The following is a 91,940-nucleotide window of genomic DNA, read 5'->3' as shown; positions in this document are numbered from 1 at the left end:
AGGTACCTATACTTGGAGAGTGAAAGATGCCAACAATTGTATCAAAACTGGAACAGTGACCATCACTATCCCTACAGCGATTGTAGCTTCAGCAACACCAGCAAATCCTAGATGTTGTAATGAACCAGATGGTTCAATTACGCTAACATTTAGCGGTGGAACAAGCCCATATATGGTGAATTTCAATGGCGGCGGCTTTGTAGCACAAACCTCTCCAAAAGTGTATACAGGTCTCATAGCCGGTACGTACACTTGGGTGGTAAAAGATGCGAATGGTTGTATCTTTACAGGCGGCACGGTTACTTTAACCAATCCACCATTGTTAGTGGCATCAGCAGTCCTAGTAAATCCTATATGTAATGGTGGAACCGATGGTTCAATCACCATTAATGCTTCAGGAGGAACTGGTACACTAATGTACTCTATCAATCAAGGAGTGACTTACCAAGCATCCAATGTATTTACAGGGCTTGCTGCAGGAGAATACAAATGGAGAGTGAAAGATGCCAATGATTGTTTATTGAAAGGCACATTTATCTTAACCACTCCGCCAGCTGTAATCGTATCAGCAACTCTTGTGAACCCTAAATGTAACGGTGGGGCCGATGGTTCAATCACGGTGAACGCTACAGGAGGCACAGCTCCATTGATGTACTCTATAAATGATGGAGTTTCTTACCAAACATCTAATGTATTTAATGCACTGGCTGCGGGACAATACAAATGGGCGGTAAAAGAGGCCAATGGCTGTATTTCGAAAGGAATGGTTAATTTAATCAATCCACCAATGATAGTTGCATCAGCAACACCAGTAAATCCTAAATGTAATGGAGGAACCGATGGATCTTTCAGTATCACAGCATCTGGAGGAACAGGTATACTGATGTACTCTAAAGATGACGGATTGACTTACCAAACATCTAATTTATTTAGCGGTCTAGCCGCTGGAGATTACAAATGGGCGGTAAAAGATGCCAATAACTGTATCTTGAAAGGAACTGTTACTTTAGTAAGTCCGACATTAATAGCGGTATCTATAGCAGCAGTAAATCCTTCCTGTTGTGATGCTAATGGTTCAATCACGGTGAACGCCACGGGAGGAACCGGTACCTTGATGTACTCTAAAGATGACGGATTGACTTACCAAACATCCAATTTCTTTGGCGGACTAGCTATAGGAGAATACAAATGGGCGGTAAAAGATGCCAATAATTGTATCTTGAAAGGAACTGTTACTTTACGTGACAAAAATGATCCAAATGCAAGATCAATAGTTACGAAAACTCCGACAGCTGATTTTACAGCTTATCCTGTTCCTTTCAAAGATGTTCTTACAATCAGATACGACTTTGATTATGAATCAGATGTGAAAATTGAAGTATTTACTGTACAAGGAATTTTGGTGCTTTCAAAAACTGAGACAAATAGTTATTTGAACAAAGAAATCATGCTACATCTTCATACATACAAAGGACAAGAGCAGGTTTACATTGTGAAACTGACTACTGATAGAGGAAGTAGTATGAAAAAAGTAATGTCTTCTAAATAACTTTTAATAATTAAATAGTCCTATAAAATATTGAGAAGGATTATAGTATACATTAAACCTCGAGAGTTTTACTTTCGAGGTTTTTTTTTGTTTAAATTGTCCCGCACTGAAATAGTGATACACAAAAAAAATGTTATGGAATAAGCCATTAATCATATATTCATAGTAATAGATTACATTATTATTTTTCCTAAATAAATTAAACTAAGAATAAAATCGTGACCCTATTTTAAAAATAGTTTACAGAACACTGCAAAAACTGACATATTGTAAGAGAAACAAATCTCTCTTTCTCTGCAAAAGAAAACCCAGAACTTATGTTTTGGGTTTTCTATTTTCAAATACGTTCCTATTTTATACTTTTTTACAACTTATACTATTGATTCTAAATGCTGGGTAATCTTTATAAGAGAAATTAAAAGCCTTCACCTTACTTGTGAGACGACTTTATTCTTTTAAAGTTTGAAGGATAGAGCTAATCGAAATCAATATTTAAAATTCGATTCCCATCAATCATCAGGTCTTAAAAAAAGCATTCACATTGTAAACCAAATATTAACACTTATTTTATTATTATTTTTTGTAATTTTGAATTAATCACTTAATTGAAGTTTGAGCTTCCAAAATCCCCAACTTCTTAAAGTGATTCATCCTGAAATAGGTTGAGACTTAAAAACGTCAACAAATAACTTCAGAAAAAAAAATAATTTTTTTTGCGTTAGCATTTCAATAATTTGATCTTCTTCATCAACCACTTGACTTGTGTATCAACATTCTTTGAACAAGTTTAGAAATAGAAGTAATTCGGGGCGAGAATGGATACGTTTCAAACAAATACCCTTGTAGGTTCATATAAAACATGAACGAGTTGCGAGGTAACATACTTAAACGACTTTTTATCACTACATAAAAAAGCGCACTTAATTTTATTATAATTTAAAAATAAAGCTATGCGAGTTCCAGTAATCCGAAAAAATATAATATTCACTCCTGATTCCAAGAGGGTTGTTGCCCGGTATTTTATGAATGGTGATCAACGGACTCAACAGATGGTGAGCCGCATAATGATATTGGATGAAAAACAAGTCATAGAAACACTAGAACATACACTTCGTGAATTTGCCAGACGCCATCGAAATATTTCAAGTATATTTTTTAAGCATTGCGAAAAAATTAGGGGAATAATTGAAGGGATGCAAATCGATTATGACGGTCTGTCCCAGGAACGAAAAATGCTCATCGGTTCCTACTGTACAATGGAGTATGCTATAGAATCTGCCGCCATTTTCAACCCTTCCATTGTGGAAGATTTCGATCAGTCGGATCTAGAAGAAGGAGAGAAACGTGTCATCATTTCTTTCCGTGCTACCGGGGAAGGTCATATCTCATCCATTGTCTTTAGAAGGGGAATCTTGGATAAAAATAACAATCTCCGAGTGATGAAAATTGGTAATAACATTGATAAAGCAGAGATTGTACACAAAACCTTATACAACAAAGAACGATTTCTGATGAAATTGGTAGAAATGCATACTTCGGACAAATACTCAACCCGTATCATGCAGGACCTGCCGGGCGAATTTGAGTATGCCGTATTAAAAAGTGTGGTAAATAAAGCATTAAGCGACCCAATGATCCGCCAAGAGAGGAGAACGGCACTCGAAGAAGTAATGTGGTTGGCGGATTCATTTTATGATTTGCAATTCAAACACGATTCTGATATCACCGAGCGTGTTATATTTCCGATATCTGATTCTGAAAGCCGTGGTATTGAAGATGCTCGTTTTGTGCGCTTTGTGGATGATGATAAATCAGATAAAGTAATGGCAACTTATACGGCTTATAATGGTCATGTTATCCTACCAAAACTTATTTCTACTGAAGATTTTTATACATTCCGTGTAATGCCCTTATATGGAATCGGTGCTCAAAATAAAAACCTAGCATTATTCCCTAGAAAAATCAAGGGTAAGTATGCTATGCTGTCCAGAATTGATGGTGTTAACAATTACCTTATGTATTCCGAAAGACCTACGCAATGGAATGATCCAGTTATCCTCCAAGAGCCACGTTATACATGGGAGTTTACACAAATTGGAAATTGTGGATCGCCACTTTGGACCGAAGAAGGCTGGTTGGTTATTACTCATGGCGTAGGTGCCATGAGACGATATTGCATAGGTGCTTCGCTGTTTGATCTTGATGATCCTTCGAAGGAAATTGGAAGACTTAAAGAGCCCTTGCTTTCACCTCAGGAAGATGAACGGGAAGGTTATGTACCTAATGTAGTGTATTCTTGCGGTTCGATTATTCACAACAACAGCCTTATACTCCCTTATGCTGTATCAGACTATTCATCTACTTATGGTGTAGTCGATTTAGTAGAATTAATCGAGGCTTTGAAGAAAAGTTAATGATGACTTAAGGCATTAATGTCTTTACTGATTTCATTGACGAAATCAAATGCTTTGTAGAAAGTGATGTTAAAAAAAGAAGCTTCGAATCCTTATTTTACAATTAACAAAAAAGGAGAATGTAAAAATAGAATCGAAAATAGAAGTTTGTAAATCAGGCTTATAAATATATCCATATATAGCATATTGTAAAAATCGGTCAAATTGACCGATTTTTACAATATGCTCTAAAAATTGTATTTCCCGCCAAGATAAATATTTCTTCCACCAGCATTAATTCCAGAGGCAAAAGTTCTGTATTGTGTGTCTAAAATATTCTCAATACCCGAGTAAAGAGTGAACTGTTCCAATAATGACAATGATCCTTTCAAATTATAGGTTTCCCAAGACGGCATTCCATTTTTTGGAGCATATTGCAAATTGTCTTCTCCACTAGGCGAGTAATTGCTCAACTCTTTTTTTCCATTATACAACATATATAAATCCAGATTTACTCGTTTACTTTCATATTTAAAACCTGTTTTCCCATAGAATGGTGCAATATGATCTAAAGGAAACTCACCTTTCGAATTTTGGGCTCTGCCGTTAGTAAAGTTGAAAGTTCCATAAAACAAGAACGATTTTGTGATATAACTTCTTAAGGTCGAGGAAATTCCGACAATACTTCCTTTTCCTTGATTTTGATTGGCATATATCGGACTGTTTGCGCCTGCATAACTAATAGAAGATTGACCGTTAAGCATAAAAGGAGCTGTAACAATTGCATCATAAAGTCTCGTGTAATAAAAAACATTTTCAAACTGAAAACGCTTTCCTTCCCAAAAAGTAATGCTTAAATCTGCTGTTACCGACTTCTCAGGCTTCAGATCTTTGTTAGGCACAATCAAAGTTCCTGCTGCCGATTCGAATATTTTTGCTAAATCATCAATGTTTGGAACTCTAAATGCAGAAGCTAAATTAAAAGCAATTTTTGTATTCTCGCTGGCATTATTTACAATTCCAACGGCACCACTATAGGTGAAGTTTTTTTGCGATACGTTAGTATAAGGTAAATTCAAAAAATTGGTAGAAATTTCGCTGTTTAAAGCGGTGTAACCCGCTCTGACACTAGCATTGTACGAGGCCGTTTTATTAATATCATTACTGTAAGACGCAAAGCCTTCGGCCCTAAAAGTATTGTTTTTTCCATCCGGATAACGCGAATCGGCGATGCCTTCAGCATTAGTTAAAATATTTTTTTTAATTCCCGAAGAATTCAAATCATCATAATATACATCGGCCCCATAAATAAAATCACCGTTTCCTATTTTTGTTTTAAAATCAGAATTGATGGCAAATATCGAAACTTTTTCGATCCTGGAACTTTGTGTTGGATTACCAAAATTACGGGTAATTCTACTTTCTTCGATGTTTTGATAACTGGCAACTAAATTCATATCACTGTTCAAGAACACCTTCTTTTTGTCTAATTTATAAGCCGAAAGCAATCTTTTTTGTGGGCCATAATTCCAAACTGCAGATTTAAATTTTCCATTTGAACCCAAATCAGTTAACCTGTCATATCTCGGAATGTCGGATGTGGTAGAATATTGTAAATTTAAACTATGTCGCGTCCTGTTATTTTGCTGAAAAATAATTTTCTGCATAAAATCATATTGTTTGTATCCAGAAAATTTTTGCACATATTTGTCGTCATTGGCTACTTTAGTGTCAACACCATCATTGGTTACCACATAAAAGGGTCTTTCTCCGAAAAAGTCATTGGAACCATTTTTATGTTTTCCCATTTTTAAATCCCCATAATCATTATAAGAGAATGAAGTTAAGGAACCCCATTTCTGACCCGCGAAGTTAAAATCTAAATGACCTGATTTTCCTTGGTTTACTGAATTATAACTTGTTAATACCGTTCCGCTAAATTTTTTGTTATCAGTATCAGAAAGCAATTTTGCGTTTTTAGTTTGTAAATAAATGGCTCCGCCAAGCGCATCACTTCCGTGAATAGTAGACGATGGTCCAAAAAGCACATCTACATTCTCGATCATATTTTTATCAACAGTAACTATGTTTTGCAAATGTCCAGCTCTGTAAATTAAGTTATTCATTCGGATTCCATCAACGAGTAATAAAATTCTACTGGACTCAAAGCCTCTAATAATGGGACTTCCGCCGCCTTGTTGTGATTTTTGAACTGCTAAAGTCCCCGAATTTCCTAACACATCGGCACTGGACTGGAAGTTATTAAAGTCGATTTCTTTTTTAGAAATACTTTCAATTTGTTGTGTGATTTTTCTTTTTGGTTTTGCAAATCGTTGCGTACTTACAACCACCTCATCTAATCCTATTGAGTTTATGGTGTCTTTTTTTGTCTGGGAAAATCCCGCCAAAGAACAAATACAAACCATAAGAATTATAGTTTTTTTCATGCTTATATAATCAATTAGTTTAAAAATTTAAAATCCTTACGCACAACCTCTTTTAAGGGCACACGAATATACCGTTTAGAATTAAAAATAGTTCATTTTTTTTTGGTTTTGGTTGAAAAAAATGTGGCACATTCAAATGACTTTCTTAGCGAGAAGCACCTGTTAGCTAAATAGCCTCTCACTTTATTTCCCTTTGAAAGGAACTTTTACAATAACAGTTTCCCCTTTTCCTTTTATATTGGCCATACTTTGTATGGTCCATAAATCAAGGAGGTTGTCGCCATCAATAATACTACCGCTATAATCTCCCCACGCCACTCCATCAGTAGCTCCTTTGCCTTCTCCTGCACTCACGATTTCCCTTATTGTCCCTAAAGTATCTTTCCCCTTTCTATAAGCAAATCGCGGACTGATAAATGAATTTTCATTTACTTCCTGAAAACCAATCAACACATCATTTTTTTTATTTACGGCAATCGTTGTCTGTATGTAATTAGTGGTGTCACTTTTAATCAATCCTGTTTGTATTATTTTCCCTGTAACAGCATTTATCTGATGCCACTGTACGGCTGAACGTCCTTCACAATTAACAGCTTGCGAAAACCAAATACTTCCATTTTGATACACCACGTTTTTGGGATTTCGATCACCGCTGGAGACTTTTTGTTCCGTACCCTTTTGTGGAGATTGGGGAGGATAATCGATGTATTTTAAACCGTGTGGTTTTTGGGATACAACCAGACAATATGGGTGCCCATTTGCATCTTCTGATACTTTTCGGATTACAAACTGATCGTCTTCAATAGCAAAAAAATACAAATCATCAATCGCATCCTGCACAAAAACGGGATGTCCTAAACTTCCTTTAAAATGATAAATGGTAGCTGGTTTTCCTGCTTTGGCATCAGCCATGCGTAAAACAAAAGTATTTTCTTCTCCTCCGGGATAAGAATAACCGATCCATTTTTTACTGTAGCCAATGCCACCGCCATCGACTTCCTCAGTTCTTGAAACGGGATAAATATTCCATGCACCAGTTGGATTGCTCGTTTCCGAAACGGAAATATTTACCGGTTTTGTCTTGGCTGCATCGTAATACCACCACAAATCAAAAACAAATACCTTGTTGTGGATATCAAAAAACATTTTGGGATCTATCCCATTGTTAAAACATTTTTGGGAAACACCTTGAACAAATTCCCCTTTTTTATTATAAATCATCAGTCCGCTGTTAGTTCCTTCCAACACATAGCCACCGCCCACAGCCACTTGCGGATCTACCTGCCGGTTGCCATCCATGGAGCCATTAAAAACCTGATACCCGTTTACCATTTGTGGGTTCCCTCCTTGTTTGCGTTCAGGACATTGATTCCCGTTGTTGAAATCTACTTTGTGTATTGGGTTCACCACTTCGGTTTTTGAAGGGCGTATTGTATCGATACTAGTTTGGGCATTAACCTGCACAAATAGCATTAATGATAAATAAGTTAAGCATGAATTTTTCATTATATAATTATATTTTTTAATTATTAGAGTTTTATAAAAAACCCTCAATCCCAAAAAATCAAGATTGAGGAAATTTTAAACTAACAGACTGTATTATTTCACAAGGAGTTTTGCACTAAAATTATCATTTTGGTTGACAATTTTTAAACAGTAAACGCCAGTAGGCACATTAAGTAACATCTCGTTTACACCTTCTTTTAATGTAGCATTTACCATTAACCTTCCTAGACTATCAAATACAAACACTGTCGAATTTTTCCATTCTGCGGGTACCGATATCTTTAGGGGAGTATTACTTTTTAAAGGATTTGGATATACGATCGGCATTTCGTTAGCTTTAATTTGATTTTGTTTTACCGAAAGTGTAGCATCTTGTCTTAAAGCTGAAGCATTTTGACTCAATGTCATCTGTCCCAGAGAAGTCAAAGTAAGTCCTGTTGAAAATGTTATTGCGGCACTCGTTCCGGTTCCGGTTCTGGAATCGCCAGTATCCAAAGCCGTTCCCCAAGTTGCACCGAAATCATTGATACTTCTTTTATATAATTTATACGTACTTGCTACTGATGACGAAGTATTCAACGCATTATCAGTAAATTTCAATGCTGATAATTTGGTAAATAATTGGTTGACACCGTAATTATCTACGGCCCAATAGGTATTGAAATTTAATAACGCATCTGGTAATGCATCTGGGTTGACAGTCGATTTAGAAACCCAAACATCCCCATTGGGCACTTTGGGATTTGCGAACGTCATGGACAATCCTGTCGTAGAGAAATTTTTCACTCCGCTAGACGTAACGCTTATTTTCTCACTCACTCCTCCAAATACTGGAGCGGTAGAAATATCATGGCTAAAGGTAGACCCCCTATATGATAAATAACCACTTCCTGCCTTGTTCATCGATATTGAGCCTAACTCTTCATTAAGCTGATAATACGCAACTAATCCTGTTAGGATTGGATCTCCGGCATTGCTTTTTGTTAAGTGCCTCCATTTTCTTATCTCATCTGTTGATAAAGCCCTGTTCCAAAAGCAAACCTCGTCTATTTGAAAATTAGCAACGCGGTTATTGTACCCTTTACCATAAGTTCCCAAGAATAGGTTTGTTATAGTTTCTGTTGGAATCGTTCCAGCTACACTGCTCGCGACACCATTGACGTAAATCGTTACATTTGTCCCGTTGCTTACCAATGCAACATGGGACCACTGGTTTGCAGGAGCAATTAACCCCGAACTCCAACTCCAATTGGGATGAAACCCAACCGTATTATTTCCGCCCAAAAAATTCATACCGAAGGCATTTGGAGAATCTTGAGCCATAAAAACAGCGCTATAATCGGTTTGAATTCCGTTTGGTTTTATCCAACAAGAAAAAGTCAAAGCATTATTACTAAGGCTTAGATTTGAAACGTCCAGATAATCCTGCCCTGCTGCCCCTTTTAGATTTGCAGCCTTTCCGGGAACGGTTTCTACTGCCGAGGTTCCGCATTGATTCAACACCTCAACAATTTCATTTATGGTTTGGGTATCCGTTCCATAAGCATCTGTTACCGTAAGTGTGGCATTATATTTACCATTAGGTGCATTGGCATAGGAAACTTCAGGGTTTTCAAGCGTTGATGTTGCCGGTGTTCCGCCAGGGAAACTCCATGACCAAGTGGCACTTGCATTACGAACGGTTGAATAATCTTTGAACTGCACTTTCTCAACCTGAGAACAGGTTACTTTACTTTTACTTGCAGAAATTTGAGCTTTAGGCGGAGAAATTTCATATAAATTATTCTCAAAAGCACCTCTTGATGTCCCAATTTTTAGCTTGTTTTCATTATAATTGATAAACATAAATCGAACATCTGTTTGTGGCAATCCGTTCCCCAGCATAACCCAATTAGGCATGGTATTATTTCTGTAATAAATACCGCTTTTATTCCCTACATATACCCCGCCACTTGAGCCTCTTTGAAAAACAATTTTCGTATTTGGATTCGTTGTCAAAACAGACTGGGTAAGATTAGTCCAGGAAGGAGTCCCTGCCAAAGCATTACTAGTTTTTAACACCTTGCATACCGATTGTACACCACTGTAAGTAATCCAGACTTGGTTCGGGTCAACATCGCTAACAGCGATATCAGACATATTGGTCATATTACTACTAGCCGCAAGAGATGGTGTTATGTTTGTCCAAGTTGCACCTCCATCTGAAGTTCTCCAAAGCTTGTTGTTACTCAATCCTTCGATAACATACATATATTTCGGGTCGGTCATGCATATTTTTTCCCTAAAAACCTGACTGGCAAATGTTTTAACTATGGCAATGCTATTCCCGTTGTCCTCGGTTTTTATAAGCGAATTTTTCCAAGTGGCAAGATTTGCATTTCCTGTTGGATACTGCCCCGCATGGTGCGTAATCATGGAGTAATAATAATTCGGATGGAATTCAATTGAATTAAAATAAGAATAAATACCTCCTAAATCCAGAAAATTAGACTCGTTTATCAGAGTATGGACTCCTGTTCTAAAATATCTGTAATTGCTATATCCTTGACTGTAAACATATCTGTCGTCCAGCGGATTTACATCAGTATTGCCTTGATCGGCTCCAGTTCCATTATACCATTCAAATCCATTGCCCGCTTCTTTAATCATTACCGGTCCATGATTGGCTCCTCCAGCTACAAGATTGGTTTTAAAAGCCGAACCGAAACCCCATAATTCATGATTACTGATACTATTTGTTATCGTTGTATTCGTATTTCCCCCGTCTAAAGACAGGACTGACTCTCCGTCTGTTCCTATCATCACTCTGTTATTCACCATATCCATGGATCGAAGGTCTGAATGTATCGGGGTGGTGGCTTCTGTAAATGAAGCTCCATTATTTATCGAAAACCAATTTTTCTGGTGGCTGTATGACCCAAATACCAACTTATTTTCATTGGTTCTGTCCATTGAAACATCACCATGATGCACCTCGTTTGGAAAAGTTCCTGAAATCATATTAACCCGTTTCAGTTCTTGTACACCCGTAGTAGCGTTTAATTTATACAATTGTACCGCGTGGTGACCATAGGAATCTGACCCAGTACCAATTGCAACGTAAATGGAAGTTGCATTATTTGAAGGAAGTAATAATTTGGCCCAGCCTATTACCTGACCATTTGCGGTAGGATCTAAAGTTATGGTTGACAAAATATTAAAAGTTAGTCCTGAATCAGTGGAACGGTAAATAGTCGATACATTATTGTTTGTAGTACTGATAAAATAAACAGTAGTCGCATTTGTTGTGCTCCAATCTAACATTTCGCTATTTGCAGAACAATCTCCAACAACATAATAATTAGGCAAACCAGTAACTATACTAGTCCAAATTGTTCCTCCATCAATAGTTCTGTATATTTTATCACCCCATCTTGCAACAACCGTATTTGGGTCTGTTGGAGATACCGCAATATCATAGGCTGTACCTGTATAGGTTGTGCTCGTTAATGTTGTAGAAGTCCAATTCAATCCTCCGTCTGTAGACTTTAGGAGTTGTTTACTACTCAAAGCATATACCGTATTTGGGCTGCCTGTACAAACATCAATATCCCTATATGCTTCATCAGGAAAATTAGAATCCGTTATTGTCCAACTCGTACCCCCATCTGCTGTCATCCATAATCCTCCAGTCACAAATGAAGCAAACATTTTTTGGGGATTGGTAGGATCTATCCTGTTGAGATATACATAGCCTCCATGATTTCCTCTTCCGGAGTAGGTTGTAGTGGCACTATTCACAGGTCCAATCAAACTCCAACTACCAATAGCGTTAGTTGTTGTTCCGGAAAACACGTTATTGGTTCCAATATTCGATCTCGACGCATCAAATGGCGGTCGCGATTGCACCAAGCCCTCTTTATCCAAATAGAAAATATTTTCTTTTATCCAAGATTCCCCTATCTCCCGTGATTTACTCTCCTCCCATCTGTGATTTCCAAAATAGGCATCAAATTTTTCCTTGATTTTAAAATAATTAGCTCCTGGTTTCATTCCTGTAAACCAAGCTTGGCTTTTGTGCTTTAATTCGTATTTTATATCCTCCTCTTTTTCTTCTTCTCCTTTTTGAGAATAGGATAAATTCATTACTAAAAGTAAAGAAATCAGTAGTGTTTTTTTCATAATTTAAAATTTTAAGGTTAAGTAATGCTGAGATTCAAAGTCAATTATTGAGGGATTGTTTTAATGGCTGGATTCCATTTTTAAAGAAATAAATTACTATTTAAACTCTTTTTCAACCCAGCAAACAGGACAAAACAAACACTAAATGACTTAACAAATTGTTTAACAATTTTTTAACAGAAATCAAAACTATAAATAAAAATTTAATCAAACAAGAAAAAGTATAAAAAATGTGCTCGAACACACAGTAATTCTATTTAGAAGTGCTTTAAAAAAATATTAAATGCTATTTTATTGTTAAAACATTACGTTTTAAAAAAATCTAATGATGCAAATACTGATTGCTTCGCTAAATCTTCAAAAATTGAAAATGAAGCAGGAAACTTCTTAAGAAATTTACTGCGTTCTTAATGAGATCGATAGAGCAAATAAGGAGATAAACTAGTTAGTTCCTATTGTTTCGCTTCTTTAACAAATGAATCAGGTAGATTACGCAACTTATATTATTCCACTTCACATGTCTACTTCGTCTCCGGCTATTTTCAGAACAAAAAAACTCTATCATAAGTAAATACGATGGAGTTTTCAACTTACAAATCTATATTATTTCACAATAAATTCTGTCATAAACACCTCATATTGTTTATTTTACCAAAAAAGATACCTACAACCTAAATAATTTCTCAACTTATTTTCCATTAAAAGAAACTTTACAATAACGGTTTCGTTTTTTCCTTTTATATAAACATCAATACTATTTTTTACCAACTATTACAATTTCGGATACGAACATCTGTCCTCTGTACAATAATTATTCTCTTTTCTGAATTTTATAGATTTAGAATTTTGTTTCTTTGTTGGGTAGAATCGTTTTCTGAAATTTAAAAACCATAAATGCCTGAATATTTCCTTGATATTGAATACGAAAATAGCATCTATGATGAAGAAGAGGTCAATTTTAAAGAATTTGAATGCTGTACCTTTACTAATTGCAATTTTTCGCAGTGTGTATTTGTAGCTGTTACTTTTATAGACTGTATCTTTAATGATTGTATTTTTAGCAACGCCAAAATAAATTATGTAGCTTTTAGAACCGTAGTATTTAATCGGTGTGAAATTAAAGGAGTTAATTTTGCCATGTGTGACAAATTAATTTTCGAGATTGCTTTTAACAATTGCATTTTGGATTTCTCTAAATTTTATACTTTAAAGATAAAAGGAACTTCATTCACTAATTGTAGCATCATTGCAGTTGATTTTATGAGTACTGATTTGACCGAAGTCATTTTTGATAATTGCGATTTATACCGTTCTGAATTTGCTAAAGCAATTGCTAATAAATCAAATTTTAAAACAAGCTACAACTATACAATTGATCCGAAAATAACAAAATTAAAAAAAGCAGTCTTTGCTTTAGAAGGATTAAAGGGTTTGCTTTATAAACATGAAATTCTAGTGCAATAATAGTACTTTATACCGCTGAGAATAACTATTTTTAACTGTCAAAATTAAGTTCAACTGTTAAATAGTTGGTTTTAATTGTAAAAATAGTAAAGATAAATAGTCAGACATATTACTAATTTCACCAATAAAATTATGACCAAGGAATACACGATACGAAATGCAAAACTAAATGAATTCAAGGAAATTGGAAAATTAATGGTTGCCGTTTATTCCCAATTGGAGGGATTCCCAACAGCATCAGAACAACCAAATTATTATAAAATGCTTGCCAACATTGGAGAGCTTACCCAAAAACCTGATACCGAACTTTTAATAGCGGTTTCTGCTGATGATCACATAATGGGAGGTATTGTTTATTTTAGTGATATGCAATATTATGGCTCAGAAGGAATAGCTACTCAAGAAAAAAACACTTCCGGATTTAGACTACTGGCAGTCAACCCTTCGACCAGAGGAAAAGGAATCGGCAAACTTTTGATACAGGAATGCATCGCTAAAGCTAAAGCTAAAAAACATTGCCAAATAGTTATACATACTACAATGGCTATGCAGATTGCTTGGAAAATGTATGAGAATTTGGGCTTTAAAAGATCCGAAGATTTAGATTTTATGCAAGGAAGTCTTTCTGTTTTTGGATTTAGATTATTGCTTTAACCAAAGTAATTATACCTTCTTTTCCATTTTGTAATCTTCCATTTTGTAGCCGTGATCCAATAGAATCTCTTCTTCAGAAATGACTTCAAATCCTATTTTTTTATAAAAAGAAATGGCTTTATTGAATTTATTTACATTTAATGAAATTACAACTGATTGGTTTTCCTTTGCTATGTTTTCAATGGCTTCAATCAATAATTTACCCGCTCCTTTTCCTTGTGCTTCAGGTAGTAAATAGATTTTGTGCAGGCGAGTACAATTTTCGTTTAAATAATTATGCTCATATGAAGCAAAACCAAGACAAAGTTCACCCTCATTTACCAATAAAAAACGATGTCCTTCTTCGTTTAATTTTTGAAGTAAGGTTTTCTCAGAATAAAACAAATCGAGCATATAATCAATTTGCTCTTTCGACAAAATAGAACCATAAGTACTTGGCCAGGATTTATAGGCAATTTCTCGAATTATTTTAAAGTCCTTTATTGCAGCTTCAGTTAGTAGTAACATTGTAATTTATTGGTCAAATTATTAAAATTAAAGCAAATCTCCTTTTGGAATAAAAACATAGAATTTGGCTCCAAAATTTGGTTTACTTTTTACTTTTATGAATCCTTTGTGATTCTCTACAATTCTACTACAAATAGCCAAACCAAGTCCAGTTCCTGAATATTTAGGATCCGTTTCTAAACGCTTGAATAATAGAAATATTTTATCCGAATATTCTTGTTTGAAACCAATTCCGTTATCTGCAATGACAATTTTATGATAATCCTTTTTATTGGCTATTTTATAATCGTGCATTTCTTTTTCTGTAATTTTTTTAGAAGTAATACTGATTTCTGGAGTACTATTTTCTTTACTGTATTTAAGAGAATTTGAAATTAAATTTATAAAAAGCTGTTTAACCTGAAAAGGTATCGCCTTTATTGTAGGTAAATTTCCAATTGTAATAATGGCTTTTTTATCTTCAATATTAGTGGCTAAATCTTGAAGTATTTCTTCAATAACTTTATTAAAATTCGTTTCAACAAAAACTTTATCGCCTTTTATTGTTCTGGAATAGTTCACTAAATCAATTAATAGTGTCTGCATCCTATTAGCAGTTACACGAATTTTTGAAAAATATTCTTTTCCTTGAGATGAAAGCAAATCTGATTCTTTTCCTTCTAATCTGGAGATAAACATTTGAATCTTACGAAGCGGTTCCTGCAAATCGTGACTTACAATATTATTAAAAGCCTCGAGTTCCGTATTAATATATTTAAGTTCTTTATTGTTTTCTTCTAATTCAAGGGTTTTTTTGTATTGACTTGTAATGTCATAGTTCACCCCTATTTTTATCAAATCACCACTTCCATTCTTAGTAAAACTACCAACGCCCATAATGTATTTAACATCCCCATTTGGAGTCAAAAATCGAAATATCATAGAAGTAGACTGATGACTTACTAACGAATCCGTATGTACTTTAGCCACATATTCTAAATCATCCGGATGAATATATGGAATTACATTCTCTATATTTGGTTCAAATGCATTGGGTTCAACTCCCATTAACCGAAAAAGATTGTCCGAAAAAGTGTATTTATTAGTCCCTACATTGACCATCCAATGTCCAAAACCTGCTGTCATTTCAGCAGTATTATAGGACTCATTTACTAATTTTAATTGGTCATTTGCCTTTTTGAGTTCATCAATGTCAACATTCATTTTTTGGAACGAAAGCAATAATATTAGAAGAGAAAGAATCACTAATAAAAAAGCTGTAATGATTGAATCTTGTAATTCAAATTGATGATTATTATTTTCAAACTCCGTTTTTGTACTTTCAGAAAATATTATTTTAGTGACAAAGGATTTCATCATTTCGGTAACATGGCTGCTCTCCAGTAACATCTCATTTAATGCTAAAGGGCCAGAATTTTTACTTTTAGCCAGAAGTAATGTTTTCCTGAATAGTTTGAATCTAAGATCAATAAGTTTTTTTAATCGGCCTATATCGTTATTTCTTGCGGTGTCATTTACAGTTAACAGCTTTAGCTTTGTTATGCTTTCTTCAATTTTGCCTCTGCTCAAAAACCGGTCTTCAATATAGGTTTCATCTTTTGTGATGATATAACTTCGTAAGCTGGTTTCGTAATTACTGATTACGGATAAAAGTTTTTCTAATTCAAGTTGTGTATCATTTGACTTTGCAATTAATTCAACCGTTGAATCAAGCTTTTTCATTTGGGAATAAAACATCGAGGCTATATAACAAACAACTACAATTGCAATAGCTAAAGCTATTTTAAACACTTGAGAGTTTTTATATAGTCCTAAAATTTTCATTTATTCCTATGTTATATACTAAAGAAAAAAGTTTCAATATTTAAACCTGAGGTATGAAATTGCCAGTTCATATTTACAACCTCTTTGATTACTTCTTTTAATTTAGAAAAATCATTGGGTTTTTTGATGTAAATATTTGCACCTTCTACAAAAGTATCTTCAATATCTTTTTCTGATGAAGAAGTAGAATATATGGCAATCGAAACATCTTTAAAACGAGTGTTCGATCTAATTTCTTTCAGACAATCTATCCCTGTTTTTCCGGGCATATTCAAATCTAGAAATAAAACATGAGGCAACTTAATTTCGGGATGCACTAAATAATCCATTAGATCATTACCATCTTTAAATAGAGTCAACTTATTATTCATCCTAAGCTCTTGTATAGCTTCACTAAAAAAATTGCGATCATCTTCGTCATCGTCAGCTAAAAGAATATGCATTGAATCTTGGTGTGTAATCATAAAATATTGGGGTGTTTTTATAATTTTATTTAATCGTTATTAGATAACTCTCTCTTTTTACCTACAATTCTTTTAAACATTGAGGGTGTTAATCCTGTTACTTTTTTAAATTGAGTTGATAAGTAAGCAACACTACTATAGTTTAATTCATGAGAAATTTCGGTTAAGGTAAGTTTCTCTTCAATTATTAGTTTTTTGGCTCTTTCAATCTTTTGAATAATAATAAAATTCTCAATAGATGTAAATGTATATTCCGAAAAAACATTAGTAATATAACCGTATCTAAAGTTCAGTTTATCTGATAAATATTGAGATATCGTTATGTTTGGAAATTTATCTTTTTCGTAGACAATTTCAATTATTGCATCTTTAATTTTTTGAATTAATTGCCCTTTTGGATTATCGATAATCTGAATCCCATACTTCGATAAACTGACCTGAAGTTCTTTCAAAACATCTTCAGAAACATCATCGCCGATTTCAATTTGTCCTAAATCCAATAGTTGATATTTAATATCGAATTTTTCTAATTGCTCTTGCAATATTGCCTTACAAGCAATATTTCCATCATAATTAAAATTGAGCTTCATATCAATACACCAGTGTTAAAGTTAAAATTTAGTCATAAAAGTAAATCAAAAAATATTAATCTGTAACAAATAATTTATTTAAAATATAAAACATTGTTCTCTTTAGAACGCAATAAATATAAATAACTGATTATTAACACTCTTAAATAATCCGTTATTTACTTATAATCACAAGCAAACTTGTTAATATAAAAAATTACCCGTGAATTGTTTCGTTTTTACCGTAATTTGTTATAATATTTTCTTCAAATTCGAGCCATTCTCTCCAACGCTTTTCAACGTCTATTCCTATACCATATTTTCTCGCATAGGTAATAAAAGTGGTATAATGTCCCGCTTCGCTCTCCATCAAATCCCTATAAAAAACAGATAATTCTTCATCCTTTATATTTTCCGAAAGCACTTTGAAACGTTCACAACTTCTTGCTTCAATCATTGCTGAAAACAATAATCGTTCCACTAAACTGGAAACTCTGCTTCCATCACTGCTTTTTTTCATGTACAAATACAATTCGTTCACATAATCATCTTTGCGTTCCCGACCCAACTTCAAGCCACGCTTAATAATGATATTGTGAACTTGCTCAAAATGATCGATTTCTTCTTTGGCCAAAGCCAATAAATCTTTCACTAAATCTTGATGTTCTGAATTATTGGTAATAATTGTAATGGCATTTGTGGCTGCTTTTTGTTCACACCAAGCGTGATCAGTCAAGATTTCCTCAATGTTCTTTTCTACAATATTGACCCATCTGGGATCGGTTGGTAATTTTAATCTTAGTACAGACATTTTTTAGTCTTAAAGTTAGAAAGTAGAAAGTCATAAAGCTAAAAGAAAAGTCATAAAATCAATAATCAAAAAAGATAGAATTTATAATTCCACTTCAAGACATTCGACTTTATGACTTTAAAACTTTAAAACTTATTTAATATACGAAAATAGCTCTTTCGCTCATCATTTCGTTTACTTCATTTGCTACAGCTTCGATAACATCTTCGTTAGTGTGGTCTACTAATACTCTGTCAATTAAAGCAACAATAGTTTCCATATCTTCTTCAACCAGGCCACGAGTGGTAATAGCTGCAGTTCCTACACGAATTCCTGAAGTTACAAATGGTGATTTATCATCAAATGGAACCATGTTTTTATTTACGGTAATTTCTGCTTTTACTAATGCATTTTCAGCCTCTTTTCCAGAAATCCCTTTGTTTCTAAGGTCAATCAACATCATATGATTGTCTGTTCCTCCAGAAATAATGTGGTATCCTCTTTTTACAAAAGCATCAGCCATTGCGTTTGCATTTTTTTGCAATTGTAAAGCGTACGTAAAAAATTCATCTTTCAATGCTTCACCAAATGCTACTGCTTTTGCAGCAATAATGTGCATTAATGGACCACCTTGATTCCCAGGAAAAACAGCAAGATCTAATAATGTAGACATCATTCTGATTTCTCCTTTTGGAGTGGTTAATCCCCAAGGATTTTCGAAATCTTTACCCATCATGATCAAGCCTCCACGAGGTCCACGTAATGTTTTGTGTGTTGTAGTAGTTACAATATGACAATGAGGAATTGGATCATTCATCAAACCTTTGGCGATAAGCCCAGCAGGATGAGAAATATCGGCCATTAAAATAGCTCCTACGCTATCAGCAATTACTCTGAAACGTTCAAAATCCATATCACGAGAATAAGCCGAAGCTCCTGCGATAATTAATTTTGGTTGCTCTTTAGTCGCAATTTCCTGAATTTTATCATAGTTCAAACGTCCAGTTTCTTGATCTACACCATAAAAAACAGGGCTGTACAAACGGCCAGAAAAGTTTACTGGTGAACCGTGAGTCAAGTGCCCACCGTGTGACAAATCGAATCCCAAAATTTTATCACCTGGTTTCAAACAAGCAAAAAACACAGCTGTATTGGCTTGTGAACCTGAGTGAGGCTGTACGTTTGCATACGCAGCACCAAATAATTCTTTGGCTCTGTCAATAGCAATTTGTTCCACAACATCAACTACTTCACAACCGCCGTAGTATCTTTTGCCAGGATATCCCTCAGCATATTTGTTAGTTAAAACAGAACCGGCTGCTTCCATTACTTCGTCACTTACGAAGTTTTCAGAAGCAATAAGTTCTAATCCGTGAATTTGTCTTTCTTGTTCTTCTAGAATAAGGTCAAAAATTTGTTCGTCGCGTTGCATTTCTTTGATTTTCGTTAATATGATGCAAAAATACAAAAAAACGTTTGGTTAATAGTTAGATTATAATATATTTGATGAGTAATTTTCAACAAAACAATTAACATATCATGCCTATAACAGCCAACATTACAAACAGAAAATCATGGCTGGAAGTCCCAGAAAACAGTGACTTTCCCATACAAAATATTCCTTTCGGGGTTTTCCTCACCAAGGAAAATGTGGTGACGGTAGGAACTCGAATTGGTGATTTTGCAATCGACTTGGGTGCTTTACAGCAATTAAACTACTTTGAAGGTATTGAATTAACTGATGATATGTTCATGCAGGATACTTTGAATGATTTTATTTCGGATGGAAAAAAAACATGGCGATTGGTTCGAAATCGTATTGCCGACATATTTGATGAAGAAAATCCAAAATTGCGAGATTCAGTAAAAGACCGTGATATTGTAATTTTCAAAATGGACGATGTAGAAATGCAATTACCAGTCCTTATTGGTGATTACACTGACTTTTATTCCAGTAAAGAACACGCGACCAATGTAGGAAAAATGTTCCGTGATCCAGAAAATGCATTATTGCCCAACTGGCTTCACATTCCTGTAGGCTATCATGGTAGAAGCTCCACAATAGTTCCTTCTGGAATTCCGGTACACAGACCGATGGGACAAACATTGCCAAATGGCGAAACCACACCCGTTTTTGGACCTTCTCGATTAGTAGATTTTGAACTGGAAACGGCTTTCATCACTACAGATGCCAATATTATGGGAGAAAATATCCCTGTAACTGAAGCCGAAGATTATATTTTCGGAATGGTTTTATTGAATGACTGGAGTGCACGCGATATTCAAAAATGGGAATACGTGCCGCTAGGGCCATTTTTGTCAAAAAACTTTGCTTCTTCAATCTCGCCTTGGATTGTGACAATGGATGCTTTAGAACCTTTTAGAACTAAAGGGCCAAAACAAGAACCAACTCCATTGCCTTATCTGCAACAAAAAGGAAAGCATTCTTTTGATATTAATTTAGAAGTGGCGATTCAACCTGAAAATACAGAACCAACTGTAGTTTCTCATTCAAATTTTAAACACATGTATTGGACTATGAGCCAGCAATTGACACATCACACTTCTAATGGTTGTAGAGTAAATTCTGGTGACATGATGGGTTCCGGTACAATTTCAGGAACTACACAAGATAGTTTCGGTTCAATGTTAGAATTGACTTGGGGTGGAAAAAATCCAATAAAAATGAACGACGGAACAGAACGTAAATTCATCAATGATAATGACACTGTAATCATGAAAGGATTTTGTCAAAATGGTCAGGTTCGAATTGGTTTTGGTGAAGTTTCCAGTAAATTACTTCCTCCTTTTGTGAGAAAATAAAAATTAAAAATACACTTTTTAAAGCCTAACATTTATTCTATTTTTGTTAGGTTTTTTTATGGCATTATTTTTGGATTTTAAAAAATAAAACCCAATTAATCTGCTTAAAAATAGCAGAAATAGCTTCAAAAAATCATTTACTTAATAGTAACGCTTATGAAAAAAATTACTCTTCTATTATCCATGTTTGTACTGATTTCCTCCTGTGGCTTGAAACAAACCCAAAATTTATTAAGCTCTGGAAATTACGATCAAGCAATTGACAATGCCGTTTCAAATTTGCGAACCAATAAAGATAAAAAAGGCAAACAAGAGTATGTTTACTTGCTGGAAGAGGCTTTCGCCAAAGCAAAAGAACGTGATTTGAATGCCATAAATTTGTTAGCAAAAGATGCTAATCCTGCACAATTGGAAAAAATGTACAACATGTATTTACAATTGAATTCCCGTCAGGAAAAAATCAAACCGTTACTTCCTTTGAAACTAATTAAAGAAGGAAGAAATGCAATTTTCCCATTTGACAATTATATCGATCAAATTATCGATAGTAAAAATGCTTTATCAGCTTATTTGTATGCCAATGCAAAAAAATTAATGGGAACTTCCGATAAAATGAATTACCGGAAAGCGTATGATGATATGGAATATTTAAACCAAATAACTCCAAATTATAAAAACGTTTTACAACTCATGGATGAAGCAAAATTCAAAGGTTCTGATTATGTTTCGGTTTACACCAAAAACGAAACCAACATGATTATCCCGGTTCGTCTGCAAAATGATTTATTGGATTTTAGCACTTACGGACTGAACGACAAATGGACTGTTTACCACAGCAACAAACAAAAAGGGATTGATTATGATTATGGAATGGCAATCTATTTTAGACATATTTATATTTCGCCTGAGCAAATAAAAGAAAGAGAGTTTGTAAAAGAACGCATCATAAAAGATGGTATCAAAAAACTAATTGATGCTAACGGAAAAGAAGTTCTGGATGAAAAAGGAAAAGTGGTAATGGTGGATAATATGAGAAATGCAACAGTACGTATTTATGAATTCAGACAGTTTAAATCCTGTCAAATTACAGCTAAAGTAGATTATATCAATTTTAAAAATAATCAATTATTACAATCCTTTCCAATAGCAAGTGAGTATATTTTCGAAAATATTTATGCCACTCATAAAGGTGATCGACGCGCTTCTGATGATAATTATTACTCTTATTTTGACAAAAGAGCAGTAGCTTTTCCTAGCAATGAACAAATGGTTTATGATACCGGAGAAGATTTAAAAACCAAAATAAAAGATATTATTAGCAGAAACAGGTTTAGAAACTAATACTATAAAAATCAATCCTAATTTCATAAAACTCCTTGATACTTAAACCTATCAAGGAGTTTTTTTAATTTAAAAAAATCAACAATACATTAAAATTTTGTTACAAAACACAAAATTAGTGTTGTGTTATAAAAATATGTGTACTTTTGCACCAATGAATAAAACAAGTTTACATATAACTTCTTTGTCACGGACAAACAGACCCACTACTTCTCCCGAAGTACGGATGCTATCACTATAGTACCCAAAAGCTGTTTCGTATCTTTATTCATTTTTCATTTTTTCCGTTTTGAAATTACCACTATTTTCCATTGGAATACTATATTCCAAAATTATCATACCTTTATTACTAATATATTGTTATTCAATTTATTGGATTATAAATTCGTATTTTAGTTTTTTAATTCAAGGGAACGGAGAATGTATTTTAAAACAAACTTACAACTCATTTTTTAACTCAAATAATCTCTTGAAATGAACATTTCTATCATTGTAACTCAGGAAGAACACTATAAGTATTCGCAGGAAATATGCGATACTATTGAATCGTCTGCCTTATTGAGAGGTACTGGGATTGCTAAAAGAACTCCTGAATACATCCAAAAAAAGATGGAAAGCAAAGATGCCGTCATTGCATTAGACAATGGAAAATTTGCCGGTTTTTGCTATATCGAAAGTTGGCAACACGGGAAGTTTGTAGCACATTCCGGGTTGATTGTACATCCTGATTACAGAAATTTAGGTTTAGCAAAAAAAATCAAATCATTTGTTTTTGATTATTCATTAGAAAAATATCCAGAAGCTAAAGTATTTGGAATCACAACTGGTTTAGCAGTGATGAAAATAAATTCCGATTTGGGATACAAACCAGTTCCTTTTTCAGAATTGACCAGCGATCCCAGTTTTTGGAAAGGATGTCAAACCTGTACCAATTACGAAATCCTAAAAAGTAAAGACAACAAAATGTGCTTGTGTACCGGGATGCTTTATGATCCAAAAGAAAAACCTAAAGACCCGCCTAAACACCCATTTAACGTCAGAGTATTAAACCGATTAAAATCAATTAAAGAAGCCTTGTTCTTAAAAAAATAATATCATGAAAAAAGTTGTATTAGCTTATAGTGGAGGATTAGATACCTCATATTGCCTAAAATATTTAAAAAACGAAAAAGGATATGAAGTTCACACCGTTCTTATAAATACAGGCGGATTTGATGAAGAGGAACTAGCCGCTATTGAAGAAAGAGCCTACGAATTAGGAAGTGCACAACATGCAAATCTTACCATTGTAGATAAATATTATGACAAAGCCATTAAATATTTGATTTATGGAAATGTATTAAAAAACAATACCTATCCATTATCTGTAAGTGCAGAACGTGTTTTTCAAGCTATCGAAGCAATTAAATATGCAAAATCTGTAGGTGCAGAAGCAATCGCCCACGGAAGTACCGGTGCAGGAAATGACCAAATTCGTTTTGATTTAATTTTCCAAACCATTGCACCCGAAATTGAAATCATTACTCCAATCAGAGATTTAAAATTATCCAGACAGGAAGAAGTGGATTATTTATCTAAAAATGGAGTCCATTATTCTTGGGAAAAAGCACAATATTCCATTAATAAAGGATTGTGGGGAACAAGCGTAGGTGGTAAAGAAACATTGACATCAAATCAATCTTTACCAAGTGAAGCATACCCTTCTCAATTGCAAAAAACGGGTGAAGAGAAAGTGACACTACAATTTGAAAAAGGACAATTAGTCGGCATCAACGGGACATTGGACACCCCAACAAAAAATATCGTTGCATTAGAAAAACTGGCAAACGCTTACGCTATAGGTAGAGACACGCATGTGGGCGATACCATTATCGGAATTAAAGGAAGAGTTGGCTTTGAAGCCGCTGCACCTTTAATCATCATCAAAGCACACCATTTATTAGAGAAACATACACTGGGTAAATGGCAGCAATACTGGAAAGAACAACTGGGGAACTGGTACGGAATGTTGTTTCATGAAGGACAATTTCTAGACCCTGTAATGAGAAACATTGAGGCTTTCCTAGAAGACACTCAAACGACTGTAAACGGTACCGTTATCGTTTCGCTAAAACCATATCACTTTACATTGGACGGAATTGAATCTGAAAATGATTTAATGAATACCGGTTTTGGACAATATGGAGAAATGAACAACGCTTGGACATCAGATGATGCTAAAGGATTTATCAAAATTCTTGGAAATGCGCAAAACATATTTTCATCTGTAAATAAACTGACACATGATTAATATTGGAATAATTGGTGGTTCGGGTTACACTGCGGGGGAACTTATCAGAATATTGATGTTTCATCCCAATGCAACGATTGATTTTGTTTACAGCACGACAAACGCTGGAAAACAACTTTCGGTTGCGCATCATGATTTGATGGGCGATATCGAAATGAATTTTACCGATACTGTAAATCCAAATGTGAATGTTGTTTTCTTGTGCTTAGGACATGGTAAATCAAAATCATTTTTAGAGCAAAATCAATTTGCAAACCATACCAAAATTATCGATTTAGGAAATGATTTCAGATTGCACAAAGACGAAATTTTTGATGGAAAAAAATTCGTTTACGGACTACCTGAATTGAATAAAGCGGTTATCAAAAACGCACAATTTATAGCCAATCCAGGTTGTTTTGCAACAGCGATTCAGTTGGCATTATTACCATTGGCAAAAAACGAAATGCTTACGACTGACGTTCATATCAATGCCACAACTGGAAGTACAGGAGCTGGAGTTTCACCTTCAGAAACAACGCATTTTAGTTGGAGATCGAATAATATGTCGCATTATAAAGCTTTTGAACACCAACATTTGGGCGAAATAAACCAAAGTGTAAACCAATTGCAAGCGGATTATACAAACGAATTGATTTTTGTACCCAACAGAGGTGATTTTGCAAGAGGAATTTTTGCAACATTATACACAACAATCGAAGAAAGTCTAGAAGATGTAGTTGCGAAATACGAGGCTTTTTACAAAGACCAACCTTTTGTAACTGTTACGACTACTGGAATCAACATGAAACAAGTGGTTCAAACGAACAAGTGTATTATTAGTTTAATGAAAAAAGGAAACCGGTTATTGATTACTTCAGTAATTGATAATTTAACAAAAGGAGCCTCGGGGCAAGCCATTCAAAACATGAATTTGATGTTTGGATTGGATGAAACCACAGGATTACATTTGAAACCAAGCGGGTTTTAGATATTTATTTGGTAAATCGTTAATTCGGTTAATCGATTAAACAAATAACCCATTAACCGATTAAACTTTAAAAAAATGAACTTATTTGACGTTTACCCTTTATACAACATCACTCCTGTAAAAGCGCTGGATTGCACTATTACAGATGAAAACGGTGTGGAATATTTAGATTTATATGGTGGTCATGGAGTAATTTCCATTGGACACACCCAACCTGATTATGTTACCAAATTAAAAAATCAATTGGATAAGATTGGTTTTTATTCTAATGCGATTCAGAATCCACTACAAGTAGAATTAGCAGCCAAATTAGGGAAACTTTCAGGATTGGAAGACTATACTTTATTCTTGTGCAGTTCTGGAGCTGAAGCCAATGAAAACGCCTTGAAATTAGCCTCTTTTCACAACAATAAAACAAGAGTAATTGCTTTTGATAATTCCTTTCACGGAAGAACTTCGGCGGCAGTTGCGGTTACAGATAACAAAAAAATTGTTGCGCCAATCAATGCTCAACAAATCGTTACTTTTTTGCCCTTGAATAACATCGAGTTGGTAGAAAATGAACTAAAAAAAGGAGATGTTTCTTCTGTTATTATTGAAGGAATTCAAGGAGTTGGCGGTTTAGATCAAGGAACAACTGAATTTTTTCAGGCATTAGAAAAACTATGCGAGGCTTACGATGTCGTTTTGATTTTGGACGAAGTTCAATCAGGATACGGAAGAAGCGGAAAGTTTTTTGCACACCAACACCATAACATCAAAGCAGATATTATTTGTCTGGCGAAAGGAATGGGTAACGGATTTCCTATTGGCGGAATCTTGATTTCTCCAAAATTCACAGCGAGTTATGGATTATTGGGAACTACTTTTGGTGGAAACCATTTGGCTTGTGCTGCTGGAATTGCTGTTTTGGATGTGATTGAAAGCCAAAAATTAATGGATAACGTAAACGACGTTTACGCCTATTTTTTAGAAGCAATCAAAGAAGTTCCTGAAGTTATCCAAGTAAAAGGAAGAGGATTAATGCTAGGTGTAGAATTTGATTTTGACGTAAGTACACTTCGTAAAAAAATGATTATCGACAAACATATTTTCACAGGAAATGCTAATAATAAAAACTTATTAAGAATTCTTCCACCATTGACAATCAAGAAAGAAGCAATTGACACCTTTATTATAGCTTTAAAAGAAACATTGGCAGAATTGAAATGATTTTTTTCAAACATGTAAGTCATGTGAGCTCGTAAACTTATATGACTTATATGTTTAGATTTTTTTTCTAAAATAGTAAAACCAAAAACTAATGAACCATTTATTACCAATAGAAAAACGAAATGCAGTTTTAAGTCGCATGGCCGAACTTCTTGAAGAAGAAAGAGCCAATCTTAAGACTATAAATCAGCAAGACCTTTCTAATTATTCTGGAGATGACTTGGCCATGGAAAAACGTTTATTGGTTGATGATGCCAAAATTGACGGCATGATTTTATCCATGCAACAATTAGCAAGTCAAGAAGATCCTATTGGCGTGGAGCGTTTTAATTTCGACCATGAAAACGGAATGAAAATCATCAATAAAACAGCGGCTTTTGGAACCATAATGATTATTTATGAATCCAGACCTGATGTTACTGTTGAAGCTGGTGGAATCGCTTTTAAATCCGGAAATAAAATTTTGTTAAAAGGTGGGAAAGAATCCTTGCAGTCCAACTTGAAAATTGTGGATTTGTGGCATCAAGCTTTGAAAGAAAATAATGTTGCTACAGAATGGGTGGAATACTTAAATTACAATCGGGAAGAAACGCAGGCATTTTTGGAGAAACCAACACAAAAAGTAGATTTAATCGTTCCTCGTGGTGGTGAGAAATTGATTGCTTTTGTAAAAAAACATGCCACTTGCCCGGTAATTATAAGCGGTAGAGGAAACAATTTTGTGTATGTAAATAAAGAGGCCGATTTGAAAAAGGCTCTCGATATTATCATCAACGGAAAAACCTCAAACATATCAGTTTGTAATGCTTTAGATAAAGTTTTAATTGATACAAATCTTGAAAATTGGGAAGCTTTTGCCATCAATATAGTTCAGGAATTACAACAAAGAAACGTAACTGTTTTAGGAGATGAAAGTATTTCCAGAGCAACAGATGTTCCTCAGATCGAATCGGATTTAATTTGGTACGAAGAGTTTTTAGATTATAAAATTGTTATTGGAACAACCAATTCGGATCAAGAAGCGATTGACAAAATAAACAAATATTGTGGAGGACATTCGGCTTCGATTATCACCGAAAATAATGAAACTGCACAGGAATTCATGGAAAATGTAGATACGGCAGCCGTTTATCAAAACGCTTCTACACGATTCACTGATGGAGGACAATTTGGTTTAGGTGGCGAATTAGCGATAAGCACAGACAAATTACATCAACGTGGACCAATTGGTTTGCAACATTTAGTTACTAATAAGTGGTATATTTACGGGAATGGACAAACGAGATAATAGTCGTAAAGTCGAAAGTCATAAAGTCGAAAGATTAAAAAAAAAGGATTCAGAATATTAACACAACACTTTGCGAACTTAGCGTTTAAGACCGTTACGTTTGAAAATTAACTTTACGCACTTTGCGGTTAAAAAATGGCTAAAAAAAGAATTTTATTAAAATTAGGAAGCAATACGTTAACCAAAGAAACCAATCACATTTCGAGAGGAAAAATTGAAGATATTGGAATGCAAATAGCCATTTTACAAGGGGATTACGAGTTTATCATTGTGAGTTCCGGTGCGATTGCTGCAGCTAAACAATTTGTAAAACTGGAAAATCAAGACAAAGATGTTTTTGTAAAACAAGCGTTGGCTTCTATTGGCCAACCTCATTTGATGCGGATTTATCATGAAAACTTCAGTGATTTAGGATTACTGATTTCGCAATGTTTGCTTTCGTATTCTGATTTCGAAAAAGAGCAAGCCAAAGTAAATATTGTGAACACCATCAATGTGTTGGTCAAAAATAATTACATTCCGATTATCAATGAAAATGATACCGTGGCTACGGATGAGATTCAGTTTGGAGACAATGATAAATTAGCTGCTTTAACCGCCGTTTTATTAAATGTTGATATACTGATTATTGCTACCAATACAAACGGGATTTACACTAAAGCATCCATCCATGATGCAGTTCCTGAAACTATTTCTCTGGTAACCGATTTAAAAGTATTGGAAAAAGAGATTGGCGATTCTAAATCTTCACACGGAACTGGCGGAATGCAATCTAAAATAGAAGCTTCGGCAATCGCCAAAGCTGCCAATATCGAAACCTGGATTGTCAATGGCTTGGAAGACAACTTTATTTTGAAAGCCTTAAAAAACGAAATACCTTTTACTAAAATTCTATAAAATATGTTGATTCGGTTAATCGTCAATTCGGTTAATCAAATAAACAAATAACCGATTAAACACATAAGACGATGAACTACATTTCCATACAAAACATAGATTCGCTCAACAAATGGGTGAAACAAGCATTAAAAATCAAGAAAAAACCACTTAAAAACAAAAAACTGGGTAAAAACAAAACCTTGGGGATGTTGTTTTTTAATTCCAGCTTGAGAACGCGTTTGAGTACGCAAAAAGCAGCTTTGAATTTAGGAATGAACGTTATTGTGATGAATTTTAATAGCGAAGGTTGGACATTGGAGTTTGAAGACGGAGCCATCATGAACTCTGGTGCTTCGGAACATATTAAAGAAGCGGCAGCAGTAGTTTCTCAATATTGTGACATCATTGCTATTAGGGCTTTTGCCGGATTGGTAGACAAAGAAAAAGACAATGCGGAAACCGTTCTTATGGGTTTCTTAAAATATGCCACTGTGCCTGTTGTCAATATGGAAAGTGCTACAGGACATCCTTTACAATCGCTAGCTGATGCCATAACCATGGCTGAACATAAAACGGAACACAGACCAAAAGTAGTCTTGACTTGGGCGCCACATCCTAAAGCTTTACCTCAAGCAGTTCCTAATTCGTTTGTGGAAATGATGCAGTTACAAGATGCTGATTTTGTCATTACGCATCCCGAAGGTTACGAATTGAATCCTGAAATCACGAAAGATTCCAAGATTGAATACGATCAAGACAAAGCATTTGAAAACGCTGATTTTATCTATGCCAAAAACTGGAGCAATTACACCGATTATGGTCAGATTACTAATTCCGACCCAAACTGGACCGTAACAGCTGATAAAATGAAACTGACCAACAACGCTAAATTTATGCATTGTTTGCCGGTAAGACGTAATGTAATTGTTACCGACAAAGTGATCGACAGCGAAAACTCCATTGTTATCGAACAAGCCAATAATAGAACCTATGCCGCACAATTAGTGTTGCAAAAAATATTGGAAAATGGAAAATAAAAAACCGGTAACGCTTATAAAAATTGGAGGAAACATTATTGATAACCCAACGGAATTAACACAGTTTTTATTTGACTTTTCTAAAATTGAAGGCTACAAAGTACTCGTTCACGGCGGCGGAAAATCAGCTACCAAAATGGCAGAAAACATTGGTTTAGTTCCTCAAATGATTGATGGAAGACGCATTACCGATGCCGCTATGCTTGATGTAGTTGTGATGATTTATGCAGGTCAAATCAACAAAAATATCGTTGCCCAATTACAAGCAAATTCCACCAATGCGATGGGATTTTCCGGTGCCGATGGAAATTTAATTCAATCGGATAAAAGAAACCACCCAACCATCAATTACGGCTTTGTGGGCGATGTAAAAAAAGTAAACACACAATTATTGGAAACGTTACTTTCAAATGGAATAGTTCCGGTGTTTTGCGCGATTACGCATGATGGAAAAGGACAATTATTAAACACAAATGCAGATACTATTGCCAGTGAATTGGCAATTGCTTTATCGGAAGTTTTTGATGTCACTTTAAATTATTGCTTCGAAAAACCGGGCGTTTTATATGACGCCGAAGACGATTCTTCGGTAATTGAGAACATCAATCAAGAATTATATTCCAAATTAAAAGCCGAAAAAGCGATACATTCCGGCATGATTCCTAAATTAGACAACTGTTTCAACAGTTTGTCCAAGGGAGTTCAAAAAATAAAAATTGGCCATCACAGGATGTTGCAAGATAAAACGGCATTGTACACTACAATTACACTATGAAGAGTATAGAAATCCTTACACAAGAAGCCATTGTGCTATTAAAAGCACTGATTGAAACACCTTCCTTTTCAAGTGAAGAAGATAAAACAGCACTTTTAATCGAAAATTGGTTTACACAAAATAGTATCCCTTTCGAAAGAGAGAATAATAACATTTGGGCTTTCAATAAACATTTTGACAAGAACAAACCGACACTATTACTGAATTCACACCACGATACCGTAAAACCAAACCAAGGCTATACCAAAGATCCTTTTGAAGCTATCGTGAAAGAGGGAAAATTATTTGGATTGGGAAGCAATGATGCGGGTGGTTGTTTGGTTTCGCTTTTAGCCACTTTTGTTCATTTTTATTCGAATGAAAAGCTGCCCTACAATATTGTAATGGTCGCTTCAGCCGAGGAAGAAAGCAGCGGAAAAAATGGATTAAACAGCGTTTTAAAACATTTACCGGAACTGGAATGTGCCATTGTGGGAGAACCTACTTTAATGCAATTGGCCGTAGCCGAAAAAGGGTTATTGGTACTCGATGTCATCGTAAAAGGCACCGCCAGCCATGCCGCGCACAACAATCCTGACAATCCCATTTACAATGCGATACCGGTTATAGAATGGTTTAACAGCTATCAATTCAAAAAAATATCGGCCGTTTTAGGTCCTGTAAAAATGACGGTAACCCAAATCAACGCTGGAAAACAACACAATGTAGTTCCTGCGGAATGTCATTTGGTTGTCGATATTCGCGTGAATGATTGTTACAGCAATCCCGAAATTTTAGAAACCGTAAAAAGACATTTGACCGTCGAAGTCAATCCGCGTTCCATGCATTTGAATGCGTCATCGATTCCCGTTGCACATGGATTAGTACAAGCAGGAATCGCACTGGGAAGAACAACGTACGGCTCGCCTACCCTTTCGGATCAATCCGTTTTGAGTTGTAAATCCTTAAAATTAGGACCTGGAGAAACCCTGCGGTCCCATTCAGCAGACGAATTTATATTTATAAACGAAATAGAAGAAGGAATTCAATTGTATATCAAAATACTAACTGATTTTTTCAAACAATAAAATAATTTGGAGCTAATCCCGCTATTCGCTTTATCTTTTCCTGGCTAAAGAAGCCAGAAAAAGGATATCGCTGCTATCGGGGCTAAAAATCTAACAGTCTAAAAATCTAATTATCCATATATGAAACTTTGGGAAAAAGGAATACCAACAGATAAACAAATCGAACATTTCACCGTTGGTAACGACAGAGAACTTGATTTAGTGCTGGCCAAATACGATGCTTTAGGCTCTATAGCTCACGCCAAAATGTTGCATCAAATCGGACTTTTGACAACTTCCGAAACGGAATCTTTAGTGCTGGCTTTAGAAGATATTATTATTGATGCCGAAAAAGGGCATTTCGAAATCGAAGACAGTTTTGAAGACGTACATTCAAAAATCGAGTATCTTTTAACGGTAAAATTAGGCGATGCCGGAAAAAAAATCCATACTGCCCGTTCCCGTAACGACCAAGTTTTAGTAGACGTTAATTTGTATCTTAAAGATGTAGTTAAAGAACTAAAGGAACAAGTAAAAACATTGTTCGATCTGCTTATGGAATCAGCAGAAAAACATCAAAATGTTTTGTTGCCCGGGTACACACACCTTCAAATTGCGATGCCGTCTTCTTTTGGAATGTGGTTTTCCGCTTACGCCGAAACTTTGATTGATGACATAACAATGCTAAATGCTGCTTTGAAAATAGTAGACCAAAACCCTTTGGGTTCGGCTGCAGGTTATGGAAGTTCCTTCCCTATCAACAGAACATTCACCACAGAGGAATTGGGTTTTGAAACCTTAAAATTCAATTCGGTTGCGGCACAAATGAGCCGTGGAAAATCAGAAAAAACGGTTGCTTTTGCAATGAGCAGTGTTGCTGCTACTTTGGCGAAGTTTTCTATGGACGTTTGTTTGTATATGAGCCAGAATTTTGATTTCATCAGTTTACCTGCTCATCTTACAACAGGTTCCAGCATTATGCCACACAAGAAAAATCCAGATGTTTTTGAGTTGATCCGTGGAAAATGCAACAAAATTCAAGCATTGCCATACGAAATCACTTTAATAACCAACAACTTACCAAGCGGGTATCACAGGGATTTACAACTTTTGAAAGAAGGCTTGTTTCCTGCGATTCAAAACCTGAAAGCCTGTTTGGATATTGCTATTTTCGCTATAAAAGACATCAAAGTAAAAGAACACATATTAGACGATCCTAAATACAATTATCTGTTCACTGTGGATACCCTGAACGAAATGGTTCTTGCCGGAATGCCTTTTAGAGATGCGTATAAAGCGGTGGCAGAACAACTGGAAAATGGTACTTTCAAATCACCAAAAGAAACCAAACATACACACGAAGGAAGTATTAATAATCTGTGTTTAAAGGAAATAAAAAGGAAGATGAGGGATTCTTATTAATTCAAAAACCAAAATAGTTGTTGCAAAAAAATCCATTCGTTGAAGCGAATGGGTTTTTTTATATTTTAAATTTAAACTATTGACTATTAAACCTTTTTTCCTAACTCTTCCGCATCAATATCACTATGCGAAACATTGTAAATGGCTTTTCCGTCTTTAATTACTATCAATTGTGGGGATTGATGCGTCACACCAAATTGATCTGCAATAGCATTAGAAATTGCTCTATATTCTATTAAATCTAAAAAATAAGGCGTAACTTTATCTGAGCTATTAAACTCATTTTCAAACTGTTTCAATGCCATCCTACTTACGCTACATCGAGTACTGTGTTTAAAAATTGCTACTGGTTTTTCATTCGAAATAGTAATAATTTCATTCAGTTGCCCTATATCGGTTAGTTCATTCCACTTGATTTTATTTTCATATAAATTCTTGTCATCTGAACTATTAAACATATTTTTAAAAAAACTCATAATTGTCTTATTTTAAGACATTTTGACTTTGGTATATGATAAAAATCATGAAATTTCTGTCAATTTGTCTGTATTATTGTAATGGAATATATATTGAATATTGATTCGCAAAGTTAGCTAAATAACATAAACAATATAAAATCATGAACATAAATAAATTTACGATTAAATCTCAAGAAGCCATTCAGCTTTCCCAACAATTGGCGCAAAGCCATGGGCAACAACAAATAGAAAATGAACATATTTTCAAGGCTATTTTTGAAGTCGATGAAAATGTGGCTCCATTTATTCTGAAAAAACTGAACGTAAATGTGCCTTTATTTCTTCAAATATTAGACAGCACAATTCAGAGTTTTCCAAAAGTTTCCGGTGGCGAAATTATGCTTTCCAGAACCGCAAACACAACCCTTAACGAAGCGGAAATTATTGCCAAAAAAATGAATGATGAATTCGTTTCTATAGAGCATTTAATTTTAGCAATTTTTGATTCTAAAACAAAGACTGCCCAAATATTAAAAGATCAAGGCGTAACCGGAAAAGGATTGAAAGCCGCCATAGAAGAATTGCGAAAAGGAGAACGAGTAACCTCTGCCTCTGCCGAAGAAACCTATAATTCATTAAATAAATACGCCAAAAACCTGAACGAATTGGCCCGCGCTGGTAAACTCGATCCAGTCATTGGTCGTGACGAAGAAATTCGCAGGGTGTTGCAAATTCTTACCCGTAGAACTAAAAATAATCCGATGTTGGTGGGAGAACCCGGAGTGGGGAAAACCGCCATCGCCGAAGGATTAGCACATAGAATTGTCGATGGAGACGTTCCTGATAATTTGAAAGATAAAATCGTGTATTCCCTTGATATGGGAGCCTTGATTGCCGGTGCCAAATACAAAGGGGAATTTGAAGAACGATTAAAATCAGTAGTAAAAGAGGTCACTTCTGCCGAAGGCGATATTGTTTTATTCATTGACGAAATCCATACACTGGTGGGAGCTGGAGGTGGCGAAGGCGCTATGGATGCAGCCAATATTCTGAAACCGGCGTTGGCTCGTGGGGAGTTGCGCGCCATTGGAGCAACCACATTAGACGAATATCAAAAATATTTTGAAAAAGACAAAGCACTCGAAAGACGTTTCCAAAAAATAATGGTCGAAGAACCGGATACCGAAAGTGCCATTTCGATTTTACGTGGAATCAAGGAGAAATACGAAACGCACCATAAAGTTCAAATCAAAGACGACGCTATTATTGCTGCTGTCGAATTATCGCAACGCTATATCACGAACCGCTTTCTTCCGGACAAAGCGATTGATTTAATGGATGAAGCCGCTTCCAAACTGCGTATGGAAATCAATTCAAAACCCGAAGAACTGGATGTTTTGGATCGAAAAATTATGCAGTTGGAAATTGAAATTGAAGCCATCAAAAGAGAAAAAGACGAAAGTAAGCTGAAAATTCTAGGAATGGATTTGGCGAACCTAAAAGAAGATCGCAACGAAATCTACGCCAAATGGAAATCAGAGAAAGATGTAGTCGATAATATTCAAGCCGTAAAAACGGAAATTGAAGACTTTAAATACGAAGCCGAACGTGCCGAACGGGACGGTGATTATGGAAAAGTAGCCGAAATTCGGTATGGTAAAATCAAGGAAGCCCAAGAACGTTTAGACATTTTACTCAAGGAATTACAAGAAAACCAATCCGGAACTTCGTTGATAAAAGAAGAAGTTACCCGCGAAGACATTGCCGAAGTGGTTGCCAAATGGACTGGAATTCCGGTGATGAAAATGCTTCAGGGTGAACGAGAAAAACTACTGAAACTGGAAGATGAATTGCATCACAGAGTTGTAGGACAGGAAGAAGCCATTCAAGCCGTGAGTGATGCCGTGCGCCGAAGCCGTGCCGGATTGCAGGATATGAAAAAACCGGTGGGAACCTTTCTTTTCCTCGGCACAACGGGAGTTGGTAAAACAGAATTGGCGAAAGCCTTAGCCGAATACCTGTTTGACGATGAAAATGCGATGACCCGTATCGACATGAGCGAGTACCAAGAACGCCACAGCGTAAGCCGTTTGGTGGGTGCGCCTCCGGGATACGTGGGCTATGATGAAGGCGGACAATTGACCGAAGCCGTGCGTAGAAAGCCGTATTCCGTAATCTTGCTGGATGAGATTGAAAAAGCGCATCCGGACACATTCAACATCTTACTACAAGTATTAGATGAAGGACGTTTGACAGATAACAAAGGACGTTTGGCCGACTTTAAAAACACCATTATAATTATGACTTCTAATATGGGAAGCCAGATTATTCAGGAGAAATTCGAGAATTTAAAAGGAAGTGTAGAAGCCGCCACCGAACTCGCCAAAGTAGAAGTTCTTGGGTTGCTAAAACAAACGGTGCGTCCGGAATTCATCAATCGTATTGACGAAATAGTAATGTTCACGCCGCTTACCAGTGAAAATATTGCACAAATTGTAGGCTTGCAACTGAAAAATGTTACCAAAATGCTGGCGCAACAAGGCATTACGATGGACGCCACTCCAGAAGCCATTGCCTATTTATCTGAGAAAGGATACGATCCGCAATTTGGTGCCAGACCAGTAAAACGTGTGATTCAAAGAGATGTGCTCAATGAATTATCTAAAGAAATTCTATCCGGAAAAATAACGACAGACAGCATCGTTTTGATCGATGCGTTTGATGGAAAATTGGTTTTTAGAAATCAGACGGAAATGGTCTCTTAATCCAAATACTTTAAATTTATGAAAACATCAGTTGCAAGACTGGTGTTTTTTTATGCTCATTTTTTTTTAGGAGCAGAACGTTTATATATTTTCATCACGAGTTGTCCCGCTGTCCGCTGTATCTTTTTTAAACGCAACCTTTTCAGCATTAAAAACTTTGACAGGGTTAAAAGCGTTTATAAAAAGGATACTTGCTACCATCGGGGCTATAGACAACTATCATTTTCATAATTATTTGTAGAATTTTTTTCTAGTTTGCCATTCCGATAAAGCCATAACATTAAAAACATAAATTATTGATTTATAAACAATTAAAAACTAATAAAAATTATTTAACGTTTAGATAAGCAACCATGCCTGTTTAAAAACATCTATAGTATAATTATAAACAAATAATTTTATTATGAAAAAATTCAAATTACAATCGATTCTATTCGTATTATTCGCAGCAACAGCATTAACTTCTTGTAGTAATGATGATGATGCACAAAGCGTTCCACAACTGATTACAAAAAATGCTTTTGTAACAGAGGTAAAAGGTCCAACAACAGGAAAAGTAGATGAAATCATCACTTTGGACGTTGTCTTTAAAGTGGACAATAGCTGTGGAGACTTCAATAAATTTATTGATGCGACAATAGGAACCGAAAAAGGGTTACAAGTAGAAGCTAAATATTTATCTGATATTTGCGATAAAATGGTACCGGAACCAAAAACAACAACCTATAAATTCAAATCGACGGTTAAAGGAAGTTATGATCTAAAATTCAGAAAATCTGAAACGGAGTTTATCACTCATACTATTGTTATTAACTAGTTTGCTTTAATAATTAAATTTTATAGAAACATCAGTCGAATGGCTGGTGTTTTTTTTTATACCATACTGTTTTTTAGGAGTAAACCGGCTGATTTAATTGCTATTTTTATAATCCGTATCCAAAAAAAGTAAAAATGCGTAACCACTTTAATCTATAGTTTCAATTTCACAAATTGGAAAGTGTACAATTGGAAAATTACACGAATTGGCTATAAAACAGAGTTGGTTTGCTTTTTTATGTAAGCTAAGCGCCTCCTCTATTTTTTCTTTGTTAGTAATACGAACTTTCGGATTCAGTTTAATCGCAATAAAACGACCGCTACCGTCGGCCAAAACCTCTAGAGTTGCCTCTGCTTCATCTGTATAAGACAACACGTCGATATCATTTTGTTTACAAACATATAAGTAAGACATCATGTGACAGGAAACCACACTACTCAATAACAGGTCTTCGGGATTGTACAAAGCTGGATCTCCTTTGAAAGTTTTAGCAGCCGAAACATTTAAAACAGCCTTACCGTCAATAGTTATGGTATGACTTTTAGTATACGTCGCCGCTTCCTTTTTGGAAAAAAACCAATCTAATTTAGCTTTAAATACATGTTTGAATCCCATAATTATTTTTATTTCAAAAGTAATTAAAAACAGTATCGCTAATACAGAAAGGTTTTGGGTGAATATTAACTAAAAATTCACTCGTTTTATAAATAGAGTAAATAAAAAAAGTTTTAGCTTCGCACCAATAAACAAACAAAACGCATTAATCAAATTTTGGCAAACAATACCAAAATCAACACAGTTTCTAAAACAATCAAAATGGCATCAGGTTTTTTCGCACTATTAGATGATATCGCAGCAATTATGGATGATGTTGCAGTAATGAGTAAATTTGCAGCAAAAAAAACAGCGGGTATTTTAGGCGATGATTTAGCCGTAAATGCCGAAAAAGCTTCCGGATTTATCTCCTCAAGAGAACTACCCGTATTATGGGCAATTGCAAAAGGTTCTTTCATTAATAAAGTAATCATTTTACCCATTGCCTTTCTGTTGAGTGCTTTTTCCCCTTTGGCGGTTATCATAATCTTAGTACTTGGCGGACTTTATTTAGCTTACGAAGGTGCCGAAAAAATATACGAATACTTCTTTCCACACGAACATGCAAAACACGAAATTTTGTTGGAACCGATGACCGAAGAACAAATTTTAGCCTTTGAAAAAGGAAAAATAAAATCAGCCATCGTAACCGATTTTATTTTATCCGTAGAAATCGTGATTATTGCGCTGGGTACCGTTATTGGAAAACCCATTTTATCTCAGATTATGGTTGTTTCCATCATTGCAATAATAGCAACCGTAGGTGTTTACGGCATTGTAGCCCTAATTGTAAGAATGGATGAAGCAGGTTTAAAACTGATTCAACTGAGTACCAAAGAACGCAGTTTCACAAAAACTTTAGGAAATATACTGGTACAAGCACTGCCAAAAGTCATCAAAAGTCTATCCGTTATTGGCACTATCGCCTTGATATTAGTGGCAGGCGGTATATTTGTACATAATATCGATTTCTTACATCATGTATTACCACAATTACCGGCCATCGTAACCGAATTTTTTATCGGACTTACAATCGGCGGAATTGTTTTGGGAATTGTAACCCTGTTCAAAAAGATAATTGGCAAAAAGTAAGCAGCAATTGAATACACTTTAGCAGTATACATAATTAAAAAACAAGGAGAACATCAGTCGAAAGGCTGGTGTTTTTTTATGCCGTACTGTTTTTTTTAGGAGCAGAACTATTTCTAAATTTAGAGAAATATATCCAATTAAGCACAAAAAATATCCAGCTAATAAAAAACCCATTTAACGATTTGTAAGAAAATTTTAATATATTTGAAGGAACATAAAGCGAAACAAACCTTCGCTAATCTATCCCAAATTGGGTGTATAAGCGCTACTTTGTAACGGGTATATACAAGTTAGCTGTAATGCGTCAAAATTGCACTTAAAAAACACCAATATGAAAAATTCTTTCGTTGCTTTTTTTGATATTTTAGGTTTCAAGAATATGGTAGAAAAAAATTCTCACGAAGAATTAATGGAAGCCTACCAGTTTGGATTATATGACAGTTTAGAAAATGCAGAAGAAGCTACTAATTTGTTTTTAGGTATGATAACTCCACGAGAAGAGTTAGAAACATTAAAAATTCAAATCTATGTTATCTCTGATAGTATAATTTTTATTCAAGACACTTTAACTCAAAGAGGGCTTTTATATATAATTTCATATTGCAGAATGTTGATTGGAAGTTGCCTCGCAGATGGAATCCCAATTCGAGGAGCACTATCTTTTGGTCCTGTTTCTGTAGAAAATAAAAGAGGAACTACAATCGTTGGAAAAGGTTTAACTAAAGCTTATAATTTAGAATCTAAACAACAATGGGCTGGCGGAATTGTCGATAAAGAATGTTTTGATATAGTACCAAAAGAGAATGAAGATTTAGTAAATCACTTGATTAATAATAAAAAAAATCCAATAATCACTAAATATAATGTTCCACAAAAAGATGGTTCAGAAAAAGAAGAGTTAGCTATGGATTGGACAATATATCAACTTATAAAAAATCCAGAAGATATTAGAAAAGCATTTAGCAAGCATAACAAGGAAATAAACGATGATGTTGAAATAAAGATTGAAAATACTATTAAATTTTTCAACTCACTACAAACATAAAAGCACTACAGCTAAAACTAAGTCAGCTGTAATGACAATGCAGAAAAAAAAGAAATCTAAAAAATCATTATGAAACAATTATTTACTTTATGTTTATTTACTCTTTTCTCAATAAACACATTTGGACAAAACATTAAAAAAGACAGTATTTCTCAAAAATATGAAGCTAGTGAAATAGTTAAGCTTGATAGTTTAAAAGGTGAAGTGATTTTTACTCGAGCTAAAGAATGGATTAGCCTAAATTATAAATCGGCCAAAGACGTTATTCAATTAGCAGATAAAGAAAGTTTAAAAATAATTGTCAAAGGTAATTTCAGTTCAACACTGTTTATGAAAGAGGGCTTTATTTCTCACACTTTAGTTTTAGATTTTAAAGATGGAAAAATGCGTTATACTTATTCTAACTTCAGTTATTATAGTACAGGTTCAGGAAGTATGGATTTTGAAAGTAAAAATTTAGGATTTAAAAAATCAATCTTTAAATCAACTGAAAAAGATATAAAAACTTCAATTGATAGTTTGAAAAAATATATTCTACAAAATGCAAGCAAGAAAAACGATTGGTGAAAAAGCACTACAGCTAACAGTTAGAGTTTCGTTGCGTGCGTAGCACGAACAATGAAACACCCGCTCTACGAAGTCTCCTGACTTCGGAGTCGTCATGAGAAAATCAAAATAAGAAATATCCTCAAACTATTTAAAACCTAAAAACCGCTCGTGAACTCGAACATAAGCAAACAACTTATTGACAAATATCAAAAAAGACTCTTGACTATTATAATTTAAACTTCAATACAATAAATATGAAAATATTTAAACCAACCCATAAATTGCTGACTGCAATAGTCACTTTATTTATACTTTCCTTTAGTACAAATACTGTGGCTCAGGAAAAAATTCAAATGGTAAGATTGGCAAAAATTAAAGTTGATCCATTGCAATTGGACAAGTATACTATTGCGTTAAAAGAACAAATGACTACTGCAGTTCGTCTTGAGCCAGGAGTGTTAACTTATTACGCCGTTGCGGACAAAACCGAACCATCACACATCACAATACTTGAAATATATGCTGATACAACGGCATACAAATCACACATAGAAACTACTCATTTTAAGAAATACAAGGAGACTGTTAAAGATATGGTTAAATCTCTGGAACTTGTAGATGTTACCCTAATTGGCTCGGCAAATAAAATGGATAAATAATCCGTAAAAAAACAACTCTTAGCGATACCGCTAATTGTGAAAAGAACCATTCCAAATAATTAAAGAATACTACACTAAAACAACTTATATATCCTGTGAATTGGAATCATCACACCTTGCTTTAGCATAACATTTTTGTCTGTAACTCCCCAAACCGTAGTATCTACTATTTTTTTGGATTCGTCATCTTCAAAGAAAATTTTAATTTTTGAATGCTCTAAATTACCCAATGACAAAGCCCTATTGATATCGCTTATCCGAGTTTTTATTTCCTCCACATCGTCAAGAACATCTGTTGCAGGAAATTTAAGAAGAGCGATGTCTTTTTTATCGATGATTTTGAATTCTTCTGTCATAATTGTAAAAATTTAATTAATTATAAGTTACACTATTGTAGTAAAACTGAACCCGTTTTATTAGCTGTAATACTCCATACAAAAATAAAACCACCTTGACTTTGTTAATGCCAATTTTATATTAATTTTTCTCCTGCTCAAAGTATTGCTAGTATCGGCAATTATTCTCTATACCCTTTAGATCACTTCTCTCATCTTCATTGAAGTTCTTAAAACAATATTTCCAAAGACTATTTAAAACCTAAAAAACACAGTACCCCTATTTTCTACTCTTTATAAAATTCACTATTTTTGCAGTCTAAATTTTTAGTCATGCCAAACAAGAAATACAAAATAGCGGTCATTCAATTGAATCTTAATGATATTGCCGAAAACAACTTGAAAAAATGTTTGAGTTGGGTTCGTGATGCCGCCAACCTTGGTGCCGAGGTGATTTCGTTACCCGAATTATACAGCAGTCATTATTTTTGTCAAAGCGAAGATGTAGATAATTTTGCTTTGGCAGAACCATTGTACAGTACTTCGTTTATTGCTTTTAGCGCTTTGGCAAAAGAATTAGGCGTAGTGATTATTGTTCCTTTCTTCGAAAAAAGAATGGCAGGAATTTACCATAATAGTGCGTACATCATTGATACGGATGGTTCGGAAGCAGGATTGTATCGTAAAATGCACATTCCTGATGATCCTCATTTTTATGAAAAATTCTATTTCACGCCTGGTGATTTAGGTTTCAAAACCATTCCAACTCAAAAAGGAAAAATTGGAACATTAATTTGTTGGGATCAATGGTATCCCGAAGCGGCTCGTTTGACTGCTTTACAAGGAGCCGAAGTGTTATTTTACCCAACAGCAATTGGTTGGCATCCAGCAGAAAAAGATGAATATGGTACAAACCAACATGGCGCTTGGATGAGTGTAATGAAAGGCCACGCAGTTGCCAATGGTGTTTATGTTGCAGCAGCAAATAGAATTGGTTTAGAGCAATACTTACCTGATACGGCGGGAATCCAGTTTTGGGGATCTTCGTTTATTGCGGGTCCGCAAGGCGAAATTTTGGCGCAAGCCTCACACGATAAAGAAGAAATTCTGATTGCCGAAGTGGATTTAGATTTACAAGAAAATGTACGTCAGAATTGGCCGTTCTTTAGAGACCGAAGAATTGACGCTTTTGGTGATATTACAAAAAGAGCTATTGACTAAATCATCTTTCGATAATAAAAAAATCCCTGCTTAGAATGATTTCTCAGCAGGGATTTTTATTTAAAAATAAGCTCTTAATTCAAATCTGGCTGGAATATTTTAACGACACCATCCCCTTCACTGCTGACCACCACTAAACTTCTTTTGTTAGGGCTTTTCGAAGCTGGAATAAAAAGCAATCCTTCTGGAGCATCTCCTGTTTTGAAAGCCTGCAAAAATTTTGGGGCCGCAGGATTGGTAACATCATATACCATAACCGCATCTACTCGCTCTAATCCAACAAAAAGAATCGTTTTATCGCCCATTTTAGTAACCACAACTGATTCTGGTTCTACTGATTTATCATCACTTCTTGTATCATCATACACACCAAATTCTTGCGCTTTCTTGTCTAATTCATTTTTACTGTCAAATACCATTTCTCCTGTATTTCCATTCCAAATTGAAAAAGAACGGGCTCCAAAAGAAACTAATTCGTCAAAATCACCATCACCGTCCGTGTCACCCATTTTGGTATTGATATTCAATCTTCCCATGCTAGCCTCGGCCTTTAAAGCTACGGCATTTGGAAATGCTATTGGATCCAGAAGAACAGAGGAACTGCTGATTCTTTTTACATCAACAAAAGCACTGTATTCTCTAGCATCTCCTTCATTTGCAGTAACAAAATAAGGGATTTTATTGATTTCGAAATTAGTGATCGCATCCGGTTGAAACATTCCTTTCGCTTTCCAAGTATTCATCAAAACGCCACCATCTTTATCACTGATATCAATTGCATTTTCGGCAAGATTGTAATCTTTGTAGCCTAATGGAAATACATTCGTGATTGTTTTAGTTGCCAAATCAATTTTAGCCACCCCGTTGTTTTCCTGTAAAGTCACCCAAGCCGTTTTTGAATCAGCAGAAATCGTTATGTATTCCGGTTCAATATCAGAGGCAAAATTATTTGTTGGACTTGCAATTCTGAATCCTTTTGTTTTCAGTGTACTCAATTGACTGCTAAAACTTCCGAAATTTAAAGTCGTCACCGCATAATTATTGTTGACCGCAATAATAGAAACGGAACCATCCGGATCTATCGAATAGGTATCATTTGGCTCTCCTTCATTAGCAGTCATGATATAATTTCCGTCAGGTGAGAAAGTAATCATATCCGGTAAAGCACCAACCGTAATTTCTTTGATCAGACTGTAATTAGCCGTATCAAAAACAACCACTTTTCCTGCATCTTGTCTATTTGGTTTTGCTTCTAATGCAACTGCTAATTTTCCATTATATGTTGCAACACTGTTTGAAGCACCATTAAATGGGGTTAAATCGATACTTGTTAGAAAAACTGGACTAGATGGATTAGATAAATCAATAATATCAATTCTATTTGTATTACTGTTGTTTACGGTAAATAACTTTTTAGAAACTTCATCATACGCACTTATTTCTGCTGCTCCGGCACCACCAATAGTAATGGAACCAATTTCTTTGAAAGTTGCAGCATTTTCATTAACAACTAACTCAGGAGATTCCTCTTTATTAGAGTCATTTTCGCAACTTGACAATACCATAATTGCCGCGAGTATTGTAATACCATACTTTTTCATAACTGTATTTTTAATTTTTTTCAAAAATAACTAGCTGAAACCCGACAAGAATTAACTCAATATTATATAATCATTACCAAAACTATTCTTATAAATTTATGAGTTACCCAAAATGAATGGTTGCTAACTATTTTAAAATCCTACTGAATGTTTATATTTGCAGTCTTTATAATTAGAAACGCTTTATGACTACAAATAATAGAAGATTTCCTGCTGAATGGGAAAAGCAACAAGGGATTTTACTGTGTTTTCCTCACAATGGGAAAGACTGGCCGGGGAAATATGAAGCGATTCAATGGGCTTTTGTAGAATTTATTAAAAAAGTGGCTACTTTCGAACAAGTCTATTTAATCGTTGCAGATGAAAACCAAAAAGAGAAAGTCAATGTCATGCTGGAAACAGCTCATGTTGCGCTAACAAATGTTTCGTACATCATTCATAAAACCAATAGAAGCTGGATGCGTGATTCGGGCCCAATAATCGTTAAAAACGGAACCAAAAGGGAAGTCTTAAACTTTAATTTTAATGGCTGGGCCAAATATAAAAACATTCAGCTTGACAAGTTTGTTCCTGCAAAAGTGGGCGAATTTCTAAATATTCCTGTTACTCAAGTACTATACAAAGGAAAACCGGTAATTGTTGAAGGCGGTGCGATTGACACTAATGGACGCGGTACTTTACTAACTTCTGAAGAATGCTTGATGCATCCTGATATTCAGGTTCGGAATCCAAATTTCACCAAAGCCGATTACGAAGCGGTTTTCAAGGAATATCTTGGGATTACGAATGTGATTTGGTTAGGTAACGGAATTGAAGGCGATGACACACACGGTCATATTGATGATTTATGCAGATTTGTAAACGAAGATACCATTGTGACTATTGTAGAAACAGATCCAAAAGATAATAACTATAAACCATTACAAGACAATTTAAAACGCTTGCAAAACGCCAAACTGGAAAATGGTAAATCACCAATAATTGTGGTCTTACCAATGCCAAAACGTTTGGAATTTGATGGCTTGCGATTGCCGGCGAGTTATGCAAATTTCCTGATTTTGAACAATTGTGTTTTGGTTCCTACTTTTAACGACAGTAATGATAGAAAAGCGTTAAACATCCTTTCAGAGTGTTTTCCGGATAGAGAAATCATCGGAATCAGCGCTACTGATTTCATTTGGGGTTTTGGAACATTGCATTGCCTAAGTCAGCAAATTCCAGCATAAATTTAGAACAGAAAAATAAAAAAAATAAAAAAGACTTGTAGATTTAATTACTACAAGTCTTTTCTTTTTTAGTATGTCAAAATACTATTTGTCTTTTGTAAACGGTATTTTCTGCCCGTCACTCAAAATCATGTCTAATCCAGTTTTACTTTCATTAAATTGAAATGTAATTCCTGCTTGTTTAGACTTAAAAGTATCTTTCTCAATACGTTCAACAGTAAATGATGGATAATTCGTTATGGCAACATTTAAAGCATTATTCTTCTCTGAAAACACAATTTTTATTGGAGCATTTTTATTAGAATAGGTTCCTAAATATTCATCTAAGATAATGTCAACATCAATCATTCCATTGGCAGATGTCCAAGTATTATTTTCTTTATTACTATCTGGCAAAGCATGATCCGGGTCAAGAGTAATACTTTCGATTTCTTCAGTAGAATTATGTTTGAATGACCAGTCAACATTTCTTTGCCAAACTTCAACCGGCAATTTAACACGACTTACTTTTCCGCTTTTGGTTTTTATATCTAACGTTACAGGCATTGCCATTTTTTCGAAGTTTTCAATCGAAATTACAACTCCTTGTTTTGGATCGTTTTTCACGTACTTTATCGAATTAATTCCTTGATCTAAACGCCAGTTGTATTGGAACCAACCTCTCCAAAACCAACTCAGATCTTCTCCTGCAACATTTTCAATCGTTCTGAAAAAGTCATCCGGTTGTGGATGTTTGTAAGCCCAACGTTCTACATACGTTCGCAAAGCTAAATCAAAACGCTCTGGTCCAAGAACTTGTTCACGCAAAATCACTAATCCTGAACTTGGTTTTGAATACGCTAAAAGACCAATATTAGCTTCCTTCATATTATCAGGCGAACTCATTATAGTTTCAAGATTTGGACTCGTATACACTTCAGCTCTTTGGTGCATATCAGCTGGTTTATCTTTGTATTCGCCATTATTAAAATCAACAGAACTCAATGAATTAATAAAAGTATTAAAACCTTCATCCATCCAAGCAAACATTCTTTCGTTTGACCCAACAATCATAGGAAACCAAATGTGTCCAAATTCGTGATCTGTAACGCCCCATAAATCTTCCCCTTTTGATTCCCAACTACAAAAAACAATCCCTGGATATTCCATTCCACCTTCGTTTCCGGCAACATTTGTAGCCGCTGGATAAGGATATTCTAACCATCTTTTAGAATAATTTTCAATTGACGCTTTCGTATATTCTGTCGAACGTCCCCAAGCTGCTTCACCGGCACTTTCCACAGGATAAACAGAAATAGCCAATGATTTTTTTCCGCTAGGCAAATTTATTTTTGCAGCGTCTAAAATAAATGCTGCTGAAGATGACCAAGAAAAATCACGGGCATTTTTAATTTTATAATTCCACGTTTTAGTAGTTGCAGTAACTGTTTTTGATGCATTTGCAACTTCGGCAGCAGTACGGATAAAAACTGTTTTATCACTTTGTTTTGCCTGAGCCAATCTATTTTGCTCCACAGTAGAATAAACCACTGTAGGATTTAGTAATTCTCCTGAACCTACTACAATATGATTGGATGGCGCTGTAATGCTCACATCAAAATCACCGTATTCCAAGTAAAATTCCGAAGCTCCTAAATACGGATTAGTATTCCAGCCTCTTACATCATCATACACACACATACGTGGATACCACTGCGCTATGGTGAAAATTTTTCCGTTTTTAGTTTCTAAAACTCCCATTCTATCAGAACCTTCAAAAGGAGCTATAAAAGAAAAGTCAATTTTGATTTTAACAGAACCACCTTTCGGTCTCAATCCATCAGGAATAAAAACCTGCATTCTGGTATCCTTAATTACATACTTAGCTTCAACCTCAGTAGATTTTCCTTTTACAGTAGCAATTACTTTAACTGATTTTATTTTATGTCCACCGTCAAAAATTTGGCCTTGAGCCCCATTTCGGCTTCCTGTCAAAGGAACAACCGCATTTCCACGGGAATCCGCTTTAAATAAATTTTGGTCTAAATTCATCCAAACAAAAGCCAATTTATCTGGGCTGTTGTTCGTATAGGTGATGATTCCTGTTCCGGAAATTTCGTTCTTTTTTTCATCCAATTTTGCCGTCAATTGATAATCGGCTCTGTTTTGCCAATATTCAGCCCCTGGTTGCCCACTTGCTGAACGAGTACTTGTTCCATTTTTTGAATAAAAAAATGGGGCAAAAGCATCATGATAATCATAATTTGAGATTGGGTTACTTGATACATTTGCAGGGGTTTGTTGCGCCCAAATAGACGTAAACCCTAATAATAAAGCCAAATATAGCATGACTCTGAAGCGACTGTTTTTCATTTTCTTAAAATTTATATCACAAATTAATGAAAAAAAAGAATATTTTAAACTATTCAGAAAGAATAGATTCCATTTTAAATAAATAAAATCAAGCTTAAACCTAATTAGAATTAAAAATTATAAAATATATTTACCATACAAAAATCAATTTTAAAATTAACGAAGAACAATTTTGACAACTATAATAAATAACTCGAATCTTTCTGCTGAAATTAAGCACCTTGGAGCTGAATTAATTTCCTTAAAAACGAATCGGAATAGAGAATACATTTGGGAAGGGAATCCTGATTTTTGGGGCAAGCACTCTCCTATTTTGTTTCCAATTGTTGGTACATTAAAAAATAATTCCTTTCATCATAATGGAATGGAATATCATTTATCGCGACACGGTTTTGCCAGAGACATGGAGTTTGAATTAATCGATAGAAAAGAAACCAGTGCTACTTTCTCCATACAATCTTCTGATCAAACTTTGAAAGTCTATCCTTTTGAATTTGAATTGCAAATCATTTACACATTAGACGGAAATAATTTATCTATTGAATATAAAGTTATTAATAAAGGAAAAACGGAAATGCCATTTTCAATTGGAGCGCATCCCGCTTTTGCTTTACCAAATCAATTCGAAAATTATTCTATTGCTTTCGAAAAAGAAGAACTTTTAGAATATTATCTTTTGGAGGATGATTTAATTTCGAATAAAACTAAAAAATTAGAAGTTCATAATAAACAGATTCCGCTAACGTATGATTTGTTCGAAAACGACGCTTTGATTTTCAAAACATTACAATCGAATTCGTTGACGATTTTAGAAAACGAAAATCCAATTTTAAAAGTGAATTTTGAAAATTTTCCTAGTTTAGGAATTTGGACAAAAATGAATGCACCATTTCTTTGTATTGAACCTTGGTTTGGCTATTCGGATACCAATGAGAATTCTGGAAATCTATTGGAGAAAGAAGGCATTCAGATCCTCAATTCCAGAGAAAACTTTGAAGCAAAATTCAGCATTGAAATTTATAACCTATGAAAACTATTTTCTATATTTGAATAAATATAACCGAAGTTCGTAACTAAATAAAACTATGCGTAATTTACCACTTCTGTTAATCTTTATACTTTTATCATCCGGTTGTTCCAGTTATAAAGTATCCGAAGATTATGTCTTTCCTTCCAAAAAAGATAAAGCTCTGTATATTAAATCTTATAATCAAACATTGAAATTATGGGACATTCCGTTTGAAGAAACAGATGTGATGACAAGTTACGGTATGGCACATATCATCATCAGCGGACCAAAAAATGGCGAGCCTGTGATTTTATTCCATGGTACTGATGCAAGTTCCTCCATGTGGTTTCCTAACATCAAAGAATTCAGCAAAAGATACAGGGTTTACGGGATTGACTTTCCTTTAGAAGCTGGAAAGTCGGTAACAAACTGTATTAAATTGAGCAATAAAGAAACTGCTGATTTCTATAATGAGATTTTTGAGCATTTTCAGATGAAAAACATTAATTTGGTTGGGGTGTCGAGAGGCGGCTGGATGGCCACCTATTTAGCCGTACAACCTGATAATAAAATTAAGAAAATAGTTTTACTGAGTCCTGCACAAACCTTTGGAGGCATCGAAAACATATGGAAAGTCCTCACTGCACTAAATCTTAAATTATTTCCAAGCCCAAAAAGTTTAATGAAATTTTTTAATGCATTTTCATACTATCCAGATAAAATTGACAGTATCTTTAAAGAACAACTTTATCTGGCTTATAAATATGGGAATAGTAAACCCAGGTTATTAAATATGGTACGGTTTTCAGACAAGGATTTAAGATCATTAAAAATTCCTGTTCTGGTTTTGGTTGGTGATCATGATATCGTGAATAGTGAAAAAATATTCGTGAAAGCACACAAATTAATTCCAAATGTAGAAACAGCAGTTATCAGGGACGCAGGGCATTTCTTATCTATTGATCAATCCGAAATTATAAATAAAAAAGTTGTCGAATTTTTAAATAAAAACTAATAATGTTAACTATAAATTTCAGTCCATTCCCAAATTTAGAAACTGAACGCTTGCTTTTAAGAAGAGTGGATACTAATGATATAAAAGAGATTTTAGCTTTGCGATCTAATCCGGAAACGATGAAATACATTCCAAGACCTTTAGTCAAAACGGATGAAGATGCCTTGGAACATATTGCAATGATAGATACCAAAATAGAAACTAATGAAGGTATAAATTGGGCAATTACATTGAAAAATGATCCAAAACTAATTGGAGTAATTGGTCATTACAGAATAAAACCAGAACATTATCGAGCTGAGATTGGGTATATGTTACTTCCTGAATTTCACGGAAAAGGAATTATTTCTGAAGCGGTAAAAGAAGCAGTCAAGTATGGTTTTAAAATAATGAAACTACATTCCATTGAAGCATTCATAGATCCTGAGAATCATGGATCTGCAAAAGTTTTAGAAAATAATGGTTTTGTTAAAGAAGCGCATTTAAAAGAAAATGAATTTTTTGAAGGGCGATTTTTGGATACGGTAATTTATTCCATTTTGAACAAATAGTCTTTGTTCTTGTCTCCTTTTATAATGTTAAATGCGTTTAAACTGACAATATTAACTTTAAACATAAAAAGCAATCAAACATTAATCTCTATATTTGCGCCTGTTTGTGGTCAATATTGACTGGAAAACAACAGAAAATATACTTTATGAAAAAATTATTTATTGCCTCTTTTCTTTTCTTCTCTTTTTTATTACAAGCACAAACGTATATAAAAGCAAATGCTTTGACTACTTTATTGACAGTTCCAAATGTTGGTATTGAAACCAGTATTGGAGAAAAATCAACTTTACAATTTGATGTTTTGGCTTCTTTTTGGGAATCAGTAAATGGTAAACCTAGAGAATTTTATACTTTCACACCTGAATATAGGTATCATTTTAAAGAGAAATACAATGGTTTTTATGCAGGTGCTCATATTGGTGCGAGCATATTTAATTTCCAGAAATGGAATTATTTGAATACTACTTTATATGAAAAAGGGTTTGGGTATTTCATTGGTTCAACTATTGGATATCAAGTGAAAATCAATGACAAATTTATGTTGGATTGTTTCTTAGGCGGCGGTTGGCATCAAGGTTTTTATAAAGGATATGACTTAACTACTGGCGAACGTTACGAGAAAGCTCAAAAATATAACAAAAGCGGCGAATGGCTGCCTTACAGAGGTGGCGTTATGGTTTCTTATAAGTTAAACTAAAACCTATTTGGGTAATTTAGCTACTGATTTTATATACAAATCTTCCACTTGTTTTCTTGCCCAATCCGTTTTTCGTAAAAAAGTTAAACTGGATTTTATACTTGGATTATCTGTAAAACATTTAATTTTTACTAATTCTCCAAGAGTATCGAACCCATAATAATCAACTAATTGTTCAACGATTCTTTGAAGTGTAATTCCGTGAAGCGGGTCTTTTGATTTTGAGTTTTCCATTTTGCAAATATATAAAATCAGTAAATAATAATTTTTTAAATTTATTCAAATGAAAAAATTCATACTTATAATCGCTTTTTTTGCTTTGCAAGTTAGTTTTGGACAACAAAATACAACAACTTATTATTTTATACGTCACGCTGAAAAAACAGATAATTCTCAAAATCCTGATTTATCGGAAAGCGGTTTGGAAAGAGCTAATCTTTGGAACAAAATATTCTCAGAAGTTAGTTTTGATGAAATCTACTCAACGGATTATAAAAGAACAATACAAACTGCAAGTCCTACAGCTACAGCCAAGAAGATTCAAATTAAACTGTATAACCCTAAAAATATAGCTATTGAATCTTTCAAAAAAGAAACTTTAGAAAAAAAGGTTTTGATTGTTGGACATAGCAATACTACACCGATTTTTGTAAATCAAATTATTAATCAAAAGATTTATGCGGATATTGAAGATACTATTTTTGGTAATCTTTATATTGTAACTATAAATGGAGACTCGATTACACACCAATTGCTGAAATTGCCATAAGTTATTGCTAAACCTTTAATTTTTGCTACATTTGCAAACTATGCTAAAAACAATAAATATATTAAACAAAAGAGCTCGATTTGACTATGAAATAATCGAGACCTTCACTGCTGGAATTGTTTTAGCCGGAACCGAAATCAAATCTATCCGATTAGGAAAAGCAAATATTACAGAGAGTTTTTGTGAATTTAGTAATAACGAACTTTTTGCAATAAATACCTATATTGAAGAATATACTTTTGGCAATCAATTCAATCATAAAGCCAGAAGCGAACGTAAATTACTTTTGAATAAAAGAGAATTAAAAGGTTTGCTAAAAAGTGTTCAAGCCAAAGGATTAACCATAGTTCCCTTGAAATTATTTACCAATGAAAAAGGAATGGCTAAACTACAGATTGGTCTTTGTAAAGGTAAAAAAACCTACGACAAGCGTGAATCTCTTAAAGAACAAGACACTAAACGTGACTTAGACAGAATCAAAAAATCATTTTAAATTAAAAAAGTATTGAATGAATTATTTTTTACTTAAAAAAATGACTAAATTTGTCAAGACAATTTAAAACATTTTTAAAAATGAAAACACTACTCAAAAACGCAAGAGAACAAAAAGGACTCAAAACTAGAGAAGTGGCTCAGCTTTTAGGAATTGATCAAGCTTTAATAAGTAAATTTGAAAGTGGAGGCAGAAAACCCACCAGAGAACAAGTTATAAAGTTAGCTTCTTTACTGGAAATAGATTTAGAAACAATAATGGTAATTTGGCTTAAAGAGAAAATTCTTTATGAAATTGGCGAAGATGAATTTGCGCTAAAAGCATTACTGGTTGCAGAAGAAGAAATTAGATACCAAAGCAAACCTTCAAAGAAAAAATTATCTACTACACTTCAGAAAATTTTAGATGAAATAGATACATTAAAAACAAAACTGGATAGTTTTCGTCAGTTTGACAGTTATCGTATTGCTCAGGCACTCGAATTAGAATATACTTTTGAAAGTAACCGAATTGAAGGAAATACCATGACGTTACGCGAAACTGATTTAGTTATCAATGAAGGTTTAACTATTTCTGGAAAAAGTATGCGAGAACATCTTGAGGTGATTAATCATCAAGAAGCGATTGCATACATAAAAGATTTAATGCAAAGAAATACTTCTATAAATGAACGCGAAGTACTGTCTATCCATAATCTTATTTTGAGAGGGATTCATCCTGAAGATGCGGGTCGCTACAGGAAAGTGCAGGTGATGATTCAAGGGAGCAGCCATATGCCACCACAACCGTTTCTGGTTGCCAAAGAAATGGAAGCTTTTTTTATTTGGTATGAAACCAATAAATCAAGTCTTCATCCTATAGTTTTGGCGGGTGAAATACACGAGCGTTTAGTCACCATCCATCCATTTATTGATGGGAATGGTAGAACATCGCGTTTAGTTATGAACTTAATTTTATTACAACATGGTTATATTATCGCCAATATAAAAGGCGATTATAACAGTCGAATGCAATATTACCAAGCACTGGAAACGGCTCAAACAAAAAACAATAAAGAAGATTTTTTATTGTTTATTGCTCAAATAGAAAAAGAAAGTTTAGAACGGTATTTAAATATTATTGGTCAATAAGAAACCCGCTGATTAGCGGGTTTTTATTTAATTTTTATCTTCTAATAAAGGAACGAATCTAAATTCACCAAACTCATGTTTCTCGAATTGTGTTTCATTTTTTCGAATTAACAAAGTCATAATTTGTACCTCTTCCCCTAACGGAATAACTAGCCTTCCTCCTATTTTTAGCTGTGCCATCAAAGGCTGAGGTATAAATGGAGCACCTGCAGTTACGATAATACTATCAAAAGGGGCATAACTTGGCAACCCTTTATAACCATCTCCAAAAGAAAGATGTTTGGGGCGAATATTCAATTTTGGAAATAAAACAGAAGTTTGCTTAAACAATTCTTTTTGTCTTTCAACGCTAAATACTTTGGCTCCTAACAAACATAAAACAGCTGTTTGATATCCAGAACCTGTTCCTATTTCTAAAATTTTATGCTCTTTTTTTACTTCTAATAATTGAGATTGAAAAGCTACTGTATATGGTTGCGATATCGTTTGACCAGCACCAATAGGAAATGCTTTATCTTGATAAGCATAATCTTCAAAACTGGAATTTAAAAATAAATGTCTTGGAATCTTTTTTATCGCATCCAAAACACTTTTATCAGTAATCCCTTTTTGCTCTAAAACGCTTATTAATTGATTCCGAAGTCCTTGATGCTTGGCTGTGTCTTTCAAAATTTAATATTTTATTTTGGTAAAAATAGAAAAGAATTTCTGAATTCAAATGTTGGATTTTAAATTTTAAATTAACTAAATAATTGTCCCATATCAATAATAGATTAATCATTTTATTGCTATTTTTGTAAAAATTACATCGTTATGCTGAAAATTGGAGTATTAGGTGCTGGTCATCTAGGAAAAATACATTTGCGTTTATTACAACAATCTGATAAATATGAATTAGTCGGTTTTTATGACCCAAATCAAGAGAATGCCGAAAAGGTTTCTAAAGAATTCGGCTATAAACATTTTAGCACAATTGCCACTCTTATTCATGCAGTTGATGTAATTGACATTGTAACACCAACTCTTTCTCACTACAAATGTGCCAAAGTAGCCATTAAATCCGGCAAGCACGTTTTTATTGAAAAACCCATTTCAAATACGGTGGAAGAAGCCGAAGAAATTATCGCTTTGGCGGCAGCATATAATGTCAAAGGTCAAGTAGGTCATGTGGAGCGTTTCAATCCAGCATTTATCGCTACCAAGAATATGATTGAAAATCCTATGTTTATTGAAACCCATCGTCTTGCTGAATTCAATCCTCGTGGAACCGATGTTCCCGTAGTTTTAGATTTGATGATCCATGATATTGATGCTATTTTGAGCGTTGTAAAATCAAAAGTGAAAAATATAAATGCCAGTGGTGTTTCGGTTATCAGTGATACGCCGGATATTGCCAATGCCAGGATAGAATTCGAAAATGGTTGTGTTGCCAATTTAACTGCGAGCAGAATTTCGATGAAAAACATGCGTAAATCTCGTTTTTTCCAAAAAGATGCTTATATCTCAGTTGATTTCTTAGAAAAGAAATGTGAAGTGGTAAAAATGAAAGATGCTCCGGAAGTTCCCGGTGATTTTGATATGATTTTACAAAATGCTGAAGGCGTAAAAAAACAAATCTACTTCTCCAATCCAGATGTAGAACAAAACAACGCAATTCTTGATGAACTGGAATCATTTGCAGATGCTATAATCAATGATACAGAACCTGTTGTAACATTGGAACAAGCAACTGAAGCGTTAAGAGTGGCGTATCAAATTATTGATTGTTTTAAAAAGTAAATAAAATTTGTTTAAAGTTTAAAGTTGCTCAAGAGAACTTTAAACTTTAAACTTTTAAACTTTAAACTAAAAAATATGAAAGCAATAGCCGTAATCGGAGCAGGAACAATGGGGAATGGAATCGCCCACACCTTTGCACAAAGTGGTTTTACCGTAAAATTAATAGATGTTTCAGAGAAATCTTTGGATAAAGGAATGGCAACTATCGCCGCTAATTTAGACCGAATGATTGCAAAAGGGAGTATCACCCAAGAAGACAAAGCTAAAACGATCACCAATATTATCACTTATACAGATATTAAAGATGGTGTTGTAGGTGTAGATTTAGTGGTTGAAGCTGCGACAGAAAATGTTGAATTGAAATTAAATATTTTCAAACAATTAAACGAAGCTTGTTCTCACAATACGATTTTGGCAACCAATACTTCTTCCATTTCGATTACTCAAATTGGAGCAGTTGTGGCTCATCCGGAACGTGTTATCGGAATGCACTTTATGAATCCGGTGCCTATCATGAAACTGGTAGAAATTATTCGTGGTTATAATACTTCTGACGAAGTGACAAAAATCATCATGAATCTTTCTGAGAAATTAGGAAAAATACCTGTTGAAGTAAACGATTATCCTGGTTTTGTTGCCAATAGAATTTTGATGCCAATGATTAACGAAGCTATCGAAACATTATACAATAAAGTGGCGGGTGTTTATGAAATTGACACTGTTATGAAACTCGGAATGGGACACCCAATGGGACCTTTACAATTAGCAGATTTTATTGGTCTTGATGTATGTTTGGCCATTCTAAATGTAATGTACGACGGTTTCAAAAACCCAAAATATGCGCCTTGTCCATTACTGGTAAATATGGTTCGTGCAGGAAGAATGGGAGTGAAATCTGGTGAAGGTTTCTACGATTATTCTGAAAGCAAAAAAGCAGAGAAAATTTCTAAACAATTTATTTAATGTCATAAAGTTTGAAAGTCAAAAGTCTTAAAGTCCGTTTCTTTAAACATTCGACTTTATGACTTTATGACTTTATGACTTTCGACTTTTAACATAATTATGGCCAAAATAGTTCCTTTCAAAGCAGTTCGTCCTACTCGTGATAAGGTTTGTCTTGTCACTTGTCGTTCTTATGAAGAATATGTAAATGCTGAATTAGCAGCGCAATTGGATTTCAATCCGTTGTCTTTTTTGCATATACTAAAACCCGCTTACACCAATCAGGAAAGCGTTTCTTTTGAAAAAAGATACCGACAAGTACATCAAAAATACGAGGATTTCAAAAATGAAATCATTTTAGTAAAAGACAAAAAACCTGCCATTTATATTCATAAAATTGTTACCAAAACACAATCATTCACAGGGATTATTGCAGGGACAAGCGTAGAAGATTATCGCAATGATATCATCAAAAAACATGAAGACATTATTGCTTTCAGAGTCCGATTACTAAAAGAATACATGAAATATTCAGAGTTCAATACAGAACCGGTTTTAATGACGTATCCTGATAATAAAACGATTGAAAACTGGATTTTTAATTGTACCCAAAAATTAGCCGATTTTGAATTTTCAACCACAAAAAAAGAGATTCATTATCTGTGGAAAATTGAAGATGCATTAGAAATCAATTGGCTACAAAACATATTTGAAAAAACAAATAATCTTTACATAGCTGACGGTCATCATCGTACCGAAGCACTGAAATTACTATCCGAAGAAAATGATGATTCAGAAAATACAGCAAAAAATCATATTCTGAGCTATTTAATTTCCGAAAACAATGTCAAAATATATGAATTCAATCGTTTGGTAAAAGATTTAAACGGTTTTTCGAAAGAAGATTTCATAAATGAATTAGAAAAGAATTTCATTGTTGAAAACAAATTCCAACAACCTTTTCAGCCTTCTCAAAAGCATCAGTTCGGAATGTATCTTGACAATGCCTTTTATAGCTTAATTTTGCGAAAAGAAAATGAAGTTTTCAAAACAGCTCTGGATAGTTTAGACACACAAATTTTATACAAGAAAGTGTTGCTGCCAATTCTAGCCATTGAAGATTTACGCAATGACGAACGAATAGAATATCTTTCAGGAAAACAATCCGTTTTAGAGGTAAAAAATAAAATTGACCAAGGAGAATTTGAAATTGGTTTTATATTATTCCCCTCAAATATTGGAGAAATAAAAGCTTTGGCTGACGCCAATTTAATAATGCCTCCAAAAAGTACGTACATCGAACCCAAGTTTAGAAGCGGATTAGTCGTTTATGAACTTTAGGTTTTAGTAACGCTTTAAAATCAAAACATTAAAATGTCAATAGCAAACAACTTACTCAAGATAAAATCAACCTTACCGTCAGACGTAACCTTAGTTGCGGTTTCAAAAACCAAACCTGTTTCGGATTTAATGGAAGGGTATGAAGCCGGTCAACGCATTTTTGGAGAAAACAAAATCCAGGAAATGGCCGAGAAATGGGAACAAATGCCCAAAGACATTCAATGGCATATGATCGGTCACGTTCAAACAAATAAAGTCAAATTTATGGCACAATTTGTGAGCTTGATTCATGGAGTAGATAGCTTAAAATTAGTACAGGAAATCAACAAACAGGCGCTAAAACACAATAGAGTTATCGATTGTTTATTACAAATACATATTGCTGAAGAGGAGACTAAATTTGGTCTTGACGAGAAAGAACTCGCTTCACTCCTATCTTCAAATGAATTTCAAGAACTGAAAAACATTAGAATCGTTGGATTAATGGGAATGGCAACTTTTACAGACAATAAAGATCAAATCAAGAAAGAATTCACCCATTTGAAATCTATTTTTGATCAATGCATAATTCATAATTCACAATTTACCATTCTTTCTATGGGAATGTCCGGCGATTATCAACTCGCAATTGAATGTGGAAGCACAATGGTTCGGATTGGAAGTAGTATCTTTGGAGGAAGAAATTGATTTTTGATTTCAGATGTTTCGTAACTTGAAACATTAAACATTAAATAAAAAATTTGTACGCAATACTAGACATAGAAACCACTGGAGGACAATTCAACGAAGAAGGAATCACTGAAATCGCCATCTATAAATTTGATGGTCATGAAGTTGTGGATCAATTCATCAGTTTAGTAAATCCGGAAATTCCAATTCAGCCATTTGTAGTGAAACTAACGGGGATTAATAATGCTATGTTACATTCTGCTCCAAAGTTTTTTGAAGTGGCCAAACGTATTATCGAAATGACAAATGATTGTGTTATTGTGGCCCATAATGCTTCTTTCGATTATAGAATTTTACGAACTGAATTTAGACGATTAGGATATGATTTTGAAGCCAGAACACTTTGTACCGTTGAATTATCAAAAAAACTATTACCGGAGCAACCATCCCATAGTTTAGGAAAACTAGTTCGTGCGCTTGGAATCCCAATGGCAGATAGACACAGAGCTAGTGGCGATGCTTTGGCGACAGTCAAACTATTTAAAATTCTTTTAGAAAAAGATTTAGAAAAAGAAATTGTAAAAGATTTTATAAAACTGGAAATCGAAAAAGGAATCGCTCCAAAATTACTGGATATTGTTTCTGGTTTACCCGCTAAAACAGGCATCTATTACATTCACAATGAAAAAGGAAATCTGATCTATATTGGCAAAAGCCGAAACATAAAAAAACGTGTAAATCAGCATTTTACGGGGACTTCCACAAAATGCAAGAAAATACAAGCCGAAGTTTTTACGGTAACATATGATGAAACCGGAAGTGAATTGATCGCTTTATTGAAAGAAAGTGAAGAAATAAAAATCAACAAACCTATTCATAACCGAGGACAAAGAAAAAATACTTCCCAATTGGCTTTATACGCTGAAAAAGATAAAAATGGTTATCTCAATCTAAAACTTCAAAAAGCAGACGGTCGAAAAAAAGAAATCACCTCATTTACTTCCTTACAAGAAGGAAAAAATGCGTTGTTCAGAATAACATCCCATTATAATTTATGCCAAAAACTTACCGGTTTATATGTTTCAAAAACTAACTGTTTTCAATACAATATAAAAGAGTGTGACGGTGCTTGCATTGGAGAGATTTCTGCTGAAGAATATAACGCAAGAGTTCAGGCATTTATAGAAAATAATAGCTTCGAAAATCAAAATATGCTACTTGTTGACCAAGGAAGAACCATCAATGAACGCAGTGCAGTTTTAATTGAAAACGGAATTTATAAAGGCTATGCTTTCTATGATTTAAACTATCAAATAAACAACATCGAAATCCTTAAAAATATTATTATTCCCATGCAAAATAATAAGGATACACGTACTATCATTCAAGGTCATGTTCGAAAAAGTAAAACACTGAAAATTGTAAAATTCTAATCATATGCTAATAATTACAACATAATTATGCAAAGATTAAAGTCAAAATTTGATGCTTTTAGACAAAGAACTAATATCGTAATTTACGGAACAAATACCGCTTCCGGAAGATTATTTGACCTCATTCTTTTAGGCGTTATTCTATTGAGTGTCGTTATAGTGATGCTTGAAACAGTCAAAGGTTTTGACACAAAGTACCACCAACAACTCATTGTTTTGGAATGGATTATTACTATTTTCTTTACTTTAGAATACATTCTTAGAATTATATCGATTAAAAACCCCATAAAATATATCTTTAGTTTTTATGGAATAATTGATTTGATTGCAACATTACCTATGTATTTCTCCCTGTTTTTTGTTGGAACAAGCGTTTTAACAGTCGTTAGAGCTTTACGATTGTTGCGATTATTCAAGATTCTGAAACACCCAAAATTCTCCAGCCAATCCACCCACTTAAAAGAAGCGTTGATTGCCAGTAAAGGAAAAATACTTATTTTCATCTATTTCATGTTAATCAGCAGTATCATCATTGGCTCAGTAATGTATATCGTTGAAGGAAAAGAAGGCGGTTTTACCAGTATTCCTATCAGTATTTATTGGACAATCGTAACACTGACAACGGTAGGATATGGAGATATTTCGCCTATAACACCGCTAGGACAAGCCATAGCATCGGCAGTAATGATAATGGGTTATGGCATTATTGCGGTTCCTACAGGAATAGTTTCTGCGGAATTCGCAAACAGCAATCGTAAAAAAAATAATTTAGAAAAAATCAATCCTTGCCCAAGTTGTGGTACTGAAGGACATGAACATAACGCAAAATACTGCTACCATTGTGGTGCAGAACTATAATTTATTAATTTGAAGCAATTCCAGCTGTACACTGCAACTCTCGTTATCCCAGTTGTTTTTCTAAGGCATAAAAGGAGCTTCCTTTGGTCGCTCTTCTACACCAAGAAAAACAAACTTTCATAACTCCGGGGTTTCCGTTTCCATCTGGGCTAAGAAATATGAAATACTTAATAACCATTATTGGGCCCACGGCTATAGGAAAAACTTCCTTGAGTATAGTATTAGCTAACTATTTTAAATGTGATATTATTTCCTGTGACAGCAGACAGTTTTTCAAGGAAATGACCATTGGAACCGCTGTACCAAGCAAAGCCGAGTTAGCAGCGACTACCCATCATTTCATCCAAAACAAATCAATATTAGAGAATTATACAGTTGGTGATTTCGAGAAAGAAGCTATTGCTAAACTTGACCAATTATTTTTGACAAATGATTATGCCATTCTGGTTGGCGGTTCCGGATTGTATGTAGATGCCATTCTAAAGGGTTTTGATGAATTTCCCGAAATAGATGCTGCAGTACGTACTGAAATAACCACAAATTACGAAAAACTAGGAATTGGGTATTTGCAACAAAAACTGGAAGTTTTAGATCCTGATTATTACAAAAGTTTGACCGCCGAAAATCCTCAAACATTGCAAAACCCACAACGAATGATGCGTTTTGTAGAAGTATGCTTGGGTTCTGGGAAACCCTATTCTTCTTTTTTAAACCAGAAGCAAAACACACGCAACTTTACTCCTATTTTAATTGGTTTAGAAGCCGACAGAAAAATCATTTACAGTCGAATCAATCAACGTGTTGATGTCATGATGAATGAGGGGCTTCTGGCTGAAGCCAAAACATTATTTCCAAATAAAGAGTTGAATGCTTTGCAAACTGTAGGTTACAGAGAATTATTCAGCTATTTTGACAGAGAAATTTCATTAGAATTTGCTATCGAAGAAATAAAGAAAAACACTCGAAGATTTTCAAAACGCCAGTTGACTTGGTTCAAAAGAAATGAAAACACCAAATGGTTTGATTTCGAAACTCCGTATGAAGCTATTGTGGATTACATTAATTCAAAAAAAGTAAAACAATAAATCTTATATCTAAGAATACAAATTCATAATTTATAATTCACAATTAATAATTCTCTACATGCCTATCTCTCCAAATTTTACTTCTGTTCTTAGCAAAGACTGGGAAATCAATTTTACACAATGCGCGCCAAATGGATTTTTAAAATACACTGATTTGTGTAATATTTTACAATTAACAGCTGCGGCACATTCAGAAATTGGTGGAATCAGTTTTACTGACATGCAGGAATTTGACCAAGCATGGGTCTTGAGCAGAATGCGAGTTGAAATCTCTGAATTACCAAAATGGGGAGATACTGTAACCGTGAAAACATGGATCAATTCCTTGGAGAACTCCCGTTCAGTACGGGCGCTGGAAATGCACATAAATGGAGATAAAATTGTAGGCTCTGAGACTTTTTGGGCTGTTTTTAATACTAAAAAACGTCGGCCGGAAGGATTGGCTTTACCGTTTGAACATTTTGAATTATATCCCGAAAAAAGAGCCACTATAGAAGGTTTTTCTAAAATCAATTTCAATTATGAAAAAGAAATAGTTTTTGAAAGAAATGTATTTTTATCCGATCTAGACATTGTAAATCATGTCAATAATGTCAAATACCTGGAATGGTGTTTGGATCTGGTTGACGAAAAATTAATCCTGAATCAAAAAATTGAAAGTTTTGAAATGAATTTCTTAAAGGAATTATCATTAAAAGACAAAGTGATTATTCACGAAAGTATTTCTGAAAGAGAGACTGTTTTTAGTATTACAAAAGAAGATAAGACGAGTTTCGCTTTACAATTGAACTGGAAATAAAAAAGTCCTTTCGCTCCAAAAAAAAAAGCCTCAATTTCTTGAGGCTTATATCTATTTATTCTGCTACTTTATTCTTAACAACTAATCTGAATCCTTCTCCGTGGATGTTTAAAATTTCCACATCTTCATCAAGTTTCAAATACTTTCTCAACTTAGCGATGTACACATCCATACTTCTGGAAGTAAAATAGTTGTCATCTCTCCAAATTTTCGTCAATGCCAATTCTCTTGGCATCAAATCATTTTCGTGAAGAATTAACATTTTCAATAATTCATTCTCTTTTGGAGATAATTTTATTGGCTCTTCATTATTAAAAGTTAAAAAACGAAGTTTTGAATTCAAATGGAATTTACCAATATTAAATTCAAATTGTACTTGCTCTGCTTTGGTATCCGATGATTTTCTTTGAATTATCGCTTTGATTTTCATCAACAATACTTCAGAATCAAACGGTTTATTCAAATAATCGTCAGCACCCGCTTTATATCCTTTCAACACATCTTCTTTCATCGATTTTGCTGTTAAGAATATAATTGGCACTTCATTGTTTTTTTCTCTGATTTCTTTCGCCAAAGTATAACCATCTTTGTAAGGCATCATTACATCCAGAATACATAAATCATAAGTATCCTTTTTGAATTTTTCGAACCCTTCCATTCCATTTTTGGCTAAAGTGACATCAAAATCATTTAGCATTAAATAATCTTTTAAAACCGCTCCAAAATTAAGGTCATCTTCAACTAAAAGTATTTTTTTATTTACATTTTCCATATTCTAATTTATTAATGGTAATTTTATTATGAAGGTACTCCCTTTTCCCTTTTCACTTTCTACATATACTTGACCGTTATGGTCGTCAACAATTCTTTTTACGTAAGCTAAACCTAAACCGTGTCCTTTAACATTATGAATGTCTCCGGTGTGTTCTCTGTAGAATTTTTCAAAAATTCTTTTCTGAGCTATTTTACTCATTCCCAAACCACTATCTTTTACTTTGATAATGACCATATCTTTGATATTTTCAGTGAAAATTTCAATTTCAGGAACATTAGGCGAGTATTTTATCGCATTTTCTAAAATATTCACAATGACATTAGTAAAATGAACATCATTGATTAAAACTGTGGTTCTAATCGCCTTAAAATGGCAGGTAATTGTTCCTTGCCTGTCTTCTAAAATCAAATTCACATGATCTATTGCATCTTCAATAATCTCATGAATATTATTTGATTCCTTGGTAATATCCAATTCTCTCTTTTCTAATTTAGAGATTCGCAATACATTTTCTACTTGTGCATGCATGCGCTTATTTTCGTCCTTAATCATTTGAAGGTATCGTAAAACCTTCTCTTTATCATCTATTATTTTTGGATTTTTAATCGCATCCAAAGCTAAATTTATCGTTGCAATTGGTGTTTTAAATTCATGCGTCATATTATTAATGAAATCATTTTTGATTTCAGAAATTTGACGTTGACGAATTAATTGATTCAATGCACTCGTATACGCGATTAAAATAATCAGAGTAAAAACAATAGAAAGAACTGTTATACTAACGAGCTCTGATAATAAAAATTTCTTTTTTAGAGGAAAAGTTACTAACAATTGGTACTTACTATTCCCTTCATTATCTGTAAAAATAGGTATTGAATAGGTGGCATCTTTATCATATTTAAACTCGTTTGATTTAATTTTGGTAGCTAAATTATTGCTGTAAATACCAAACTCAAATCTTGTTTCAATACCATATTCTTCTAATTCTTTTTTAATCAGTTTCTGTAAAACATCACTAGAAACACGTTCATCAATTGGAACTACCAACAATGCATCCTTGGCTGAAATTTCAAAAATAGCATTGTCTAAAACTGCAAGATTACCTGATTTTTCAATTCTAACATCAGGAATCAAACTTTGACTCACTCCTGATTTATCCATAGAGTTATTATTGTAAACTTCCGTTACACGTTTAGAACTAAAGCTTTTAAATTTTTTATTATCAAATTTTTTATCAAAGAACGTTGGCGAAATATTATAATTTTCAGAAATTATACTGTTAGAATATATGATGGTTTGTTTTGTTTCTGGGTTTTTTTGAACATAGTAAAACTCCAATAGTTCTTCCTTTTCAGGTACTTTTCCAGTACTGTCTTTATAATGATTTAATCTGTCGTAAAAATCATAGGTCTCTTGCTTTTGAAGCTTATCTGCCACATTACCAATAACTTGCTTGACATGAAATTTAAACTGCTCGTCATTGTTTTTGAATGAAGTATTAAACCAATATACTTGAACAAGAATTATCCCTATTAAGGACAGACTCATCAATAAAACAAGTAATCTAAAAAAAAGTTTATTCATCGAAACAAATTTAGTATTTTAACAATATATTAAATAATAGATTAACCAAACATTAACACCTATAGCACATTTTGTTTAATCTTTAAAATTTTAAGAATTTTAACAACTTCCAATTTTGTAGTTTCTAAGGAAGTATTTTCTATGATAAAATCGCTTTTTGAGATGCGTTGTTCATCAGTCCATTGTGCATTTATTCTTTTTAAAACAAGTTCCCGTGTCGTTTTATCACGCTCAACAACCCTCTGAATCCTTGATTCTATTGGTGCTGTGACAGTTATAATCAAATCGCAATTTTTATAACCTCCACTTTCAAATAAAATAGCCGCTTCATAAATAGCATAAGGATTTTTTTTGTGCAGTAAAAGCCATTGGTCAAAATGCTTTTTTACGGCAGGGTGAACAATATTGTTAAGTTTTTCTAATTTTTCAGGGTTACTAAATACAATTTTAGCCAATTCTTCTCTATTCAACTTCTCGTTTTCAAAAATTGCATCGCCAAATACCTTTTTGATGGCTCCAATAATTTCTGATGTTTGCATGATTTTTCTGGCTTCGTCATCAGCAATGTACACCGGAACACCAAATGATTCAAAATAATTTGCAATGGTAGTTTTCCCACTTCCGATACCGCCAGTTAAACCAATTATTTTTGTCATATTAAACTTTGAAAAATAATTCAGGAAAAGCTTCTTGGGGTTTTTGCTTCAAAATGATAATTTTATAAAAAGATTTTATAAAACCCGTTCCGTAACCATAAAATTGTTTCCAAACGGCTATCAATGATAAGAACCCGATTTTTAAGCTTTTATTTTGATAGGAAGACGCCAAAAACAGTATCAAAAAGTAAACAAAATACAATTGAAGCAGCAAATCAAAATTAAAAATCAACATTAATAAAAAGGAACTAAAAAATCCAATTATGAATACCGAAGGAAAGAAAAAAGTAAGCTTATTGTATTTTGGATACCAACTATTCAGAATTGGTCGTGCTTTTCCAAATTTATTTACCTGAATAGAAAACTTATCCCAATCAATTCTTCTCTTGTGATACACAAATGCATTGGGGAAAAGTTTGGTTTCAAAACCTAGATTCCACAAACGAATTGACAAATCCGGATCTTCGCCAGGATGAATATTTCCAAACCCTTTTGATGCTTCAAAAGCTTTTCTGGATAATCCCATATTAAAACTTCTAGGCTGAAACTTGTCTATTTTTTCTGAACCTCCACGAATTCCGCCAGTGGTTAGAAACGAAGTCATCGCAAAATTAATTGCTTTTTGTATATCCGAAAAACTGTCTAAAGCCTTATCTGGTCCTCCAAAACAATCTACATAATTCTGTTTTAAAGCTTTATCAACTTCTGATAAATATTCCTTTGGAATAATACAATCCGAATCAAAAATGATAAAATAATCACCTCTGGCTTTTTTCATTCCATAATTCCTTGAATCTCCAGGTCCTGAATTTTCCTTGTAATAATAGGAAATATCCAATTTGTCACCATATTTTTGAGCTACATCTTTGCAAACTATGGAAGAACCATCTTCAATAATAACAATTTCAAAAATTTCGTTATACGTTGAATGAGATAAGCTTTCTAAAAGTTCATCAACTTCGTCTGGACGATTGTAAACTGGTATAATTAGGGAAAATAACATAAATTAAAAATGTGGTATTAAAGAGGTTTTTTAGACTTAAAAAATTTTAACAAATATAATCTTTATCCATAAAAAAACCATCAACTATTAATCGATGGTTTTATAAATAATTTTCTGCTTTTTATTCAAACATTTCCATCACTTCCTGACTTACTCCCATATTTGAGAAACCACCATCATGCAATAAGTTTTGCAAAGTTACTTTTCTGGTCAAATCAGAAAATAGTGTTAGGGTATAATTAGCACAATCTAAAGCAGATGCATTCCCTAAAGGTGACATTTTTTCGGCAAAATTTATAAATCCGCCAAATCCTTTTACACCCTGACCAGCCGTTGTAGGTGTTGGAGATTGAGAAATAGTATTGACTCTTACTTTTTTATCTCTACCAAAGAAGTAACCAAAACTACGTGCTATAGACTCTAAAAACGCTTTGTTATCCGCCATGTCGTTATAGTCCGGAAACACGCGTTGCGCTGCCATATAAGATAGCGCAACGATACTTCCCCACTCGTTCATGGCATCTTTTTTGTATAAAACCTGCATTACTTTATGAAAAGAAACAGCCGAAACATTCCATCCTTTTTCGGTGTATTCGTAATTCTGATTGGTATAATGATTGCCTTTTCGAACATTTACAGACATTCCGATAGAGTGCAAAACAAAATCTATTTTCCCGCCCAGAATTTCCATAGCTTGATCTACTAAATATTCTAAATCAGTCACAGATGTAGCATCAGCAGGGATGATTTGAGAATTTGTCTTTTGTGCCAGCGCATTAATTGTTCCCATTCGTATGGAAGCCGGAGCATTTGTAAGAACAAAAGTTCCTCCTTCTTCAAACACTCTTTCTGCTGTTTTCCATGCAATTGAATTTTCATCCAAAGCGCCGAAAATGATTCCTCTTTTTCCTTTTAATAAGTTATACATAATACAATTAATTTAAGTCAATTCTTTAAAAAAAATAATGCACCTTAAATTTCGAAATGAATAAACCATTGTGAAATTTAAGATGCATTACAGAAACTAAATATTTAGTTTAGTATAGAATTAAGCAATACTTTCGATGTTTACCACTTCGTTTGTATCTGCTTTATAATCTACTCCTTCTACGTCAAAGCCAAATAGATTATAAAAATCTTTTCTGTATCCTTCTAAATCTCCTATTTCAGATAAATTTTCAGTTACAGCTTCAATCCACAATTTAGCAACTTTTTCTTGAACATCAGGACGCATTTCTAAATCGTCAATACGGATTCTTCCTTTCTCATCAACTGGAATTTCATTTCCGGTATATAATCTTTCTTGATACAAACGTTGAATTTGTTCGATACAACCTTCATGAATTCCTTCTTCTTTCATTATTTTATACAACAAAGAAATATACAATGGAATAACCGGAATGGCTGAACTTGCTTGTGTAACCAATGCTTTGTTTACTGAAACAAATGCTTTCCCATTAATACCAGCTAAACTATCAGTGATAGCAAATGCAGTCGCTTCAAGATGATCTTTAGCACGACCAATGGTTCCTTTTCTATAAACGGCTTCAGTCAATGATGGCCCAATATAAGAATAAGCAACAGTTGTAGCGCCTGGAGCCAATAGATTTTGAGCTTTTAAAGCATCAATCCACATAGCCCAATCTTCACCGCCCATTACTGCAACGGTATTTGCTATTTCTTCTTCGTTACAAGGCTCAATTGAAATTTCTGAAACTTTACCAGAATGAAAATCAACTGTTTTATTGGTAAAAGTACTTCCGATAGGTTTCAATACAGAACGATGCAAAACACCGGTAACCGGATGCATACGAACAGGAGAAGCTAAACTATAGATTACTAAGTCCACTTGCCCTAAATCAGCTTTTATAAGATCTAATGTTTGTTGTTTTACTTCATTCGAAAACGCATCTCCATTGATACTTTTTGCATATAAACCCGCAGCATGAGCTTCATTTTCAAAAGCTGCAGAATTATACCAACCTGGTGAAGCTGTTTTACCTTCTGTTGGAGGTTTTTCAAAAAATACACCAATAGTTCCTGCACTAGATCCAAAAGCACTTGTAATTCTCGAAGCTAAACCAAATCCGGTTGAAGCTCCAATTACTAATACTTTTTTAGCCCCGTTGATAGGTCCTTTTGATTTAATATATTCAATTTGATTTTTAACATTTTGTCCGCATCCTTTTGGGTGAGATGTCGTACAAATAAATCCTCTCATTCTAGGTTCTATAATCATACTCTTGGTTATTCGTTTTTTTATTTATTCGTGTAATCGTTTTATTGCTGATGCAAAAGCCTTGCTTTTAAAGGAAACAAATATAAAGTAAATAATTAGTTCAGCAAGGCTTTAGCGTGATTTAAGGCCGAATCAGAAACAACAGTTCCAGATAACATTTGAGCAATTTCGACAACTCTTTCTTCTCCATTTAATAACTTCAATTCAGATTGCGTGTCCTCGCCAACAGTTGATTTAAATACTTTAAAATGTGCATTTCCTTTTGCTGCAATTTGAGGTAAATGGGTGATAGCAAAAATTTGCATTTCCTGGCTCATTTCCTTCATGATTTCCCCCATTCTTATGGCAATCTCTCCGGAAACACCGGTATCAATTTCATCAAAAATCAATGTTGGTAATTTTGAGTATTGTGCCAATATCGCCTTAACAGCCAACATAATTCTTGACATTTCTCCCCCCGAAGCCACTTTTTTCAATAAACCGAAATCAGTTCCTTTATTGGCCGAAAATAAAAACTGAATCTCATCTTTTCCGTTTTGGAAATAAGTTTCAGTAGTATTAACGTCGATATTAAAGCGGACATTTGGCATTCCCAAAGTTTCTAAAATAGTAATCAACTTTTGAGACAAAACTGGAATCGAATCCAATCTATTAATATGAATTGTAGTCGAAAAAACATCTAATTCAACTGTTTTTTGTTCAATAGAAACCGTCAGTACAGCAATTTCTTCTTCCATATTGCCTAATTCTAAAACTGAATTCTCAAGATTCGCTTGAATTTCCAGTAATTCATCCACAGAGGAAACCTGATGTTTCTTTTGCAAATTAAAAATTACCTGAAGCTTTTGACTGATTAAATCCAATTGCTCCGGATCATTAATAAGTTTTTCGGAACAGCGATTCATTTCATCCGAAATATCATCAAACTCAATTGTTACGCTTGCAATCCTGTCTAACAAAGAATGATATTCAGTCGAAAAAGAGGCGATTTTTTGTAATGAAACCTTGATTTCATTCAAATTATGCATAACACCAATTTGTTCTTCATTGGCAATAGCCAAAGACCTATCGATAGATTCTTTTATAATCTCAACATTATTCAATTTTTCAAAATCAGCCTCAAGAGATTCTTGTTCGCCTGATTTTAATTGTGCCGCAACTAATTCATCCAATAAAAAAGTATTGTATTCTTGCTCTTTCTTAGATTCGCTTTGTCTTTTCAGCAGCGAATTCAATTTAGATTTATCCGATTTATAACTTTTTAAAAGCGATTGATATTCCAGAATTGTTTCTTTATTATTGGCAATTGCATCAATAATTTCGAACTGCACATTTTCATCCGAAAGTTCTTGGGTTTGCTGTTGCGAATGAATATCAATCAAGAACAAGCTCAGTTCCTGCAATTCCTGAAGATTTACAGGACTGTCATTTATAAAAGCTCTGGATTTTCCTGAAGGAAGTATTTCACGTCTAATTATGGTGTCATTTTCATAATCCAAATCATTTTCCTCAAAAAAAGGAAGCAAATTATACTTAGAAATTTCAAAATGAGCTTCAATGATACACTTTTCTTCTTTGCTTTTTAAAGAAGTTAAGTCGGCTCTTTTTCCTAAAACCAATCCTAATGCTCCTAAAATTATTGATTTTCCTGCACCGGTTTCTCCTGTGATTGTTGAGAAACCTTTTGAAAAATCGATTGACAATTTTTCTATTAAGGCATAGTTTTTTATCGAAAGTGACGTTATCATTTACTATCTTGTTTTGTGATGTGAAGCTGGATTAAACTAAAAATTGAAAATCAATTAATATTTTATCAGCATCCATTTACTTGAATTCAAAGGAGAAATTTTATTCAGATTATCTACTAAATCTGAAATTGTAATACTGGGTCCACCAGAAAAAATAGAAACAATTTCATCTGATTTAGCATCAAAAAAGACACGGGTTAAAAATGCGTTGGGTCTGGAAGCATTTAGTTTAGTCAAATCGATTAGTGATCCTTTTATTTTTTCTTTAGACGCTTTTAAATCCTTACTCATTAGGTCTAAACCAGTATGATAATCGAACATGGATAGTCGCACTTGTTTGAATGCCGGGGATAAAATATCGTTTATTAAAAAGTAACGGTTTTGGTTTCCATCAGTTTGACTCCATCCTTTGGAACCGCCTTGTTGTGCTACATTTGAGATATTTTGAGCCGTTTCAAAGTAAGAATTCCCAGATTCGGAAACAAAAGTATCCGCATCCATTCCTAAAATCATATAACTGTAAAAAGCCAAAACAGAAATTAAATTAGAATCGAATGTAGTAGGACTAAAAATTAAATTTTCAAACTCTGTATATCTAAAATTAAAGTCTTTATCATTGTAATTTAATACTGGAGATGAATAAGAGGAATTAAAAATAGGCCTTGAAGATTGTACTTGAATAGTTGCAGTAAATTGATCTGAGCTATTCGAAGAAACGGTAATGTACATCGAACAATTAATTTTTTCGTTTTGCTTAACCGTTTGTCCCGTCCAATCCGTTTTATTTACAAACTCACTTATTGAAGTTTGTAAGGTTTTAAAAACTTGCTGATTTGTAACACTCAATTTTTGTGAATCAACCGTTACCGTACAGTTTAATTGTTGCGCTTGCGTAAGCCCAAAAGTAAAAAGCAGAAAAAAAATAATTATTTTATTCATCTGTAGATTTGTATTATTTCTTAACGGTTATCTGTAATTCAAACACCACATAGCGTTTCTATTACAATCCGTTACCCTATTTCACAAAATGTACTTTCACCTTTTCTAGAATATCATCAGCAACAGCTTCTTTCGATTTCAATTCCATTGGCTCAATATTGAAATATTTATCAATAAAGGTAACTTTATTCGTTGCTTTACCAAAACCAGCACCCTGATCTTGAAGCGAATTTAAAACAATCAAATCTAAGTTTTTTTTCTGAATTTTCAAGGTCGCATTTTCAATTTCATTTTCTGTTTCTAAAGCAAAACCTATCAGAAACTGATTTTTCTTTAGTTCACCCAAAGAAGCTAATATATCTTTCGTTTTTTCGAGTTCTATTGTAAAATTATCAGCAGCTTTTTTTATTTTTTGTTGTGCAACATACTTAGGTTTGTAATCCGCAACGGCCGCAGCAGCAATCGCAACATCCACATCGGCATAAAACTGATGGCAAGCCACATACATTTCTTCTGCAGATACAACATTAATCACATTAATCAATGGATTTGAAACTTTACAATGTGTAGGTCCCGAAACTAAAATCACCGAAGCACCTAGATTTGCAGCGCTAATTGCTATATCAAAACCCATTTTACCCGAAGAATGATTTCCTATAAAACGCACAGGATCTATTGCTTCGTATGTGGGACCGGCAGTAATTAATATTTTTTTTCCTTTAAGAGGTAATTTACTGTTTAAATCTGCTTCCAGAAAAGCTACAATATTTTCAGGTTCCGCCATTCTTCCTTCACCGGATAATCCACTTGCCAATTCACCGCTTTCGGCAGGAATTATGACATTACCAAATTGAGTCAGAGAAGAGAAATTAGCGATTGTAGAAGGATGTTTATACATGTCTAAATCCATTGCAGGAGCAAAATACACCGGACATTTTGCTGATAAATAGGCTGCAATCAAAAGATTATCACAAGTACCGTTTGCCATTTTAGACAAAGTATTTGCTGTTGCAGGAGCAATAACCATCAAATCAGCCCAAAGTGCTAATTCAACATGATTATTCCATTTTTCATTTTCTTCGTCTTGATTATAAAAACTGGAATGTACAGGATTTTTGGATAACGTAGATAATGTAAGAGGAGTTACAAAATCCTTAGAAGCAGGTGTCATTATCACTTGGACATGTGCACCTGCTTTTATGAAAAGTCGTACTAATGTGGCTGTTTTATAGGCTGCAATTCCACCAGAAACTCCTAGTAGAATTTTTTTACCGCTTAAAACTGACATAGTAACTATTATTTATTTGAATCTCTGTGGTAGATTTTACCATCTAACCATTCTTGAACTGCTAAAGCGTGTGGCTTAGGTAGTTTTTCGTAAAATTTTGAAACCTCAATTTGCTCTTTGTTTTCAAAAACTTCTTCAAGACTGTCATTATATGTAGCAAATTCTTCCAATTTCTCAGTCAATTCTTTTTTAATTTCAGAATTGATTTGGTTTGCTCTTTTAGCCATAATGGTTATCGCTTCATACACATTACCAGTAGGTTCTTCAATAACAGTTTTGTTGTATGTTATTGTATTTACTGGAGCATTCGTCTTTTTTAAATCCATGACTTTATTTATTTAGTAAATTTTTGTAAATCTTTATCTATTCGAGCTAACATTTCGTTTGCTTCTTGCTTGTATTTCGTATCCGCTTTAAACTTAATCAAGTTCGATTGGGCTGTTTTTGCAACATTTAATCGCTCTTCCATTTTTGATGGAATACTATTAATAGCCAATTGATAGGCTGAATCTAACTTGTAGTATAAAGCATCTTCTTTGAATGGTGTTCCCGGATAATCCGCTACAAAGTTATCTAACGCAACCATCGCTGATTTATAATCAGAAATTGTATTGTATCCTTTAGCATTTTCAAAAACTTTTTTCTCTATTTTTTCGCTAAGCACTTTTACGGTCGCATTCGCTTCTGCCAAATACTCTGAATTAGGATAATTATCTATGAATGATTGCAATTTATCTAATGCTTTTGTGGTATCTGTTTGATCTAAACTATAAACAGGAGATAACATAGAGTAGCTTTTTGCTCCCAAATAGGCTGCTTCCTGTAATTTTTCACTTTTTGGATATCCCGAAACAAAGCTTTCAAATTGATAACCTGCCAAGTAATATTGTTTTGTTTTGTAATAGGATTGAGCAAACATGTAAAACAATTTTTCCGCTTGAGGCTTCCCTCTGTAAGCTGGAGCAATTTGTTCAAAAATACGAATCGCTTTAGAATAGTTCCCTGCGTCGTATAATTTAGTGGCCATTTCAAATTTAACAGCAACATCTTCGGTTTTTAATGCTTTTTGGTATTCACCACAAGAACTGAATAAAGCTACAAGAAGCAATAGAGATATGATTTTTTTCATTTTTTTACTTTTTTTATGATTTCTTGGTTGAAACAACCCATAAAATCATACCGAAGTTTCGGTGGCAAATTTAGTTATTAATTTAGCGACTTCAAAATATATTTTTTGTTTAAAAAAAGACTCTTTTTTTTATCCTTGTTTATTGACTTTTTTGACAAACTGATCGATTCTGCTTGCGAGCGAATCATCAACTTTTACTAATGGCAAACGCACTGTGTTTTCTGAAATTCCCAGTGATAGAAACACTTGTTTGATTCCTGCCGGATTTCCTTGCTCAAAAATCATATCAATGCAATCCGCCAAAAGGTATTGCATTTTGAATGCTTCATCCACTTTACGATTCAAACCTAATCGAATCATTTCAGAAAATTCTTTAGGAAAACCTTGCCCAATTACAGATATAACGCCTGATCCACCAGCCAAAACCATCGGCAAAGCAATCATATCGTCACCTGAAATTACGAGAAAATCTTTTGGTTTGTTTTTCAATAATTGCATGGCTTGAACAATATCTCCTGCTGCTTCTTTTATTGCAACGATATTTTCAAAATCATTAGCCAAGCGTATAACGGTTGAAGGCAGCATGTTGCTGGCTGTTCTTCCCGGAACATTGTATAAAATTACAGGAATTGGCGATGCTTCAGCAACTGCTTTAAAGTGTTGGTAAATACCTTCCTGAGTGGGTTTGTTATAATACGGCGAAACCGATAAAACTGCCGCAAATTGAGACAAATCTCTTGTTTTCAACTCTTCTGTCACTTTTAAAGTGTTGTTTCCTCCTACTCCAAGTACTAATGGCAAACTTCCATTATTAGCCTCGATTACGGTACTAATAACTAATTCTTTTTCGTCTTGAGACAATGTTGCATTTTCTGCAGTTGTACCCAATACTACAAGATATTCAATTCCTCCATCGATTGAAAAATTTACGATTCTTTTTAATGCTTCGATGTCAATTGAAAAATCTTCTTTAAATGGGGTTACAAGAGCAACACCAGTACCTATTAATGATTGCATATTATATTTATATTTTGTTTAATAATTTTAAATATTTGAATAGTTCACTTACAAAAAGTGTATAATTGTCGACATCCGTTTTAATCATAAAATGATTTAATCTTTTGTCTATTGATGAAAAACCGACTTTGAATTGCGCTTTTGAATCATGATTAATTTTTAATAAAATTGCTTTTTCTATGTCGTAATAACTGATTAACAAATCAAATTTTTTATTGATGAAATCATTTACTTCCGGAGAAGAAATTTCTCCACTCCATTTTAAATGCCCTGAATTAAATACCGGAAATTTTTTATCTGCTGTTTTCTTAAATTTATCTCTATAAAGAATTGTTGTTATATTTTTTGGTGTGATTCCGTTTGCTGTTAACGCTGCAATCAATGCTTCCGTTTGGTCAAAACGAGTGGCATCAACCAGTAAACCAATTGTTTTTACAACATTAACTGACTCAATATTTTTTAAATTTTGAAAGCTTTTTTTTAATGTTTTTTTTACAAAATAATTCTTTATATAATTCAAAAACATATTACTTTTACTTGATTACAAAATTACTTAATTAAGTCACATTTAAAATGGTAAATCTAAAAAAGTATAACGATGTTTCTAAACTTTTTGTTATATTCTTAACATTTTTTTTTGTTGCCTCATGCAGCAAACAAAATTACTACGTTACTAAAATAGAAGGCAAACGAATTCCAATCACTGAAAAGGAAAATCAAGTTCCTCAAATTGAGAACTTCATAAAACCATACAGAGAACACATCAACAAAGATTTAGACAGCGTTCTGGCTTATTGCCCGGAAACATTAGATAAAAGCACAGGCAAATGGCAAACTACAATTGGTAATTTGATGGCTGATGTTACTTTGATGAGAGGAAATATTGTGTTTCAAGCCAGAGAAAAAAAGGACATCGATATTTGTTTGCTTAATAGCGGGGGCATTCGTTCTATACTTCCAAAAGGAAATGTAACTGCAAGAACGGCTTTTGAAATTATGCCTTTTGAAAATAGTTTGGTTGTGATTGCTTTAAAAGGAGAACAAATTCTTGAAATGGTCGATTACTTTATCGCTGAAAAAAAACCACATCCGCTAACTGGAGTAACGTTTACCATTGACAAAAACAATCTTCCAAAAAACATATTAGTACAAGGAAAACCAGTTCAAAAAGAGACTATTTATTATGTAGGAACCAATGATTATTTGTCTAATGGCGGAGACAACATGAATTTCTTTAAAAAAGGGGTTCAGAAATTTGACTTAGACTATAAACTACGAAATATTCTTATTGATTATTTTAAAGAAGTAGATACAATTCCTGTGATCAGTGACATTCGAATTACGGTTGAATAAAAATAATTATTCCGTGCTGAGCAGCAACACTCTGCTTTAAACAACTAGATAACAACACCATAAGCACATAGCCCTAGACCTGATGGAAGCTACATCCTTTATGTTTTTTCATTAAAAACATAAAGATACAGCGGACAGCGGGAAATAGCTCCAAAAAATATAAAATGAAAAGAAGAGAATTTATTGAAAAAACAGCTGCGAGTTCAGCTTTATTAGGTTTAGGTGTATCGTTGAGCAGTTTTGAGTTTTCAAAAACAAAACACTTGACAGTTTTACATACAAATGATGTACACAGTTATATAGATCCATTTCCTGCGGATCATCCCAGAAATGCAAATATGGGTGGCGTGGCGAGAAGAGCAGCCTTGATTGAAACGATACGAAAAGAAAACCCAAATGTACTATTGCTGGATGCGGGCGATATTTTTCAAGGAACGCCTTATTTTAACTATTATGGCGGAGAATTAGAATTCAAATTGATGAGTATGATGCAATACGATGCTTCTACCATAGGAAATCATGATTTTGATAATGGGGTTGAAGGTTTGCATGCGCAAATGCCACATGCTAAATTTGAGTTCCTATCCGCCAACTACGATTTTAAAAACACCGTGATGGATGGTTTTGTAAAACCGTATAAAATATTCAACAAGAATGGAATTAAAGTTGGTGTTTTTGGTCTTGGAATAGAGCTTGCTGGTTTAGTCGATAAAGGAATGTATAAAGAAACCGTTTATAACAATCCAATCGAGTCTGCTCAAGACATGGTTCGGATTTTAAAAAAAGAACAACATTGTGATTTAGTCATTTGCTTGTCTCATTTAGGGTATAAATACAGAGACGAACCTAATAAAATATGTGATTTAAAATTAGCCGAACTTACTCAGGATATTGACTTGATTATTGGTGGACATACACACACTTTTCTAGAGAAGCCTACTGTTGTAAAAAATCTTGCCGGCAAAGAAGTTCTAGTAAACCAAGTGGGTTGTTACGGTATAAATCTGGGAAGAATTGATTTTTATTTGGATAACGATAAAGCAAAAGCTTTTGAGGGGAAATCGATTGTTGTATAGTTTTTTTTTTGTGATTATCGTTTACTTGTACCAAATCACATCTTATAAATAAAATTTAGCTGTTTTGTCATTTCTACGAAGGAGAAATCACATAACGAGAGCAACTAATGAGATTTCTCCTTCGTAGAAATGACAAAATTAAATATATTGGTATTAGTTATGGACAAGCATATTTCTTTTTAAGGACTTATCATTCTCAATAAAATAATTGACCATAAAATAATACAAAAACACCTGTGCTATTATTTCAATTAAACTAAAGGTAAAAAGTGACAGATAAAAACCATTTAGAACATAAAAAACATCCGAAAGCAAAAAACAAGTTGACATTAACACCAAATTCAAAAAAGCATAATTGCTTTTGTAATATGATTTACAACCGAAATACAAATTAGTATACCCAATATCATACTGTAAATTATAATTATTAAAAAATCTGTTTTCATTTTCTCAAATTGCAAACTCAAAATAGCAATTGATAAAATGAGCATTACAAGAATTACACTTAGTATGGATAAAACATCCGTTTTATTAAATTTTAATTTTTTGAACCCATTAACAAAATGAATTATAAACAGCAGATAAACGGTCAAAAAACTCAGTACTGAACCTACTTCCAAATTATTGTCGCTCATCAAGATAAAAACATCCCCTATAAAAGAAAATAAAAAAATTCTTCCTTTTATTAAATCAATTGTAACTATTCAGATTGCAATACAGCAATAGTTTTAAAAGCAGCTAAAACATTTTGTCCGTTTTTGATACAGGTATCTGTTACTGAACGAATGACAGCATAGAATTGCGCCCCGTTTTCGGTTTTGAAAAGTCCAGAACCATCCCTTTTTTCCATTGACTTTAACGCCTGTTTCAAGGCTGAATAGTAACATCGCTCTCAAAAGTCTCTTGATATTCTACTTAGCCGTTTCTATCATACCGAATAAAAGAACCGTTTTTCTTGCTGTTTTTGAAATTTTCAATTTGCCAAAGTTGCCCAGTTTCTAGATAAAACAGCCACTCTCCTTCCATCAGTCTATTTATAAAAGTACCTTTTCCTTTTACTTTTCCATTTTTAAAAAAATAAGTTAATTCATCCCCAACTAACTCATGGGCAATTTGTCCGCTTACGCAGTATTTTTTATCTAACATTTGAATTTAATTATATTTTTGGATGGAAAATGGGTTCTATTTATAAATACGAAAAGTATTTCTATTATCGAATCGAAAGATATATTTCAACTTTAATAGTGTGAAAATAAATTAACGATGTTGGTCAATCAAAATAACATTTCCGTCCGGATCAGTTATCATAAAACCAGCGGGGCCAGAAGTTTTCTCATCCACTTCAGGGTCTATTTTGAGACCTTTGTTTTTTAGTTCCAGTTGAATTTCTCTAACGTCGTCAAACTTTGTGATGTTGTTAACATTCTCGTCCCAGCCTGGGTTAAAAGTCAAAATATTATTATCAAACATTCCTTGAAAAAGCCCGATTAGTGAATTCTCATTTTTCATTATAAGATAATTTTTTTCTAAACCACCGGCAAATACTGAAAACCCCAGCTTCTCATAAAATTGTTGTGATACTTGAATGTCCTTGACACTAAGACTCAATGAAAACGCTCCTAATTTCATATTTTCCTCTTTTTTAATGTTATTTTTATTATTTGATTGCTTAATCTCACTCTTGTTGTCGCTTTTATTTGAAACCAAAATATTCATATAGAAACCAAGTCCAAATGAAATTAGAAACCCTATAATTAACACTGTTTTCTTTTTCATTTCAAACTGTTTATAATGTTAATCGTTTCGCTGGTTTTGCTTGCAACTAATAGTTTCCTGTCAAGGTTCATAATCGAACCGCTTACCTATTTGAGCAATCAGGTATCTAAATTAGAAATAACTGTATTAATAAACTAAACCTTCTTTCTTCTATCCGTTAAATATTTTCGGATTGGAATATCATAAAAAACCATGGTCAAATAAGCGAAGCCAACTAACAACAGTGTTCCTATTGTGACGATAAAAAACAGCTCAGTCGTTTCCGGTTTGTAGGTCGTATAATAGTTCGCAAATATCCACATCACAGCATAATGCGTCATGTATAAAGGATAAGATATTTTTCCGGAGAAAATACAGATTTTTCTAAATCCTTCGGTTAGCTTGGCTCCGGCTCCCAATGCAATCAATAACGGAAAATAAAACAATACCACGAAAGGTTGCGTCAGCCAATTCCATTCTTCCGTAAAAGGCATTAAAAACGCTAACAACAATAATACAGATAAGCCCAGGAAACCGATGTTTGATTTAATAATCCAATTGGAACGAAAAATCAACATTCCGGCTAAAAAAGAATAGGAAATACGGGCAAAACCATCCCAAAATGTTTCTCCACTCCATCCGCCCAGCAAAGAACCTCCCGCACGACTGCTGGCAAAACAGAGTCCTGCTGCTGCAAAAACGGTTAATAAAAAGAGGGAACGACGGCTTAATTTGTAAAGGAAAAGTGCATACAGAATATTGGCAACATACTCCCAAAACAACGACCAGGCTGGCGCATTTAAACCGAACAAGTTAAAATAACGATCCGGCATACCCGGAAAAGGAATTAGAAATACGGAACTTAGAAATATTAGAATCAATTTACCGGCTTCGTAGGTTTCAGGATGACTGCTAAAAGGGTCATAAAGAAAAGCTAGCAAACCCAATACCGAACCAAAAATAACCAAAGGATGTAGTCTGATTAGCCTTGTCTTAAAGAACGCCGCAAGTCCCATTTTTTCAATGCGATCCTGATGATAGGCATAAGCAATTACAAATCCGGATAGACAAAAGAAAAAGTCAACAGCAAGAAAACCATGCGCAATAAAATTTTTGTTGGGCAAATAAACAATTTCCATAAAATGAAAAATGACAATAGCCAAAGCGGCTAGTCCCCTTAATCCATCAAGCATTTCAAAATGTTGTTTTGTCTTTAAAATCTCGGTATCAATTTTTGCCATAATTTATTATTAGTGTTTTATTTTTATTTCAATTCTGTTTGTGGTTATGAGCGGGGGTATCTTCGCAAACACCATCCTTTAGATGAACTTTTGCATCTTCGTCGCCTAATTTGGCTGCTTTTTTCAAATCTTCACAACCGCCAGTTTTGTCATTCAATTTAGTATATTTTAGAAGCGCTCTATTTGAATAGGCATATCCAAAATCTTTATTCAAATTAACTGCTTTTTCAAAATCATCTTTGAAACTTTTCAAACTGTCAATTCATAATAAGCTCTTCCTCTGTATGCATACGGCTCTTCATTTTCTGGAGATAACTTTATCGCCATTGTATAATTAGCGATTGCTTTATCATATTTTTTTAAGTCTAGATATGCACTTCCACGTGATATGTAAGCTGTCGGATATTTATTATCTATTTCAGTTGCTTTATCGTAACTTTCGATTGCGCTATCTAAATTTCCATTTCGTTGTTCAATGAAGCCTTTCCAATAATGGAATTTTACTAAAGGAAAATTTTGCCCATATATAATCATTGATAGTGCAATGAGAAGAAGAAGAGGGACAATTGTTCCTGCAATAGCTATTATACAATTTTAAAAATTCGATTCTTATTCATAAAACAAAAGTTTGATGATATAGTTGCTAACTTGAATATATTAAATCTGATAAAATCATCCCAATCGACCCGAATTTGGATCACACGCTCTAACAAATATCAGATTATTGTTATTTACACGAAAATATAAAAAAACAACTACAAGTTATCGAACACATCTTTTATTTTTCGAAATTTTTCTTACTTAAAAATAGTGGTTTCAAAAATAACTCGTTCTCGCAAGTGCGTGAGGGATAGAAACGGCATCCTTTCCTTTTTTCTTTAAAAAGGAAAGATACAGCGTACAGCCCGACCCGGACGGAGTTTACGCAGGATGGGTCACGCCCAAAACTGAAATAAAGCGAATTGTAATTTTATAAAATGTAGTGTAAGTGTGTTAAAAAATTATCATAATATTAGCAGGTAGCCGTTACAAAAAAATGTAATTTGGCACTTTAATTTTGTACTTTAGAACACTTGTTTATACAATTATGGATAAAATAAAAATACTTTGGGTGGATGATGAAATCGACCTTTTGAAACCACATATCTTATTTCTGGAAAAGAAAAATTACGAGGTAACTACCTGTAACAACGGGCTGGATGCGATTGCAATTTTTGAGGAAAACAATTTTGATATTGTTTTCCTGGATGAAAATATGCCTGGAATGAGCGGTTTGGAAACCTTGTCAGAAATGAAGGAGAAAAAATCTTCGGTTCCTATGATTATGATTACTAAAAGCGAGGAAGAATACATTATGGAGGAAGCCATAGGTTCTAAAATTGCCGATTATTTGATTAAACCCGTGAATCCAAACCAGATTTTGTTGAGTTTGAAGAAAAATCTGGATCATTCCCGATTGATTTCGCAAAAAACAACGTTGGATTATCAGAAGGAATTTAGAAAAATCACCATGGAAATGGCGATGGTGAATTCCTATGAGGACTGGATTGAGCTGTATAAGAAATTGATTTTTTGGGAACTGGAATTGGAGAATATCGACGATCAGAGCATGGTGGAAATTTTGGAATCCCAGAAAACAGAAGCCAATTCGCAATTTGGAAAATTCATAGAGCGTAATTACGAGGATTGGTTTGCACCAAAAGCGGATAAACCGGTTCAATCGCACACGTTATTCAAAGAATTAGTGCTTCCTGAACTCAAGAAAAAAGACAAACCTATTTTGTTTGTAGTGATTGACAACTTGCGTTACGACCAATGGAAAGCCTTTGAAAGCGTAGTGGGAAATTACTATAAACTGGAAAAAGAGGTTCCGTATTACGCTATTTTGCCTACGGCTACGCAATATGCGAGAAACGCTATTTTCTCTGGTTTAACGCCTCTTGAAATGGAAAAACAGTTTCCTCAATATTGGAAAAATGACCCGGAAGAAGGAGGAAAAAACCTTTTTGAAGCAGAGTTTTTGACGGCACAATTGAAACGATTGGGTTTGAATATCAAGGAAGATTATTTTAAAATTACGAGTCTTGCCGGCGGTAAAAAACTGGTCGAAAGTTTTAAAGCTTTAAAGAATAATGATTTGGTCACTGTAGTCTACAACTTTGTGGATATGCTTTCTCATGCCAAAACAGAAATGGATGTCGTGAAAGAACTTGCCTCCGATGATAAAGCGTATCGCTCGCTGACATTGAGCTGGTTTAAGAATTCTCCACTGTTAGAAATCATTCAACAGGCTCAAAAAATGGGTTTCAAATTGATTTTGACTACTGATCACGGAACGATAAACGTAAAAAATCCATCGAAAGTGGTGGGTGATAAAAACACCAGTTTGAATTTACGTTACAAAACAGGACGTAGTTTGACCTACGAGCACAAAGATGTCTATGCGGTAAAAGAACCAAAAAATGTTGGATTACCTACCATAAATATGAGCAGTTCTTATATTTTTGCAAAAAATGATTTGTTTTTGGCGTATGTCAACAACTACAATCATTATGTGAGTTATTACAAAAACACATATCAGCATGGTGGAATTTCATTGGAAGAAATGATTATTCCTTTTTTGGTTTTTAACCCAAAATAAAAAAAGTGGTCAGTTTGCAGAAAAACAAAAGCACTGAACACTAATTACTGAACACTGAACACTTAAAATTATGAATATCATTTTTTCTTTGGACCAACTCGAAGAAGTAGCCAAACAAATTATTGCGCATAACTCCAAAAAAGTGATTCTTTTCCATGGGGAAATGGGCGTAGGAAAAACGACTTTGATCAAGGAATTGTGTAAAACGCTTGGCGTAACAGGCGCTACAAGCAGCCCAACCTTTTCTTTAGTTAATGAATACGAAGCTAATGACAATCAACTAGTTTATCATTTTGATTTTTATAGGCTGAATGATGAAGTAGAAGCTTTGGACATGGGTGTTGACGATTATTTGTATTCCGGCAATTGGTGTTTTATAGAATGGGCCGAGAAGATTCCAAATTTGATTCCTGAAACCCATTCGGTTATAACTATTTCACTGCTTCCTGATGGAAAACGTTCTTTAGCATTAAGTTAAAAAAGTAATTATGAGTTTAGAAAATATTGTAGAAATCATACCTTATTCAGCCGCTTTAAAAGAACCCATAAAAACCTTAAACCTGGAGTGGCTGAAAAAATATTTCAAGGTGGAACCCAAAGACGAAATCGTGCTTTCGGATCCGCAAGGTCAAATTATAGACAAAGGCGGAATGATTTTTTATGCTAAATACAATGATGCCATCGTAGGTACCGTTTCCTTAATGAAAATTGATAACACGACCTATGAATTGAGCAAAATGGCGGTAACGGATGGTGTTCAAGGTTTGGGAGTTGGAAAAAAATTGATGCTGCATTGCCTTGCTGTTACTGAAGCAAAAGGAATTGAAAAGCTGATTTTATATTCGAACAGGAAATTACTTCCGGCGATTCATTTGTATGAAAAATTTGGTTTTACAGAAGTGCCTTTGGAAGATGGTATTTATGAAAGAGCCGATATAAAAATGGAAAGAATAACCAATTAATTTCAGCATTAAATGCGGGGACATTTATCAAAACGGATAATGCACTTTTTTTAAAAGTTTTTACGTAAATTGTACCCTTAATTTAACAACAGCAATGTCAATTACTATAACTCCATTCACAAAACAACAGCTATTGCCACAAGAGGAAAAACTTGAGGTTGCAAGAAAAAAAAGCGAGCTTTTTATAGGTGTCCCAAAGGAAACCAGTTATCAGGAACGCCGTATTTGTCTTACTCCAGACGCTGTAAACTCGCTGACCTATCATGGGCATCGGGTAATGATTGAGGCTGGCGCAGGACTAAATTCCAGTTATACAGATAAAGAATATTGTGATGCCGGTGCCGAAGTTACCAGTGATACCAAGAAAGTTTTCAGTTGTCCGATGATATTGAAAGTAGAGCCGCCAACGCTTACCGAAATTCAAATGATGAATCCTGAAACGATTGTAATATCAGCCATACAATTGAAAACCCGAAAGAAAGTCTATTTTGAGGCTTTGACAAAAAAGAAAATTACCGCTCTTGCTTTTGAATATATAAAAGATGAAGACGGCACGTATCCTGCAGTGAAATCGTTAAGCGAAATTGCCGGAACAGCCTCCATTTTAATTGCTGCCGAATTGATGATTACCAATGAATTTGGAAAAGGATTATTATTTGGGAATATTACAGGTGTTCCTCCTACCGATGTTGTAATTCTGGGCGCAGGAACTGTTGGAGAATTTGCCGCTAAAACCGCTATTGGTTTAGGTGCCAATGTCAAAGTTTTTGATAATTCTATTACAAAATTACGCCGTTTACAGAATAATTTGAATCAGCGTATTTTTACTTCTACCATACAACCAAAATCTTTATTGAAAGCATTGAGACGATGTGACGTAGCAATTGGCGCTATGCGAGGAAAAGAGCGTTGTCCCGTGATTGTTACAGAAACCATGGTCGAACACATGAAATACGGCGCTGTAATTGTGGATGTGAGTATTGATACCGGCGGTTGTTTTGAAACTTCGGAAGTGACTTCACACGAGAAGCCTACGTTTATCAAAAACAATGTGTTGCATTATTGCGTGCCCAATATTCCTTCCCGATATTCCAAAACCGCTTCGTTGTCCATAAGCAATATCATAACACCTTATTTGATGCAAATTGCCGCAGATGGTGGTATTGAAAGAGCTATTCGTTGTGATAAAGGATTGAAAAATGGCGTTTATATGTACCACGGAATCCTCACAAATAGTGCCATTGGCGATTGGTACGATTTACCAAACAACGACATTAATTTAATTGTTTTTTAAGAAAACTTTCTTCTACCTTTGCCAAAAATTTAATTCATGAAGTTTATACATCGTTTTGCTTATTACTTAGTAGGCCTAGTTATAGGATTGTTTTTTGTAGCATTAGTTTTTAGTGGTAAAGATACCCGTTGTAATTATTTTCCAAATGCAAGAGTCTTAAATGATTTGAGAAATAAACCCTTCCATTATTCTGATAAAGCATCACATGTTTTGGCTGAAAAATGGATTGACACTTCTGATATAAAAAACACCTTACAATTTGGTGATGTAGATTTTGATAACAGTAATATTGAACTTAAAAAAGGAAAATTATATATCATCGAAGGAAAAACAATCAAAAACCAAGAGATTACTTTGAAGGTGATTAATTACTCCGATAAAGCCGTTTTAGAAGATATTATAAAAAAATAGACTTTTGATTTATCTAAACAAAAGTAAAATTTATGAAACACTATTTTTAAACCATTAAGGCATTAAGAAAATTAAACCTTAAAACTGTACTTAATGAAACTTAATGCCTTAATGGTTCAGAAAAATATAGCATTGTATAAAATCCGAATAGAAATAAAAAATAGTTTAATAACTACAACCATTCTATAGACTCTAAACCATTTTGTTTTAAATAATCATTTGTCTTGCTAAAATGTTTATTCCCGAACCACTTTCCCTGATTCGCACTCATAGGCGAAGGATGCCCGGATTCTAATACCAAATGTTTGTTTCGGTCAATTTTTAATCCTTTTTTATGGGCAAAATTCCCCCAAAGCAAGAAAACTACATGTTCTTTTTCTTGCGAAATTTCCTGGATTACCGCATCGGTAAAAACATTCCATTTCAAGTGTTTATGACTGTTCGCATTGTCTTCTCTAACCGTCAGCGAAGCATTCAACAATAAAACGCCCTGCTTTGCCCAAGCTTCTAAATTACCGGAAGTGGGCATGAAAATAGCCCCCAAATCATCACTCATTTCCCGAAAAATATTGCGCAACGAGGGCGGAATCCGGACACCATCATTTACCGAGAAACACAAACCATTGGCTTCGCCTTTACCGTGATACGGATCCTGACCAATGATAACCACTTTTACATCTTTGAAGCTGCAATAGTTAAACGCAGCAAAAATCAATTCTTTGGGAGGATAACAGGTATGATTTTTGTACTCCTCTGCAACAGTTTCCATTAAATCCTGAAAATAGGGTTTCTTAATTTCATCAGATAAAATAGATTGCCAAAAGGAATTGAGATTGATTTGCATGTAATTTATTTTGCCGTAAAGTTCGCAAAGTTTTTCGCAAAGTCCACTAAAAAAATTAATGCATTTCACTTTGAATCTTTGTAACTTTGAACCTTTACAACTTAGATTATAAAATGATATCCATCACCGAAAAAACATTACAAGATTTACAATTTCCGACTGTTCTCGAAACCATTTCGACAATTTGTAATACTGACATTGGAAAACAAAAAGCATTAGAAATCACCCCTTTTAAAGACAAGGAAACGTTGATGCAAGCATTAATGCAAACGTCAGAATATGTTTCGTCTTTCCAAAATAACAATGCCATTCCCAATCACGGTTTTGACGCGATCACGCATGAGATAAAATTTCTGGCCATTGAAGACAGTTTCTTGGAAGTGGGCAGTTTTAGAAAAATTGCCACGATATCTTCAACGGTAAATTTCCTATTGAGTTTTTTGAGAAAATTTGAGGATTATTATCCAAATTTAAATGCCAGAGCGAATCAAGTCGAACTGACCAAAGAAATCATAACGATGGTCGATGAAATAGTCGACAAATATGGTGAAATAAAAGACAATGCCTCTCCGGATTTATTAAGCATCCGCAGGAATATGAATGTAGTCCGCGGTAAAGTCAACCAAAGTTTCGGATCAGCATTAACACAATACAATGCTTTAGGATATTTGGATGATATCAAAGAAAGTTTTGTACAAAACAGACGTGTTTTAGCAGTTTTAGCGATGTACCGTCGTAAAGTAAAAGGGTCGATTCTGGGAAGTTCAAAAACAGGAAGTATTGCCTATATCGAACCTGAGGCTACCTTACAATATTCTCGGGAACTGAGTAATCTAGAATACGAAGAGAAAGAAGAAATCACCCGAATTTTAAAACAGTTATCGAATCAAATTCGTCCTTTTTTACCGCTGCTAATCAAATATCAGGATTTCCTGAGTGATATTGATCTAATTGCTGCTAAAGCAAAATATGCCGACAGAATAAATGGGATTTTGCCAAAAATTACGGAAGAGCGTCGACTTTATTTTAGAGATGCCTATCATCCTATTTTGTATTTGAATAACAAACAGAAAAACGAAATTACGCATCCGCAAACCATAGAATTACATCAGGAAAGTAGAATAATTGTGATTTCAGGTCCTAATGCCGGAGGAAAAACAATCTCGTTAAAAACTGTTGGATTACTGCAATTAATGCTGCAATCAGGAATGTTGATTCCCGTTCATGAACGCAGTGAAACCTTTTTATTTGATAGAATTTTAACGGACATTGGAGATAATCAATCTATTGAAAATCATCTAAGTACCTATAGTTACCGATTAAAGAACATGAACTACTTTCTAAAGAAATGCAATAGAAAAACAATGTTCCTTATTGATGAATTTGGTACAGGCTCTGATCCTGAATTGGGTGGCGCATTAGCCGAAATATTCCTGGAAGAATTCTACCATCGTGAAGCTTTTGGGATTATTACCACCCATTATTCAAACCTAAAAATTCTAGCTAACGAATTGCCTTTTGCCACCAATGCCAACATGCTTTTTGATGAGAAATCATTGGAACCCATGTATAAATTAGCTTTGGGTCAAGCAGGAAGTTCTTTTACGTTTGAAGTTGCTTTAAAAAACGGAATTCCTTTCAGCTTAATCAATCGAGCCAAAAAGAAAATTGAAGTCGGAAAAGTACGTTTTGATAAAACCATTGCAACCCTTCAGAAAGAACGATCTAAGATGGAGAAAACTTCGCAAACGCTAAAAGAAGAAGAAACCAAAGCGCGTGAAGAAGGTAAAAAGATGGAAAATATTAATGTGAAAATAAAGCAAAAACTGGAAAGCTATCAGGAATTGTATGACAGTAACCAGAAGACAATTTACATTGGTCAAAAAATTGAAGACATCTCGGAGAAATATTTCAACAATAAGAACAAGAAAGAACTGCTTGGTGAATTTTTGAAAATCATTGAAATCGAAAATTCAAAACGCAAAAAAGCGACACCTAAAGAGGCTAAAGCGATTATTGAAAAGAAAAAAGAAGTCATTGAAGAAATTACGGTTCACGTAGAAGAAATCCGCAAGGAGAAGAAAGAAAAGAAACTGAAACCCGTAGTTGTAAAACCGAAAGCGATTTTAAAAGTAGGCGATCGTGTGCGAATGCTAGACGGAAAATCAGTGGGAAGCATTGATAAGATTGAAAAAAACAAAGCGGTGGTGAATTACGGTGTGTTTACTTCGAAAGTGAGTTTGGATGAATTGGAATTCGTTGAAGCAGGGAAAAAGTAAGCAGTACTCAGTAATCAGTCTTTAGTATTCAGACGAAAAATAAATTTCGACTTTGTTAATAATTTTAAATTCTAAATTATGCTCGATATTCCTAAAGACAAAAAAATTATTCTCTTTGATGGCGTTTGCAATCTTTGCGATATAACTGTTCAAAAGATCATTAAGCATGATACAAAAGATGTTTTCAGGTTTGTTGCCCTGCAATCTGATTTAGGTCAAAAAATCATCAAACATTTGGGTATTGATATTAAAAAAACGGATAGTATTATATTGTATCAGCCTGGTTTTGCATATTATTATAAATCAGAAGCGGTTTTGGAAATTGCAAAAGATTTAGGTGGAATATTTTATTTCGGCTCCTTATTTTCGATATTACCCACTTCATTCAACAACTACATTTACGATTACATTGCCAAAAACCGCTACAAATGGTATGGAAAAAAGGAAACTTGCCTGATACCCACAAAAGAGCTTCGAGCTAAGTTTTTATAATAAATGAATCAATTAGGATAAAAAAATAGTACAAAAAAAGAGGATGACCAATGGACATCCTCTTGCTATTATTAAATTAATTAAAATGAATTAACTTCTAATTAATTTTCTGTATTTCAATCGTTTTGGAGTTAAATCACCACCTAAACGTTTTTTCTTATTTTCTTCGTATTCAGAGAAACCACCTTCAAAATAATATACTTCAGAGTTTCCTTCGAAAGCTAAAATATGCGTACAAATTCTGTCCAAGAACCATCTGTCGTGCGAAATTACTACGGCACAACCTGCAAAATTATCCAAACCTTCTTCCAAAGCCCGAAGCGTATTGATGTCCAAATCATTCGTAGGCTCATCCAGTAAAAGTACGTTTCCTTCTTCTTTCAAAGTCATTGCAAGGTGCAAACGGTTGCGTTCCCCTCCAGAAAGTGTAGCTACTTTTTTGTTTTGATCACTTCCACCAAAATTGAAACGGCTCAAATAAGCTCTCGAATTCACTTGACGTCCGCCCATCATGATTAATTCCTGACCATCAGCAAAGTTTTCCCAAATTGACTTATTAGGATCAATATTAGAGTGCGCTTGATCGACATAAGCGATTTTTACCGTGTCTCCAATTGAAAATTCTCCAGCATCTGGTTTTTCTTCGCCCATAATCATCTTGAAAATAGTGGATTTACCAGCACCGTTTGGCCCGATAATTCCAACAATTCCTGCTTGTGGCAAAGTAAAATTTAAATTATCATATAACAATTTATCGCCAAATGCTTTAGAAACATTTTTGGCTTCAATTACATTTGTTCCTAAACGAGGACCATTTGGAATATAAATTTCCAGTTTTTCATCCAACTGTTTTTGATCTTCATTCAAAAGTTTGTCGTAGTTCTGCAAACGTGCTTTTTGTTTCGTTTGACGGCCTTTGGCACCTTGACGAACCCAGTCCAATTCGCGTTCTAAGTTTTTTCTACGTTTTGAAGCTACTTTTTCTTCGAGTGCCATACGGCTTGATTTTTGGTCCAACCAAGAAGAATAATTCCCTTTCCAAGGAATACCTTCTCCTCTATCCAGTTCAAGAATCCAACCTGCTACATTGTCCAAAAAGTATCTATCGTGCGTTACTGCAATTACAGTTCCTGAGTATTGTGCTAAATGCTGTTCTAACCAAAGTACACTCTCAGCATCCAAGTGATTCGTAGGCTCATCCAACAGTAAAACATCAGGTTGTTGCAACAACAAACGACATAAAGCTACGCGACGACGTTCACCTCCTGAAAGGTTTTTAATAGGTGTATCTCCTTCTGGCGTGCGTAAAGCATCCATAGCGATTTCTAGCTTGGTGTCGATTTCCCAAGCACCCAATGCATCAATTTTATCTTGTAAAAGCGCTTGACGATCCATCAATTGCTCCATCTTATCTGCATTTTCATAGACTTCCGGCAAACCAAAACTATCATTGATTTTATTGAATTCGTCCAGAACAGCCATCGTTTCAGCAACACCCTCTCTTACAATTTCGATAACGGTTTTACTATCATCTAAAATAGGATCCTGTTCTAAATAACCCACTGTATAACCCGGTGCAAAGACAACATCGCCTTGGTAGTTCTTGTCAACTCCGGCAATAATCTTCAATAAAGAAGATTTCCCTGAACCATTTAAACCCAAAATACCAATTTTTGCTCCGTAAAAGAAACTCAAATAGATGTTTTTAAGAACGGGTTTGTCTGCTCCTTGATAGGTTTTACTCAATTTTTGCATTGAGAAAATCACCTTTTTATCGTCTGACATATTTATTTATGGTTTTAATTTTTAAAAGAATACAAATATAGCATTATTAAAGAAATAATAAATATGTTGTCAAGACATTTGAATTTAAAATTTTAAACAAATTGTTATTGATACGCCTTATCAGTCAAAGTTTTCATGAACGCAATTAATCCTTTTACCTCTTTTTCGGTTAATTCTAATTTATCCGTTGGTAATGTTTGATTTTCAACGGATATCCCCATACCAACTCCGCCTCCTTTATTGTAAAAATCAACAACTTCTTCTAAAGTTGAATAAACACCATTGTGCATATAAGGTGCGGTTACGGCAACATTTCGCAACGATGGAGTTTTGAATGCATTCCTTAATTGAGGCATTTGGTATTGCAAATATCTTCCCAAATCTGGGCTGATTTTTTTACCATTTTTGTCCGCTGGTGTTCCTATAACTTCTTGTTCTGTTTTTTGATAACTAGGCGGAACAGTTCCATTAAATAAAGGGATAAAGTGACAAGTAGCACATTTTGCTTTTCCTGCAAAGACATTAAAACCCAGTTTTTCTTCATCACTGAAATCATCTGAATTGCCTCGCATATAATTGTCAAATTTACTGTCGAATGCATTTAAAGAACGAATGTAACTGGCCAAAGAATTTTGAATTTGCCATTCTTCTATTTTTTTTGATGTTGGAAACGCCTTTTTAAATAACTTTTGATATTTCTTGTCTTTATTTAATGTTTGAATTGCATTGGAAA

At 34.0% G+C, this 91,940-nt stretch carries 87 protein-coding genes (1 of these 87 only partly in view); 48 read left to right on the top strand and 39 right to left on the bottom strand.

What is annotated here, in order from left to right:
* Positions 1–1,549, top strand: a 1,549-nt coding sequence (locus tag E0I61_RS15425; RefSeq protein ID WP_131997172.1) for a T9SS type A sorting domain-containing protein, incomplete at its 5' end; no start/stop codon positions are given.
* 950 nt (positions 1,550–2,499) lie between these two features.
* Positions 2,500–3,963, top strand: a complete 1,464-nt coding sequence (locus tag E0I61_RS15420; RefSeq protein WP_131997175.1) for a glycoside hydrolase family 130 protein — start codon at positions 2,500–2,502, stop codon at positions 3,961–3,963.
* Positions 3,964–4,190: 227 nt separating this feature from the next.
* On the opposite strand, the gene E0I61_RS15415 is transcribed toward E0I61_RS15420, so the two are convergent.
* From E0I61_RS15415 to E0I61_RS15405, 3 genes are all read right to left on the bottom strand, one after another.
* The gene (locus E0I61_RS15415) at positions 4,191–6,389 is read right to left on the bottom strand and encodes a TonB-dependent receptor plug domain-containing protein (protein WP_131997178.1); all 2,199 of its coding nucleotides are present in this window, start codon (positions 6,387–6,389) and stop codon (positions 4,191–4,193) included.
* Positions 6,390–6,572: 183 nt separating this feature from the next.
* Positions 6,573–7,895, bottom strand: coding sequence for a hypothetical protein (locus tag E0I61_RS15410; RefSeq protein ID WP_131997181.1), 1,323 nt, complete (start codon positions 7,893–7,895; stop codon positions 6,573–6,575).
* Positions 7,896–7,988: 93 nt separating this feature from the next.
* Positions 7,989–12,056 (bottom strand): LamG-like jellyroll fold domain-containing protein, encoded by a 4,068-nt coding sequence (locus E0I61_RS15405; RefSeq protein WP_131997184.1) that lies wholly within the window; start codon positions 12,054–12,056, stop codon positions 7,989–7,991.
* A gap of 894 nt (positions 12,057–12,950) precedes the next feature.
* Here E0I61_RS15405 and E0I61_RS15400 point away from each other — a divergent pair.
* Together E0I61_RS15400 and E0I61_RS15395 are read left to right on the top strand one after the other, a co-directional pair.
* The gene (locus E0I61_RS15400) at positions 12,951–13,520 is read left to right on the top strand and encodes a pentapeptide repeat-containing protein (protein ID WP_132072540.1); all 570 of its coding nucleotides are present in this window, start codon (positions 12,951–12,953) and stop codon (positions 13,518–13,520) included.
* Between the two features lie 132 nt (positions 13,521–13,652).
* Positions 13,653–14,174, top strand: a complete 522-nt coding sequence (locus E0I61_RS15395; RefSeq protein ID WP_132072538.1) for a GNAT family N-acetyltransferase — start codon at positions 13,653–13,655, stop codon at positions 14,172–14,174.
* Between the two features lie 9 nt (positions 14,175–14,183).
* On the opposite strand, the gene E0I61_RS15390 is transcribed toward E0I61_RS15395, so the two are convergent.
* From E0I61_RS15390 to glyA, 6 genes are all read right to left on the bottom strand, one after another.
* Positions 14,184–14,681, bottom strand: a complete 498-nt coding sequence (locus E0I61_RS15390) for a GNAT family N-acetyltransferase (RefSeq protein WP_132072536.1) — start codon at positions 14,679–14,681, stop codon at positions 14,184–14,186.
* 27 nt (positions 14,682–14,708) lie between these two features.
* A complete protein-coding gene (locus tag E0I61_RS15385; protein ID WP_132072534.1) occupies positions 14,709–16,505 on the bottom strand; it encodes a sensor histidine kinase in 1,797 nt (598 codons plus the stop codon).
* Between the two features lie 11 nt (positions 16,506–16,516).
* A complete protein-coding gene (locus E0I61_RS15380; RefSeq protein ID WP_235832138.1) occupies positions 16,517–16,969 on the bottom strand; it encodes a response regulator in 453 nt (150 codons plus the stop codon).
* A 29-nt stretch (positions 16,970–16,998) separates the two neighbouring features.
* A complete protein-coding gene (locus E0I61_RS15375; RefSeq protein ID WP_131997199.1) occupies positions 16,999–17,559 on the bottom strand; it encodes a helix-turn-helix domain-containing protein in 561 nt (186 codons plus the stop codon).
* A gap of 196 nt (positions 17,560–17,755) precedes the next feature.
* Complete coding sequence (miaE, locus tag E0I61_RS15370) at positions 17,756–18,349, bottom strand: tRNA-(ms[2]io[6]A)-hydroxylase (protein WP_131997202.1); 594 nt, start codon at positions 18,347–18,349, stop codon at positions 17,756–17,758.
* Positions 18,350–18,485: 136 nt separating this feature from the next.
* On the bottom strand, positions 18,486–19,760 hold the full coding sequence (glyA, locus tag E0I61_RS15365; protein WP_131997205.1) for a serine hydroxymethyltransferase: 1,275 nt from the start codon (positions 19,758–19,760) through the stop codon (positions 18,486–18,488).
* 107 nt (positions 19,761–19,867) lie between these two features.
* Here glyA and fahA point away from each other — a divergent pair, with 107 nt between their 5' ends.
* The 12 genes from fahA to argH all read left to right on the top strand — a co-directional run bounded on the left by fahA (position 19,868) and on the right by argH (position 33,411).
* Positions 19,868–21,151: a fumarylacetoacetase gene (fahA, locus tag E0I61_RS15360; protein ID WP_131997208.1), complete on the top strand. Its 1,284-nt coding sequence runs from the start codon at positions 19,868–19,870 to the stop codon at positions 21,149–21,151.
* A 156-nt stretch (positions 21,152–21,307) separates the two neighbouring features.
* Positions 21,308–22,492: a hypothetical protein gene (locus E0I61_RS15355; protein WP_131997211.1), complete on the top strand. Its 1,185-nt coding sequence runs from the start codon at positions 21,308–21,310 to the stop codon at positions 22,490–22,492.
* 474 nt (positions 22,493–22,966) lie between these two features.
* Complete coding sequence (locus E0I61_RS15350) at positions 22,967–23,584, top strand: GNAT family N-acetyltransferase (RefSeq protein WP_039110646.1); 618 nt, start codon at positions 22,967–22,969, stop codon at positions 23,582–23,584.
* Between the two features lie 4 nt (positions 23,585–23,588).
* Positions 23,589–24,782 carry an argininosuccinate synthase gene (locus tag E0I61_RS15345; protein WP_131997214.1) on the top strand — a complete coding sequence of 398 codons (1,194 nt, stop codon included), beginning with the start codon at positions 23,589–23,591 and terminating at the stop codon, positions 24,780–24,782.
* Positions 24,775–25,752 (top strand): N-acetyl-gamma-glutamyl-phosphate reductase, encoded by a 978-nt coding sequence (gene argC, locus E0I61_RS15340; protein ID WP_132072532.1) that lies wholly within the window; start codon positions 24,775–24,777, stop codon positions 25,750–25,752. The genes E0I61_RS15345 and argC overlap by 8 nt, the downstream gene beginning before the upstream one ends.
* 75 nt (positions 25,753–25,827) lie before the next feature.
* Positions 25,828–26,964, top strand: coding sequence for an aspartate aminotransferase family protein (locus E0I61_RS15335; protein ID WP_132072530.1), 1,137 nt, complete (start codon positions 25,828–25,830; stop codon positions 26,962–26,964).
* A gap of 91 nt (positions 26,965–27,055) precedes the next feature.
* On the top strand, positions 27,056–28,252 hold the full coding sequence (locus tag E0I61_RS15330) for a glutamate-5-semialdehyde dehydrogenase (protein ID WP_132072528.1): 1,197 nt from the start codon (positions 27,056–27,058) through the stop codon (positions 28,250–28,252).
* A 135-nt stretch (positions 28,253–28,387) separates the two neighbouring features.
* Complete coding sequence (gene proB / locus E0I61_RS15325) at positions 28,388–29,149, top strand: glutamate 5-kinase (protein ID WP_132072526.1); 762 nt, start codon at positions 28,388–28,390, stop codon at positions 29,147–29,149.
* A 71-nt stretch (positions 29,150–29,220) separates the two neighbouring features.
* Positions 29,221–30,168: an N-acetylornithine carbamoyltransferase gene (locus E0I61_RS15320; RefSeq protein ID WP_132072524.1), complete on the top strand. Its 948-nt coding sequence runs from the start codon at positions 29,221–29,223 to the stop codon at positions 30,166–30,168.
* A complete protein-coding gene (argB, locus tag E0I61_RS15315) occupies positions 30,158–30,943 on the top strand; it encodes an acetylglutamate kinase (RefSeq protein WP_132072522.1) in 786 nt (261 codons plus the stop codon). The genes E0I61_RS15320 and argB overlap by 11 nt, the downstream gene beginning before the upstream one ends.
* Positions 30,940–32,010, top strand: a complete 1,071-nt coding sequence (locus E0I61_RS15310) for a M20 family metallo-hydrolase (protein ID WP_132072520.1) — start codon at positions 30,940–30,942, stop codon at positions 32,008–32,010. The genes argB and E0I61_RS15310 overlap by 4 nt, the downstream gene beginning before the upstream one ends.
* A gap of 120 nt (positions 32,011–32,130) precedes the next feature.
* Complete coding sequence (gene argH, locus E0I61_RS15305; protein WP_132072518.1) at positions 32,131–33,411, top strand: argininosuccinate lyase; 1,281 nt, start codon at positions 32,131–32,133, stop codon at positions 33,409–33,411.
* 86 nt (positions 33,412–33,497) lie between these two features.
* Here argH and ytxJ read toward each other — a convergent pair whose 3' ends face one another.
* A complete protein-coding gene (gene ytxJ / locus E0I61_RS15300) occupies positions 33,498–33,887 on the bottom strand; it encodes a bacillithiol system redox-active protein YtxJ (RefSeq protein WP_132072516.1) in 390 nt (129 codons plus the stop codon).
* 143 nt (positions 33,888–34,030) lie between these two features.
* On the opposite strand from ytxJ, the gene clpB reads away from it, so the two are divergent.
* Positions 34,031–36,634, top strand: a complete 2,604-nt coding sequence (clpB, locus tag E0I61_RS15295) for an ATP-dependent chaperone ClpB (RefSeq protein WP_131997244.1) — start codon at positions 34,031–34,033, stop codon at positions 36,632–36,634.
* Positions 36,635–37,037: 403 nt separating this feature from the next.
* A complete protein-coding gene (locus E0I61_RS15290; RefSeq protein WP_132072514.1) occupies positions 37,038–37,451 on the top strand; it encodes a hypothetical protein in 414 nt (137 codons plus the stop codon).
* Between the two features lie 147 nt (positions 37,452–37,598).
* Here E0I61_RS15290 and E0I61_RS15285 read toward each other — a convergent pair whose 3' ends face one another.
* Complete coding sequence (locus tag E0I61_RS15285; RefSeq protein ID WP_132072512.1) at positions 37,599–38,066, bottom strand: OsmC family protein; 468 nt, start codon at positions 38,064–38,066, stop codon at positions 37,599–37,601.
* A gap of 201 nt (positions 38,067–38,267) precedes the next feature.
* Between E0I61_RS15285 and E0I61_RS15280 the strand changes: the two genes are divergently transcribed.
* The 4 genes from E0I61_RS15280 (at position 38,268) to E0I61_RS15265 (ending at position 41,390) form a co-directional block, all read left to right on the top strand.
* Positions 38,268–39,137, top strand: a complete 870-nt coding sequence (locus tag E0I61_RS15280; RefSeq protein WP_132072509.1) for a DUF808 domain-containing protein — start codon at positions 38,268–38,270, stop codon at positions 39,135–39,137.
* A 331-nt stretch (positions 39,138–39,468) separates the two neighbouring features.
* Entirely contained in the window at positions 39,469–40,182 is a 714-nt protein-coding gene (locus tag E0I61_RS15275) for a hypothetical protein (protein ID WP_132072507.1), read from the top strand.
* Between the two features lie 69 nt (positions 40,183–40,251).
* A complete protein-coding gene (locus tag E0I61_RS15270; RefSeq protein ID WP_132072503.1) occupies positions 40,252–40,749 on the top strand; it encodes a DUF4468 domain-containing protein in 498 nt (165 codons plus the stop codon).
* Between the two features lie 236 nt (positions 40,750–40,985).
* Positions 40,986–41,390, top strand: a complete 405-nt coding sequence (locus E0I61_RS15265) for a putative quinol monooxygenase (RefSeq protein ID WP_132072501.1) — start codon at positions 40,986–40,988, stop codon at positions 41,388–41,390.
* A gap of 74 nt (positions 41,391–41,464) precedes the next feature.
* On the opposite strand, the gene E0I61_RS15260 is transcribed toward E0I61_RS15265, so the two are convergent.
* A complete protein-coding gene (locus E0I61_RS15260; protein ID WP_132072500.1) occupies positions 41,465–41,746 on the bottom strand; it encodes a hypothetical protein in 282 nt (93 codons plus the stop codon).
* A 312-nt stretch (positions 41,747–42,058) separates the two neighbouring features.
* Between E0I61_RS15260 and E0I61_RS15255 the strand changes: the two genes are divergently transcribed.
* Positions 42,059–42,946, top strand: a complete 888-nt coding sequence (locus E0I61_RS15255; RefSeq protein ID WP_132072497.1) for a carbon-nitrogen hydrolase — start codon at positions 42,059–42,061, stop codon at positions 42,944–42,946.
* 74 nt (positions 42,947–43,020) lie between these two features.
* On the opposite strand, the gene E0I61_RS15250 is transcribed toward E0I61_RS15255, so the two are convergent.
* A complete protein-coding gene (locus E0I61_RS15250) occupies positions 43,021–44,547 on the bottom strand; it encodes a choice-of-anchor I family protein (protein WP_132072494.1) in 1,527 nt (508 codons plus the stop codon).
* A 185-nt stretch (positions 44,548–44,732) separates the two neighbouring features.
* On the opposite strand from E0I61_RS15250, the gene E0I61_RS15245 reads away from it, so the two are divergent.
* Complete coding sequence (locus E0I61_RS15245; RefSeq protein WP_132072492.1) at positions 44,733–45,773, top strand: agmatine deiminase family protein; 1,041 nt, start codon at positions 44,733–44,735, stop codon at positions 45,771–45,773.
* A gap of 84 nt (positions 45,774–45,857) precedes the next feature.
* Here the strand turns inward: E0I61_RS15245 and E0I61_RS15240 are convergent, their stop codons facing one another.
* Complete coding sequence (locus tag E0I61_RS15240) at positions 45,858–48,125, bottom strand: M1 family metallopeptidase (protein WP_132072490.1); 2,268 nt, start codon at positions 48,123–48,125, stop codon at positions 45,858–45,860.
* A 172-nt stretch (positions 48,126–48,297) separates the two neighbouring features.
* On the opposite strand from E0I61_RS15240, the gene E0I61_RS15235 reads away from it, so the two are divergent.
* From E0I61_RS15235 to E0I61_RS15220, 4 genes are all read left to right on the top strand, one after another.
* Positions 48,298–49,155: an aldose 1-epimerase family protein gene (locus tag E0I61_RS15235; protein WP_132072488.1), complete on the top strand. Its 858-nt coding sequence runs from the start codon at positions 48,298–48,300 to the stop codon at positions 49,153–49,155.
* Positions 49,156–49,210: 55 nt separating this feature from the next.
* Complete coding sequence (locus E0I61_RS15230; protein ID WP_132072486.1) at positions 49,211–50,149, top strand: alpha/beta fold hydrolase; 939 nt, start codon at positions 49,211–49,213, stop codon at positions 50,147–50,149.
* A 2-nt stretch (positions 50,150–50,151) separates the two neighbouring features.
* The gene (locus E0I61_RS15225; protein ID WP_131997280.1) at positions 50,152–50,700 is read left to right on the top strand and encodes a GNAT family N-acetyltransferase; all 549 of its coding nucleotides are present in this window, start codon (positions 50,152–50,154) and stop codon (positions 50,698–50,700) included.
* Positions 50,701–50,846: 146 nt separating this feature from the next.
* Positions 50,847–51,398, top strand: coding sequence for a DUF3575 domain-containing protein (locus tag E0I61_RS15220; protein ID WP_131997283.1), 552 nt, complete (start codon positions 50,847–50,849; stop codon positions 51,396–51,398).
* 3 nt (positions 51,399–51,401) lie between these two features.
* Here E0I61_RS15220 and E0I61_RS15215 read toward each other — a convergent pair whose 3' ends face one another.
* Complete coding sequence (locus E0I61_RS15215; RefSeq protein WP_131997286.1) at positions 51,402–51,632, bottom strand: VF530 family protein; 231 nt, start codon at positions 51,630–51,632, stop codon at positions 51,402–51,404.
* 49 nt (positions 51,633–51,681) lie between these two features.
* On the opposite strand from E0I61_RS15215, the gene E0I61_RS15210 reads away from it, so the two are divergent.
* The 3 genes from E0I61_RS15210 to E0I61_RS15200 all read left to right on the top strand — a co-directional run bounded on the left by E0I61_RS15210 (position 51,682) and on the right by E0I61_RS15200 (position 53,790).
* Positions 51,682–52,167, top strand: a complete 486-nt coding sequence (locus E0I61_RS15210) for a phosphoglycerate mutase family protein (protein WP_132072484.1) — start codon at positions 51,682–51,684, stop codon at positions 52,165–52,167.
* Positions 52,168–52,207: 40 nt separating this feature from the next.
* Positions 52,208–52,660 (top strand): SsrA-binding protein SmpB, encoded by a 453-nt coding sequence (gene smpB / locus E0I61_RS15205; protein ID WP_131997292.1) that lies wholly within the window; start codon positions 52,208–52,210, stop codon positions 52,658–52,660.
* Positions 52,661–52,740: 80 nt separating this feature from the next.
* Complete coding sequence (locus tag E0I61_RS15200; protein WP_131997295.1) at positions 52,741–53,790, top strand: Fic family protein; 1,050 nt, start codon at positions 52,741–52,743, stop codon at positions 53,788–53,790.
* Between the two features lie 27 nt (positions 53,791–53,817).
* Here the strand turns inward: E0I61_RS15200 and E0I61_RS15195 are convergent, their stop codons facing one another.
* Positions 53,818–54,459 (bottom strand): protein-L-isoaspartate(D-aspartate) O-methyltransferase, encoded by a 642-nt coding sequence (locus tag E0I61_RS15195; RefSeq protein ID WP_131997298.1) that lies wholly within the window; start codon positions 54,457–54,459, stop codon positions 53,818–53,820.
* Positions 54,460–54,603: 144 nt separating this feature from the next.
* On the opposite strand from E0I61_RS15195, the gene E0I61_RS15190 reads away from it, so the two are divergent.
* The 8 genes from E0I61_RS15190 to E0I61_RS15155 all read left to right on the top strand — a co-directional run bounded on the left by E0I61_RS15190 (position 54,604) and on the right by E0I61_RS15155 (position 62,696).
* Positions 54,604–55,569, top strand: a complete 966-nt coding sequence (locus E0I61_RS15190; protein ID WP_131997301.1) for a Gfo/Idh/MocA family protein — start codon at positions 54,604–54,606, stop codon at positions 55,567–55,569.
* 75 nt (positions 55,570–55,644) lie between these two features.
* Complete coding sequence (locus tag E0I61_RS15185; protein WP_132072482.1) at positions 55,645–56,532, top strand: 3-hydroxyacyl-CoA dehydrogenase family protein; 888 nt, start codon at positions 55,645–55,647, stop codon at positions 56,530–56,532.
* A 99-nt stretch (positions 56,533–56,631) separates the two neighbouring features.
* Positions 56,632–57,852 (top strand): DUF1015 domain-containing protein, encoded by a 1,221-nt coding sequence (locus tag E0I61_RS15180; protein ID WP_132072480.1) that lies wholly within the window; start codon positions 56,632–56,634, stop codon positions 57,850–57,852.
* A gap of 33 nt (positions 57,853–57,885) precedes the next feature.
* A complete protein-coding gene (locus tag E0I61_RS15175) occupies positions 57,886–58,539 on the top strand; it encodes a YggS family pyridoxal phosphate-dependent enzyme (protein WP_132072478.1) in 654 nt (217 codons plus the stop codon).
* 53 nt (positions 58,540–58,592) lie between these two features.
* Complete coding sequence (locus E0I61_RS15170) at positions 58,593–59,954, top strand: exonuclease domain-containing protein (RefSeq protein ID WP_132072476.1); 1,362 nt, start codon at positions 58,593–58,595, stop codon at positions 59,952–59,954.
* Positions 59,955–59,981: 27 nt separating this feature from the next.
* Positions 59,982–60,812 (top strand): ion transporter, encoded by an 831-nt coding sequence (locus E0I61_RS15165; RefSeq protein ID WP_132072474.1) that lies wholly within the window; start codon positions 59,982–59,984, stop codon positions 60,810–60,812.
* A 158-nt stretch (positions 60,813–60,970) separates the two neighbouring features.
* A complete protein-coding gene (gene miaA, locus E0I61_RS15160; RefSeq protein WP_131997319.1) occupies positions 60,971–61,897 on the top strand; it encodes a tRNA (adenosine(37)-N6)-dimethylallyltransferase MiaA in 927 nt (308 codons plus the stop codon).
* Between the two features lie 58 nt (positions 61,898–61,955).
* Positions 61,956–62,696 carry an acyl-[acyl-carrier-protein] thioesterase gene (locus tag E0I61_RS15155; protein WP_132072472.1) on the top strand — a complete coding sequence of 247 codons (741 nt, stop codon included), beginning with the start codon at positions 61,956–61,958 and terminating at the stop codon, positions 62,694–62,696.
* Positions 62,697–62,751: 55 nt separating this feature from the next.
* Here E0I61_RS15155 and E0I61_RS15150 read toward each other — a convergent pair whose 3' ends face one another.
* From E0I61_RS15150 to E0I61_RS15090, 13 genes are all read right to left on the bottom strand, one after another.
* A complete protein-coding gene (locus E0I61_RS15150; RefSeq protein ID WP_091170468.1) occupies positions 62,752–63,468 on the bottom strand; it encodes a response regulator transcription factor in 717 nt (238 codons plus the stop codon).
* Between the two features lie 3 nt (positions 63,469–63,471).
* The gene (locus E0I61_RS15145) at positions 63,472–65,055 is read right to left on the bottom strand and encodes a sensor histidine kinase (protein WP_132072470.1); all 1,584 of its coding nucleotides are present in this window, start codon (positions 65,053–65,055) and stop codon (positions 63,472–63,474) included.
* A gap of 59 nt (positions 65,056–65,114) precedes the next feature.
* A complete protein-coding gene (gene coaE / locus E0I61_RS15140; protein WP_131997328.1) occupies positions 65,115–65,711 on the bottom strand; it encodes a dephospho-CoA kinase in 597 nt (198 codons plus the stop codon).
* A 1-nt stretch (position 65,712) separates the two neighbouring features.
* Complete coding sequence (locus E0I61_RS15135; protein ID WP_132072468.1) at positions 65,713–66,714, bottom strand: glycosyltransferase; 1,002 nt, start codon at positions 66,712–66,714, stop codon at positions 65,713–65,715.
* 121 nt (positions 66,715–66,835) lie between these two features.
* Positions 66,836–67,645: an enoyl-ACP reductase FabI gene (locus E0I61_RS15130; RefSeq protein ID WP_205728763.1), complete on the bottom strand. Its 810-nt coding sequence runs from the start codon at positions 67,643–67,645 to the stop codon at positions 66,836–66,838.
* 117 nt (positions 67,646–67,762) lie between these two features.
* The gene (gene fabV, locus E0I61_RS15125) at positions 67,763–68,953 is read right to left on the bottom strand and encodes an enoyl-ACP reductase FabV (RefSeq protein ID WP_131997337.1); all 1,191 of its coding nucleotides are present in this window, start codon (positions 68,951–68,953) and stop codon (positions 67,763–67,765) included.
* A gap of 95 nt (positions 68,954–69,048) precedes the next feature.
* Positions 69,049–70,701, bottom strand: coding sequence for a DNA repair protein RecN (gene recN, locus E0I61_RS15120; protein WP_132072464.1), 1,653 nt, complete (start codon positions 70,699–70,701; stop codon positions 69,049–69,051).
* Positions 70,702–70,755: 54 nt separating this feature from the next.
* Complete coding sequence (gene porD / locus E0I61_RS15115) at positions 70,756–71,640, bottom strand: type IX secretion system protein PorD (RefSeq protein WP_132072462.1); 885 nt, start codon at positions 71,638–71,640, stop codon at positions 70,756–70,758.
* A gap of 76 nt (positions 71,641–71,716) precedes the next feature.
* On the bottom strand, positions 71,717–72,928 hold the full coding sequence (gene coaBC, locus E0I61_RS15110) for a bifunctional phosphopantothenoylcysteine decarboxylase/phosphopantothenate--cysteine ligase CoaBC (protein ID WP_132072460.1): 1,212 nt from the start codon (positions 72,926–72,928) through the stop codon (positions 71,717–71,719).
* An 8-nt stretch (positions 72,929–72,936) separates the two neighbouring features.
* Complete coding sequence (locus E0I61_RS15105) at positions 72,937–73,254, bottom strand: DNA-directed RNA polymerase subunit omega (protein WP_026709525.1); 318 nt, start codon at positions 73,252–73,254, stop codon at positions 72,937–72,939.
* An 8-nt stretch (positions 73,255–73,262) separates the two neighbouring features.
* Positions 73,263–74,057: an outer membrane protein assembly factor BamD gene (locus tag E0I61_RS15100; protein ID WP_131997349.1), complete on the bottom strand. Its 795-nt coding sequence runs from the start codon at positions 74,055–74,057 to the stop codon at positions 73,263–73,265.
* A gap of 129 nt (positions 74,058–74,186) precedes the next feature.
* Entirely contained in the window at positions 74,187–75,074 is an 888-nt protein-coding gene (gene dapA, locus E0I61_RS15095) for a 4-hydroxy-tetrahydrodipicolinate synthase (RefSeq protein WP_131997352.1), read from the bottom strand.
* 7 nt (positions 75,075–75,081) lie between these two features.
* Complete coding sequence (locus E0I61_RS15090; protein WP_132072458.1) at positions 75,082–75,600, bottom strand: DUF6913 domain-containing protein; 519 nt, start codon at positions 75,598–75,600, stop codon at positions 75,082–75,084.
* A gap of 47 nt (positions 75,601–75,647) precedes the next feature.
* Here E0I61_RS15090 and E0I61_RS15085 point away from each other — a divergent pair, with 47 nt between their 5' ends.
* Both E0I61_RS15085 and E0I61_RS15080 read left to right on the top strand, forming a co-directional pair.
* Complete coding sequence (locus tag E0I61_RS15085; RefSeq protein ID WP_132072456.1) at positions 75,648–76,427, top strand: 5'-nucleotidase C-terminal domain-containing protein; 780 nt, start codon at positions 75,648–75,650, stop codon at positions 76,425–76,427.
* 164 nt (positions 76,428–76,591) lie between these two features.
* Positions 76,592–77,503 carry a bifunctional metallophosphatase/5'-nucleotidase gene (locus E0I61_RS15080; RefSeq protein ID WP_132072454.1) on the top strand — a complete coding sequence of 304 codons (912 nt, stop codon included), beginning with the start codon at positions 76,592–76,594 and terminating at the stop codon, positions 77,501–77,503.
* Between the two features lie 341 nt (positions 77,504–77,844).
* Here the strand turns inward: E0I61_RS15080 and E0I61_RS16615 are convergent, their stop codons facing one another.
* The 7 genes from E0I61_RS16615 to E0I61_RS15050 form a co-directional block, all read right to left on the bottom strand.
* Complete coding sequence (locus E0I61_RS16615; protein WP_394346071.1) at positions 77,845–78,177, bottom strand: lysoplasmalogenase family protein; 333 nt, start codon at positions 78,175–78,177, stop codon at positions 77,845–77,847.
* Positions 78,178–78,203: 26 nt separating this feature from the next.
* Positions 78,204–78,353, bottom strand: coding sequence for a hypothetical protein (locus E0I61_RS16350; RefSeq protein ID WP_165930237.1), 150 nt, complete (start codon positions 78,351–78,353; stop codon positions 78,204–78,206).
* A 65-nt stretch (positions 78,354–78,418) separates the two neighbouring features.
* The gene (locus tag E0I61_RS15070) at positions 78,419–78,649 is read right to left on the bottom strand and encodes a toxin-antitoxin system YwqK family antitoxin (protein ID WP_132072450.1); all 231 of its coding nucleotides are present in this window, start codon (positions 78,647–78,649) and stop codon (positions 78,419–78,421) included.
* Between the two features lie 111 nt (positions 78,650–78,760).
* A complete protein-coding gene (locus E0I61_RS15065) occupies positions 78,761–79,132 on the bottom strand; it encodes a VOC family protein (RefSeq protein ID WP_132072542.1) in 372 nt (123 codons plus the stop codon).
* Positions 79,133–79,413: 281 nt separating this feature from the next.
* On the bottom strand, positions 79,414–80,499 hold the full coding sequence (locus E0I61_RS15060; protein ID WP_132072448.1) for an acyltransferase family protein: 1,086 nt from the start codon (positions 80,497–80,499) through the stop codon (positions 79,414–79,416).
* Between the two features lie 28 nt (positions 80,500–80,527).
* Positions 80,528–80,752, bottom strand: coding sequence for a tetratricopeptide repeat protein (locus E0I61_RS15055; protein WP_132072446.1), 225 nt, complete (start codon positions 80,750–80,752; stop codon positions 80,528–80,530).
* Positions 80,749–81,033 carry a tetratricopeptide repeat protein gene (locus E0I61_RS15050; protein WP_132072444.1) on the bottom strand — a complete coding sequence of 95 codons (285 nt, stop codon included), beginning with the start codon at positions 81,031–81,033 and terminating at the stop codon, positions 80,749–80,751. Before E0I61_RS15050 ends, E0I61_RS15055 begins: the two co-directional genes overlap by 4 nt.
* A 553-nt stretch (positions 81,034–81,586) precedes the next feature.
* Here E0I61_RS15050 and porX point away from each other — a divergent pair.
* From porX to E0I61_RS15025, 5 genes are all read left to right on the top strand, one after another.
* A complete protein-coding gene (gene porX, locus E0I61_RS15045; RefSeq protein ID WP_131997373.1) occupies positions 81,587–83,140 on the top strand; it encodes a T9SS response regulator signal transducer PorX in 1,554 nt (517 codons plus the stop codon).
* Positions 83,141–83,210: 70 nt separating this feature from the next.
* A complete protein-coding gene (tsaE, locus tag E0I61_RS15040; RefSeq protein WP_132072442.1) occupies positions 83,211–83,618 on the top strand; it encodes a tRNA (adenosine(37)-N6)-threonylcarbamoyltransferase complex ATPase subunit type 1 TsaE in 408 nt (135 codons plus the stop codon).
* A 10-nt stretch (positions 83,619–83,628) separates the two neighbouring features.
* Positions 83,629–84,102 (top strand): GNAT family N-acetyltransferase, encoded by a 474-nt coding sequence (locus E0I61_RS15035; RefSeq protein WP_132072440.1) that lies wholly within the window; start codon positions 83,629–83,631, stop codon positions 84,100–84,102.
* A 94-nt stretch (positions 84,103–84,196) separates the two neighbouring features.
* Positions 84,197–85,396, top strand: a complete 1,200-nt coding sequence (locus tag E0I61_RS15030) for an alanine dehydrogenase (RefSeq protein ID WP_165930236.1) — start codon at positions 84,197–84,199, stop codon at positions 85,394–85,396.
* A gap of 36 nt (positions 85,397–85,432) precedes the next feature.
* The gene (locus E0I61_RS15025) at positions 85,433–85,807 is read left to right on the top strand and encodes a DUF4258 domain-containing protein (protein ID WP_132072438.1); all 375 of its coding nucleotides are present in this window, start codon (positions 85,433–85,435) and stop codon (positions 85,805–85,807) included.
* A gap of 172 nt (positions 85,808–85,979) precedes the next feature.
* Here E0I61_RS15025 and ung read toward each other — a convergent pair whose 3' ends face one another.
* Positions 85,980–86,651 (bottom strand): uracil-DNA glycosylase, encoded by a 672-nt coding sequence (ung, locus tag E0I61_RS15020; protein WP_132072436.1) that lies wholly within the window; start codon positions 86,649–86,651, stop codon positions 85,980–85,982.
* Positions 86,652–86,764: 113 nt separating this feature from the next.
* Here ung and E0I61_RS15015 point away from each other — a divergent pair, with 113 nt between their 5' ends.
* Positions 86,765–88,930 carry an endonuclease MutS2 gene (locus tag E0I61_RS15015; RefSeq protein WP_132072434.1) on the top strand — a complete coding sequence of 722 codons (2,166 nt, stop codon included), beginning with the start codon at positions 86,765–86,767 and terminating at the stop codon, positions 88,928–88,930.
* A 78-nt stretch (positions 88,931–89,008) separates the two neighbouring features.
* On the top strand, positions 89,009–89,422 hold the full coding sequence (locus E0I61_RS15010) for a thiol-disulfide oxidoreductase DCC family protein (RefSeq protein ID WP_132072432.1): 414 nt from the start codon (positions 89,009–89,011) through the stop codon (positions 89,420–89,422).
* 90 nt (positions 89,423–89,512) lie between these two features.
* On the opposite strand, the gene ettA is transcribed toward E0I61_RS15010, so the two are convergent.
* Positions 89,513–91,207 carry an energy-dependent translational throttle protein EttA gene (ettA, locus tag E0I61_RS15005; protein WP_131997396.1) on the bottom strand — a complete coding sequence of 565 codons (1,695 nt, stop codon included), beginning with the start codon at positions 91,205–91,207 and terminating at the stop codon, positions 89,513–89,515.
* A 104-nt stretch (positions 91,208–91,311) separates the two neighbouring features.
* Positions 91,312–91,940 carry the final stretch of a cytochrome-c peroxidase gene (locus E0I61_RS15000; RefSeq protein ID WP_132072430.1) on the bottom strand. The gene runs 1,189 nt beyond the window's last position, so only the last 629 of its 1,818 coding nucleotides appear in the window; its start codon lies beyond the right edge, outside the window; the stop codon is at positions 91,312–91,314.

It is taken from the genome of Flavobacterium ranwuense (assembly GCF_004349315.1).
GTDB lineage: Bacteria > Bacteroidota > Bacteroidia > Flavobacteriales > Flavobacteriaceae > Flavobacterium > Flavobacterium ranwuense.
Note: the sequence above shows the minus strand (reverse complement) of the source record. Positions and strands in the feature narration are given on the sequence as shown.

What these genes read in the sequence shown, in the direction of transcription:
- coaBC (WP_132072460.1), bottom strand. Translation starts at nt 72,928, where the DNA reads ATGTCAGTTTTAAGCGGTAAAAAAATTCTACTAGGAGTTTCTGGTGGA.
- fahA (WP_131997208.1), top strand. Translation starts at nt 19,868, where the DNA reads ATGCCTATAACAGCCAACATTACAAACAGAAAATCATGGCTGGAAGTC.
- E0I61_RS15385 (WP_132072534.1), bottom strand. Translation starts at nt 16,505, where the DNA reads ATGAAAATTTTAGGACTATATAAAAACTCTCAAGTGTTTAAAATAGCT.
- E0I61_RS15225 (WP_131997280.1), top strand. Translation starts at nt 50,152, where the DNA reads ATGTTAACTATAAATTTCAGTCCATTCCCAAATTTAGAAACTGAACGC.
- E0I61_RS15380 (WP_235832138.1), bottom strand. Translation starts at nt 16,969, where the DNA reads ATGATTACACACCAAGATTCAATGCATATTCTTTTAGCTGACGATGAC.
- E0I61_RS15270 (WP_132072503.1), top strand. Translation starts at nt 40,252, where the DNA reads ATGAAACAATTATTTACTTTATGTTTATTTACTCTTTTCTCAATAAAC.
- E0I61_RS16350 (WP_165930237.1), bottom strand. Translation starts at nt 78,353, where the DNA reads ATGGAAAAAAGGGATGGTTCTGGACTTTTCAAAACCGAAAACGGGGCG.
- E0I61_RS15215 (WP_131997286.1), bottom strand. Translation starts at nt 51,632, where the DNA reads ATGGAAAACTCAAAATCAAAAGACCCGCTTCACGGAATTACACTTCAA.
- E0I61_RS15200 (WP_131997295.1), top strand. Translation starts at nt 52,741, where the DNA reads ATGAAAACACTACTCAAAAACGCAAGAGAACAAAAAGGACTCAAAACT.
- tsaE (WP_132072442.1), top strand. Translation starts at nt 83,211, where the DNA reads ATGAATATCATTTTTTCTTTGGACCAACTCGAAGAAGTAGCCAAACAA.
- E0I61_RS15050 (WP_132072444.1), bottom strand. Translation starts at nt 81,033, where the DNA reads ATGATTATATATGGGCAAAATTTTCCTTTAGTAAAATTCCATTATTGG.
- E0I61_RS15345 (WP_131997214.1), top strand. Translation starts at nt 23,589, where the DNA reads ATGAAAAAAGTTGTATTAGCTTATAGTGGAGGATTAGATACCTCATAT.
- E0I61_RS15255 (WP_132072497.1), top strand. Translation starts at nt 42,059, where the DNA reads ATGCCAAACAAGAAATACAAAATAGCGGTCATTCAATTGAATCTTAAT.
- porD (WP_132072462.1), bottom strand. Translation starts at nt 71,640, where the DNA reads ATGAATAAAATAATTATTTTTTTTCTGCTTTTTACTTTTGGGCTTACG.
- E0I61_RS15390 (WP_132072536.1), bottom strand. Translation starts at nt 14,681, where the DNA reads ATGTTACTACTAACTGAAGCTGCAATAAAGGACTTTAAAATAATTCGA.
- E0I61_RS15180 (WP_132072480.1), top strand. Translation starts at nt 56,632, where the DNA reads ATGGCCAAAATAGTTCCTTTCAAAGCAGTTCGTCCTACTCGTGATAAG.
- E0I61_RS15085 (WP_132072456.1), top strand. Translation starts at nt 75,648, where the DNA reads ATGGTAAATCTAAAAAAGTATAACGATGTTTCTAAACTTTTTGTTATA.
- E0I61_RS15240 (WP_132072490.1), bottom strand. Translation starts at nt 48,125, where the DNA reads ATGAAAAACAGTCGCTTCAGAGTCATGCTATATTTGGCTTTATTATTA.
- E0I61_RS15100 (WP_131997349.1), bottom strand. Translation starts at nt 74,057, where the DNA reads ATGAAAAAAATCATATCTCTATTGCTTCTTGTAGCTTTATTCAGTTCT.
- E0I61_RS15350 (WP_039110646.1), top strand. Translation starts at nt 22,967, where the DNA reads ATGAACATTTCTATCATTGTAACTCAGGAAGAACACTATAAGTATTCG.
- E0I61_RS15035 (WP_132072440.1), top strand. Translation starts at nt 83,629, where the DNA reads ATGAGTTTAGAAAATATTGTAGAAATCATACCTTATTCAGCCGCTTTA.
- clpB (WP_131997244.1), top strand. Translation starts at nt 34,031, where the DNA reads ATGAACATAAATAAATTTACGATTAAATCTCAAGAAGCCATTCAGCTT.
- coaE (WP_131997328.1), bottom strand. Translation starts at nt 65,711, where the DNA reads ATGACAAAAATAATTGGTTTAACTGGCGGTATCGGAAGTGGGAAAACT.
- E0I61_RS15275 (WP_132072507.1), top strand. Translation starts at nt 39,469, where the DNA reads ATGAAAAATTCTTTCGTTGCTTTTTTTGATATTTTAGGTTTCAAGAAT.
- E0I61_RS15285 (WP_132072512.1), bottom strand. Translation starts at nt 38,066, where the DNA reads ATGGGATTCAAACATGTATTTAAAGCTAAATTAGATTGGTTTTTTTCC.
- E0I61_RS15230 (WP_132072486.1), top strand. Translation starts at nt 49,211, where the DNA reads ATGCGTAATTTACCACTTCTGTTAATCTTTATACTTTTATCATCCGGT.
- E0I61_RS15030 (WP_165930236.1), top strand. Translation starts at nt 84,197, where the DNA reads ATGTCAATTACTATAACTCCATTCACAAAACAACAGCTATTGCCACAA.
- miaA (WP_131997319.1), top strand. Translation starts at nt 60,971, where the DNA reads ATGAAATACTTAATAACCATTATTGGGCCCACGGCTATAGGAAAAACT.
- recN (WP_132072464.1), bottom strand. Translation starts at nt 70,701, where the DNA reads ATGATAACGTCACTTTCGATAAAAAACTATGCCTTAATAGAAAAATTG.
- E0I61_RS15015 (WP_132072434.1), top strand. Translation starts at nt 86,765, where the DNA reads ATGATATCCATCACCGAAAAAACATTACAAGATTTACAATTTCCGACT.
- E0I61_RS15405 (WP_131997184.1), bottom strand. Translation starts at nt 12,056, where the DNA reads ATGAAAAAAACACTACTGATTTCTTTACTTTTAGTAATGAATTTATCC.
- glyA (WP_131997205.1), bottom strand. Translation starts at nt 19,760, where the DNA reads ATGCAACGCGACGAACAAATTTTTGACCTTATTCTAGAAGAACAAGAA.
- E0I61_RS15145 (WP_132072470.1), bottom strand. Translation starts at nt 65,055, where the DNA reads ATGAATAAACTTTTTTTTAGATTACTTGTTTTATTGATGAGTCTGTCC.
- E0I61_RS15070 (WP_132072450.1), bottom strand. Translation starts at nt 78,649, where the DNA reads ATGTTAGATAAAAAATACTGCGTAAGCGGACAAATTGCCCATGAGTTA.
- E0I61_RS15060 (WP_132072448.1), bottom strand. Translation starts at nt 80,499, where the DNA reads ATGGCAAAAATTGATACCGAGATTTTAAAGACAAAACAACATTTTGAA.
- dapA (WP_131997352.1), bottom strand. Translation starts at nt 75,074, where the DNA reads ATGCAATCATTAATAGGTACTGGTGTTGCTCTTGTAACCCCATTTAAA.
- E0I61_RS15420 (WP_131997175.1), top strand. Translation starts at nt 2,500, where the DNA reads ATGCGAGTTCCAGTAATCCGAAAAAATATAATATTCACTCCTGATTCC.
- E0I61_RS15185 (WP_132072482.1), top strand. Translation starts at nt 55,645, where the DNA reads ATGAAAGCAATAGCCGTAATCGGAGCAGGAACAATGGGGAATGGAATC.
- E0I61_RS15105 (WP_026709525.1), bottom strand. Translation starts at nt 73,254, where the DNA reads ATGGATTTAAAAAAGACGAATGCTCCAGTAAATACAATAACATACAAC.
- E0I61_RS15080 (WP_132072454.1), top strand. Translation starts at nt 76,592, where the DNA reads ATGAAAAGAAGAGAATTTATTGAAAAAACAGCTGCGAGTTCAGCTTTA.
- porX (WP_131997373.1), top strand. Translation starts at nt 81,587, where the DNA reads ATGGATAAAATAAAAATACTTTGGGTGGATGATGAAATCGACCTTTTG.
- E0I61_RS15175 (WP_132072478.1), top strand. Translation starts at nt 57,886, where the DNA reads ATGTCAATAGCAAACAACTTACTCAAGATAAAATCAACCTTACCGTCA.
- ettA (WP_131997396.1), bottom strand. Translation starts at nt 91,207, where the DNA reads ATGTCAGACGATAAAAAGGTGATTTTCTCAATGCAAAAATTGAGTAAA.
- E0I61_RS15090 (WP_132072458.1), bottom strand. Translation starts at nt 75,600, where the DNA reads ATGTTTTTGAATTATATAAAGAATTATTTTGTAAAAAAAACATTAAAA.
- miaE (WP_131997202.1), bottom strand. Translation starts at nt 18,349, where the DNA reads ATGTCTGTACTAAGATTAAAATTACCAACCGATCCCAGATGGGTCAAT.
- proB (WP_132072526.1), top strand. Translation starts at nt 28,388, where the DNA reads ATGGCTAAAAAAAGAATTTTATTAAAATTAGGAAGCAATACGTTAACC.
- E0I61_RS15190 (WP_131997301.1), top strand. Translation starts at nt 54,604, where the DNA reads ATGCTGAAAATTGGAGTATTAGGTGCTGGTCATCTAGGAAAAATACAT.
- fabV (WP_131997337.1), bottom strand. Translation starts at nt 68,953, where the DNA reads ATGATTATAGAACCTAGAATGAGAGGATTTATTTGTACGACATCTCAC.
- E0I61_RS15310 (WP_132072520.1), top strand. Translation starts at nt 30,940, where the DNA reads ATGAAGAGTATAGAAATCCTTACACAAGAAGCCATTGTGCTATTAAAA.
- E0I61_RS15395 (WP_132072538.1), top strand. Translation starts at nt 13,653, where the DNA reads ATGACCAAGGAATACACGATACGAAATGCAAAACTAAATGAATTCAAG.
- argC (WP_132072532.1), top strand. Translation starts at nt 24,775, where the DNA reads ATGATTAATATTGGAATAATTGGTGGTTCGGGTTACACTGCGGGGGAA.
- smpB (WP_131997292.1), top strand. Translation starts at nt 52,208, where the DNA reads ATGCTAAAAACAATAAATATATTAAACAAAAGAGCTCGATTTGACTAT.
- E0I61_RS15320 (WP_132072524.1), top strand. Translation starts at nt 29,221, where the DNA reads ATGAACTACATTTCCATACAAAACATAGATTCGCTCAACAAATGGGTG.
- argH (WP_132072518.1), top strand. Translation starts at nt 32,131, where the DNA reads ATGAAACTTTGGGAAAAAGGAATACCAACAGATAAACAAATCGAACAT.
- E0I61_RS15220 (WP_131997283.1), top strand. Translation starts at nt 50,847, where the DNA reads ATGAAAAAATTATTTATTGCCTCTTTTCTTTTCTTCTCTTTTTTATTA.
- E0I61_RS15410 (WP_131997181.1), bottom strand. Translation starts at nt 7,895, where the DNA reads ATGAAAAATTCATGCTTAACTTATTTATCATTAATGCTATTTGTGCAG.
- E0I61_RS15330 (WP_132072528.1), top strand. Translation starts at nt 27,056, where the DNA reads ATGAACCATTTATTACCAATAGAAAAACGAAATGCAGTTTTAAGTCGC.
- E0I61_RS15210 (WP_132072484.1), top strand. Translation starts at nt 51,682, where the DNA reads ATGAAAAAATTCATACTTATAATCGCTTTTTTTGCTTTGCAAGTTAGT.
- argB (WP_132072522.1), top strand. Translation starts at nt 30,158, where the DNA reads ATGGAAAATAAAAAACCGGTAACGCTTATAAAAATTGGAGGAAACATT.
- E0I61_RS15025 (WP_132072438.1), top strand. Translation starts at nt 85,433, where the DNA reads ATGAAGTTTATACATCGTTTTGCTTATTACTTAGTAGGCCTAGTTATA.
- E0I61_RS15065 (WP_132072542.1), bottom strand. Translation starts at nt 79,132, where the DNA reads ATGAAATTAGGAGCGTTTTCATTGAGTCTTAGTGTCAAGGACATTCAA.
- E0I61_RS15400 (WP_132072540.1), top strand. Translation starts at nt 12,951, where the DNA reads ATGCCTGAATATTTCCTTGATATTGAATACGAAAATAGCATCTATGAT.
- E0I61_RS15415 (WP_131997178.1), bottom strand. Translation starts at nt 6,389, where the DNA reads ATGAAAAAAACTATAATTCTTATGGTTTGTATTTGTTCTTTGGCGGGA.
- ung (WP_132072436.1), bottom strand. Translation starts at nt 86,651, where the DNA reads ATGCAAATCAATCTCAATTCCTTTTGGCAATCTATTTTATCTGATGAA.
- E0I61_RS15290 (WP_132072514.1), top strand. Translation starts at nt 37,038, where the DNA reads ATGAAAAAATTCAAATTACAATCGATTCTATTCGTATTATTCGCAGCA.
- E0I61_RS15245 (WP_132072492.1), top strand. Translation starts at nt 44,733, where the DNA reads ATGACTACAAATAATAGAAGATTTCCTGCTGAATGGGAAAAGCAACAA.
- E0I61_RS15265 (WP_132072501.1), top strand. Translation starts at nt 40,986, where the DNA reads ATGAAAATATTTAAACCAACCCATAAATTGCTGACTGCAATAGTCACT.
- E0I61_RS15355 (WP_131997211.1), top strand. Translation starts at nt 21,308, where the DNA reads ATGAAAAAAATTACTCTTCTATTATCCATGTTTGTACTGATTTCCTCC.
- E0I61_RS15010 (WP_132072432.1), top strand. Translation starts at nt 89,009, where the DNA reads ATGCTCGATATTCCTAAAGACAAAAAAATTATTCTCTTTGATGGCGTT.
- E0I61_RS15335 (WP_132072530.1), top strand. Translation starts at nt 25,828, where the DNA reads ATGAACTTATTTGACGTTTACCCTTTATACAACATCACTCCTGTAAAA.
- E0I61_RS15250 (WP_132072494.1), bottom strand. Translation starts at nt 44,547, where the DNA reads ATGAAAAAGTATGGTATTACAATACTCGCGGCAATTATGGTATTGTCA.
- E0I61_RS15165 (WP_132072474.1), top strand. Translation starts at nt 59,982, where the DNA reads ATGCAAAGATTAAAGTCAAAATTTGATGCTTTTAGACAAAGAACTAAT.
- E0I61_RS15150 (WP_091170468.1), bottom strand. Translation starts at nt 63,468, where the DNA reads ATGGAAAATGTAAATAAAAAAATACTTTTAGTTGAAGATGACCTTAAT.
- E0I61_RS15155 (WP_132072472.1), top strand. Translation starts at nt 61,956, where the DNA reads ATGCCTATCTCTCCAAATTTTACTTCTGTTCTTAGCAAAGACTGGGAA.
- E0I61_RS15135 (WP_132072468.1), bottom strand. Translation starts at nt 66,714, where the DNA reads ATGTTATTTTCCCTAATTATACCAGTTTACAATCGTCCAGACGAAGTT.
- E0I61_RS15375 (WP_131997199.1), bottom strand. Translation starts at nt 17,559, where the DNA reads ATGAAGCTCAATTTTAATTATGATGGAAATATTGCTTGTAAGGCAATA.
- E0I61_RS15260 (WP_132072500.1), bottom strand. Translation starts at nt 41,746, where the DNA reads ATGACAGAAGAATTCAAAATCATCGATAAAAAAGACATCGCTCTTCTT.
- ytxJ (WP_132072516.1), bottom strand. Translation starts at nt 33,887, where the DNA reads ATGAGTTTTTTTAAAAATATGTTTAATAGTTCAGATGACAAGAATTTA.
- E0I61_RS15280 (WP_132072509.1), top strand. Translation starts at nt 38,268, where the DNA reads ATGGCATCAGGTTTTTTCGCACTATTAGATGATATCGCAGCAATTATG.